This is a genomic window from Microbispora rosea (genome assembly GCF_900156315.1).
Lineage (GTDB): Bacteria > Actinomycetota > Actinomycetes > Streptosporangiales > Streptosporangiaceae > Microbispora > Microbispora rosea.
This window is the reverse complement of the sequence record NZ_FTNI01000017.1, coordinates 57672-169576: the sequence shown is the minus strand read 5'-3', so window position 1 is coordinate 169576 and position 111905 is coordinate 57672. Positions and strand designations below refer to the sequence as shown.

Annotated in this window: 112 protein-coding genes (2 of these 112 cut by a window edge); 67 read left to right on the top strand and 45 right to left on the bottom strand. The window is 70.9% G+C overall.

The features are described from left to right. Positions 1-2639, bottom strand: the 5' portion of a protein-coding gene (locus BXA11_RS23630) for an AfsR/SARP family transcriptional regulator (protein ID WP_076437912.1). 157 nt of this gene lie to the left of the window's left edge; only the first 2639 of its 2796 coding nucleotides appear in the window; the start codon lies at positions 2637-2639; the stop codon falls past the left edge of the window. 601 nt (positions 2640-3240) lie between these two features. Between BXA11_RS23630 and BXA11_RS23625 the strand changes: the two genes are divergently transcribed. The 3 genes from BXA11_RS23625 (at position 3241) to BXA11_RS23615 (ending at position 5479) form a co-directional block, all read left to right on the top strand. Then, positions 3241-4344: a NucA/NucB deoxyribonuclease domain-containing protein gene (locus tag BXA11_RS23625; protein WP_076437910.1), complete on the top strand. Its 1104-nt coding sequence runs from the start codon at positions 3241-3243 to the stop codon at positions 4342-4344. Between the two features lie 85 nt (positions 4345-4429). Then, positions 4430-4927, top strand: coding sequence for a hypothetical protein (locus BXA11_RS23620; RefSeq protein ID WP_076437908.1), 498 nt, complete (start codon positions 4430-4432; stop codon positions 4925-4927). 336 nt (positions 4928-5263) lie between these two features. Beyond that, a complete protein-coding gene (locus BXA11_RS23615; RefSeq protein WP_076437905.1) occupies positions 5264-5479 on the top strand; it encodes a hypothetical protein in 216 nt (71 codons plus the stop codon). A gap of 49 nt (positions 5480-5528) precedes the next feature. Here BXA11_RS23615 and BXA11_RS23610 read toward each other — a convergent pair whose 3' ends face one another. After that, on the bottom strand, positions 5529-6914 hold the full coding sequence (locus BXA11_RS23610; RefSeq protein WP_030506239.1) for a glycine--tRNA ligase: 1386 nt from the start codon (positions 6912-6914) through the stop codon (positions 5529-5531). A 164-nt stretch (positions 6915-7078) separates the two neighbouring features. Next, positions 7079-7396: an antibiotic biosynthesis monooxygenase family protein gene (locus BXA11_RS23605; protein ID WP_030506240.1), complete on the bottom strand. Its 318-nt coding sequence runs from the start codon at positions 7394-7396 to the stop codon at positions 7079-7081. Between the two features lie 122 nt (positions 7397-7518). Here BXA11_RS23605 and BXA11_RS23600 point away from each other — a divergent pair, with 122 nt between their 5' ends. The 3 genes from BXA11_RS23600 to BXA11_RS23590 all read left to right on the top strand — a co-directional run bounded on the left by BXA11_RS23600 (position 7519) and on the right by BXA11_RS23590 (position 9038). Continuing rightward, positions 7519-7941, top strand: a complete 423-nt coding sequence (locus BXA11_RS23600) for a DUF6703 family protein (protein ID WP_030506241.1) — start codon at positions 7519-7521, stop codon at positions 7939-7941. Between the two features lie 55 nt (positions 7942-7996). Then, entirely contained in the window at positions 7997-8401 is a 405-nt protein-coding gene (locus BXA11_RS23595) for a Fur family transcriptional regulator (RefSeq protein WP_076437903.1), read from the top strand. Between the two features lie 88 nt (positions 8402-8489). Continuing rightward, complete coding sequence (locus BXA11_RS23590) at positions 8490-9038, top strand: CGNR zinc finger domain-containing protein (protein ID WP_143734469.1); 549 nt, start codon at positions 8490-8492, stop codon at positions 9036-9038. A gap of 86 nt (positions 9039-9124) precedes the next feature. Here BXA11_RS23590 and BXA11_RS23585 read toward each other — a convergent pair whose 3' ends face one another. Both BXA11_RS23585 and recO read right to left on the bottom strand, forming a co-directional pair. Then, the gene (locus tag BXA11_RS23585) at positions 9125-9922 is read right to left on the bottom strand and encodes an isoprenyl transferase (protein WP_030506244.1); all 798 of its coding nucleotides are present in this window, start codon (positions 9920-9922) and stop codon (positions 9125-9127) included. Positions 9923-10050: 128 nt separating this feature from the next. Then, positions 10051-10818 carry a DNA repair protein RecO gene (gene recO, locus BXA11_RS23580; protein WP_030506245.1) on the bottom strand — a complete coding sequence of 256 codons (768 nt, stop codon included), beginning with the start codon at positions 10816-10818 and terminating at the stop codon, positions 10051-10053. A gap of 266 nt (positions 10819-11084) precedes the next feature. Between recO and BXA11_RS45435 the strand changes: the two genes are divergently transcribed. Both BXA11_RS45435 and BXA11_RS45430 read left to right on the top strand, forming a co-directional pair. Continuing rightward, positions 11085-12692 (top strand): CDP-alcohol phosphatidyltransferase family protein, encoded by a 1608-nt coding sequence (locus BXA11_RS45435; RefSeq protein ID WP_076437901.1) that lies wholly within the window; start codon positions 11085-11087, stop codon positions 12690-12692. Next, entirely contained in the window at positions 12689-13399 is a 711-nt protein-coding gene (locus tag BXA11_RS45430; protein ID WP_076437898.1) for a DUF5941 domain-containing protein, read from the top strand. The genes BXA11_RS45435 and BXA11_RS45430 overlap by 4 nt, the downstream gene beginning before the upstream one ends. Positions 13400-13512: 113 nt before the next feature. Here the strand turns inward: BXA11_RS45430 and BXA11_RS23565 are convergent, their stop codons facing one another. Next, positions 13513-14007: an ATP-binding protein gene (locus tag BXA11_RS23565; protein WP_159454832.1), complete on the bottom strand. Its 495-nt coding sequence runs from the start codon at positions 14005-14007 to the stop codon at positions 13513-13515. Between the two features lie 224 nt (positions 14008-14231). On the opposite strand from BXA11_RS23565, the gene BXA11_RS23560 reads away from it, so the two are divergent. Next, positions 14232-15131 (top strand): helix-turn-helix domain-containing protein, encoded by a 900-nt coding sequence (locus tag BXA11_RS23560; RefSeq protein ID WP_076437894.1) that lies wholly within the window; start codon positions 14232-14234, stop codon positions 15129-15131. Between the two features lies 1 nt (position 15132). Here the strand turns inward: BXA11_RS23560 and BXA11_RS23555 are convergent, their stop codons facing one another. From BXA11_RS23555 to BXA11_RS23545, 3 genes are all read right to left on the bottom strand, one after another. Further along, positions 15133-16041, bottom strand: a complete 909-nt coding sequence (locus BXA11_RS23555; protein ID WP_030506250.1) for a LysR substrate-binding domain-containing protein — start codon at positions 16039-16041, stop codon at positions 15133-15135. A gap of 70 nt (positions 16042-16111) precedes the next feature. After that, positions 16112-16840, bottom strand: coding sequence for an ABC transporter permease (locus BXA11_RS23550; RefSeq protein WP_076437892.1), 729 nt, complete (start codon positions 16838-16840; stop codon positions 16112-16114). Then, positions 16837-17580: an ABC transporter ATP-binding protein gene (locus tag BXA11_RS23545; RefSeq protein ID WP_076437890.1), complete on the bottom strand. Its 744-nt coding sequence runs from the start codon at positions 17578-17580 to the stop codon at positions 16837-16839. Before BXA11_RS23545 ends, BXA11_RS23550 begins: the two co-directional genes overlap by 4 nt. A 64-nt stretch (positions 17581-17644) precedes the next feature. Between BXA11_RS23545 and BXA11_RS23540 the strand changes: the two genes are divergently transcribed. Both BXA11_RS23540 and BXA11_RS23535 read left to right on the top strand, forming a co-directional pair. Next, positions 17645-18337 carry a TetR/AcrR family transcriptional regulator gene (locus BXA11_RS23540; RefSeq protein WP_076437888.1) on the top strand — a complete coding sequence of 231 codons (693 nt, stop codon included), beginning with the start codon at positions 17645-17647 and terminating at the stop codon, positions 18335-18337. Positions 18338-18452: 115 nt separating this feature from the next. Continuing rightward, a complete protein-coding gene (locus tag BXA11_RS23535) occupies positions 18453-18914 on the top strand; it encodes a cupin domain-containing protein (protein WP_076437886.1) in 462 nt (153 codons plus the stop codon). 87 nt (positions 18915-19001) lie between these two features. On the opposite strand, the gene BXA11_RS23530 is transcribed toward BXA11_RS23535, so the two are convergent. Beyond that, positions 19002-19703, bottom strand: a complete 702-nt coding sequence (locus tag BXA11_RS23530) for a TetR/AcrR family transcriptional regulator (RefSeq protein ID WP_239104952.1) — start codon at positions 19701-19703, stop codon at positions 19002-19004. A 128-nt stretch (positions 19704-19831) separates the two neighbouring features. Here BXA11_RS23530 and BXA11_RS23525 point away from each other — a divergent pair, with 128 nt between their 5' ends. The 13 genes from BXA11_RS23525 (at position 19832) to rocD (ending at position 31696) form a co-directional block, all read left to right on the top strand. Then, entirely contained in the window at positions 19832-20863 is a 1032-nt protein-coding gene (locus BXA11_RS23525; protein WP_076437884.1) for a DMT family transporter, read from the top strand. Between the two features lie 58 nt (positions 20864-20921). After that, positions 20922-21746: an MBL fold metallo-hydrolase gene (locus BXA11_RS23520; RefSeq protein WP_036405278.1), complete on the top strand. Its 825-nt coding sequence runs from the start codon at positions 20922-20924 to the stop codon at positions 21744-21746. Positions 21747-21778: 32 nt separating this feature from the next. Then, entirely contained in the window at positions 21779-22465 is a 687-nt protein-coding gene (locus BXA11_RS23515) for a DsbA family oxidoreductase (RefSeq protein WP_076437882.1), read from the top strand. Positions 22466-22937: 472 nt separating this feature from the next. Further along, the gene (locus BXA11_RS23510) at positions 22938-24149 is read left to right on the top strand and encodes an aminotransferase class I/II-fold pyridoxal phosphate-dependent enzyme (RefSeq protein ID WP_204053615.1); all 1212 of its coding nucleotides are present in this window, start codon (positions 22938-22940) and stop codon (positions 24147-24149) included. Continuing rightward, positions 24139-24645, top strand: a complete 507-nt coding sequence (locus BXA11_RS23505) for a DUF6190 family protein (protein ID WP_076437880.1) — start codon at positions 24139-24141, stop codon at positions 24643-24645. The genes BXA11_RS23510 and BXA11_RS23505 overlap by 11 nt, the downstream gene beginning before the upstream one ends. Before the next feature lie 8 nt (positions 24646-24653). Then, complete coding sequence (locus tag BXA11_RS23500) at positions 24654-25463, top strand: dihydrodipicolinate synthase family protein (RefSeq protein WP_275409694.1); 810 nt, start codon at positions 24654-24656, stop codon at positions 25461-25463. Between the two features lie 5 nt (positions 25464-25468). Next, positions 25469-26308, top strand: coding sequence for an iron-containing redox enzyme family protein (locus BXA11_RS23495; protein WP_076437977.1), 840 nt, complete (start codon positions 25469-25471; stop codon positions 26306-26308). Then, positions 26305-26658 (top strand): Rieske (2Fe-2S) protein, encoded by a 354-nt coding sequence (locus tag BXA11_RS23490; protein WP_076437876.1) that lies wholly within the window; start codon positions 26305-26307, stop codon positions 26656-26658. The genes BXA11_RS23495 and BXA11_RS23490 overlap by 4 nt, the downstream gene beginning before the upstream one ends. Further along, positions 26655-28187: a purine-cytosine permease family protein gene (locus tag BXA11_RS23485; RefSeq protein ID WP_076437874.1), complete on the top strand. Its 1533-nt coding sequence runs from the start codon at positions 26655-26657 to the stop codon at positions 28185-28187. The genes BXA11_RS23490 and BXA11_RS23485 overlap by 4 nt, the downstream gene beginning before the upstream one ends. After that, on the top strand, positions 28184-28900 hold the full coding sequence (locus BXA11_RS23480) for a DsbA family oxidoreductase (protein ID WP_076437872.1): 717 nt from the start codon (positions 28184-28186) through the stop codon (positions 28898-28900). Before BXA11_RS23485 ends, BXA11_RS23480 begins: the two co-directional genes overlap by 4 nt. Positions 28901-29082: 182 nt before the next feature. Then, positions 29083-29532: an Lrp/AsnC family transcriptional regulator gene (locus BXA11_RS23475; RefSeq protein ID WP_030506266.1), complete on the top strand. Its 450-nt coding sequence runs from the start codon at positions 29083-29085 to the stop codon at positions 29530-29532. Positions 29533-29639: 107 nt separating this feature from the next. Continuing rightward, entirely contained in the window at positions 29640-30494 is an 855-nt protein-coding gene (gene ddaH, locus BXA11_RS23470) for a dimethylargininase (protein ID WP_030506267.1), read from the top strand. Next, on the top strand, positions 30491-31696 hold the full coding sequence (gene rocD, locus BXA11_RS23465) for an ornithine--oxo-acid transaminase (RefSeq protein ID WP_076437870.1): 1206 nt from the start codon (positions 30491-30493) through the stop codon (positions 31694-31696). The genes ddaH and rocD overlap by 4 nt, the downstream gene beginning before the upstream one ends. On the opposite strand, the gene BXA11_RS23460 is transcribed toward rocD, so the two are convergent. After that, positions 31665-33248, bottom strand: a complete 1584-nt coding sequence (locus BXA11_RS23460; protein ID WP_083744520.1) for an alkaline phosphatase D family protein — start codon at positions 33246-33248, stop codon at positions 31665-31667. The two genes, rocD and BXA11_RS23460, sit on opposite strands and share 32 nt — an antisense overlap. A 256-nt stretch (positions 33249-33504) precedes the next feature. Between BXA11_RS23460 and BXA11_RS23455 the strand changes: the two genes are divergently transcribed. Next, positions 33505-34827, top strand: a complete 1323-nt coding sequence (locus BXA11_RS23455; RefSeq protein WP_083744519.1) for a Glu/Leu/Phe/Val family dehydrogenase — start codon at positions 33505-33507, stop codon at positions 34825-34827. A gap of 63 nt (positions 34828-34890) precedes the next feature. On the opposite strand, the gene BXA11_RS23450 is transcribed toward BXA11_RS23455, so the two are convergent. From BXA11_RS23450 to BXA11_RS23440, 3 genes are read right to left on the bottom strand one after another with little or no spacing between them, the layout of a single operon-like run. After that, complete coding sequence (locus tag BXA11_RS23450) at positions 34891-35814, bottom strand: Gfo/Idh/MocA family protein (protein ID WP_076437868.1); 924 nt, start codon at positions 35812-35814, stop codon at positions 34891-34893. A 34-nt stretch (positions 35815-35848) separates the two neighbouring features. Beyond that, on the bottom strand, positions 35849-36778 hold the full coding sequence (locus tag BXA11_RS23445; RefSeq protein ID WP_076437866.1) for an NAD-dependent epimerase/dehydratase family protein: 930 nt from the start codon (positions 36776-36778) through the stop codon (positions 35849-35851). Between the two features lie 10 nt (positions 36779-36788). Further along, complete coding sequence (locus BXA11_RS23440; RefSeq protein WP_030506273.1) at positions 36789-37136, bottom strand: YrdB family protein; 348 nt, start codon at positions 37134-37136, stop codon at positions 36789-36791. 112 nt (positions 37137-37248) lie between these two features. On the opposite strand from BXA11_RS23440, the gene BXA11_RS23435 reads away from it, so the two are divergent. After that, positions 37249-37947, top strand: a complete 699-nt coding sequence (locus BXA11_RS23435) for a TetR/AcrR family transcriptional regulator (protein ID WP_076437864.1) — start codon at positions 37249-37251, stop codon at positions 37945-37947. Between the two features lie 180 nt (positions 37948-38127). On the opposite strand, the gene BXA11_RS23430 is transcribed toward BXA11_RS23435, so the two are convergent. The 3 genes from BXA11_RS23430 to leuA form a co-directional block, all read right to left on the bottom strand. Beyond that, positions 38128-38538 carry a type II toxin-antitoxin system VapC family toxin gene (locus BXA11_RS23430; protein WP_030506275.1) on the bottom strand — a complete coding sequence of 137 codons (411 nt, stop codon included), beginning with the start codon at positions 38536-38538 and terminating at the stop codon, positions 38128-38130. Next, on the bottom strand, positions 38535-38828 hold the full coding sequence (locus tag BXA11_RS23425) for a type II toxin-antitoxin system Phd/YefM family antitoxin (protein WP_076437863.1): 294 nt from the start codon (positions 38826-38828) through the stop codon (positions 38535-38537). Before BXA11_RS23425 ends, BXA11_RS23430 begins: the two co-directional genes overlap by 4 nt. Before the next feature lie 321 nt (positions 38829-39149). Next, complete coding sequence (gene leuA, locus BXA11_RS23420; protein WP_076437861.1) at positions 39150-40874, bottom strand: 2-isopropylmalate synthase; 1725 nt, start codon at positions 40872-40874, stop codon at positions 39150-39152. 282 nt (positions 40875-41156) lie between these two features. On the opposite strand from leuA, the gene BXA11_RS23415 reads away from it, so the two are divergent. The 3 genes from BXA11_RS23415 (at position 41157) to BXA11_RS23405 (ending at position 43818) form a co-directional block, all read left to right on the top strand. After that, positions 41157-41402, top strand: coding sequence for a DUF2630 family protein (locus tag BXA11_RS23415; protein ID WP_030506278.1), 246 nt, complete (start codon positions 41157-41159; stop codon positions 41400-41402). A 73-nt stretch (positions 41403-41475) separates the two neighbouring features. Continuing rightward, a complete protein-coding gene (locus tag BXA11_RS23410) occupies positions 41476-42558 on the top strand; it encodes a GNAT family N-acetyltransferase (protein ID WP_076437859.1) in 1083 nt (360 codons plus the stop codon). A gap of 216 nt (positions 42559-42774) precedes the next feature. Continuing rightward, complete coding sequence (locus BXA11_RS23405; protein ID WP_076437856.1) at positions 42775-43818, top strand: alpha/beta fold hydrolase; 1044 nt, start codon at positions 42775-42777, stop codon at positions 43816-43818. A gap of 168 nt (positions 43819-43986) precedes the next feature. Here BXA11_RS23405 and urtE read toward each other — a convergent pair whose 3' ends face one another. The 5 genes from urtE to urtA are packed head-to-tail and all read right to left on the bottom strand — an operon-like array spanning position 43987 to position 48574. Next, complete coding sequence (urtE, locus tag BXA11_RS23400; protein WP_076437853.1) at positions 43987-44679, bottom strand: urea ABC transporter ATP-binding subunit UrtE; 693 nt, start codon at positions 44677-44679, stop codon at positions 43987-43989. Beyond that, the gene (urtD, locus tag BXA11_RS23395) at positions 44666-45427 is read right to left on the bottom strand and encodes an urea ABC transporter ATP-binding protein UrtD (protein WP_076437851.1); all 762 of its coding nucleotides are present in this window, start codon (positions 45425-45427) and stop codon (positions 44666-44668) included. Before urtD ends, urtE begins: the two co-directional genes overlap by 14 nt. Then, positions 45424-46488 carry an urea ABC transporter permease subunit UrtC gene (gene urtC, locus BXA11_RS23390; RefSeq protein WP_083744518.1) on the bottom strand — a complete coding sequence of 355 codons (1065 nt, stop codon included), beginning with the start codon at positions 46486-46488 and terminating at the stop codon, positions 45424-45426. The genes urtD and urtC overlap by 4 nt, the downstream gene beginning before the upstream one ends. Next, entirely contained in the window at positions 46485-47339 is an 855-nt protein-coding gene (gene urtB, locus BXA11_RS23385) for an urea ABC transporter permease subunit UrtB (RefSeq protein ID WP_030506283.1), read from the bottom strand. The genes urtC and urtB overlap by 4 nt, the downstream gene beginning before the upstream one ends. An 8-nt stretch (positions 47340-47347) precedes the next feature. After that, a complete protein-coding gene (gene urtA, locus BXA11_RS23380) occupies positions 47348-48574 on the bottom strand; it encodes an urea ABC transporter substrate-binding protein (RefSeq protein WP_030506284.1) in 1227 nt (408 codons plus the stop codon). Positions 48575-48756: 182 nt separating this feature from the next. On the opposite strand from urtA, the gene BXA11_RS23375 reads away from it, so the two are divergent. From BXA11_RS23375 to BXA11_RS23345, 7 genes are read left to right on the top strand one after another with little or no spacing between them, the layout of a single operon-like run. After that, complete coding sequence (locus BXA11_RS23375; RefSeq protein WP_030506285.1) at positions 48757-49059, top strand: urease subunit gamma; 303 nt, start codon at positions 48757-48759, stop codon at positions 49057-49059. After that, positions 49056-49391 carry an urease subunit beta gene (locus BXA11_RS23370; protein ID WP_030506286.1) on the top strand — a complete coding sequence of 112 codons (336 nt, stop codon included), beginning with the start codon at positions 49056-49058 and terminating at the stop codon, positions 49389-49391. The genes BXA11_RS23375 and BXA11_RS23370 overlap by 4 nt, the downstream gene beginning before the upstream one ends. Next, positions 49384-51102 (top strand): urease subunit alpha, encoded by a 1719-nt coding sequence (locus tag BXA11_RS23365; RefSeq protein WP_030506287.1) that lies wholly within the window; start codon positions 49384-49386, stop codon positions 51100-51102. Before BXA11_RS23370 ends, BXA11_RS23365 begins: the two co-directional genes overlap by 8 nt. Before the next feature lies 1 nt (position 51103). Beyond that, positions 51104-51826 carry an urease accessory protein UreF gene (locus BXA11_RS23360; protein WP_076437848.1) on the top strand — a complete coding sequence of 241 codons (723 nt, stop codon included), beginning with the start codon at positions 51104-51106 and terminating at the stop codon, positions 51824-51826. Between the two features lie 43 nt (positions 51827-51869). Continuing rightward, positions 51870-52583 (top strand): urease accessory protein UreG, encoded by a 714-nt coding sequence (ureG, locus tag BXA11_RS23355; RefSeq protein WP_076437845.1) that lies wholly within the window; start codon positions 51870-51872, stop codon positions 52581-52583. A gap of 5 nt (positions 52584-52588) precedes the next feature. Continuing rightward, positions 52589-53410 carry an urease accessory protein UreD gene (locus BXA11_RS23350; RefSeq protein ID WP_076437843.1) on the top strand — a complete coding sequence of 274 codons (822 nt, stop codon included), beginning with the start codon at positions 52589-52591 and terminating at the stop codon, positions 53408-53410. Positions 53411-53420: 10 nt separating this feature from the next. Beyond that, entirely contained in the window at positions 53421-53903 is a 483-nt protein-coding gene (locus BXA11_RS23345) for a hypothetical protein (RefSeq protein ID WP_143734467.1), read from the top strand. Between the two features lie 6 nt (positions 53904-53909). Here BXA11_RS23345 and era read toward each other — a convergent pair whose 3' ends face one another. From era to BXA11_RS23310, 7 genes are all read right to left on the bottom strand, one after another. Continuing rightward, positions 53910-54821, bottom strand: coding sequence for a GTPase Era (gene era, locus BXA11_RS23340; RefSeq protein WP_030506292.1), 912 nt, complete (start codon positions 54819-54821; stop codon positions 53910-53912). 1 nt (position 54822) lies between these two features. Further along, entirely contained in the window at positions 54823-55158 is a 336-nt protein-coding gene (locus BXA11_RS23335; RefSeq protein ID WP_076437838.1) for a cytidine/deoxycytidylate deaminase family protein, read from the bottom strand. Next, complete coding sequence (locus BXA11_RS23330; protein WP_076437836.1) at positions 55155-55808, bottom strand: hypothetical protein; 654 nt, start codon at positions 55806-55808, stop codon at positions 55155-55157. Before BXA11_RS23330 ends, BXA11_RS23335 begins: the two co-directional genes overlap by 4 nt. A 286-nt stretch (positions 55809-56094) precedes the next feature. Further along, entirely contained in the window at positions 56095-57390 is a 1296-nt protein-coding gene (locus tag BXA11_RS23325) for a hemolysin family protein (protein ID WP_030506295.1), read from the bottom strand. Next, positions 57387-57860: an rRNA maturation RNase YbeY gene (ybeY, locus tag BXA11_RS23320; RefSeq protein ID WP_076437834.1), complete on the bottom strand. Its 474-nt coding sequence runs from the start codon at positions 57858-57860 to the stop codon at positions 57387-57389. Before ybeY ends, BXA11_RS23325 begins: the two co-directional genes overlap by 4 nt. A gap of 28 nt (positions 57861-57888) precedes the next feature. Further along, positions 57889-58911 (bottom strand): PhoH family protein, encoded by a 1023-nt coding sequence (locus BXA11_RS23315; protein ID WP_076437832.1) that lies wholly within the window; start codon positions 58909-58911, stop codon positions 57889-57891. A gap of 54 nt (positions 58912-58965) precedes the next feature. Next, complete coding sequence (locus BXA11_RS23310) at positions 58966-59310, bottom strand: HIT domain-containing protein (RefSeq protein ID WP_030506298.1); 345 nt, start codon at positions 59308-59310, stop codon at positions 58966-58968. A gap of 244 nt (positions 59311-59554) precedes the next feature. Between BXA11_RS23310 and BXA11_RS23305 the strand changes: the two genes are divergently transcribed. Together BXA11_RS23305 and BXA11_RS23300 are read left to right on the top strand one after the other, a co-directional pair. After that, positions 59555-60034, top strand: a complete 480-nt coding sequence (locus BXA11_RS23305) for a SigE family RNA polymerase sigma factor (protein ID WP_051761368.1) — start codon at positions 59555-59557, stop codon at positions 60032-60034. Then, the gene (locus BXA11_RS23300; RefSeq protein ID WP_076437829.1) at positions 60031-60699 is read left to right on the top strand and encodes a hypothetical protein; all 669 of its coding nucleotides are present in this window, start codon (positions 60031-60033) and stop codon (positions 60697-60699) included. The genes BXA11_RS23305 and BXA11_RS23300 overlap by 4 nt, the downstream gene beginning before the upstream one ends. A gap of 36 nt (positions 60700-60735) precedes the next feature. Here the strand turns inward: BXA11_RS23300 and BXA11_RS23295 are convergent, their stop codons facing one another. From BXA11_RS23295 to hrcA, 3 genes are read right to left on the bottom strand one after another with little or no spacing between them, the layout of a single operon-like run. Then, on the bottom strand, positions 60736-61470 hold the full coding sequence (locus BXA11_RS23295; protein ID WP_030506301.1) for a 16S rRNA (uracil(1498)-N(3))-methyltransferase: 735 nt from the start codon (positions 61468-61470) through the stop codon (positions 60736-60738). A gap of 9 nt (positions 61471-61479) precedes the next feature. Beyond that, positions 61480-62616, bottom strand: coding sequence for a molecular chaperone DnaJ (gene dnaJ / locus BXA11_RS23290; RefSeq protein WP_076437827.1), 1137 nt, complete (start codon positions 62614-62616; stop codon positions 61480-61482). Next, complete coding sequence (hrcA, locus tag BXA11_RS23285; protein ID WP_030506303.1) at positions 62617-63630, bottom strand: heat-inducible transcriptional repressor HrcA; 1014 nt, start codon at positions 63628-63630, stop codon at positions 62617-62619. Positions 63631-63787: 157 nt separating this feature from the next. Between hrcA and BXA11_RS23280 the strand changes: the two genes are divergently transcribed. Further along, positions 63788-64453 carry a hypothetical protein gene (locus BXA11_RS23280; protein ID WP_083744516.1) on the top strand — a complete coding sequence of 222 codons (666 nt, stop codon included), beginning with the start codon at positions 63788-63790 and terminating at the stop codon, positions 64451-64453. An 18-nt stretch (positions 64454-64471) separates the two neighbouring features. Beyond that, positions 64472-65272 (top strand): DUF3097 domain-containing protein, encoded by an 801-nt coding sequence (locus BXA11_RS23275; RefSeq protein ID WP_076437825.1) that lies wholly within the window; start codon positions 64472-64474, stop codon positions 65270-65272. Here BXA11_RS23275 and hemW read toward each other — a convergent pair. Beyond that, a complete protein-coding gene (gene hemW / locus BXA11_RS23270; RefSeq protein ID WP_076437824.1) occupies positions 65269-66489 on the bottom strand; it encodes a radical SAM family heme chaperone HemW in 1221 nt (406 codons plus the stop codon). The genes BXA11_RS23275 and hemW overlap by 4 nt on opposite strands. A gap of 443 nt (positions 66490-66932) precedes the next feature. Between hemW and BXA11_RS23265 the strand changes: the two genes are divergently transcribed. The 5 genes from BXA11_RS23265 (at position 66933) to BXA11_RS23255 (ending at position 71756) form a co-directional block, all read left to right on the top strand. Next, positions 66933-67823, top strand: a complete 891-nt coding sequence (locus tag BXA11_RS23265; RefSeq protein ID WP_076437822.1) for a CDP-diacylglycerol diphosphatase — start codon at positions 66933-66935, stop codon at positions 67821-67823. Positions 67824-68015: 192 nt separating this feature from the next. Beyond that, positions 68016-68153: a hypothetical protein gene (locus tag BXA11_RS43275; RefSeq protein WP_159454831.1), complete on the top strand. Its 138-nt coding sequence runs from the start codon at positions 68016-68018 to the stop codon at positions 68151-68153. Positions 68154-68189: 36 nt separating this feature from the next. Beyond that, positions 68190-69701, top strand: a complete 1512-nt coding sequence (locus BXA11_RS23260) for a recombinase family protein (protein ID WP_076437819.1) — start codon at positions 68190-68192, stop codon at positions 69699-69701. A 505-nt stretch (positions 69702-70206) separates the two neighbouring features. Further along, positions 70207-70362, top strand: a complete 156-nt coding sequence (locus tag BXA11_RS43270) for a hypothetical protein (RefSeq protein WP_159454830.1) — start codon at positions 70207-70209, stop codon at positions 70360-70362. After that, complete coding sequence (locus tag BXA11_RS23255; protein ID WP_076437816.1) at positions 70359-71756, top strand: replication initiator; 1398 nt, start codon at positions 70359-70361, stop codon at positions 71754-71756. Before BXA11_RS43270 ends, BXA11_RS23255 begins: the two co-directional genes overlap by 4 nt. A 198-nt stretch (positions 71757-71954) precedes the next feature. Here the strand turns inward: BXA11_RS23255 and BXA11_RS23250 are convergent, their stop codons facing one another. Beyond that, positions 71955-72224 (bottom strand): GntR family transcriptional regulator, encoded by a 270-nt coding sequence (locus tag BXA11_RS23250; RefSeq protein WP_076437814.1) that lies wholly within the window; start codon positions 72222-72224, stop codon positions 71955-71957. A 131-nt stretch (positions 72225-72355) separates the two neighbouring features. Here BXA11_RS23250 and BXA11_RS23245 point away from each other — a divergent pair, with 131 nt between their 5' ends. The 6 genes from BXA11_RS23245 (at position 72356) to BXA11_RS23225 (ending at position 78253) form a co-directional block, all read left to right on the top strand. Next, positions 72356-72697: a hypothetical protein gene (locus BXA11_RS23245; protein WP_076437811.1), complete on the top strand. Its 342-nt coding sequence runs from the start codon at positions 72356-72358 to the stop codon at positions 72695-72697. Between the two features lie 82 nt (positions 72698-72779). After that, a complete protein-coding gene (locus tag BXA11_RS23240) occupies positions 72780-73010 on the top strand; it encodes a hypothetical protein (RefSeq protein WP_143734466.1) in 231 nt (76 codons plus the stop codon). A gap of 409 nt (positions 73011-73419) precedes the next feature. After that, the gene (locus tag BXA11_RS42330; RefSeq protein ID WP_143734465.1) at positions 73420-74310 is read left to right on the top strand and encodes a hypothetical protein; all 891 of its coding nucleotides are present in this window, start codon (positions 73420-73422) and stop codon (positions 74308-74310) included. Positions 74311-74366: 56 nt separating this feature from the next. Then, positions 74367-74924, top strand: coding sequence for a hypothetical protein (locus BXA11_RS42325; RefSeq protein ID WP_143734464.1), 558 nt, complete (start codon positions 74367-74369; stop codon positions 74922-74924). 1411 nt (positions 74925-76335) lie between these two features. Beyond that, positions 76336-77448 carry a glycoside hydrolase family 18 protein gene (locus BXA11_RS23230; protein ID WP_204053613.1) on the top strand — a complete coding sequence of 371 codons (1113 nt, stop codon included), beginning with the start codon at positions 76336-76338 and terminating at the stop codon, positions 77446-77448. Between the two features lie 70 nt (positions 77449-77518). Then, positions 77519-78253, top strand: coding sequence for a DUF4097 family beta strand repeat-containing protein (locus tag BXA11_RS23225; protein ID WP_083744515.1), 735 nt, complete (start codon positions 77519-77521; stop codon positions 78251-78253). Between the two features lie 73 nt (positions 78254-78326). On the opposite strand, the gene BXA11_RS23220 is transcribed toward BXA11_RS23225, so the two are convergent. Both BXA11_RS23220 and lepA read right to left on the bottom strand, forming a co-directional pair. Then, positions 78327-78974: an MOSC domain-containing protein gene (locus tag BXA11_RS23220; RefSeq protein WP_076437804.1), complete on the bottom strand. Its 648-nt coding sequence runs from the start codon at positions 78972-78974 to the stop codon at positions 78327-78329. Positions 78975-79041: 67 nt separating this feature from the next. Continuing rightward, the gene (gene lepA, locus BXA11_RS23215; RefSeq protein ID WP_030506311.1) at positions 79042-80865 is read right to left on the bottom strand and encodes a translation elongation factor 4; all 1824 of its coding nucleotides are present in this window, start codon (positions 80863-80865) and stop codon (positions 79042-79044) included. Between the two features lie 119 nt (positions 80866-80984). On the opposite strand from lepA, the gene BXA11_RS23210 reads away from it, so the two are divergent. Then, positions 80985-82061 (top strand): glycoside hydrolase family 18 protein, encoded by a 1077-nt coding sequence (locus BXA11_RS23210; RefSeq protein ID WP_239104951.1) that lies wholly within the window; start codon positions 80985-80987, stop codon positions 82059-82061. A gap of 137 nt (positions 82062-82198) precedes the next feature. Continuing rightward, the gene (gene rpsT, locus BXA11_RS23205; RefSeq protein WP_030506313.1) at positions 82199-82471 is read left to right on the top strand and encodes a 30S ribosomal protein S20; all 273 of its coding nucleotides are present in this window, start codon (positions 82199-82201) and stop codon (positions 82469-82471) included. 126 nt (positions 82472-82597) lie between these two features. Here the strand turns inward: rpsT and BXA11_RS23200 are convergent, their stop codons facing one another. Then, positions 82598-83803 (bottom strand): MFS transporter, encoded by a 1206-nt coding sequence (locus BXA11_RS23200; protein WP_076437799.1) that lies wholly within the window; start codon positions 83801-83803, stop codon positions 82598-82600. A 65-nt stretch (positions 83804-83868) separates the two neighbouring features. Between BXA11_RS23200 and BXA11_RS23195 the strand changes: the two genes are divergently transcribed. Next, positions 83869-84372, top strand: a complete 504-nt coding sequence (locus BXA11_RS23195) for a MarR family winged helix-turn-helix transcriptional regulator (RefSeq protein ID WP_076437796.1) — start codon at positions 83869-83871, stop codon at positions 84370-84372. A 90-nt stretch (positions 84373-84462) separates the two neighbouring features. Here the strand turns inward: BXA11_RS23195 and holA are convergent, their stop codons facing one another. The 6 genes from holA to hflX all read right to left on the bottom strand — a co-directional run bounded on the left by holA (position 84463) and on the right by hflX (position 93674). Continuing rightward, the gene (gene holA, locus BXA11_RS23190; RefSeq protein ID WP_204053611.1) at positions 84463-85428 is read right to left on the bottom strand and encodes a DNA polymerase III subunit delta; all 966 of its coding nucleotides are present in this window, start codon (positions 85426-85428) and stop codon (positions 84463-84465) included. Between the two features lie 64 nt (positions 85429-85492). Continuing rightward, positions 85493-88348 carry a ComEC/Rec2 family competence protein gene (locus tag BXA11_RS23185; protein ID WP_076437790.1) on the bottom strand — a complete coding sequence of 952 codons (2856 nt, stop codon included), beginning with the start codon at positions 88346-88348 and terminating at the stop codon, positions 85493-85495. After that, complete coding sequence (locus BXA11_RS44000; protein WP_076437787.1) at positions 88345-89424, bottom strand: ComEA family DNA-binding protein; 1080 nt, start codon at positions 89422-89424, stop codon at positions 88345-88347. The genes BXA11_RS23185 and BXA11_RS44000 overlap by 4 nt, the downstream gene beginning before the upstream one ends. 228 nt (positions 89425-89652) lie before the next feature. After that, on the bottom strand, positions 89653-90507 hold the full coding sequence (locus BXA11_RS23175) for a DegV family protein (RefSeq protein ID WP_076437785.1): 855 nt from the start codon (positions 90505-90507) through the stop codon (positions 89653-89655). A 102-nt stretch (positions 90508-90609) separates the two neighbouring features. After that, positions 90610-91818 carry an imidazolonepropionase gene (gene hutI, locus BXA11_RS23170; protein ID WP_030506429.1) on the bottom strand — a complete coding sequence of 403 codons (1209 nt, stop codon included), beginning with the start codon at positions 91816-91818 and terminating at the stop codon, positions 90610-90612. A gap of 452 nt (positions 91819-92270) precedes the next feature. After that, the gene (hflX, locus tag BXA11_RS23165; RefSeq protein ID WP_036405305.1) at positions 92271-93674 is read right to left on the bottom strand and encodes a GTPase HflX; all 1404 of its coding nucleotides are present in this window, start codon (positions 93672-93674) and stop codon (positions 92271-92273) included. 352 nt (positions 93675-94026) lie between these two features. Here hflX and BXA11_RS23160 point away from each other — a divergent pair, with 352 nt between their 5' ends. Further along, positions 94027-95379: an FAD-binding oxidoreductase gene (locus tag BXA11_RS23160; RefSeq protein ID WP_239104950.1), complete on the top strand. Its 1353-nt coding sequence runs from the start codon at positions 94027-94029 to the stop codon at positions 95377-95379. Positions 95380-95385: 6 nt separating this feature from the next. Here BXA11_RS23160 and BXA11_RS23155 read toward each other — a convergent pair whose 3' ends face one another. Further along, on the bottom strand, positions 95386-96066 hold the full coding sequence (locus BXA11_RS23155) for a DUF4097 family beta strand repeat-containing protein (RefSeq protein ID WP_076437782.1): 681 nt from the start codon (positions 96064-96066) through the stop codon (positions 95386-95388). 146 nt (positions 96067-96212) lie between these two features. Here BXA11_RS23155 and aceB point away from each other — a divergent pair, with 146 nt between their 5' ends. From aceB to BXA11_RS23125, 6 genes are read left to right on the top strand one after another with little or no spacing between them, the layout of a single operon-like run. Further along, entirely contained in the window at positions 96213-97802 is a 1590-nt protein-coding gene (gene aceB / locus BXA11_RS23150) for a malate synthase A (RefSeq protein WP_030506433.1), read from the top strand. A 24-nt stretch (positions 97803-97826) separates the two neighbouring features. Further along, a complete protein-coding gene (locus BXA11_RS23145; protein WP_076437778.1) occupies positions 97827-99278 on the top strand; it encodes an FAD-linked oxidase C-terminal domain-containing protein in 1452 nt (483 codons plus the stop codon). Next, positions 99278-100564: an FAD-binding oxidoreductase gene (locus BXA11_RS23140; RefSeq protein WP_076437775.1), complete on the top strand. Its 1287-nt coding sequence runs from the start codon at positions 99278-99280 to the stop codon at positions 100562-100564. The genes BXA11_RS23145 and BXA11_RS23140 overlap by 1 nt, the downstream gene beginning before the upstream one ends. After that, entirely contained in the window at positions 100564-101814 is a 1251-nt protein-coding gene (locus BXA11_RS23135) for a (Fe-S)-binding protein (protein WP_076437772.1), read from the top strand. Before BXA11_RS23140 ends, BXA11_RS23135 begins: the two co-directional genes overlap by 1 nt. A gap of 28 nt (positions 101815-101842) precedes the next feature. Beyond that, positions 101843-102577, top strand: a complete 735-nt coding sequence (locus BXA11_RS23130) for an IclR family transcriptional regulator (protein ID WP_076437770.1) — start codon at positions 101843-101845, stop codon at positions 102575-102577. A gap of 29 nt (positions 102578-102606) precedes the next feature. Then, a complete protein-coding gene (locus BXA11_RS23125; RefSeq protein WP_030506438.1) occupies positions 102607-102825 on the top strand; it encodes a DUF2277 domain-containing protein in 219 nt (72 codons plus the stop codon). 4 nt (positions 102826-102829) lie between these two features. Here the strand turns inward: BXA11_RS23125 and BXA11_RS23120 are convergent, their stop codons facing one another. Further along, positions 102830-104665: a M48 family metallopeptidase gene (locus tag BXA11_RS23120; protein WP_076437766.1), complete on the bottom strand. Its 1836-nt coding sequence runs from the start codon at positions 104663-104665 to the stop codon at positions 102830-102832. A gap of 107 nt (positions 104666-104772) precedes the next feature. On the opposite strand from BXA11_RS23120, the gene BXA11_RS23115 reads away from it, so the two are divergent. The 6 genes from BXA11_RS23115 to BXA11_RS23090 form a co-directional block, all read left to right on the top strand. Next, positions 104773-105669, top strand: a complete 897-nt coding sequence (locus tag BXA11_RS23115; protein ID WP_083744513.1) for a hypothetical protein — start codon at positions 104773-104775, stop codon at positions 105667-105669. 61 nt (positions 105670-105730) lie between these two features. Beyond that, positions 105731-106399 (top strand): hypothetical protein, encoded by a 669-nt coding sequence (locus tag BXA11_RS23110; RefSeq protein ID WP_076437761.1) that lies wholly within the window; start codon positions 105731-105733, stop codon positions 106397-106399. A gap of 168 nt (positions 106400-106567) precedes the next feature. Continuing rightward, positions 106568-108529, top strand: coding sequence for an FHA domain-containing protein (locus BXA11_RS23105; RefSeq protein WP_083744512.1), 1962 nt, complete (start codon positions 106568-106570; stop codon positions 108527-108529). A gap of 109 nt (positions 108530-108638) precedes the next feature. Next, entirely contained in the window at positions 108639-109328 is a 690-nt protein-coding gene (locus BXA11_RS23100) for an RNA polymerase sigma factor (protein ID WP_239104949.1), read from the top strand. After that, positions 109328-110374, top strand: a complete 1047-nt coding sequence (locus BXA11_RS23095) for a CU044_5270 family protein (RefSeq protein WP_076437758.1) — start codon at positions 109328-109330, stop codon at positions 110372-110374. Before BXA11_RS23100 ends, BXA11_RS23095 begins: the two co-directional genes overlap by 1 nt. A gap of 77 nt (positions 110375-110451) precedes the next feature. Then, a protein-coding gene (locus tag BXA11_RS23090) for a hypothetical protein (protein ID WP_076437755.1) crosses the window boundary here: on the top strand, positions 110452-111905 show its 5' portion. 22 nt of this gene lie beyond the right edge of the window; 1454 of the gene's 1476 nt are visible here — the first part of the coding sequence; it begins with the start codon at positions 110452-110454; its stop codon lies beyond the right edge, outside the window.

Genomic DNA, 111905 nt, shown 5'->3' with positions numbered 1-111905 from the left:
AGAGACTCGTTGTAGCGGTCGCCGTCCTGCCGGTGCATCGCGAGCGCGCGCCGGTAGCAGGTCTCGGCTTGGTCGTGGTCCCCGAGCTGATGGTGGACGTGGCCCAGGCTGTCCCAGGTGGCCGATTCCCCGTCGCGATCCCCGGCCTCCCGAAGCCAGGTCAGAGCCTGCCGGCAGTGCTCGAGCGCTTCCCGATGGTTTCCGACGGCGATGTGGTACCAGCCGACTGCGCTGATCGCCCTGGCCTCCCAGTGCCGCTGGCCGGCGGCCCGGTAGAGCCGGAGTGCGTGTTCGGCGCTGTCCAGCGCCTCCACGTGGTGGCCCTGCTGCTCGAAGACCCGCGCAAGGTTGCTGTGAATGTGCGCCTGGCCGGTCAGGTCTTCCAGCCGCGCGAAGTGCTCGAGTGCGTGCCCATACTCCCGGACGGCCGCGTCGGCGTCACCCAGCCGGGTGTGGGCAAGGGCGGTCCCAAGCCGGCTGAGGGCGAGCACCTGATCGTCCCCTCGGGCCGCCGCGAGAGCGTGACCGTGTACCGCGATCATGTCCCGCCAGGCCCCTGTACGGTCCAGGAAACTGCTCATGGACCACGCCAGCTGCCAGGTGTGCGTGTCGAACCCGCACGCGGCGGCGAGCTCGGCGCACGCGAGCAGGACGGACCGCTCCGATGTGAACCAGGCGAGGGCTTCGCCGTGGTCGGCGGGGGCGGCCACCGTCACACCGGGACGCGGATCGGCGATCGCGATGGGGTCGCGCGCCGGATGGAGGAGAAGCGCCGACCGGTAGGCGGTCTGCAGGTAGTGGTCGACGATGCGGCCGGCGACCTCGCGGCGTTCCGCTTCGGTCTCGGCCTCCCGGTGCAGCTCGACGGCGTAGGTGTGCAGCAGATCGTGGAACGCCCACCTGTCCGGCGCGTGCTCGTCCAGCAGGTGGACCGCGGTGAGCTCCGCCAGCAGGCGTCGCGCCTGCTCCGGCGGGAGTGCGGTGGCGCTCGCCGCCACGGCCAAGCCGAAGTCCGGCCGGGGGTGGGCGCTCATCCGCCGGAAGAGTTCCGCCGCTCCAACGCTGAGTGCTCGGTAGGAGCAGGCGAAAACCGACCGCACATCGGTCGCCGGGTCGTCGTCGTGGAACGCGTCCAGGCTCGCCCCGGCCTGCCGGAGCTCGTCCGCGAGCGCGCGCAACGGGAACGCGGGACGGGTCACGGCCCGGGCCGCGGTGATCACCAGTGCCAGCGGGAGGCGGGCGCAGGAGGCGATGAGGTGGTCCGCTGCGCCGGCGTCCGCCGAAACCCGGTCGCGTCCGATCCTCCGGGTCAGCAACTCCTGCGCCTCTTCAAGGGTGAGCACGTCGACCGCGAGCGGATGGGCACCATGACCGGCGATGAGACCGGAGAGCCGGTTGCGGCTGGTCACCAGGACGAAGGACCCAGGCGATCCAGGCAGCAGTGGACGCACCTGTTCGGCGCTGTGGGCGTTGTCGAGGATCACCAGCATCCGCTTGTCGGCCAAGAGATCGCGATACAGGCCGATCTGGGCGTCCGGGGACACCGGCACCCGATGCACGGGAACCCCGAGGGCGGCGAGGAAGCCGCGCACGACCTGCTCGCTGGTGACGGCCGACCGGCTGGCGTCGAAACCGCGCAGGTCGGCGAACAGCTGCCCGTCCGGGAAACGATGACGCGCGCGGTGGGCCCAGTGCACTGCGAGGGCGGTCTTGCCGACCCCGGGCACTCCGGAGAGCACAGCCACGACCACAGCGGTCGCTTCCCGTTCGGACATCGCCGCCAGCTCGTCGAGCGTGCTCACGGCCTCTGCCCGCCCGGTGAAGCCCATCACGTCCGCGGGCAGCAGAGCCGGTCCGCGTCGTGGCGCCGCCGTGCTCGTGGCCTCAGCCGTGGGGCCCTGCGGGGAGAGGGCGTCCTGGTACGCCTGCCGGAGATCGGGGGACGGATCCGCGCCCAGCTCCTCCACCAGGCGCCGGCGCGTCTCCGCGTAGACCTGCAGGGCCTCCGCGTTGCGCCCCACTGCGGCCAGTGCCCGGATCAGTGCGGCGCTCAACGGCTCGACCAGGGGATGCTCGTCGAGCATCTCCCGCAGGCGCTCGATCACGACCCCGCCCCGGCCCGCTGCCGTCTCCAGGCGCGCCAGGTCGAGCATCGCGCCGAGGCGCCGCTGGGCCGCCTCCCTGCGCACGGACTCCGCCCACTCCCCGGTCAGGCCGGTGAGCGGAACCCCCCGCCACAGGCCGAGCGCCTCCCGCAGTAGTTCGGCTCTGCGCGGATCTTCCCCTCGTGTCGCCCGCGCGCAGTCGAGCAGCAGCCGGAAACGGTGCAGGTCCACCTGCTCCGGCCGGGCGCCGAGGACGTAACCGGCGTGGCGATGCTCCAGCCTCGGCGCGTCGCCGCCGGCGGCGGCCTCGCTCAGCGCCCGGCGCAGCCGGGTGACGTAGCTGTGCACGGCCCCGCGAGCGGTCGTGGGCGGCGCCTCGTCCCAGACCCGGTCGATGATCTTCTCGATGGGGACGAGTACGCCCACGTCGACCAGTAACGCGGCGAGAACCGCCTGTTGTTTGCGCGGGCCCGCATCCACCGGATGCGTGTCCGTTGTGATTTCGACCGGTCCCAGCAGCCGGAACTGCACCATGGTCTGTCTGTTCCCCTTTGATAGCGCGGGCCGGTCCGTGCGAATGCGCGACCACAGCTAATCAGGACAGATCGGCTCGGCTCAAGGATTCGTTAAGCGCGAATGGAGCGGGCGGCGAAACCTTGGTGGCGCGCCGGTTCCGCCCTTCTCGCGGGGGCGGGCGGAGACCGCGGGCGGCGCACCATTCCCGGAGCCTTATGTGCGGTGAACCAGGAGGTCATATAGGCGAAAGCAGGCGTGGATCAAGTTGCCGCCGGTCGTCACGCTCGCCTTCCTGAAGATCGCTCCGCGTGATCCGCCGCGTGGGTGGTCGGAGCCCGGCACCCGCCGCCGATCGGCGAGCGTCTGCTCGTTCAGCGGGTGGCGGGGTCGGCGCCCCATCGCCTGCCGGGCGTCGTAGCGGCTCCACCAGTGCGTATACCTGGCCTATACCGACGTCTCGGATGCTTCGTCACCTGCCCTTATTCCCGGACCGGATTCACCTCCTCGCAGAACCCTCGCTTCCCTTCACCCCCCTCCTGCCTTACGGGACGCCATGAGCACTCTTCGCATGCGAAAAATCACGCTTCTGACACTGCCGCTTCTATTGTTTTGCGCGCTGATGACGGCCTCCGCACGGGACGCGGTCGCGCACGCGGCCACCAGGGCGATCACGGAGAACGGCTGCGATCACATCGGTGATCGCTTCCCTTCACTCGCCCGTCAAGGCAAGAGGAAGGTGCTGTGCGTCGCGCCGGTGACACAACCGCCGGGCAGATCGGTCCTGAGCTCGACGAGCGCCGCCGACGACCCGCCGCCCCTGCCCACCTGGTGCATCGACCCCCCTGACGATCAGTCGAAGAGCGCGTGGAAGACCAGGCGATTCGCCGCCTGCCTGATCAACTATGCGTCCGTCAGCGTCTACGACACCACCACGAGGGCTCTGCTCGGTCGCACCATGATCAACTACATGCATTTCATCGGCATGTTCAACGACAGCCTGGAACTCACCGATGTCTTCGCGATCGTCCGCTTCTACTCCGAGGGAGAACTGGTCCCGGACGACGCGCTCAGCTTCCGCCTGGCGGTCAGCTGTTCCTACGGCTGTACGGCCGGCGACTTCGGCCCTCCGATCACACTGCCCGAGAACTCCACCCGCTACCTGACCCCGTCCGTCCCGCATCTCGTGAACGTGCCCATCGACGGGATACGCACCGTCAACACCACGTACGAGCTGCAGTTGACGCATCCGGGCGGGGACACGGAGATAATCAACGTCTTTCCGCCGGAAAAGGGTCCGTACCCTTCGCCGGACATCCGCTGCGACAGGATTCTCAGCGGCGCCGGCTGCGTCATCCCGAGTTTCATCCCCACGCTCGACGGGCTGTCCGCCTACCCGACGGTCAGGACGCACATCAAGCGTGCGCAGGCCAGTGGGCTTCCGGGAGCCCCCGGCACCACCCCCCTTCACCGGCTTGCCGACCCGGCGAAGGCCAAGAAGAACCGGGACATGGCCTGCCCCGACTCGACGCCCCGTCCGCCTGGACTGACATGTGACGAATACCCCATGGCGCGCACTTGGGAGGGTGCCTGGACGAGCGGCGGCGCCTACAGCACGGACATGGTCCTCGACACGGACAACTCGGGCGCGGGAGGGAAGTTCGGAGCACTCGTCACCCGCGATCGGCTGCTGGACCGCGACGCCTTCTGGGTCGATCCCAGCTGATTCCCCGATGGCCACGTCATTCTCATCGCGCCGGGCCCGGTATCGGACCGGTGACCACGTAGATCCGCCAATGGAAAGGACAGCCGTGTCTTACAAGAACACGACCGCGAAGCGCTTCATGAAAATTCTCTTCGCCGTGGTCGTCGGAGCGGCGGCCACGACGGTCGGCCCGATCTCCGCCGCGAACGCCACCACAGGCGAGTGCGACAAGACCTGGGTTCCCGACTACTACCAGGAGGTCGGCGGCGCCGGCATCTACCTGGGAAACGCACGCTACGTCAAGCTGATGAACGGCGGCGCCTTCAACTACAGCTACGCCCAGATCTCGCCGAGCGATTCGGGGTACACCGTCTGGGTCGACCGTAGCCTGCAGGGGATGCCCAGCAGCCTGCCCATGTTCCCCACCACGGAGCAGGTGCAGGCGAACGGCGGCTGGAAGCAGTGCGGACCGTTCTACAGCTCCAGCAGCAGCAATCTCGTCATGAACTGGAACACCGATCAGCAGCGGCACTACGCGGTCCGCGCGTGCGCGCGCAACGCGCTCGGCAGCTACTGCGGCAACTGGTACATCGACCGGAGCTGACCGGCCGCCCTTCACCGGGCCGGCGGCACCCACGTCACCGCTGACCGACCACGCCGGCCAACAGCACGAGGTCGCTGGTGACGAGCGAGCGCCTTCCGGAGCCCCGGAAGGCGCTCGCAAGGCTCACGGCGCCAGGGCTTGGACCTCTAGAAGCCGGGTCGAGTAGCCGTCGTTGATCGCCGCCAGGCTCTCCCAGGAGGACACGTACGACGTCGGTCGGCATGAACGACACGTCGTCCGGGTCGTGGACGGCGCATAGGGGTACACGACGGGTGGTACACGGTCTACCACACGGCCGACGCCCCGGGCGGCGGTAACTTCCGCAGGTCGGTCGCGGTGGACAAGCTCTCCTTCAACGCCGACGGCATGGTTCAGAAGGTGATCCAGACCAGGGGCGGCGGCACCGGAGGCGACAACAAGGCGCTGACCGCGACCGCCGGCCACGATCCGCGACTGAACGTGTCGCCGGCTCAAGCGCCGCCCGCCGCCGTGACACCGGCAGCCCCCGGCGCCTCCGGAATCGAGGTTCACTCCACTCCGGCGGGTCGCTGACACAGAAGCGCCCGTCCGGATATTTCCGGACGGGCGCTTTTGGCGGTGCTCAGTCGTTGAGGTGCTGGCGCAGGTACGACTCGACCTGGTCGAGCGCGACCCGCTGCTGGGCCATGGAGTCCCGCTCGCGGATCGTCACGGCCTGGTCCTCCAGGGTGTCGAAGTCGACCGTGATCGCGAACGGCGTGCCGATCTCGTCCTGCCGGCGGTAGCGGCGGCCGATGGCGCCCGCGTCGTCGAAGTCCACGTTCCACCGGCGGCGCAGCCGGGCCGCGAGGTCGCGGGCCTTCGGCGACAGGTCGGCGTTGCGCGACAGCGGCAGCACCGCGACCTTGACCGGGGCGAGACGGTGGTCGAGGCGCATCACGGTCCGCTCCTCCATCACGCCCTTGGCGTTGGGCGCCTCGTCGACCGTGTAGGCGTCCAGGAGGAAGGTCAGCGTCGCGCGGTCCACACCGGCCGCCGGCTCGATGACGTACGGCACGTAGCGCTCGCCCGACTCCTGCTCGAAGAACGACAGGTCGGTGCCGGACGCCTTGCCGTGCGCGGTGAGGTCGAAGTCGGTGCGGTTGGCGATGCCCTCCAGCTCGCCCCACTCGCCGCCGGCGAAGTTGAAGCGATACTCGATGTCCACGGTCCGCTTCGAGTAGTGGGACAGCTTCTCCTTCGGGTGCTCGTAGAGCCGGAGGTTGTCCTTGTTGATGCCGAGGTCGACGTACCAGCGCAGGCGCTCGTCGATCCAGTACTGGTGCCACTCCTCGTCCGTGCCGGGCTTGACGAAGAACTCCATCTCCATCTGCTCGAACTCACGGGTGCGGAAGATGAAGTTGCCCGGGGTGATCTCGTTGCGGAACGACTTGCCGACCTGGCCGATGCCGAAGGGGATCTTCCTGCGGGCCGACTGCTGGACGTTCAGGTAGTTGATGAAGATGCCCTGGGCGGTCTCCGGCCGCAGGTACGCCAGGCCCGACTCGTCCTCGACCGGGCCGAGGAACGTCTTCAGCAGGCCGCTGAACTGCTTGGGCTGGGTGAAGGCGCCCTTGTTGCCGCAGTTCGGGCAGGTGATGTCGGCCAGGCCGCCCGCCGGCTCGCCGCCGTGCTTGGCCTCGTACGCCTCGACGAGGTGGTCGGCGCGGTAGCGCTTGTGGCACGACTGGCACTCGGTGAGCGGGTCGGTGAAGGTCTCGACGTGGCCGCTGGCCTGCCAGACCTCCCGGGCGAGGATGACGCAGGAGTCGAGGCCGACGACGTCGTCGCGGCCCTGCACCATGGTCTTCCACCACTCGCGCTTCACGTTGTTCTTGAGCTCGACACCGAGGGGGCCGTAGTCCCAGGACGCTCGCAGGCCTCCGTAGATCTCGCTCGACGGGAAGACGAGCCCACGGCGCTTGGCGAGGCTGACGATCGTTTCCAAGACGTCGGTGCGACGTGCCATCAGTGGAACTCCATCCGGCTGGGTGTCGGCGTTGAGATCGGGGTCAGCGGTGCGATGCTCGCTGAAGCGGGCGGGCCGGCCCGGCCGCCGTGTCGCGGCTGCGGGACATCCGGCCACCTGCCAGGATCCGTGCTCAAGCTTAGGGGAATCCGGCGCCCCCGCGCTCAAGCCTTGCCCACGGTCCCCGCGTTCGCCCCCTCGCCCGGCAGCGTGTAGACGCTCTCGAAGGCGCTGGGCTCGTTGATCATAAGGGTCATCAGGGGATACATCACCATGCGGGCCGCGGACAGGGCACGCCGGTAGTAGCCGGCGCCCTCCCACTCGCTGACCACGGCCCACAGGGCCGGCTCGTCCACCGACCTGCCGATCTGCCCGCGCAGGTATCCCGGCTGCGCGGCCAGCAGATCGAGGATGGCGCGCGCCTGAGCGGCGAACTCGTCGGCGCGGGCGCCCGGCACCGAATAACGGATCACGGCGAGCATGCCGCCCAGCATGCCACCCCGCGCGTACGCCCTGCCGGGGAGGGGGCGGCCCGGGCGGGAGGAAGCAGCGCGGGCGACGCGACAGGGCCACGATCGGGCGGATGCGCACTAGGCTCGAACACGTGGGAAGCGAAACCGAACCGCCGCGCCGTCAGGTGCCGGCCCATCCTCTGGCGAGGAAACCTCCCGCCCAGGGGGACGCGGCGTCCCCGCGGGTGCGGCGGCCGCTGCCGCAGGGCGAGCAGTTCTTCACGCCCGGCGCCACCGGGCTGCGCGCGGAGATCGAGCGCAGGAGCGCCGCGCCGCTGGTCTTCCTGTTCCAGCAGCCCCGCTGGCTGGCCCCTCTGGTGATGGTGGCCCTGCTGATCGCCGGGCTGGTGGTGCCCGACTGGCGCGGCGGGGTGGCCGTGCTTCCGGTGCTCGCGTTCATCGCCTGGCTGGCCTACCTGTCCTGGCCCTCGCTGCGTCCGGTGGGCCGGTTGCTACGCGTGGCGGTCGCCACGTTCCTGGTCCTCCTCGCCGCCACCCGTTTCGGACTGATCTGACGCGAACCGGCCTAACCTGGTAGGTCGTAGGGCGAAGCCGTACACAGGAGTCCTGATGACGAAGAGCCGTGACGCCGTTCACGAGATCCTCCGGCAGAGCCGGGGGTTCCGCAGCGCGCAGGACGTGTTCGCCGAGATGCGCGCGGTCGGCGCGAAGATCGGCCTGACGACCGTCTACCGGGCGCTCCAGTCGCTCTCCGACGCCGGCCGGGTCGACGTCCTGCGCACCGACGAGGGCGAGTCGGTCTACCGGGCCTGTCAGACCGACTCGCACCACCATCACCTCGTGTGCCGGGAGTGCGGGCGCACGGTCGAGGTGGCCGGGCCGGACGTCGAACGCTGGGCCGAGGTCGTCGGGGCCGAGCACGGCTTCATCAACGTCACGCACACCGTGGAGGTCTTCGGCACCTGTGCCTCGTGCGCGGAGGCGTCGCGCGCGGAGACGGCCGGAAAGGGCTGACCCCGCCCCGCGCGGTCCTTACGAGAGGTACGCTGCGGGCGCCGCGACAAGGACACGATCCAGCCCGCCGCGACAAGAGGGAGATGGCGTGCCGTTCAGCCATGACATGGTGTACTCGCTGGCGACGGTGGTGGACCTCATCAACACCGGCGCCGGCGACAGCGACGGGCTGGCCGAGGTCGGCGACCTCGAGGAGTTCGTCCGCAGGCGAGAGGTCAGCGGGGTCGAGGTGGTGAGCCCGCGGGACCTCGCCGAGGTCCGTGCCCTGCGCGAGGAGTTCCACGCGGTGTTCACCGCGCCGGACCAGCCGACGGCGGTCGGCCTGCTCAACACCCTGCTGCAGCGCACCCGCATCACCCCGCACCTCGCGGAGCACGACGGCCATCCTCTCCACGTCCACTACTTCGCGCCGGGCTCGTCGGTCGCCGAGCACCTCGCCGCCGACTGCGGCGTCGCGCTCGCCCACGTGCTGGTGGAGAACGAGCGGGACCGCCTGCGCACGTGCGCGGCGCCCGACTGCTCCCACGTCTTCGTCGACGAGTCGAGGAACCGCTCCCGGGTCTACTGCGACAGCCGCACCTGCGGAAACCGCATGCACGTCGCCGCGTACCGGGCCCGCCGCCGCGACGCCTCCTGACGCCGGGCCCGCAGCCGCGCCGTGTCCCGGGCCGTGTTCCGTGCCGTGTCCCGGTGGCGTGCCGACGCCCGTCGGTGGCGGGCGTGTCAGTGGCGCGCGGCGCCGGAGTTCTGGGCCGTCTCGTTCGGAACGGCCCCGCCGTACCTGCGGTCGCGCTTGGCGTAGATCTCGCACGCCTGCCACAGGTCGCGCCGGTCGAAGTCGGGCCACAGCTGGTTGAGGAACACCATCTCGGCGTACGCGGACTGCCAGAGCAGGAAGTTCGAGGTGCGCTGCTCGCCGGACGAGCGCAGGAACAGGTCCACGTCCGGGATCTCCGGCTCGTCCAGATAGCGGGCGAAGGTCTTCTCCGAGACCTTGTCGGCCTTGACCCGGCCCGCGGCGATGTCGCGGGCGAGCCGCACGGCGGCGTCCACGATCTCCGCGCGGCCGCCGTAGTTCACGCAGAACTGGAGGGTCAGCGTGCTGTTGCCGACCGTCATCCGCTCGGCGTCCTCCAGCTCCTTGATCACGCTCTTCCAGAGCCGCCCGGGACGCCCGGCCCAGCGGACCCGCACGCCCATCGCGTTGAGCTGGTCGCGGCGCCGGCGGATGACGTCGCGGTTGAACCCCATGAGGAAGCGCACCTCGTCAGGCGAGCGCCTCCAGTTCTCGGTGGAGAAGGCGTACGCCGACAGGTAGGGGATGCCGATCTCGATGGCGCCCTCGATGACGTCGAACAGCGACGCCTCGCCCATCTTGTGCCCCTCGGTCCTGGGCAGCCCGCGTGTCTTGGCCCATCGGCCGTTGCCGTCCATGACGATCGCCACGTGTCGCGGCAGCAGGTCGCGCGGGATGGCGGGCGGGGTGGCACCGGACGGATGCGGAGTGGGAGGACGGACCATGTACCGAGGGTATTGCGTCCTGGCCGGTCCTCAGGCTCGCGAGACGTGCGGATCCCGTGCGGATCCTGTGCGTTCCCCGCGCGACGCCGACGCCCCCGGTCACGGCCCCCGGACCAGGTGAGGGCCGGTCAGATGATCCTCGCTTCGCCTGCCGTCAGCTGGCCCGGCCACTCCCGTTCCACGTGACGCAGCGAACGGATGCCGTGCTCCAGGTGCCACTGCAGGTAGGCGGCGACCAGGCCGCTGCACTCGGTGCGGTGCCGGGCCTCGGAGGCGTCGGCGGCCGCCCAGTCGCCGCGCAGCAGGGCGATCATCAGCGCGATCGTCTCCGCGGCGGGCACCGCGGCGCCGGCCGGGCGGCACGCGCCGCACACCACGCCGCCGGAGACGATCGCGAAGGCGCGCACGGCCTCCGCGCCGCACCGCGCGCACTCCGACAAGGCGGGGGCGTAGCCCGCGACGGCCAGCGAGCGCAGGAAGAACGCGTCGAGCACCAGCCGGGCCTCGTGGCCGCCCTCGGCGAGCGTGCGCAGTCCGCCGACCAGCAGCAGGAACTGGCGCAGCGCCGGCTCCTTCTCCCCCACGGTCAGCCGGTCGGCCGTCTCCAGCATCGCGGTCCCCGCGGTGTACCTGGCGTAGTCGGCCACGATCGGCTCGCCGTACGGATGCAGGGTCTCGACCTGGGTGATCACGTCGAGCGACCTGCCGCTGTGGAGTTGCAGGTCGACGTGGGAGAACGGCTCAAGCCGCGCGCCGAAGCGCGACATGGTCCTGCGCACGCCCTTGGCCACGCCGCGGACCTTGCCGGTGCGCCGGGTGAGGATGGTGATGATGCGGTCGGCCTCACCCAGCTTCTGGGTGCGCAGCACGACGCCCTCGTCCCGGTAGAGGCTCACCCCGCCATCGTATGGGTGGGCGCGGGCGCCCGCCCCGCCAGACGGGTATTCGCCCCATTGAGGCGCACGAATGGTGAAAATTCGGTAATGATCCGGCGACGATGCCCGGAGGCGAACCCGCTCCAAGCTGTACATCTAGGGACCGTACGGTAAACCTGGGGTGCATCGGTTCAACCGAAAGGTCACTAAGCTTTGGCTTCCGGCGGACTTCCCCGCGCCGGTCAAGCCTGAGGGCCTGATCTCCCCCCGTTGCGTGAAAGGTTGCCATGACCCGCGTGGTCCTGCTGGGCGCCCCGCCCGGCCCGATCAGTCCCCCGCCGCTCGGCGGTCAGCCCGCCCTGCCCGCGGACATCACGCTGAAATCGCTGCCCGGGGCCCCCTCCGCGTACGACAGGCTGCTCGCGCAGGCCACCGCGCTTGACCCCGAGCCGACGACGATCGCCCGCCCGCAGGACGCCGCCGCCTACCGCAGGCCGTACGGCCGGGTGGTGGAGAGCCCCGACGTCGCCGGCGACCTGCGCGCGCTGGCCGACGCGGTCGAGAACGCCGAAGAGAACCTGCTGATCCTGCCGGCCGACTCGCTGGTGCACGACGAGCTGATCTACCAGATCACCAAGGCCAAGCGGGGGGCCATCGCACTGGTCGTCCGCCAGCAGCGCGAGGAACTGGACGAGAACGCGCCGCCGGCGGAGGAGACGGAGGAGGTGCCGATCGAGGAGGCGGAGCCCGAGATCGGCGACAAGGTCATCGAGGGGCTGCCCCAGCGCACCCGCATCGGCCGGAGCCGGATCGTCTCGGTCGGCACCGCCTATCACGCGGTGACCCGGCCGAACGCCGCACTGCTCGGGCCGCTCCACCTCCACCAGCGGCACCTGCAGACCCTCGCCGAGGTCGCCCGCGAGCTCGCGGACATGGCCCACCTGTTCGGCCCCGAGGACGACGTGACCGAGCTTCTCGTGCTCGGCCTGGTCCGGCGCGGCGTGTCGGTGGGCCGGCGGGGCCGGCGCGACCTGTTCTTCCGCCGCGTCCGCAGCCAGGCCGACGCCGACGAGGCGCTGGCGGAGATGGCGGACTACAACGAGGACCGGGCCCGGCTGAACAACGCCGTGAAGGGCGCCGACGGCTTCTTCACCACGTTCTTCGTCAGCACCTACTCGCGTTTCATCGCCCGCTGGGCGGCCCGCCGGGGGCTCACGCCCAACCAGGTGACGCTGATCTCGATCGCCCTCGGCCTGCTGTCGGCCGGCGCGTTCGCCACCGGCACCCGCTGGGGGGCGGTGGCCGGCGGGGTGCTCATCTACTTCGCGTTCGTCTTCGACTGCGTCGACGGCCAGGTCGCCCGCTACGCGCGCAAGTTCGGCGTGCTCGGCGCCTGGCTGGACGCCACCTTCGACCGGTTCAAGGAGTACGCCGTCTTCGTCGGCCTCGCGGTCGGCGCGACGGTGTCCGGGCAGTTCGGCGACGGCGAGGGCGTCTGGACGCTGGCGCTGGTCGCGCTGGCCCTCCAGTCGGTCAAGCACCTGCTGGACTTCTCGTTCGGTGCGGCCAACCGGCGCAAGGCGCCCGTGCCGCTGCCCACGCTGGACCTGACGGTCGCCGACGACCGGCCGCTGCGGGAGGCGCTGGAGGAGCGCCGGGCGAGCCGGAGCACCGGCGTGCGCGGGCTGCTGAAGCTCTGGACCAAGGCCGGCAAGTTCCGCCCGGTCCACTGGGCCCGCAAGATGATCGTGTTCCCCATCGGCGAGCGTTTCGCCGCGATCGCGATCACCGCCGCGTTCTTCAACCCCCGGGTGACGTTCCTCACGCTGATCGTCTGGGGCGGCGTCGCGGCCACCTACACCCTCACCGGACGTCTCCTGAGGTCGCTCGCATGATCACTCAGCCGCAGGCCACCACGCCGCTTCCCGACCCGGACGAGGAGCGCCGCCGCGTGCAGACCGCGCGCCTGCTCGCCTACCGCGACGACGGCCCGCTCGCCACCGCGCTGAAGGGCTCCCTGGGCCGGCTGCTGCCGCCCGTGCCCGCGACCGTGGTGGCACTGATCGCGATCGTGGCGCTGACCGTCGCCGGCACCCTCACCGACGGCCCGATCCTGATCGTGCCCGTCGCCGTGCTGCTCGTGCTGGTCCTGCCCACCGCCGGCCGCGACCACCTGGGCCGTTTCGACTGGCTCACTCCCCCGCTGCTGCGTGCGGCCGAGTTCATGACGATCATCGTGCTCGGGCTGGCCGAGGACACGCCCAAGTGGCTGCTGTTCGTCCTGCTCTACACGATCGGCTACCACACGTACGACACCGTCTACCGCACCCGGCAGGGCATCTGGCCCCCCGCCTGGCTCTACCAGGCCGGTCTGGGCTGGGAGGTCCGCCTGCTGGTCCTGGGCGTGGCCGCCGCCGCCGGATGGCTGACCCCCGTGGCGGCCGTCCTCACGGCGTACCTGCTCGTGCTGTTCGCGATCGAGAGCATCACGAGCTGGGTCCGGCTGGACAAGGCCTCCGCACAGGCCCAGGCCGACCAGGACCTGGAGCAGTCGCCCGAGGAGGCCGCCGAGCAGGTCACCGGCGAGGCCGAGCAGGGCTGACTTGTCCGTCCCCGAAGCCCGGCGAGGCCGGCGGGGACCCGTGGCGACCGTCGGGCCGCCGCCGGCATTCGGTGCCGGCGGCGGCCCGGCCGGTTTCCGGGGGCGGATGTCGCTCAGGAGGTGGGCGAGGCGTCGAAGAGCGCCCAGACCACCTTGCCGCCGCCGCGGGTGAGGATCCATCCCCACGCCGCGGTCAGCGCCTCGACCAGATGCAGCCCCCGGCCCGACTCCGACAGGTCGCTCCAGGGGGAGACCGCGGGCACCCGCGCACTGGCGTCGCTCACGCCGCAGCCGATATGAAACCGGTGCCTCACCAGCCTCAGCCGGATCGGCGGGGCGTCCGCGGGGTCGCCGGGAGCGTGCCGCAGCGCGTTCGTCACCAACTCCGACACCACGATCTGCGCGTCCGGCACGAGGCCGGCCAAACCCCAGCCGCACAACGTCCTGGCGGTGAAATCACGTGCGGCGGCGGCAGACGTGGTGCGCCCGTGAAAGGTGCACGTCGCAGAAGGAGGCAGGGACAAGCCGGCGACGTCGTCCCGCTCGAACATCGAGGTCAACCACGGAGGCGCTGTCGCGGCTCCCGGGCCCGCCAGGTCTGCTGTCATCGCCGATCCCTCAGGTCTCAGCATTACATGATGTGAATTTCCCTGCCGTCGTGTATCTTGCCCTGTGCCTTGCGGATGCAAGCACGCGTGCACGTGCAAATGTCATGCGTCCCCCGACTTCCGTGGTAGTTCCCAGAAAAGACGGCCTGGCCCGGGTCCGGTAGGATGATCAACCCGTTTGGTTTACCAGGAATTCTTCCGGGAGCGCCGCCGATGGAGCGATCGTGAACGCACAGGCGGGCAGCACCGCCCCCGCACTGGCCGGGACCGCCCGCGGCGGCCCGACGGCCCTGCGGCTTCTGCTCGGGGCCCAGCTCAGGCGGCTGCGCCGGGAGAGCGGCATCACGCCGGAAAAGGCGGCCCGTGCCATCCGCGGGTCGCACGCCAAGATCAGCAGGCTCGAGCTCGGCCGGGTCGGCTTCAAGGAGCGGGACGTCGCCGACCTGCTCACCCTCTACGGCATCACCGACGCCGACGACCGGGCCGTGCTACTTGACCTGGCGCGGCAGGCGAACATCCCCGGCTGGTGGCACAAGTACAGCGACGTGCTGCCGGGCTGGTTCGAGTTCTACGTCGGGCTGGAGGAGGCGGCGTCCGTCATCCGCTGCTACGAGCTGCAGTTCGTGCCCACGCTGCTGCAGACGCCGGAGTACGCGCGGGCCCTTGTCCTGAGAAGCAACACGGGGCGGTCCGCCGACGACGCCGACCGGCGCGTGGACCTGCGGATGCGCCGGCAGGAGCGGCTGGCCGGGCCCGAGGCGGCGACCCTGTGGGCCGTGATGGACGAGGGGGCGCTGCGCCGCCCGATCGGCGGCAGGAAGGTGATGCGGGCCCAGCTGGAACACCTCATCGAGGTGACGAGGCAGCCCAACATCACGCTGCAGATCGTGCCGTTCGACCACGGCGGGCACGCCGCGTGCGGAGGGCCTTTCACGATCCTGCGCTTCGACGCGCCGGAACTGCCCGACGTCGTCTACCTGGAGCAGCTCACCAGCGCCCTCTACCTGGACAAGTCCGAGGACACCGAGGCGTACACGCAGGTGATGAACGCGCTGTGCGTGGACGCCCGGCCGGCCACGCAGACCAGCGCGTTCCTGGAGGAGCTGCTCGCCGACCACGGGTGAACTATCTCCTGGAGAAGAACGCCTGGCAGGTCTCGGCGAAGGCGACCGCCCGGGCGGTGGGCCGCACTCCGCGCACCGAGGCGAGCACGACGTCGAGCGCGGGCACGTCGTCGCTGATCGGGACGCACGCGACCCGGCCGCCGTCGTAGGTCTGGTCGTTGTCGGCCCGCTGGTTGAGTATCGAGTAGCCGTGCCCGCCCGCCACCAGCGAGCGGGCCGTCTCGTAGCTCGACGTGCGGAACCGGACGCGCGGCTCGGTCGGGTAGATGGCCCGGAAGTAGTCGCGGCTGCGCGGCAGGTCCAGCAGGATCATCGGCTCGGCCGCCAGGTCCGTCAGCGACACCGTCTCCGCCCGGGCCAGGGGGTGCTCCGGCGGCAGCAACGCGTACGGCCTGGCCCGGGTGAGTGTCCGGATGTCGAGGTCGAGGGCGAGATCGATGGCGTAGACGAGGGCGACCTCGCACCGCCCGTCGAGCAGCGCCGACTCCATGGCGGAGATCTCGCCCTCCGCGACGCTGACCCGCACCCCGGGGTACTTCTCGGCGAACTCGCGCAGCAGCCGGGACAGGTAGAACGGCGCGAGCGTGGTCAGGCAGCCGACGGCGAGCTCACCGGTCAGCGATCCCGCGAGGCCGCGCGCCGACTGGGCGAGCGCCGCGGCGTGGGACAGGAACTCCCTGGCCTCGACGAGGAAGCGCTCGCCCGCGCGGGTCAGCGACAGACCGCGGGCGTGGTGGCGGATCAGGAGCTGGACCCCCAGCTCCCGCTCCACCTGCGCGATGGCGGCCGAGATCGCCGACTGCGCCACCATGAGTTCTCTGCTGGCCGCGGTCATGCTGCCGAGCTCGGCCGCGGTTACGAAGTAACGCAGCTGGACGAGGGTGAAGTTGACGTCCGCCACGCCACCCATTGTGACCGTCTCCGTGCCCGGCGGCGCCCGCAAACCGGTATCAACTTCGAATGCCTTTTCCTACCCCTGATCAGGCGTTTTCCCTCTGGAAACGCCTGGTGCCCAAGGTAACGCCCAGGACGGCGAAGGCCAGGGACACGACTACGCCCCACACCAGGGCCGACGACGCGTAAGAACCGGCGAAAAGCGCGCGCAGCCCCTCGACCGCGTACCGGAACGGCGTGAGCCGCGACACCACGTCGAGCCAGGCGGGCGCGAGCGACATCGGCAGCAGCGCGCCCGACAGCAGCATCAGCGGGACGACCAGGGTGGACATCACGGGCGCGAACAGCTCCTGCCGCAGCGTCAGCGCCGCCGTGTACGACAGCGACGCCATGCCGACCGACAGCACGGTGGTCAGCAGCAGCGCCCCCAGCACTCCCGCGATCGGCGCCCGCAGGCCCAGCGCGTAGCCGGCCACGATGATCGCCACCGCCTGGACCAGCAGCACGACGCTGTCCCTGAGCACCCGGCCGAGCAGCAGTGTCACCCGGCTCACCGGCGTGACCCGCAGCCGTTCGAGCACGCCGAACCGCTGGTCGAAGACGATGGTGAAGCCCGCCATCCCCGCGCTCGTCAGCCCGAGCTGCACCAGCAGTCCCGGCACGAGGACGGCCCACGAGCCCACGCCGCTCCGGTCGAACAGCGGGCCGAACAGCACGAGGTAGAGGAACGGCTGCAGGGCGCTGAAGACCAGGCTGAACTTGTTGGTGAAGGAGACGCGCAGGTAGTGCCCGGTCAGGGCGGCGAGGGCGGTCACGCGGCGGCCCCCTCGCGCAGCTCGCGGCCGGTGACGGCGAGGAAGACGTCGTCGAGCGTGCGCGCGCCGTGCTCGGTCTTCAGCTCGTCCGGGGTGCCCGCGGCGACGATCCGGCCGTGGTCGATGATCAGGACGCGGTCGCAGAGCGCGTCGGCCTCCTCCAGGTAGTGGGTGGTGAGGAAGACGGTCAGGCCGTCCCGTTCGCGCAGCCGGCGCACGTGGTCCCACAGGTTGGCGCGGCTCTGCGGGTCGAGCCCGGTCGTGGGCTCGTCGAGGAAGAGCAGCTCGGGCCGGTGGAGCAGGCCCATCGCGATGTCCAGCCGGCGCTTCTGGCCGCCCGACATCGTGACCGTCGTACGGTCCTCGACCCCGGGCAGGTCCAGCTCGGCGAGCAGGGTGGCCACCCGTTCACGGGCCTGCTCCCTGTTCAGGCCGTACAGGCGGGCCTGGAGCACGAGCTCCTCCCCCACCGGGGAGAACGGCGCGAACGCGCCGCCCTGGGCGACGTAGCCGATGCGGCGCCGTACGGCCGCGGGGTCGGCGAACAGGTCGGCGCCCGCGACGGCGGCGGCGCCGGACGTGGGGCGCAGCAGCGTGGTGAGCATGCGCAGCGTGGTGGTCTTGCCCGCGCCGTTCGGTCCGAGGAAGCCGACGATCTCCCCCGGGGAGACATCGAGATCGATCCCCCGGACGGCCTCGACCGGGCCGAAGGTCTTGGTGAGCCCTCTGGCGTGAATCATGTCCGATAGAGTAACACCAAATTTGGAGTCACTTAAAGATTGTGCTCGCCCTTACAATCGGAGCGTGGAAGAGGGCCTGCGGGAGCGGAAGAAGCGGGAGACCCGGCAGCGCATCGCCGACATCGCGATGGGGCTGTTCCTGCAACGGGGGTTCGACAACGTCACGGTGGCCGAGGTGGCCAGAGCGGCCGACGTGTCGGTCAACACGGTGTTCAACTACTTCCGGACAAAAGAGGACATGTTCCTCGACCGCAGCGAGGAGACCGAGGATCTGCTGGCCCGGGCCGTACGCGAGCGCCGCGCGGGCGAGACGGCGGCCGAGGCGGTGCGGCGCGACTTCTTCGAGGCACTCGACGCCGGTGACTGGCGTTACGGGATGAGCGAGGGCGCCGACGTGTTCGCGCAGCGGGTCAGGGAGAGCCCGGCGCTGCAGTCACGGGTGCGCATGCTCGACGTCCACCGCGAGGAGCGGCTGGCCCGGACGCTCGCCGACGAGACCGACGCCGACCCCGACGACCTGACCCCCCGGCTGGTGTCGGCGCAGATCTGCGCCGTCGTCCGCGCGCTGATCCGCCATTTCGCGATGCGGCAGATGGCCGGTGAGCCCGCGGCGCTGATCAGGACGGACATCAGAAAGCACGCCGAGCGCGCCTTCGACCTGCTGGAGCACGGGATCGGCGGCTACTGCCCCCGGCCCGAGCCGGAGACGCCGGGCCTCCCGCACTCCGGCGAGCGCCCCACAGCGGCGCCTCGGTGACGCGGGCCCTGGGACAAACTTGGAAGACGGCGGCGCCCGGGAAGAAACGGGCAGGCTGGTATCACCAGGAGAGACGCGACCCCGGCCGGGCCGTCGTGAGAGTCAGGAGAGACCGGTGAGCATCGTCCTACCCGAGGATCCGTTCCACCGCAGGCTGCACCACGTGGTGCCCGCCGGCCTGACCTCGGAGACCGCGCAGACCGGCGGCATGCACCGGCGGGCCGCCATCAGCGGCGGGTCCGTGGGGTCGAGCCGGTTGTGGATGGGCCAGACCCACGTGGCTCCGGCGACCGCCTCCGCCAACCACCACCACGGCGACTCGGAGACCGCGATCTACGTGGTCAGCGGCACGCCGTCGTTCGTGTTCCTCGACGTGGACGCCGAGGAGCCGCACGAGGTGCGCATCGACACCAAGCCGGGCGACTACGTCTTCGTGCCGCCGTTCGTGCCGCACCGGGAGGAGAACCCCGACCCCGATCTGGAGGCCGTCGTGGTCATCGCCCGCAGCACGCAGGAGGCGATCGTGGTCAATCTGCCCGAGCTCAAGTGGACCGGCCCGGTCCGGACGACGGCCTGACCATGGAGGCCGTCGGGTGAACCGGCCAGGCCGCGCCTGATCCTGGCCGCCGCCATCCGTCCTTGCCCCGCCGGTCCTCACGGCTCGTCAGGGTTCCGGCGCATCGCCTCCCCCCAGGCGGCGAGCGCTCCACACCAGCCCCTCGGTGACGCGGGCCTGCGACAGGCCCAGGGTGTGCCGCTGGAACTGGTAGACCTCGGGCGCGAGCGGCGCCAGCACGGCGTCCGCCTTCCCCTCGGGATCCGGCACTCGCGCCTCGGTCAGCAGCATGCGCACGTGCGCGCGCCAGAAGCGGTAGGCGCCGGTGCCGAACCGCGCGCTCCCCGTCTCGGCCCCCAGCACGAGGTGCAGGTGACGCTCCAGCAGATCGGTCATGGCGATGTAGAACGCGGCGAGCCGATCTGCCGGTGAGGCCCCCGGGCCGAGCGGCGGCGGGCCGTTCAGGATGTGTCCCTGCACCTGCCGCTCGTGCTCGTCCAGGAGTGCCGTCGCGATCGAGGCGGGGTCCGGATAGCGCCGGTAGAGCGTGGCCCGCCCCACCCCCGCGGCCTTGGCGATCTCGTCCATGGTGACGTGCCGCGCGTCCCTGGTCGCGAAGAGCTGTTCGGCCGCCTTGAGCACGCGCATGCGGTTGCGCGCGGCGTCCGCCCGTTCTCGCACAGGCGCCGGGCGGCCCGGTTCGAGGTCGAGCACGGGCAGTTCCCGGCCGGCGCGGGCAGGCATGGTCCCCTCCGACGGAACGCGGCCGTTCCTCCGGTTCCCGCCGGGATCCATAAACCCGTTGTTCATGACGCCATGGTAGCCCCCCGGTCGAACTATGTGGACATCGCGTCCACTTTGTCTTACGCTCATCCGGACACCATGTCCGGTTCTCATCCGGCTGCTCGGAAATCCGGTTCTCTAGAAGAGGGATCGCGATGCATGCCCTGTTCCTCGCCTCGGCGCTGCTGGTCGGCTGCTTACTGGCAGTGCAAGCCTCGGTGAATCTCCAGCTCAACAAGGCCGTGGGGACGCCGTACGGCGCCTCGACCCTGCAACTGGGCGTGGCGACGGCCCTGCTGGCGCTCCTCGCGGCCGCCGTCGGAGCCATCGGCGCGGTCCGTCTCGCGCCCGGCGTGCCCTTCTGGCACCTGCTCGGAGGCCTGGCCAGCCCGCTCTACATCACCAGCGGGATCCTGCTCTTCCCCCGCCTCGGCGCGCTGGCCGCGGCGGGCCTGTTCGTGACCGGCCAGATGTTCGCGTCGCTGGGGCTCGACCTGTTCGGCCTGTTCGGCATCACGCGCAAGCCGCTCAGCGTCGGCATCGCGCTCGGCGCGCTCGCGGTCCTCGCCGGCATCACGGTCATCATCCGGGGACAGCGCCCGGCGCAGACGCCGCCCGCGGCGGGACCGGCGCCCGGCGGCGGGGCCGGCGCTCCCGTCCGCGGCGGGACGGCCACCGCCACCGCACCGGCCGCGACGGCGACGGCGGCCGCACCCCGGACCCGTGGCCTCGGCCAGAGCGGCTGGATCCTGCTGGGCATCGTGGCCGGTGCGGTCCTGCCGGTGCAGGGAGCGGTCAACGCCGAGCTGCGCAAGGACATCCACGAGCCGGTGACCACCGCGATGATCAGCTTCATCGTGGCCACGATCACCATCGCCGTGGTGCTGCTCGTCCTGCTGGCGACGCGGCGCACCCCCCGGCCGCAGCTCGGCGGGCTGCGCACGATGCCCTGGTGGGGCTGGCTCGGCGGCGCCTGCGCCGCGGCGTACGTCACCGCGACCTTCACGCTCATCCCCACGATCGGCGCCGCCACCACCGTGGCGCTGACCGTGACCGGCCAGCAGGTCGCCTCGGCCGTGATCGACAACTACGGATTCCTGCGGCTGCCCCGGCGCCCGCTCACGGCGCCCCGCCTGTCCGGTCTCGCCCTGCTTATCGTCGGCTCGGTGCTGGTCCAGCTCACCTGAGCCAGCTCACCCGCATCAGCTCGCCTGAGTCAGCTCACCGCGGAAAGGACCCCCCTCCATGACCTCCTATCTGCGCAGCCCGTACGAGGCGACACCCGGCGTCACCACGCTGCCGTCGTCCCTCCCCATCACCGGCGCCGGCCTGCTGCCGGTGAACGCCTACCTGATCCGCGGCCCGCAGCCGATCCTCGTCGACACCGGCATGGCGATCGACCGCGGCTACTTCGAACAGGCCCTGTGGTCCCTGGTCGACCCGGCCGACCTGCGCTGGATCGTGCTCACGCACGACGACAGGGACCACGCGGGCAACCTCAAGGAAATCCTCATGGCGGCGCCGCAGGCCAAGGTCGTCACGAACGGCCTGGCCGTCGCGCGGCTGGGCGAGGAGTGGGACGTGCCCCCGAACCGCGTCCTGCAGGTCAACCCCGGCCGCACGCTCGACCTCGGGGGCCGGATCGTCTCCCTGCTGCGCCCGCCCGCGTACGACTCCCCCTCGACGCTGGCCCTCTACGACCACACCACCCGCTCGCTGTTCAGCGCGGACAGCTTCGGCGCGATCCTGCCGACCCCGGCGGAGAACGCCCAGGACGTCCCGGAGAGCGACTATCTCGCCGGGATGGCCCTGTTCACCAGGGCCAACGCCCCCTGGACCGCACTGGCCGACCCGGCCAAGTTCGACATCGTGCTCGACGACCTGCTGCGGCTCGCCCCCCGGCACATCCTCAGCTCGCACGGCGCCACCGTCGTGGAGGGCACCGAGACGCTCGTGCAGACCCTGCGCGAGGTGCCTTCCATGACCCCGTGGCTGCCGGACGAGGACGTGCTGGTGGAGGCCGTGCTCGCCAAGCACGAGGGGGCCACGCTCAGCGCCGGCGCGGCCTGAGCGCTATAAGGCACGACACAAGGAGAACGTCGATGACGACGACGCTGACCCCGGAACCCGGCACCATCATCATCTTCTCGGACATCTGGTGCTCCTTCGCACATATAGCCGTGCACCGGCTCCACACGACCAGGGAACGGCTGGGCCTGACCGACCGGGTCCGCTTCGACCACCGCGCCTTCCCGCTGGAACTGCTCAACGACGCGCCCAGCCCCCGGCCGGGAACCGACAGCGAGGTGGGCCGGATGGCCGCGCTGGAACCCGACGCGGGGTGGCAGCTGTGGCAGGCGAAGGACTGGCTGTACCCGTCCACGACGCTGCCCGCGCTGGAGGCCGTCCAGGCCGCCAAGGAGCAGGGGTTCGCGGCGTCCGAGCAGCTCGACCTGGCCCTGCGGAGGGCCTTCTGGGCCGAGTCGCGGTGCATCAGCCACCGTAAGGTGATCCTGGACGCCGCCGCGTCCACCGGCGTGGTGGACGTGGACGCCCTGGCGGCCGCGCTCGACGACGGCCGGGCCCGCCGCGCGCTGTCCGAACAGGCCGCCATCGCGGCGACCGACCGGGTGAACTGCAGCCCGCATCTGTTCCTGCCGGACGGCACCGACCACGCCAACCCCGGCATCGAGGTCGGCTGGGCCGGTTCGTACGGCATCGGCTGGCCCGTCGTCTCCTCCGACGATCCGAGCGTGTTCGAGGACATCCTGAAGCGCGCCGCCGCCTGACCGAAGCCCTTTTCCCGGACACCCGGAACGGTTCCCGGGCACACAGAACGGTCCTCTCACGGGGGGACGCAGAACGCCGGCGGACCCTGGCGGTCCGCCGGCGAAGCACGCGACCGGCTCTTTTCGATCGGCGCGCGCCGGGACGTCGACGCGCGCCGATTCTTTATGGACGTTCCCCATTCCTTGGATAATCGACGCGATATTCCGATTACCCTCAGTCAGCGTCCGGTGACGTGAAACCCGGACCATTGTGGAAATCCGGAAAGAAGCATTTCCCGTCTCACCGGTTGACTCCGCCGTATGTGAGACGTACCTTTTTATCGCATCGCCCAAAACGGGCGGAAATCGGGAGTGAAGTTCCTCCCTGCTTCTCCGTAAGAAGGAGATCGCGGCGAAGCCGCCGCCTCCGACGCATGTCTTCCCGCACCACTCTTGCGCTACTCCATGTTCCGCACCAGTGAAGGGATCTGTCATGAACAATGTCGGTACGGAAATCGAAGAGACGCCGGACGGAACGGACGGGACACCGGACGTGACCGGGTTCGTCGACCTTACCCAGCACGAGATCCAGGCCCTGAAGACCCGATGGAACCTCGCCGACGCGCACACCCACCAGCGCCAGTCCGCCGGCCAGGACAAGATCGTCTCCCGTCTCCCCGACCTGTGGTACGAGGCCGAGGAAAACCAGCAGGCGTATTTCGAGCAGCGATTCATCGACGCCTTCTTCCGGCTGCACAGGCAGCCCACCGCAGCCGCCGCCGGCAAAACCTGGCTGTCGTATTCGGCCAGCGTCTCCACAATGGTCGCGGCCATGTACCTGATGCAGCGGAACATGTCGGTCGGCCTCATCGAGCCGTGCTTCGACAATCTCGTCGACCTGCTCAAGCACATGCAGGTCGAACTCACCGCTCTGCCGGAGGAGTCGCTCGCCGATCCGGACCGCATTTACGCGAACCTGAGCACCCTGGAAACAGACGCGCTGTATCTGGTCGACCCCAACAATCCGACCGGATTCAGCCTCCTGCAGTACGGGATGGACGGATTCCGCGAGGTCATCCGCTACTGCAAGGACCACGGCAAGCTGCTGATGCTCGACCTGTGCTTCGCGTCGTTCGCGCTGTGCGACGAGAAGATCGGGCGCATCGACATCTACAAGCTGCTCGAGGAGTCGGGCGTCTCGTACATGGCCCTGGAGGACACCGGCAAGACCTGGCCGGTGCAGGACGCCAAGTGCGCGATGCTGACGGTCAGCGACGACATCAGGGAGGAGGTCTACAACATCCAGACGGCGGTCCTGCTGAACGTCTCGCCGTTCGTCCTCAACTTCCTCACCCAGTACGTCGAGGACTCCATCGAGGACAACTTCGCCTCGGTGCGCGACGTCATCACCGACAACCGGGCGATGGCCGTCAAGGCCGTCGAGGGCACGATCCTCGAGTACGTCGAGCCCGTGGTGAACACCAGCGTCGCGTGGTTCCGCATCAAGCCGGAGGACCTCACCGCGAGCCAGTTGCAGCAGCGGCTGCTGGAGGACGAGATCTACGTGCTGCCCGGCACGTACTTCTACTGGAACGACCCCGCGAAGGGCGAGCGCTACATCCGCGTCGCCCTCGCCCGCCGGCCCGGCACCTTCGCCTGCGCCATGCACCGGATGCGTGAGGTGCTGCTCGGCTATGAGCGGTGAGCCCTTCCTCGACGCCGCCCTGTTCATGGGCATGCACAGCCGTGACGACGAGGTCCGGCGGGGGTGCAAGCGCTTCTTCACGGAGCGCCTGTCCGGCGGCCGCGTCCTGATGAGCCTGGAGCACGTCGGGCGGTGCGACGACCTGGTCTGGCGGTACCCCCGTCGGGTGCAGGACGAGTACTACCCCTTCATGGACAACCTGCACTCCGACATGGCCATCGACCGCATCGGCTACGACGAGCAGGACCTGCGCCTCGCCCTGGAGGCCGGGGTGCTGTCGGACCTTCCGCTGCACGAACGGCTGCTCGTGGCGATGGCGATGCGCCGCGACACGGTCGTGGTCACGGCCAGCCCCCGGCTGAGCCTGCGCCCCGACCTCCCGGTCCGGCCGGTGGAGCCGGCGAAGCCGGCCGATGACGAACCGGTGTTCCCGGCTCCGCTGGAACGGCTCTACGAGCGGTCCTTGGCCCTGCGAGTCGACGTCGACGACCTGTGAGGTGACCCGTGTATCCAGCAAAGCACTCGGGGACGATCGTCCCCATGGTCACGCCCCTGACCGAGGCGGGCGAGGTGTCCGAGCCGAGCGTACGGCGGCTCGTCGGGTCCCTCAGGAGCGAGGTCACCGGGCTGATGCCCGCCCTTTCCACCGGCGAGGGGTGGAAGTTGTCGGATCGGCAGTGGCACGACATGGTCGCGTACACCGTCCGGCACGCGGACGGGCTGCCTGTCCTGGCCGGCGTGCAGTCGCCGACCACCGAGGAGGTGATCGCCAGGGCGAAGGAGGCCCTGGCCCTCGGGGTGGCGGCCATCGCCGTCACCACCCCCTTCTCGCCTGACCTGACGCAGGAGGAGATCTACGAGCACTACCGGGCGATCCGGGAGGCCGTGCCGGTCCCGCTGTTCGTCTACAACGAGAAGGCCCTGTCGGGCAACCAGATCGAACTGGACACCCTGGTGCGCGTCTGCGCCCTGCCCGGCGTCGCCGGCATCAAGGAGTCCAGCGGGTCGGCGGAGTTCACCAGGAAGCTCGTCGCCGCGGTCCCCGAGATCCCGGTGTTCGAGGGCTGGGAGAACCTCCTGCACGAGGTGGCGGGGCCCGGCGGCGTGGCCGGGTTCATCGGTCCCCTGGCGAACGTCGAGCCCGGCCTCGCCAACGCCATGCTGGCCGAGCCGTCCGCGGGGCGGCAGCGGGAGATCGACGCGACGTGCGAGCGGTACGGCCTGTTCAACGACGACTGGTATCGGCACCTGAAGAAGGAACTGCACCGTCGCGGGGTCATCGACACCGACGCGGTCGTCGGGGAAGCGGGGTGAGCGGGATGCTGGAGGTCCGGCCAGGAGACTCCGCCCAGAAGCGGCTCTACGTCTACAACCGCTCGGTCCTCACTCCCGAGAGGTACGCCGAACTGTGGGAGATCGAGCGCGACTGGGTGGTGCGCCTCGCCGCCGAGCACGAGGAGCGCGCGCCCCGCTTCGGGTTCCGCATCGAGCTGATCGACGCGCTCCACGACCTGCTGGCCAAGGAGCAGGCCAACCCCTCGGGCGACGAGCGGTTCCTCGCGGAGGAGGCCACCCTCGGCCAGTTCAAGACGGTGGTCGCGGAGTTCGCCGTCGACGGTCTGGTGGAGTCGCAGTCCCACATCGGGATCCTGCGCCGCCTGCCGGCGAAGGCGCGCATGGCCGTGCTGCGCGTGCTCATCGACGAGTTCGGCTGCGGCAACGACGACATGGAGCACTCGCGGCTCTACCGCGAGCTGGTGACCGAACTGGGCATGCCCGCCGACCTGGAGCACTACGTGGACCGGGCCGGGGACGCCAGCTTCGCGTACGTCAACCTGTTCCACTGGCTGGCCGACCGGGCGCCCGCGCCGGAGTACTTCCTCGGCGCGTACGCCTACTTCGAGGCCAGCGTGCTGTACGCCTTCAAGCCCTTCGCGGCCGCGGCGAAACGGCTCGGCGTCCGCAGCGACCGGTACTACACAGAACATCTGTACATCGACAGCTTCCACTCCAAGCAGATGCAGACGGCGATACGGGCGCTGGGCGAGCACCGCGAGGTCGACCTGGCTAAGGTGTGGGCCGGCGTCACGCTGACCAGCGCCGTCATCGCCGAGGCCACGGAGGCGGCGGTGGACAGGGCGAGGAAGGTGCCCGCATGACCGGGGACACGGGCGGGCCCGTCTCGCTGCGCCAGATCGCGCCCGACCTCCTGCTCATCGAGGTGGCGGGCAGGCGGATGCTGACGCAGGCGGAGTGTCCCCACCGCAGGGGGCGGCTGCGCTACGGCTACCTCAACGGGCGGACGCTGCGGATCACCTGCCCGCTGCACCACTCCACGTTCGACCTGCTCACCGGGCGGCAGGTGGCCGGCCCGCCGTGCGGCTCGCTGCGCGTCACGCTGCTGCCCGAGGACGCCGCGTCTCCTCGGTCGGCGGCGGAGGCGGCGGAGTGGGCGGCGGAGTGGGCGGAGCGGGCCGAGGGCCTGCGGCCCGAGGCGGGTGCTCCGTGACCACCCGCGAACTGCCCGGCCAGGTCACCGGCCAGGTCACCGGCCAGGTCACCGGGCAGGCCGGCGGGCAGAGCACGCGGGTGGAGGCGCACGGCGTCGACCGGATCCCGGACGGCGAGCGCACCGCCTCTCCGCGCGAGTTCCTGTGGATCTGGCACTCGGCCCAGTTCTCGTTCGGCACGGTGGTGCTCGGCTCGGTGCCGGTGAGCTTCGGCCTGAGCTGGACGGCCTCCGTCACCGCGATCCTGGTGGGGCTGCTGATCGGCACGGCGGTGTTCGCACCGCTCGTGCTGTTCGGCAAGCGCACCGGCGCGAACGACGCGGTGTCCAGCGGCGCGCACTTCGGCGTGCGCGGCCGGGTCGTCGCCAACGTCATCACCATCGTGGTCGCGATCGGGTTCTTCTCGATCGCGGTGTGGACGGGCGCCACCGCCATCCTCGCGGCCGGCCAGCGGGTGCTCGGCACCCCGGCCGGCCCGGCCGGCCTCGCCGTCACGATGCCGCTGATGGCCCTGGCCGTCGCGGCGGTCGCGGTGTACGGATACGGCGCGCTGCTGGCGACCTACAAGGTCATGACGGTGATCGGCGGGCTGGTGCTGCTGGCGCTGGTCGTGGTGCTGCTGCCCGGTTTCGACCCGGCGTACGCGGGCGGGCCGTACGCGCTGGGCGACTTCTGGCGGACCTGGTTGCTGGCCGTGTCCTTCAGCGCCACGCTGCCGGTGTCGTACTCGACGTTCCAGGGCGACTACAGCCGCTACCTGTCGCCCCGGACCGGCGACCGGGCGGCGGTGGCGTACAACGGCGCGGCGATGTACGTGAGCAACGCGCTCGCGCTCGTCGGCGGCGCCTACGTCACCACGATACTGAAGGACGCCTCGGCGCCCTGGATCCTCGGGGTGGCCGACACGGTGCCCCGGTGGTTCGCGGTCGTGGTGATCGTCTTCGGGTTCGCGGGCACGCTGCCGCAGGCGGCGCTGTGCCTGTACGCGGCGGGGCTGTCGGCCAACTCCATCCTGTGGCGTCTCCCCCGCGCCGCGGCGACATGGCTGATGTGGGCCCTCGGCGTCGCCACCCTCTACGTCGGGGCGATCGCCTTCGACGCCATCGAGTCGATCTCGACGTTCGTGCTGATCCTGCTCGTCCTCGTCTCGCCGTGGACCGCGATCATGCTGGTCGGGCTCGCCCTCCGGCGGGGCCGGTACCACCCCGACGACCTGTACGGCTTCGCCCGTCCCGGCCACCGGGGCCGCTACTGGTTCACCGGGGGGTTCAACCTCCGGGCCCTGGGGGCGTTCGTCCCCGCGGTGGTCCTGGGGCTGCTGTTCGTGGACAACACGATCTACACCGGCCCGTTCGCCCGCCTGGCGGGCGGGGTGGACCTGAGCTGCCTGGTGCCGTTCTGCACGGCGGCGCTGCTCTACGCCGCGCTGTGCCGGCTGTTCCCCGAGCGGACGGCCCTGGTGACCGGAGATGCCGTGACCGGAGATGCCGTGACCGCAGATTACGTCACCGGAGGTGATCCGAGATGAGCAGAGATCCGCGGCTGCCCGACTCGCCCGACACGATCGTGGTCTTCTCCGACCTCAACTGCTCCTTCGCCCACCTGGCCGTCCACCGCCTGCACGAGGCGCGGCGGCGGCTCGGCCTGGAGGGACGGCTGTGGTTCGACCACCGCTGCTTCCCGCTCGAGCTGTTCAACCGGACGGTGAACGAGCGCCCGGGGGTGGACTCGGAGGTGTCGGTGGTCGGCGCGCTCGACCCCGGCGCGGGGTGGCGGCTGTGGCAGGGGCCCGACTGGACCTATCCGGTCACGATGCTGCCGCCGCTGGAGGCCGTGCAGGCGGCGAAGGCGCAGAGCCTGCACGCCTCCGAACAGCTCGACCTCGCGCTGCGCCGGGCCTTCTGGGCCGAGGGCCGGTGCATCTCGCTGCGGCACGAGATCCTCGACGTCGCGGCATCCACCGGGGCGGTCGACGCCGGGGCGCTGGCCGAGGCGCTCGACGACGGCCGCGCCCGGCGGGCGGTGATTGACCAGTTCGAGACGGCCCGGCACGGGCGGGTCGACTGCAGCCCCCACGTGTTCCTGTACGACGGGACCGACGTCGCCAATCCCGGCGTCCGGGCCCGGTGGGTCAACGGCGACTTCGGCGTGGGCTTCCCGGTCATCGAGGCCGACGACCCGACCGTCTACACGGATCTGCTCGCCAGGGCGGCCGAGCTGATCTGCGACACGGCGGCCTGACGGCCGGCCGCCGAAAACAGGGCGCGGGCCCGGCGAGGGGCCCGCGCCCTGTGCCGTCTGCCGCGATGCGGAGCCCGCGCCCTGTGTCGTCCGCCGCGATGCGGAGCCCGCGCCCTGTCCCGTCTCGCGTGACGCAGGCTGTCTGCGACGATGCGGTGCCCGGCGGCTGTATACAGGTCCACGTGAGGTTGGACGAGCTCGATCGCGCCATAATCCGGGCCCTCGTCGAGGACGCCCGGGCGACATACGCCGAAATAGGCGCTCAAGTGGGGCTGTCGGCTCCGGCCGTGAAGAGGCGGGTCGACCGGCTCATCGCCAGCGGCGCGATCACCGGCTTCAGCGCGCGGGTGGAGCCGTCGGCCCTCGGCTGGACCACCGAGGCGTACGTCGAGCTGTACTGCCGGGGCAAGACCTCGCCGGCGGAAATCGGCATGGCCGTGTCCCGGCATCCGGAGGTCGTCTCGGCCTGCACGGTGACCGGCGAGGCCGACGCGCTGCTGCACATCCGCGCGACCGACGTGCGGCACGTCGAGCGGGTGATCGAGCGCCTGGCGGCCGAGCCGTTCGTGGTCCGCACCAAGAGTTCGATCGTGCTGTCGCGGCTGATTAACGGATCGCTGCAAAACGGGTGAAGGACGCAACCGATCCACAGGTGATCGCAACGCGGGCGCATTGGATTGTGGCCTCCCGATTCCTACGCTGAAGTCCCGTTCACCCGGTTTCCCGCTTGGAGTCGACGATGACACTCGCGCCCGCCACCGAGACCACGGAAAGTGGTCGCACGGGCACGGCACGGCATTTCCTGATGTGCCGGCCTGATTTCTTCACGGTCTCGTATTCCATCAACCCGTGGATGCACCCGGAGAAGGACACCGACACGGCCAGGGCGGTGCGGCAGTGGGAGAGCCTCCGGCAGGCGTACGAGAGCCTGGGCCACACCGTCAGCCTGATCGATCCGATCGAGGGCCTGCCGGACATGGTGTTCGCCGCGAACGGCGCGCTCGTCGTGGACGGACGGGTCTACGGCGCGAGGTTCGCCCACCCGCAGCGTGCCGCCGAGGGCCCCGCCTACCTGCGGTGGTTCGCCGATCGGGGATACGAGACACTGGAGGCGTCCTTCACCAACGAGGGCGAGGGCGACTACCTGACGCTCGACGAGATGATCCTGGCCGGGACGGGCTTCCGCACCGACGTGGCGGCGCACATGGAGGCCCAGGAGTTCCTCGGCCGGCCGGTCGTCACGCTGCGCCTGGTCGACCCGAGGTTCTACCACCTCGACACCGCCCTGTTTCCGCTGAACGGCCACAACGTGGCGTACTATCCGGAGGCGTTCAGCGAGGGCAGCAGGAAGGTGCTGCGGCGGCTGTTCCCCGACGCCGTGATCGCCACGTCCGCGGACGCGGAGGTGCTGGGCCTCAACGCGGTGAGCGACGGCCGCAACGTCGTCGTCAACGCCGAGGCGAGCGGGCTGATCCTGGAACTCAAGCGGCGCGGCTTCGAGGTCGTCCCGGTGGACCTCACCGAGCTGCGCAAGTCCGGCGGCGGCCCGAAGTGCTGCACCCTCGAGATCCGGCCGAACAGGGAGATCCGATGAACAGCGAGGAACTGATCCGGCTCAGCGAGAGCCACAGCGCGCACAACTACCACCCGCTGCCCGTCGTGATCAGCTCGGCCGACGGCGCCTGGGTCACCGACGTGGAGGGCAAGCGGTATCTCGACTGCCTGGCGGGCTACTCCTCGCTGAACTTCGGGCACGGCAACCCCGCGATCCTCGCGGCGGCCCGTGAGCAGCTCGACCGTCTGACGCTGACCAGCCGGGCGTTCTACCACGACCGCTTCGCCGAGTTCGTGACCGGCCTTTCCGAGCTGTGCGGCAAGGACATGGTCCTGCCGATGAACACCGGCGCGGAGGCCGTCGAGACCGCGATCAAGGTCGCCCGCAAGTGGGGTTACGAGGTCAAGGGCGTCGCCCCCGACCAGGCCAACATCGTCGTGATGGAGGACAACTTCCACGGCCGCACCACGACCATCGTCGGCTTCTCGACCGACCCCGAGTCGCGGGACGGCTTCGGCCCCTTCTCCCCCGGTTTCCGGGTCGTCAAGTACGGCTCCGCCGAGGCGATCAGGGAGGCGATCGACGAGAACACGGTGGCCGTGCTGCTCGAGCCCATCCAGGGCGAGGCCGGCGTGCTGGTCCCGCCGGACGGCTACCTGGCCGCGGTCAGGGAGATCTGCACCGATAACAACGTGCTGTTCGTGGCCGACGAGATCCAGTCGGGCCTCGGCCGCACCGGGGAGACGTTCGCCTGCGACCACGAGCGCGTCGTCCCCGACATGTACGTCCTGGGCAAGGCCCTCGGCGGCGGCGTGGTCCCGGTGTCCGCGGTCGTCGCGAACGCCGACGTCATGGGCGTGATCGGGCCCGGCCAGCACGGTTCCACCTTCGGCGGCAACCCGCTGGCGTGCGCGGTCGGCGACGCGGTGATCGGGCTGCTGCGGACCGGTGAGTACCAGGCCAGGGCCCGCGAGCTCGGCGCGTTCCTGCACGCGCGCCTGGCCGAGCTCGGCCCCGGCGTGGCGGCGGTGCGCGGGCGCGGACTGTGGGCGGGCATCGACATCGATCCCTCGCTCGGCACCGGACGGCAGATCAGCGAGGCGCTCCTGCGCCGCGGCGTGCTCGTCAAGGACACCCACGGCTCGACGATCCGCCTCGCGCCGCCCCTCGTCGTCTCCCGGGACGACCTGGCCTGGGCGGTGGACCAGCTCAGCGCGGTGCTGCGGGAGGCTCGGGCCTGATCCGCACCGCGTCCTGATCGCCGGTGTCGGTGAACCACGTCACCGCGGCCTCCCCGGGCGCCAGGTCGATGGCGGTCATCATGTTGGGGAACCAGGGTCCCTTGCTGATGCGCCACCGCAACGGCGGCCGGGGAAGGCCCCCGGTCCTGGCCAGCACCCCGCCGAGCACGCCCGCGAGCCCGAACGACGCCACGATGTTGGCGAAGCGCAGCGTGCGGCTCAGCGGGTTGCGGATCGGCGAGCAGACGATCTGGTGGACGCGTCCGCCGCCCCGGCGCCGTACGGACGCCATGTAGGAGTAGTGGACGTCGCCCGACAGCAGCAGGACGGTCGCGGGCGGCCTGCCCCGGCTTCCCGAGGCGACCTCCAGCACCACGTGCGCGAGCTCCTCGAACGACCGGCGGAAGGCCCCCCAGTGCTCCAGGTCGAGAAACTGCCGCACCCGCTCGCCCCACCGCGCCGCCCTGCGGCCCCAGATGCCGTCGCAGACCGCCTCGTTCCAGCTCTCCACGTGGTGGATCCCGGAGGGCAGCAGGATCGGCAGCGAGGAGCCGATGAGCAGGTGGTCGAAGTCGCCGGTCGCGTGCTTGTCGAACCAGTCCCACTCGCCGGGGTCGAGCATCCGCCGGCGTCCCGGCTCCAGCACCCGGGCGCTGCGGCTGTCCAGCACGATCAGCCGGGCGCCGCCCAGGTCCCTGTGGTAGCTCCAGCGCACCGAGTCGGGCTCCCGGTCGGCCCGCCGGGCGAAGGTGTCGAGCGCCTCGTCCCCGCCGCCCGCCCGGAGCGCGGCGAGCACGGGATCGGCCGCCCGCTCGTCCGGGGGCAGGTTGCCCAGGTGCTGGTAGATGTAGTACGAGCCGAGCGCGGAGACGATGCGCCGATCCCACCAGGGCACCTCGGCCATCTGCTCGCGCCAGACGTTCGAGGTGTTCCAGTCGTCCCTGACGTCGTGGTCGTCGAAGATCATCAAGCTGGGGACCGTGGCCAGCAGCCAGCGGACCGGAGGGTCGGACCACGCCTGCCGGTACAGCTCGGCGTACTCCTCGAAGTCGACGACCTCCTCGGGTCCTTCGTCCCTGCGCCCGGCGATGAACTCCTTCATGTCCGGCGTCAGCTCGTCGGCGTACACCTGGTCGCCGAGCAGCAGGATCAGGTCGGGCCGCTCGTCCGGCGACTCCATCAGGCGCAGGCCGTACGCCCGCAGGACGTCCGGGCCGTGCGTGCGCACGTACGGCTCCTCGTGCGGGACGCTGGTGCGGCAGGAGCCGAAGATCATCCGGTCGAGGCGGGTCAGCGGTCGGATCACGCTCGGCGGCAGGCCGTCGGCCGGCCACACCCGCGTGTCGTCGAGCTCCACCTCGTAGGCCACCGGGCCCTCGATGCCGACGTCGACCAGGGCGTAGTGGTGGCCGTGCACGGTGAAGGTGTGCTCCTCCGAGCAGGCGTCGCCGGCTCGCACGCGGACCGTGCAGGGCTCGGAGGTCTCCACCCAGACGGTCGCGGCGGCCGCGTCCACGTGGCGCAGCAGCGGGCCCAGCACAAGTTCCGGCACCAGACCTGTCTACTGCAAAAGGACGGCAAAACGCGACTTGTGTCCATCCGTCCCACGCCGTTCACCGTTCGTGCACGGCCTGTACGCCGGAACGGCGAAATCCCGCCCGCCGATCTCCGTATTGGCCTATATCGCGATCACCCGGCGCACGGTTTGATCCAGATGTCGCTCATCCGGCCCGCCTTTCGCACCCGTCAACGACGACGGCGCGCGAGGTCCGGAGGGTGACCAGCCTTTCCGACAGGAGAACATCAGAATGACCGTCACGGACTTCCCGACAACGGCGTCGGGGGTTCGGTCTCCGATCCCCGATCTCCCTGCCCCCTCAGCGGGTGAGCGCGCCCTGGCCGCCGCCCGCTTCCAGCTCGCCGAGGCGTCCCGCTTCCTCGGCCTCGACGACGGCCTGCACGACATGCTCGCCACGCCCCGCCGCTCGCTGACGGTGTCCGTGCCCGTGCGGCGCGAGGACGGCCGCCTGGAGGTGGTGCAGGGCCACCGCGTGCAGCACAACCTGTCGCGCGGGCCCGCCAAGGGCGGCATCCGCTTCCACCCCGCCACCGATCTCGCCGAGGTCACCGCCCTCGCCATGTGGATGACGTGGAAGTGCGCCCTCGTCGGCATCCCGTACGGCGGGGCCAAGGGCGGCGTCGCGGTGGACCCGGCCACACTGACCACCCGCGAGCTCGAACGCGTCACCCGGCGCTACGTCAACGAGATCCTGCCGCTCATCGGCCCGGAGAAGGACATCCCCGCGCCCGACGTGGGCACCGACGAGCAGACCATGGCCTGGATCATGGATACCTACAGCGCGAACGCGGGCTACTCCGTGCCCGGCGTGGTGACCGGCAAGCCCACGGCGCTCGGCGGCTCGCTGGGCCGCGCGGGCGCGACCTCGCGCGGGGTGCAGATCGCCGCGCTGCAGGCACTGGCCAGTACAGAGGGGGCCCGCTCCCCCGAGGGCACGGCCATCGCGGTGCAGGGCTTCGGCAAGGTGGGCGCGCTCGCCGCCCAGTACCTCGCCGACGCCGGCTGCCGCGTCGTGGCCGTCTCCGACGCGGGCGGCGCGGTCGTCCGGCCCTCCGGCCTCGACGTCGCCGCGCTGCGCGCCCACGCGGCCGGGACCGGGTCGGTCCACGGCTACCGCGACGCCGACCCGCTCTCCCGCGACGAGCTGCTCGAACTCGACGTGGACGTGCTGGTGCCGGCCGCGCTCGAAGGCATGATCACGGCGGACAACGCACCGCGCGTACGGGCCCGCCTGGTCGTGGAGGGCGCCAACGGGCCCACCACGCCCGAGGCCGACCTGATCCTGGCCGGCAACGGGGTCACGGTGGTGCCCGACATCCTGGCCAACGCGGGCGGGGTGATCGTGTCCTACCTGGAGTGGGTGCAGAACACCCAGGCGTACTCCTGGAGCGCCGGGGAGGTCGAGGTGAAGCTCCGGGACCTGATGGAGAACGCCTACCGGGCGGTCGCGGACCTGGCCGCGGAGCGTGACCTCACGCTCCGCCAGGCCGCCCACGCGATCGGGGTGGGGCGGGTGGCCGAGGCCCACCGGATGCGGGGCCTCTACCCCTGACGCCCCCTGTGAGAGACGGCAATGACGACCGCCTCCCGGGAATATGCGGCTTCCGGGAGGCGGTCAGGCCGTCGCCGCCGTCTCGGCGGTCTCCGCTGTCTTCGTGGCGGCCAGCACGATCTGCTCGCACAGCTCGTGGGTCAGCAGGGCGTCGTCGGCCGTGAGGATCCGGCCCTCGCGGATCGCGGTGAGGAACTCCCGGCAGATCTGCTCGATGCCGCGCTGCCGCGTCGCCGGGACCCAGTCGCCGCGCCTCACGAGGGTCTCGTCCCCGCCGAATTCGACCACGTCGCCGAGGTTGACGACCCGGCGCTTCCCGCCGCCGCCCATGACCTCGCAGGTCTCCTCGGCCGCGCCGCTGGTGCGGCTCATCACGCCGACGGCGGTGAACCCGTCGCCGCCGAGCGTCAGCACCACGTGTTCGAGCAGGCCGTCCCGCACCCTGGTCCTGATCACGGTGTCGGTGACCGGCCCGGGGGCGAGGAAGCGCAGCGTGTCGGCCACGTGGACGAAGTCGTCGAAGATCATCGTCCGCGGGTCGCCGGGCAGGTCACGCCGGTTCTTCTGCATCACGATCACGTCGCGCGGCAGGCCGCGCAGGGCCGCGTACGCGGGGGCGTGCCTGCGGTTGAACCCGACCATCAGCGACCTGTCGCGCTCGCGGGCCAGCCGTACGAGCCCGGCGGAGGCGGCGGCGTCGTAGGCGAGCGGCTTGTCCACGTAGACGTGCACGCCCGCCTCCAGCAGCGTGGTCACGATAGGGACGTGCGCGGCGGTGGCCGCGTGCACGAAGGCCGCGTCGACCCCGGCCTCGGCGAGTGCGTCCACGGAGGTGAAACGCGCGCCGATCCGGTACGCGTCGCCGAGCCGGTCGAGAGCCGCCCGGTCGCGCGTGCACAGCAGCGGCTCGATGCCCGGCGTCGCCGCCAGCACCGGCAGGTACGCCTTCTCCGCGATGTCTCCCAGGCCGATGATTGCGACTTTCATGCCGGGGAGACTATCGCCGCCCCTCCGGCGCCTGTCAGCGCCCCCGCCACCACGCCACCGTCTCCTTCACCCCGTCCTCGACCGGTGTCGGCCCGAACCCGAGGACGGCCTGGGAGGCGGAGGAGTCGAGCACGTACGGGCGGTCGAACTGATAACGGGTCTCCCCCAGCTCGCGCAGGAACGGCGATACGACGCCTCCCGCCTTCAGCGTCCACGACGGCAGCCGCCGCAGGCGCGGCGCCGGGAGGCCACCCGCCTGGCACACCGTCTCGGCGAACTCCCGGATGGTGACGGGCGGCGCGGTCGGCACGTGCCAGGGCCGGCCCCACGCGCGCTCCTCCTCCGCGGCCGCCGCCAGCGCCCGCACCACATCGGGCAGGTACGTCCAGCTGTGCGGGATGCCGGGGTCGCTCAGGACGAGGGCGGGCTTGCCCGCGAACAGGGGCTCCAGGAGCCGCGGCCCCACGTACGACTGGTCGGACGACCGCGGCCCGTAGTAGTCCGAGCCGCGCACCTCCGTGACCCGCACCCGCCCGGCCTCGTGCGCGGCGCGCATCTCCTCCCACATCCGCGCCCTGACCCTGCCCTTCGTGCCCGTCGCGGCGAGCGGCAGATCCTCGGTCATCGGCCCGTCCACCGGGCCGTACCCGTACAGGTTGCCCAGCGTGACCAGGACGGCCCCTGACGACTCGGCGGCCGCCAGCAGCGAGGCCGCGATCGGCGGCCAGTCCAGGGGCCACCGGTGGTAACGCGGGTTCGCGCAGTTGTAGAGCGCGTCGGCCCCCTCGGTGAGCCGCCGCATCACGGTGGCGTCGGCCGCGTCCGCGGCGACCGGCGAGATCCCGGGGCGCTTCGGGCCCGAACCCGAACGGGTGACGAGGGTCACCTCGTGCCCGCGCTCCGCCAGCGTCTCGGCGAGCCCGCCGCCGGCCTGTCCCGCTCCGACGATCACATGCTTGCCCATCACTTCTCCTTCAGACCTGATCCGTCAGCAGCCGCAGCACGCCGTCCACGACGTACACGACCGCGAACACCACACCCGCGGTGACGAGCCCTGAGGCCGCCAGCGCGGCCGCCCCCGCACCGAACCACACCACCTCGAAGGCGGCCCTGGCGATCCCGTGCAGCTGGTGCGGCGCCTTGCCGCCCGCCATGAACAGCCCCCACAGCGTGGCGAACACGGCCGGCCCACCGAGCCCCAGAAGGATCTTCACCAGGATGTTGACCTCCCGGGTGAACCCCCAGTAGGCCAGCGAGATCAGCACTCCCAGCTCCAGGAAGAACATCACTGCCCCGATCGTTCCCTTTGCCACGGTGAGCATCGGCACTCCTTGTGTTTATCGCTCCGTTTCGAGAGCAATGCTCTCCTATGGGAACGCCCTTCGTCAAGAGCACCGCTCTCTATTAGCTCAGGTGCTCTGTTAACCTGGCCCCATGAATGCGAGCAGGACCGCGCGGGAGCGGGTGAGAGCGGAGCTGATCCGGGAGATCACGGACATCGCCCGGCGGCATCTGGCGACGGAGGGGGCCACGGGCCTGTCCCTGCGGGCGGTTGCCCGCGAGATGGGGATGGTCTCCTCGGCGATCTACCGCTACTTCCCCAGCCGCGACGACCTGCTGACCGCGCTGATCATCGATGGATACAACGCCCTCGGAGAGGCGGTCGAGCACGCCGACGCCGCCTGCGCGCGCGACGACTTCACCGGACGATGGCTCGCCGTCTGCCGGGCCGTACGCGCGTGGGCCCTTGCCCATCCGCACGAGTACGCCCTGCTGTACGGCTCGCCGGTGCCGGGCTACGCCGCTCCGCAGGACACCGTCGCGCCGGCGGTGCGGGACACCGCCGTGTACGGACGGATCGTCGCCGACGCCCACCACGCGGGCCGGCTCACCCCTCCCCCGATCTGCCCGTCGCCGCCCGCGATCCTGGCCCAGGACGCCGAGGTCGTGCGGTCGCTGATGCCGGACGTGCCGGACGACGTGGTCGCGCGGGCGATCGTCGCCTGGACGGGCCTGTTCGGGATGGTCAGCTTCGAGCTCTTCGGCCAGTTCAACAACACGATCACGCACCGAGCCGAGCTGTTCGAGCACAACATGGCCTGCCTCGCCCGCCTCCTCGGCCTGCCCGAGTAGGCGACCCGGCCCAGCTGTCCGCGCGGACGGCAACGCCCTGCCGTGCGCCTGCCCGGCCCCTCGGCCGCCGCGAGCAGCGCGTTCCAGGCCGCGTTCACCGCCGCGGCGTCATGCCGCGCGGGCGGCCATGGGTCGAGGGCGGCGCCGCTTCGAGGGAGGCCACGCATGGAGATCGCCGCGCTATGCGAGCCCGGCCCCGTCGAAGCCGGGTGCGGCGACGGGAAGGCCTGCCTCTTCTGCCGCCGCGAGCAGCCGCTTGTCGTAGGCCACGAACCAATCGAGAGCCCGCTCCAGCAGTTGCGCGGCGGACAGGTGAAGGGCGTCGAGAGTCCGCAGCCGGGCCGGCCCGATCTCCGCGGCCGCGTCGAGAAGCGGTGCGTCCACGGGCACCATCCTCAGCCGGGCCATCAGCGCCTTGGCCATGGAGACCGCCTGAGGTCCGGAGGCCCGCACCGCCCGGACCACCTCGGTCCGGGCCAGTTCGCAGGCGACCACCGCCCCGGTCTGTGTCGCCAGCCATTTTTCGAGCGCCGCCGTCTCCTCCTCCCGGACGACCAGCTTGACCAGCGCCGAAGAGTCGAGGTAGATCACCGTTCCTCCGCCCTCAGCTCCCCCAGCACTTCGCTGGGCAGAGGCGTTCCGGGTTGCGGGGGCAGGGCATGCCAGGCAGTCCAATCGATCTCCACCTCTGGCAGCCTCATGCGGCCCTCCGCGACGAGCCGGTCCGTGACGACACGTTCGTGCGGCAATGCGGTCAGCCGCGCCACCGGCCGCCCCCTCTCCGTGATCTCGACCGTGTTTCCCGCCTGGACCAGCTCCAGATAGTGCGCGAGCCGGTCGCGCAGTTCCCGTACTCCCACGCTGACGACCTCGTCCGACATGGCCTCAGGCTAACCGAAGTTGCCCCACCGATCGTCAACGGTACACTACTTACTGTATGCGTACCCTTCGAACGGTGAACGTACCTGACGGTGTGAACACCGACCGGAGACCATTCGCCGGCCGGGTCCGGAGGTCTGAGCCGCTGGGGCAAGAGGAACGAGACATGCGAAAGGCGGCAGTCGGGGATCTCCCGGTTGCCGCCTTTCGCGTGTTTCACGACAGCTTCGTGGGCTGTTGAGGGCAGACGCTTGCGATTTTGGGCAAGGTCAGGGGCAGTGGGACCGCAGGTCCTGCCGTATCACTGCGAGATTCGGGGCCGGTCAGGCGCGGGTGGCGCGGTTGACGGCGGAGATGATGGCCTTGAGTGAGGCGCTCGTCGTGTTCGCGTCGATGCCGACGCCCCAGAGGACCTGGGTGCCGTTCGGCCCGCCGACCTCGCACTCCACGTACGACGCGGCCTTGGCGTCGGCTCCCGCGCTCATCGCGTGCTCGGTGTAGTCGAGGACCCGCACCGGCACTCCGATGCTCTCCAGCGCGTCGCAGAAGGCCGAGATGGGGCCGTTGCCGACGCCCTCGATCTCCCGGATGTCGCCGTCGACCCGCACGTCGGCGCTGATCGCGTCCTTGTCGTCCACGGTCGAGGTGTGCCGGTGGGCCAGCAGGCCCAGGCGCCCCCAGGGGCTCGCGGGGTTCGGCAGGTACTCGTCGGCGAACCGCTCCCACATCTCCGCGGCCGTGACCTCGCCGCCCTCGGCGTCCGTACGGGCCTGGATGACGCGGGAGAACTCGATCTGCAGGCGGCGCGGCAGGTCGAGCTGGTGGTCGGCCTTCATGATGTAGGCGACGCCGCCCTTGCCCGACTGGCTGTTGACGCGGATCACGGCCTCGTACGTGCGGCCGATGTCCTTGGGGTCGATCGGCAGGTACGGCACCGCCCAGGTGAACCGGTCGACCGGCACCCCCGCGGCGGCCGCGTCGTGCTCCAGGTGCTCCAGGCCCTTCTTGATCGCGTCCTGGTGGGAGCCGGAGAAGGCCGTGTAGACCAGCTCGCCGCCCCACGGATGGCGGGGGTGCACGGGCAGCTGGTTGCAGTGCTCGACCACGCGCCGGATCTCGTCCATGTCGGAGAAGTCGATCTCCGGGTCGATGCCCTGGGAGAACAGGTTCATGCCCAGCGTGACCAGGCAGACGTTGCCGGTCCGCTCACCGTTGCCGAACAGGCAGCCCTCGATGCGGTCGGCGCCGGCCATGTAACCCAGCTCGGCGGCGGCGACGGCGGTGCCGCGGTCGTTGTGCGGGTGCAGGGACAGCACGATCGAGTCCCGGTACGCCAGGTTGCGGTGCATCCACTCGATCTGGTCGGCGTACACGTTGGGCGTGGCCATCTCGACCGTCGCCGGCAGGTTGACGATCACCTTGTGGTCGGGGGTGGGCTGCCAGACGTCGTTGACGGCGTTGCAGACCTCGACGGCGTACTCCAGCTCCGTGCCGGTGAAGGACTCGGGCGAGTACTGGAAGTAGATGTCCGTGCTCTCCATCTCGGCCGCCAGCTTCTTGCACAGCTTGGCGCCCTCGACGGCGATCGCGGTGATGCCGTCCCTATCCTGGCCGAAGACGACCCGGCGCTGGAGGGTGGAGGTGGAGTTGTACAGGTGGACGATCGCCTGGCGGGCGCCGCGCAGCGACTCGAAGGTCCGCTCGATCAGCTCGGGCCGGGCCTGCGTCAGCACCTGGATGACCACGTCGGAGGGGATGCGTTCCTCTTCGATGATCTGACGGACGAAGTCGTAGTCGGTCTGCGACGCGGCCGGGAAGCCGACCTCGATCTCCTTGTAACCCATCCGGACCAGCAGGTCGAACATCTTCAGCTTGCGGTCGGCGTCCATCGGGTCGATCAGCGCCTGGTTGCCGTCACGCAGGTCCACCGCGCACCAGCGGGGCGCCGTGGCGATGACCTTGTCGGGCCAGGTGCGGTCGGTCAGCCGTACGGGCTCGAACGGCGTATAACGCTGGAACGGCATGGGGCTGGGCTGCTGCTCATTCATGATTGCTCCTCGTCGGGCGCACGGCGAGCCCCGGGCACGATGGTGCCGTCGTCGGTTCGACAGAAAGGGGGGCGCCGTTGGATGAAACCAGGGCGGCCGACGCGCATGCCTCTCGCACCGCGGCGAGGGAGCCGGCCTCTTACAGGCCCTCGCCGCGGCGGATAAGAAGGAGTCCGCGCAGCATGCCAAGCAGACTAGCAGACCCCCTGAAGCGGATGAGACACCCGATCACATGTCGAGACGGAGCCCCAGGTTAGGGTGGCTCGTGACGAAGGAGGCCACATGAAGGACGGCGAGATCCTGCAGCGGATCAGCGAGCTGGTCGACGAGGAGCACTCCCTGCGCGAGCGCCTGGTCGCGGGCGAGCTGACCTCGGAGGAGGAGCACAACAGGATCACCTCACTGGAGGAGCAGCTCGACCGTTGCTGGGACCTGCTGCGCCAGCGCCGCGCCCGGCGCGACGTGGGCGAGGACCCCGACTTCGCCTCCCCCCGTCCGGCCGACGAGGTCGAGAACTACATGCAGTGAGCCCTCACCGCCGCCGTTCCACGATGTGAAAATCAGTCGCGCCCCTGACAAGGGGTGCGGAATTCTTGTCGGCATGCAGATGAAGCGCGTCGCCCCTATCGAGAACGACGCCGCGCAGGAGGAAGACGACCCGGACGGCCCGGCGGACCACGCCGCTCTGGCCGGTCTGTACGACATCGCGCGAGCATGCGACCAGCCGGGTCCGGCGATGTCGTGGCGGCACTTCACGGCGAGCGTCCGGAGCGGGTCCGGCGGCGAGCGGGCCGAGGCGTGGGTGGCGCACGACGACGGCCGAATCAGCCTCGGCCGAACCGACGACGGCCGAACCGACAGCGGCCAGGTCGGCCGTGACGAGGTCGCCGGCGGCTACATCCTCCACTTCCCGCAGGACGACAACACCCACCTCGCCCTGCTCCGGCTGATGACGCGTACGGGCCGCAGGCGCGAGGGCGTCGGCGGCGCGCTGCTCGACCACGCCATCGGCCGGGCGCGTGACGAGGGCAGGCGGGTCCTCATCGCCGAGGCCTCGGCCGACGGGCCGGGCGCGGCGTTCGCCAAGGTCCGCGGCTTCTCCCCGGCCGCCACCGAGACCCGGCTGGTGCTCGACCTGCGCACGGCCGACTGGTCCGGCCTCGAGCTCCTCCGGGCCCGGGCCGTACGGCACGCCACCGGCTACTCGCTCGAACGGTGGGCCGGGCCGACCCCCGACGACCTGCTCGGCGACATGGCGCGCCTCGCGGAGGGCATGAACGACGAGCCGCTGGGCGACCTCGCGATGGAGGACCAGCGGTGGACGGCCGACCGCGTGCGCGCCCGCGAGGAGATGCTCGCGCGAGCGGGCCAGCAGACCTACACGATGATCGCCCGGCATACGGCCGGCGGAGAGCCCGCGGGGTTCACCCAGCTGGTGGTGGACGCCGAGCGGCCGGAGGGATGGGGCCGCCAGTCCTCGACGACCGTCCTCGCGCCGCACCGCGGCCGGCGGCTCGGCCTCGTGCTCAAACTGGCCAACATCACCTGGTTCCGCGCCTGCGAGCCGTCGATCGAGCGCGTGATCACGTGGAACTCCGTCGCGAACCCGCACATGCTGGCGATCAACGAGGCGATGGGCTTCGAGGTCTTCGACACCTGGCACCAGTGGCAGCTCGACATCTGACCGCAGCTCGACATCTGACCACGGTGCGGTCGCCGTCCGCCTGATCCGCGGTCGGCGCCTCCGCCTGCGCCCCCACCTCATCCGCCCTTGTCGATCGTCATTGATCTGGCGGCCGAATCCGCTGTACGAATGGCGGAGTCAAAGTGATCCAGGGCCCGACCGCCGCTCTCCTCCCTCCCGCGGGAACCAACGGGGAACCGGCGCAACCGGAGTGTGATGAACCGCTCGATCCGCAGCAGGGGAATCATCGTCAGGGCGCTGGCCCGGCTCGTCTCAGGAGCGATCGCCGGAGCCGCCATGAGCGCCGTCTACCAGACCTACGGGGCCCGGGGTGATCGCCGCCGGTTCCCTCCGCCCGGCCGGATGGTCGACATCGGCGGCCGCCGGATCCACCTGTGGACCGCGGGCACCGGCTCGCCGACCGTCGTCATCGTGCCGGGACTGGGCGAGCCGGGTGTGAACTGGGCCGCCCTGTCACCCGAACTGGCGGCGGAGTCGTCGGTCGTCCTTTACGACCGTGCCGGTCTCGGGTGGAGCGACCCGTCCCCGTGGGCGGGAACGGCGCTCGGAGCCGCTCGCGACCTGCGACGCGCGCTGGACGAGGCGGGAATCGCTCCGCCGTACGTTCTGGTGGGGCATTCGGCCGGAGGGCACATCGTCCGGTTGTTCGCGGCCGAAAGGCCCGACGCCGTGGCAGCGGTCGTCCTCGTCGATTCCAGCCATCCCGAGCAGATCCGCCTGCTGCACCGGACGAGGACAGAGATCGCCCTGGAAATGCTGCGCTCGCGCCTGACCCCGCTGGGGCTTCGGCGCCTGGCCTTCGAGGCCGGATGGAGCGGCCGCGCCCGCCGCGAGGCCGCGGCCCGGCGCCTGCCGTCGGAGCTCCTCCCCACCAGGATCGCCTTCGACCTCAGCGACCGCCAACGCCGCGCGGAGCTACGCGAGGCGGCGGCCGCGATCACCGTCACCCCCGTGCAGGTCCGCCGCCGGGCGCCACACCTGGGCGCGATTCCGCTCACGGTCATCTCCGCCAGTCCCGACGAACCACCGGAAACCGATACGAAGGCGGCCGCCGCACAGCGCCGCTTCTACTCCGTCTGGGTTCCGCTCCAGGCCGACCTGGTGCGGCTGTCCTCGAACGCCGAACACGTCGTCGCGGAGCACGCGGGGCACCACATCCATCGGGACCGCCCGGAACTCGTCGTCAAGGCGATACTCGGCCACGTCCGTCGAGCCCGGATCGAGACCCGGGCGCGCTGATCGACCGGCCGCCGGGCGCACCGGCCGCAGACAGTGGAGGAAGCGGTCGTGCCGTGCGCAATGCCGGGTCCGGACGGCCCCCGCCGCTCCGGCGGCGCGGAGCCTCCGGCACGGCCGAAGGCGTTCACACGTGCGATCGCTTCCTCCCCTCCAGGGTAAGCGCCCGACTCAGACGGACAACAGCCGGTGGACCTCCTCGTCCTGGAGCTCCCGTGCGGGGCCGGACCTGACCACCCGTCCGGCGTCGAGGATCACGAACCCGTCGGCCAGCCGCAGCGCGAGGTCCAGGTACTGCTCCACCAGCAGGATCGCGAGACCGCTCGCGTGCAGGCGTTCGACGGCCTCCTCGATCTCCAGGATGATCGACGGCTGGATGCCCTCGGTCGGCTCGTCCAGGATCAGCAGTTTCGGCCGGGTGACCAGGGCCCGGGCCATCGCGAGCTGCTGCTGCTGACCGCCCGACAGGAAGCCCGCCGGCCGTTTGAGCAGCGGTTTGAGCCGGGGGAAGACCTCCAGGGCCTCGTCCAGCGCCGCCCGGTCCCGGTGCGCGGACGCCTCCAGCGTGACCAGGAGGTTGTCCATCACGCTGAGCTGGGGAAACGTGTCGTGCCCCTGCGGCACGTAGCCCATGCCGAGCCGTACGCGCTGGTCCGGGCGCAGCCGGGTGACGTCCCTGCCCTCGAACGTCACCCTCCCGCCGGTCGCCGGCAGCGCGCCCATGACGGTGTCGAGCAGGGTCGTCTTGCCGACCCCGTTGCGGCCCATCACGCACACGAGGCGGCCGGCGGGCACCTCAAGCGAGACGCCGAAGAGCACCCGGGCCCGGCCGTATCCCGACTCCAGTCCCTCAACGGACAGCATCCTCGGCACCCTCCCGCGCCCGTCCCAGATAGATCTCCTGCACGCGCGGGTCGGCGCGCACCTGCTCGACCGAGCCCTCCGTCAGCACCTTGCCCTCGTGCAGCACGGTGACCTGCGAGGCGTAGCGGCGCAGGAAGTCCATGTCGTGCTCGACCACGATCACGGTGTGGTCGCGGGCGACCTCGGTGAGCAGCTCGCCGGTCCGCTCGCGCTCGCCGGAGGACATGCCGGCGACCGGCTCGTCGAGCAGCAGCAACCGGGGCCGCTGGACGATCAGCATGCCGATCTCCAGCCACTGCCGCTGCCCGTGCGACAGCACCCCGGCCCTGCTGCCGGCCAGCGCGGTCAGGCCGGTAGTCTCCAGCGCCGCGGTGACCTCCTCCGACACCCCGCGCCTGCGGCGCAGCAGCGACCACAGGGGGCGCCGGAACGACGCCGCCAGGTCGAGGTTCTCCAGCACGGTGAGCTCCTCGAAGACCACGGAGGTCTGGAAGGTGCGGCCCACGCCGAGCCGGACGATCTCGTGCTCCCTGCGGCCCACGAGGTCGTGCCCCTCGAACCGCACCGAGCCCCCGGTGGGCCTGGTCAGGCCCGTGATCACGTCGATGAGGGTGGTCTTCCCCGCGCCGTTCGGCCCGATCAGGAACCGCAGCTCGCCCCGTCCGACGGTCAGGTCCACGCCGTCGAGCGCCCGGAAGCCGCCGAAGGCGACCTCCAGACCCCGGATCTCCAGCAGCGTGTCGGTCACGCCCGTGCCTCCCTTCTCCGTACGACGTTGGCGGCCAGGCCCGCGATGCCCTTCGGCGCCAGCGTCATGACGAGCACGAACAGGGCGCCCTGCAGGTAGAGCCAGGCGTCCGGCAGTTCCTCGCTGAAGTACGTCCGCGCGTATCCCATGACGACCGCGCCCAGCACCGCGCCGGCCAGCGCGAACCGGCCGCCGACGGCCACCGCGACGACGAGTTCGAGCGAGGGCACGACCCCGAGCAGGGCCGGCGAGATGATGCCGACGACGGGCACGAACAGCGCCCCCGCGATGCCGGCCATGCCCGCCGAGACGGCGAAGGTCAGCGTCTTGACGGTGGCGGGGTCGTACCCGAGGAAGCGCACCCGGTCCTCGCCGTCCCTGACCGCGAGCAGCAGCCGCCCGAACCGGCTGCGGACGAGTTGCCTGGCGCCCAGGTAGAGCGCCCCGAGCACGACCGCCACCAGCAGGTAGAGGCCCCGCTGGGTCTCGTCGGCCGCCACATCGCGGCCGAAGAAGTCGAAGAAGTTGGTCAGGCCGTTCGTGCCGCCGGTCAGCCCCTGCTGCCCGACCAGCAGGATCACCAGCGCCGCCGCCAGCGCCTGGGTGAGGATCGCGAAGTACGCCCCCCGTACGCGCTGGCGGAACACCAGCGTGCCGAGCAGCAGCGCGACCGCGACCGGCAGCACGACGACCATGGCCAGCGCGAAGACCGGGTTACCGAACGGCTTCCACAGCGCCGGCAGCTTCTCCACCCCGCTCCAGACCATGAAGTCGGGCAGGTCTCCCCCGGCGTCGTTGAGCTTGAGATACATGCCCATCGCGTAGCCGCCGAGGCCGAAGAACACCCCCTGACCGAGCGTGAGCATGCCGCCCTGCCCCCATGCGAGGCCGATGCCCAGCGCCACGATCGCGTAGCACAGATACTTGGCCAGCAGCCCGAGGCGGAACGGCTCCAGCAGCAGCGGCGCCACCACCAGGGCGAGCACCGCCACCGCCGTGAAGGCCGCCGGGCCCTGCCACCGGCCGCTCAGCACCCGGCGCGAGACCGTGAGGGCGGTCATGAGAGCGCCCGCGATCGGACGAAGAACAGCCCCTGCGGCCGGATCTGCAGGAAGCCGATGATCGCCACGAAGACCACCACCTTGGCGAGGCTGGCGTCGCTCCAGAACTCGGCATAGGAGTTCAGCAGGCCGAGGCCGGCCGCGGCCAGCACCGCGCCGCGAAGCTGTCCCAGCCCGCCCGCGACGACCACGAGGAACGCGTCGACGATGTAGTAGGTCCCGAGCGCCGGGCCGACCGGCCCGATGAGCGTGAGGGCGACCCCCGCGACCCCGGCGAGGCCGGAGCCGATGAAAAACGTCCGCTGGTCGACCCGCCCGGTGTCGATGCCGCTCGTGGCCGCGAGCCTCCTGTTCTGCATCACCGCCCGCATGCGCCGGCCCTGTCCGGTCCTGTTCATGTACGCCCAGATCGCGAGCACCGACGCCGCGGCGAGCGCCATGATGAACAGCCGGTTGTACGGCAGGATCCCGATGCCGCCGCGCAGCCAGGCGGGCGAGGCGACCTGCACGTTGGGCGCCCCGAACAGGTCCCGGGCCAGTTGCTGGAGCATGAGGCTGACGCCCCAGGTGAGCAGCAGCGTGTCCAGCGGACGGCCGTAGAAGCGCCGGATCAGCGTGCGCTCCAGGATCAGGCCCATGACCCCGGCCACCACGAAGGCGGCCGGGAGGGCGATCAGGAAGCCCACACCCTGGAGCAGGTAGGCCGTGTAGGCCCCCGCCATGATGAACTCGCCGTGGGCCATGTTGATCACGCCCATCTGCCCGAACGTGAAGGTCAGCCCGAGGGCGATGAGCAGCAGGACCGCGCCGATCGACAGCCCGATCGGCAGCTGGTTGAGCACTCCCTCCATCGTGGCCGTCAGACCAGGCCGCCGGCCCAGGGGTACGTCCTGAGGTAGGGATCCGGCTTGATCGGCTCGCCGGAGTTCCACACCTCCTTGATCTGGCCGTCCTGCTGGACGACTCCGATGCGCGCGGTCTTGTAGACGTGCTGGTTGTCGCCGTCGATGGTGACCTTGCCCTCGGGGCGGTCGAGGGACACGCCGCCGGCGGCCTTCTTGACGGCCTCCACCTCGGTGGTGCCGGCCTTCTTCGCGGCCTCGGCCCACAGGTAGACGGCGTTGTATCCGGCCTCCATCGGGTCGGAGGTCACCTTGTCCGCGCCGTACTTCGCCTTGAACGCGGCGACGAACTTCTCGTTCGCCGGGGTGTCGGTCGTCTGGTAGTAGTTCCAGGCCACGAGGTGCCCGGCGACGTTGTCGACGCCGATGCCCTTGACCTCCTCCTCGGCCACGGACACCGACATGACCGGCATCTGGTCGGCGCTGATCCCGGTGCTCTTGAGCTGCTTGAAGAACGCGACGTTGCTGTCGCCGTTCAGGGTGTTGAAGACCGCGTCCGGCTTCGCCTCGACGATCTTGTTGACGAGCGTGCTGTACTCGGTGTGCCCGAGCGGGGTGTACTCCTCACCGAGAACCTCCATCCCGTTCGCCGCGGCGTACGCCTTGATGATTTTGTTCGCGGTTCTCGGGAAGACGTAGTCGCTGCCCACGAGGAAGAGCTTCTTCTTGCCCTTCTCCTTCAGGTAGTCGAGCCCGGGGACGATCTGCTGGTTGGTCGTCGCGCCCGTGTAGAAGATGTACGGCGAGCTTTCCAGTCCCTCGTACTGGACCGGATACCACAGCAGCGCCTTTCGTTTCTCGAAGACCGGGAGCATCGCCTTGCGGCTCGCCGACGTCCAGCCGCCGAAGACGGTCGCGACCTTGTCCTGCGCGATGAGCTTGGTGGCCTTTTCCGCGAAGGTCGGCCAGTCGGACGCGCCGTCCTCGACGACGGGCTCCAGTTTCTTGCCGAGCACGCCGCCGGCCGCGTTGATCTCGTCGATCGCGAGCAGTTCCGCGTCCCTGACCGTGACCTCGCTGATGGCCATCGTGCCGCTGAGGGAGTGCAGGATGCCGACTTTGATGGTGTCAGAACCCCCAGATGAGGCAGATGTACTATTTGTTGAGGATTGTCCGCCACATGCCGCAAGCGTCGTGGTCGCGAGAGCGAGAACCGCTCCGGCACGCCATAATGAGTTCCGCAATTGCCTCTCCCTTGCCGCTACGGCCCCCGCACCGATCCGTCTGCCGTCAAGGTGGGCGCGCGGTATTTCCCGCCGAAATCCCGATGGTTAACAAGTCATTAGCGAAGGCTCACCGCCGTCCGGATACGCGTACGAAATAAGCGGGTAACGCAGGGGAAATGGCGGGTATCTATCGTCCCGCCATGCGGCTAACTCCACACGAACAGGAACGGCTCCTCATCCACGTCGCCGCGGGCGTGGCCCGCGAGCGGAAGGAGCGCGGCCTTCGCCTCAACCATCCGGAGGCGACGGCCCTCATCGCGTCCTTCCTCCTGGAAGGCGCCCGCGACGGCCGCAGCGTCGCCGACCTGATGGACGCCGGCCGCAAGGTCCTGCGGCGCGAGGACGTCATGGAGGGCGTGCCCGAGATGCTGGAGTCCGTCCAGATCGAGGCGACCTTCCCCGACGGCACCAAGCTCGTCACCGTCCACAACCCGATCGCATGACCGGCACGGGCGTGCCGGGCGAGATCGTGTGCGGCGACGGCGACGTGCCGCTGAACCCCGGCAGGGAGCGGATCACCCTGAGAGTCGTCAACACCGCCGACCGGCCGGTGCAGGTCGGGTCGCACTACCACTTCGCCGCCGCCAACCCGGGTCTGGAGTTCGACCGGGAGGCGGCCTGGGGCACCCGCCTCGACATCCCGGCGGGCACCGCGATCAGGTTCGAGCCCGGGGTGGAGCGCGACGTCACGCTGGTCCCGCTCGCGGGCGACCGCGTCGTACCCGGACTGCGCCCCGAATGGGCGGGCCCCCTCGACGGGAGGACCGATGACTAGCGTCGAACGCGCCCGCTACGCCGCGCTGTACGGCCCCACCACAGGCGACCGGGTGCGCCTGGCCGACACCGACCTGTACGTCGAGGTGACCGACGACCTGTCGATGGGGCCCGCCGGAGCGGGCGACGAGGCCGTGTTCGGCGGCGGCAAGGTCATCCGCGAGTCGATGGGGCAGGCGCGCACCACGAGGGCCGAGGGCGCGGCCGACCTGGTCGTCACCGGCGCGGTGATAATCGACCACTGGGGCGTGGTCAAGGCCGACATCGGCGTGCGGGACGGCCGGATCGCCGCCATCGGCAAGGCCGGCAACCCCGACACCATGGACGGCGTCCACCCGGACCTGGTGATCGGCCCGTCCACCGAGATCCTCGCCGCCAACGGCAAGATCGTCACGGCGGGCGCCGTCGACTCCCACGTCCACCTGATCTGCCCGCAGATCCTCGACGAGGCGCTCGCCTCCGGCGTCACCACGGTCGTCGGCGGCGGCACCGGCCCCGCCGAGGGTACGAAGGCCACGACCGTGACCGGGACCTGGTATCTCGGCCGGATGCTGGAGTCGCTGGACTCCTACCCGGTGAACGTGGCCCTGCTCGGCAAGGGCAACACGGTCAGCGAGGAGGGTCTGCTCGAACAGCTGAGGGCCGGGGCGTCGGGCTTCAAGCTGCACGAGGACTGGGGCACCACCCCCGCCGCCATCGACGCCTGCCTGCGGGTATGCGACGCCACCGGGGTGCAGGTCGCCATCCACACCGACACGCTGAACGAGGCCGGCTTCGTGGAGTCGACCCTGCGGGCCATCGGCGGGCGGGCCATCCACGCCTACCACACCGAGGGCGCCGGAGGCGGCCACGCCCCGGACATCATCACGGTCGCCTCCCACGCCAACGTGCTGCCCTCGTCCACGAATCCGACCAGGCCGCACACGGTCAACACCCACCACGAGCACCTGGACATGCTCATGGTGTGCCACCATCTCAACCCCGCCATCCCGGAGGACCTGGCGTTCGCCGAGTCGCGGATCCGGCCGGCGACGATGGCGGCCGAGGACGTGCTGCACGACATGGGCGCGATCTCGATGATCGGCTCGGACTCCCAGGCCATGGGCCGGGTCGGCGAGACGATCATCCGTACGTGGCAGACGGCGCATGTGATGAAGCGGCGCCGCGGCGCGCTGCCGGGCGACGGCCCGGCCGACAATCTCCGCGCCCGCCGCTACGTCGCCAAGTACACGATCAACCCGGCGATCGCTCACGGCCTGGACGCGGAGATCGGCTCGGTGGAGCCCGGCAAGCTCGCCGACCTGGTGCTGTGGAGCCCGGCCTTCTTCGGGGTCAAGCCGGACCTCGTCGTCAAGGGCGGCGTCATCGCCTACGCGCAGATGGGCGACGCGAACGCGTCGATCCCGACACCGCAGCCCGTGCTCCCCCGGCCGATGTTCGGCGCGGCCCCGGCCACCGCCGCCGCGACCTCGCTGCACTTCGTGGCGCCGCTCGCGCTGGACGACGGCCTGGCCGACCGCCTCGCCGTCCGCAGGCGTCTGGTCCCGGTGGCCGACGTACGCGCCCGGCGCAAGGACGCGATGCCCCTCAACGACGCCCTGCCGGACATCCGGGTGGACCCCGACACCTTCGCCGTACGCGTGGACGGCGAGCTGATCGAGCCCGCCCCGGCCGAGTCGCTGCCGATGGCGCAGCGCTACTTCCTCTTCTGACATGGGAGCGGACGCGGCGCTGCTGCTGCTGGCCGACTCCCGGCTGCCGGCGGGCGGGCACGCCCACTCGGGCGGCGTGGAGGAGGCCGTACGGCTGGGCGCGGTCACCGGCACCGGCGATCTGGCGCGGTTCCTGCGTGGCAGGCTCGCCACCGCCGGTCTGGTCACCGCCGCCCTCGCCGCCGCCGCGTGCGAACTGGCCGCCGCGGACGACCCCGCTGACGACCCGGCTGACGGCGTCGAGCTGTGGCGGCGGCTGGACGCCGAGGCCGACGCCAGGACCGCCTCGCCCGCCCAGCGGGAGGCCGCCCGCACCCAGGGACGGCTCCTGCTGCGCACGTCCCGCCGGATGTGGCCCTCGGCCGCCCTGGACACGCTCGCTCGGGCCGTGCCGGAGGGGCCGCACCACCCCGTCGCGCTCGGCGCGGCGGGGGCCTCGGCGGGCTGCACGCCCCGCCAGGCAGCGCTGGCCGCCGCCTACACCTCGGTCACCGGCCCGGCCACGGCGGCCGTGCGGCTCCTCGGCCTCGACCCGGTCACCGTCCACCGCCTGCTCGCCGATCTCGCCCCCGCGCTCGACGACGCGGCCCACGCCGCCTGCGCGTCGCTCGGCGACGCGGCCCGGCAGGGGCGGTGGCACGCGCTGCCGGGGCACAGCGCGCCCGCGCTCGACCTCCTTGCGGAGGGACACCTGACCAACCCGATGAAGCTTTTCGTCTCCTGACGTCTCCCCACCGGTCACCGCACGAGAAGGAGCAAATACCTCCATGGGCGCTCACCACGACGATCTCCACGACGCGGCCGAGCCGGACGGGCGGGCGCTCCGCCTCGGCATCGGCGGGCCGGTCGGCAGCGGCAAGACCGCCCTGGTGGCGGCGCTGTGCCGCAGCCTCGGCCCCTCGATGCGGCTCGGGGTCGTGACCAACGACATCTACACCACCGAGGACGCCGACTTCCTCCGTCGCGCGGGAGTCATCGACCCGGAACGGATCCTCGCCGTGCAGACCGGCTGCTGCCCGCACACCGCCATCCGGGACGACATCGCGGCCAACCTGGACGCCGTCGAGACGCTGGAGGAGCGGTTCGGGCCGCTCGACCTCGTGATCGTCGAGAGCGGCGGCGACAACCTCACCGCCACGTTCAGCCGGGGCCTGGCCGACCGGCAGATTTTCGTGCTCGACGTGTCGGGTGGCGACAAGGTGCCGCGCAAGGGCGGGCCGGGGGTGACCTCGGCCGACCTGCTCGTCGTCAACAAGACCGATCTCGCGCCGATGGTCGGCGCCGACCTGACCGTGATGTCCCGCGACGCGGCGGCCGTACGGGACGGCAAGCCGGTGCTGTTCACGTCGATCAGGGAGGACAGGGGCGCGCACGCCGTGGCGGAGTGGGTGACGGACATGGTCGACGCCTGGCGGCACGAGCACGGCGAGCCACACCACCACCCCGTTCACGGCGCCGCCCAGCAGGCTCAGGCGTCCTGACCGGCATGACGGCGGTCACCGCGCGTGCGCTGATCAGGACGGAGGCCGCGGACGGAGGCCGGACCCGGCTGGAGACGCTGCGGTCCGACCCTCCGCTGACGCTGCGGCAGACCGGCCCGCGGCGGGTCCACCTCGTCTCGACGGGCGCGGGACCGCTGCGCGGCGACCGCCTCGACCTCGAGGTGGACGTCGCCCCCGGCACCTCCCTGGAGGTCCGCTCGGTGGGCGCCACGCTGGTGCTGCCGGGTCTCGCGGACACCCCTTCGGTCATGGTCGTTCGGGCGCGGGTCGGCGCGGGCGCCACCCTGCACTTCTCCCCCGAGCCGACCGTCCTCGCCGCCGGATGCGCCCACCGCCTCGTCGTACGGCTCTCGCTCGCCGAGGACGCCACGGTCTTCTGGCGGGAGGAGATCGTCTTCGGGCGGCACGGCGAACGGCCGGGGCGCGGCCACGCGCGGTTCGACGCGACCGTGGCCGGCCGGCCCCTGCTCCGCCAGGACCTCCTGGTGGGCGAGGAGGCGGTGGACGGCAGCCCGGCCGTCTACGGGGACGCGCGGTGCGTCGGCTCGACCCTGCTCGCGGGACCCGCCTGGGCTCCGCCCGCCGTGCCGGACGTCAAGCGCGAGCGGCGGGCCGTGCTGGGGGACGGCTGGGCGGCGCTGCCGCTGGCCGGTCCGGGCGTGCAGGTGTGCGCGCTCGGCGCGGACGCGGTCCAGCTCAGGGAGCGGCTGCGGCGCGGCGAGGAGGCGGCGGGCGCCTCCCCGGCGTCGGGCCCGGACGGCTCGCACGGCACGCCAGGGGCTGAAACCGGGGGCCTCGACCCGTAGCCTGGTGATCGTGTCGGATCCCACGCAGCACCCCGGCGGTCCGCGGCGAGGCACCAGCGTGGCCGGCGTCCTGCGGGCCGTCGGCGTGTTCGTCGCGGGGTTCGCGCTGGCCGTGACCGCGCTCCTCCCGTGGGCGGGCCTCACCGCCGAGTTCGGCATACTCAACACGTCGCTCACGCACGCCGTGCGCGGCGTGGACGCGGGCCCCGGCTGGTTCGTGCTGGGCGCCGGGATCACGGCGATGCTGCTCGGCGTGCTCGGCGCGGCGCGAAACTGGCTGTTCACCGGGCTGGCGATCCTGCCCGGCGCGGTGGCCGCCTTCGCGCTGGCCATGTTCCTCGCCGACCCGCGCGACCTCGTGGGGCGGCTCGACTTCCAGGTCTCCGGGCTGCTGCGGGTGCACCCGACGATCCAGTACGGCTGGTTCGCCGGCCTGCTGGCCTCGGTCGCGCTGGCCGTGCTGGCCGCCGCCGCGCTGCTGCGCCGCCGGTGACGGCCGTCAGTCGTAGAAGCCGAGACGCCGCAGCTGCTTGGGATCGCGCTGCCACTCCTTGGCGATCTTCACCCGGAGATCGAGGTAGACGCGGGTGCCGAGCAGCGCCTCGATCTGCTGCCGGGCGCGGGTGCCCACGTCCTTGAGCCTCGCACCGCCCGGGCCGATCACGATCGCCTTCTGCGAGGGCCGCTCGACGAACATGTGCGCGTACACATCGAGGAGGTCGTCGCGGCCCTCCCGGGGGTTCATCTCCTCCACGACCACCGCGATCGAGTGAGGCAGCTCGTCGCGCACGCCCTCCAGCGCGGCCTCCCGGATCAGCTCGGCGACCAGCACCTGCTCCGGCTCGTCGGTGAGTTCCCCGCCGGCGTACAGCGGGGGCGACTCGGGCAGCCGCTTGACGAGCACGTCGGCGAGGACGTCGAGCTGCTCGCCGCCCTGCGCGGACACCGGGACGATCTCCGCGAACTCGGCCAGCGCGGACACCGCGAGAAGCTGGTGCGCGACCTGCTCGCGGGTGGCGAGGTCGCACTTGGTGACAACCGCCACGACCGGGGTCTTCTTGACGGCGGCGAGCTTGTCGACGATGAACCGGTCGCCCTTGCCGATCGGCTCGTTCGCCGGGACGCAGAACCCGATCACGTCGACCTCGGTGAGCGTGGACAGCACCAGGCTGTCCAGCCGCTCGCCCAGGAGCGTGCGGGGACGGTGGAATCCGGGGGTGTCCACGATCACCAGTTGGGCGTCCGGCCGGTGGACGATGCCGCGGATGGCCCGCCGCGTGGTCTGCGGCTTGGACGAGGTGATCGCCACCTTGGTGCCGACCAGGGCGTTCATCAGCGTGGACTTGCCGACGTTGGGCCTGCCGACGAAGCAGGCGAAGCCCGCACGGAAACCGCTCGATTCGGCGTCCACGTCAGATGTACCGGCCCTTCAGGGAGCCGTCGGGGGCGGCCAGGAACAGCGTGCCGTTGCCCATCTCCTCGACGACGGCCACGTCCTGCTCAGCCGGGTCGTCGGCCTCGGTGACGATCGCCGCCGCCTCCAGGGACTTCGCCCCGCTGGACACGGCCATGGCCACGGCCGCCTGGAGGGCCGAGAGCCGGAGCGAGGGCAGCGCCACCGTGGTCGCGGCGTACGTCCGGCCGGTCTCGTCGCGCACCGCGGCGCCCTCGGGGGTGCCGCCGCGCGCCCGCGCCGACCTGGCCAGCGTGATTATCTTGTTGTCCTCGGGGTCCAGCGTCTGTGTCACGCGTCAAGCGTACCGACCTCGCGGACGAGCAGCCGTGTCAGTTCGGCCGTGCGGGCGGGGTCGGGCGGGGTCAGGCCGGCGTGCACGAGCGCGATCAGCGTGTGGCCGGAGCGGGCGACGACCAGGTGCATGCGGTAGGGGTAGCCGCCGACCCTCCCGGACAGGGCCCGGCCCGCCGCGTCCGGCCCGCCGATGCCCGGCAGCGGCGTCCGCGCGGTCAAGCGGTCGTACGGCGTGCCGTCGTCGGCCGTCGCGCAGCGGGAGAGGGCGTCGCGGAGCGCGGCGAGATGCCCGGCCGCCTCGCCGCCGTCGTAGACGGCGACGCCGACCCCGGCGAGCTCGCCCGCGTGCGCGCCCTGGTAGGTGGCGGCGGTCGTGCCGCTGAGCCCCTCGCGCGGGGGCCTGCCCGCGGCCGCGTCGAACAGCAGGCGGCACGCGCGGGCGCGGGGACGGAACGGCGGACGCCAGGGGGACCGCGCGTGGCTGAAGAACTCCTCGGGAAGGCCGTCCATCCGGCCGAGCACCGTCGGCGGACGCCTCACCTCGGCCTTGTGAGGCACCCGGACGGGGGCGTACGCGACCCCGCCCGCGCCGCAGGCACCGGTGGCCAGGACCAGGCAGCCCGCGACGGCCGCGTGGACGATGCGCATACCCGCCTCCCCGCTTTGCCGGAGGTTGTCCTTCCCCGGACCGCGAGCGGGTAATCACATTGCGTAACCGATACGGAATCAATACGGGGCTCCCACCCTGAACGGGTGAGAGCCCCGCACCGATTACGGATCCCCCAGAGGAGGCTCCGGAGCGCCGCGAACCCCTCCCGGCGCGCCGGACTCCCCAATGAGACGCCCCGAACCCCTTCTGAGCGCCTGGGATCACAATGGCCGGTCGCGCTTGCAACTCGCTTGAAGGACGCTTGCAGCCGCGGACGGCGACGGGTCACTCGTGGTCGGCGCCGGCGGCCACGACCTCGTCGCCCGTCGCGAGCTCCTCGCGGCGCACGACGACCGTGCTGATCCGGTTGCGGCGTCCCGCCAGGTTCTCGGCCGTCAGGCGCAGGCCGCCGACCACCGCCTCCGAGCCCGCGATCGGCACCCGGCCCAGGGCGTGCGCCAGCAGGCCGCCGACCGTGTCGACGTCCTCGACCTCGATCTCGGTCTCGAACAGCTCGCCGAGCTCGTCGACCGGGAGCCGCGCGGTCACCCGCACCGCCCCGTCGTCCAGCCATTCGACCCGCGGGGCCTCCTGGTCGTACTCGTCGGCGATCTCGCCGACGATCTCCTCGATGACGTCCTCGATGGTGACGAGCCCGGCGGTGCCGCCGTACTCGTCGATGACGATCGCGAGGTGGATCTGCCGCGCCTGCATCTCGCGCAGCAGTTCGTCGATCGGCTTGCTCTCCGGCACGTACGTCGCGGGGCGCATGAGCTCGTCCACCCGCACGTCGCCGTCGCCGGTGTCCTGGATCCGGCGGACGATGTCCTTCAGGTAGGCGATGCCCACCACGTCGTCCTCGTTCTCCCCCGCCACCGGGATGCGGGAGAAGCCGCTGCGCAGGGCCAGCGAGAGCGCCTGGTGCAGCGTCTTGCCGCGCTCGATGAAGACCATGTCGGTGCGCGGCACCATCACCTCGCGCACCAGCGTGTCGCCGAGCTCGAAGACCGAGTGGATCATCTCCCGCTCGTCGGGCTCGATGACCCTGCGCTGCTCGGCCAGGTCCACGAGGTCGCGCAGCTCGGCCTCGGAGGTGAACGGGCCCTCGCGGAAGCCCTTGCCGGGAGTGAGCGCGTTGCCGAGCAGGATCAGCAGCTCGGGCAGCGGTCCGAAGATCCTCGTCAGGCCGTACACGATGGGCGCGCTCGCCAGCGCCACCGGCTCGGCGTGCTGGCGGCCGAGCGTCCGCGGCATGACCCCGACGATGACGTAGCTCACCAGGATCATCACCACGGCCGCCACGGTGTACGCCTGCCCGCGGTCGCCGAGCCAGTCGATGAACAGCAGCGTCGTGATCACCGTCGCGACGAGCTCACAGCTCAGGCGCAGCAGAAGCACCAGGTTGAGGTAGCGCGGCGGGTCGGCGACGATCGCCTGCAGCCGCACCGCGCCGCGCCGGCCCTCCTTGACGAACTCCTCAGCGCGCACCCTGGAGATGCGGGTCAGCGCCGTCTCCGCGCTCGCCAGCAGACCACCTGCGACGATCAGGAAGACGGCGGAGAGCAGCCAGCCGTCGTTCACGGCTTACGCCGCACCTCCCGCCAGGCGCCGAGCAGCTCGTCCTGCAGCCCGAACATCTCGGCGTGCTCCTCGGGCTCGGCGTGGTCGTAGCCGAGCAGGTGCAGGATGCCGTGCGTGCACAGCAGCTCGAGCTCGTCCTGCGCGCTGTGCCCGGCCTCGGCGGCCTGCTTGGCCGCCACCTGGGGGCACAGCACCACGTCGCCGAGCAGCGCCGGGTCGGGAGCGTCGTCCTCGTCCCGGCCGCCGGAGTTGGGCCGCAGCTCGTCCATGGGGAAGGCCAGCACGTCGGTCGGGCCCGGCTCCCCCATCCACTGCTCGTGCAGCTCGGCCATCGCCGCCTCGTCGATCACCAGGATCGACAGCTCGGCCAGCGGGTTGATCCCCATCCGGCCGAGGACGTGCCCGGCCAGCTCGACCAGCGCCGATTCGTCGACCTCGACGCCGGACTCGTTGGCCACCTCGATGCTCACGGGGTCTCCTCACCCGTCATGGTCTCGCTCACCGCCGGTTGTTCCGCGGCCGCTTGTTGATCGCGCGCGGCTCCGACGCCATCGCGGCGTCGTATCGGCCGTAGGCGTCGACGATGTCGCTCACCAGCTTGTGCCGTACGACGTCCGCGCTGGTCAGCCTGCTGAAATGGATGTCCTCGATGCCCTCGAGGATGTGCTGGACGACCTTCAGGCCGCTGTCCTGGCCGCCGGGCAGGTCGATCTGGGTCACGTCTCCGGTGACCACGATCTTCGAGTTGAACCCCAGCCTGGTCAGGAACATCTTCATCTGCTCGGGCGAGGTGTTCTGCGCCTCGTCCAGGATGATGAAGGCGTCGTTGAGCGTACGTCCGCGCATGTACGCGAGCGGCGCGACCTCGATCGTCCCCGCCGACATCAGGCGCGGGATGGAGTCGGGGTCGAGCATGTCGTGCAGCGCGTCGTACAGCGGCCGCAGATACGGGTCGATCTTCTCGTAGAGCGTGCCTGGCAGGAAGCCGAGCCGCTCCCCCGCCTCGACGGCGGGGCGAGTGAGGATGATCCGGTTGACCCGCTTGTTCTGGAGGGCCTTCACGGCCTTCGCCATCGCCAGGTACGTCTTGCCGGTGCCGGCGGGGCCGATGCCGAAGACGATCGTGTGCCTGTCGATCGCGTCGACGTACCGCTTCTGGTTGACCGTCTTCGGGCGGATGGTGCGGCCCCGCGCGGACAGGATGTCCAGGGACAGAACCTCGGCCGGACGGTCGGTGGCCTGCCGCAGCATGTGGATGCTGCGCTCGACCGCGTCGGGGGACAACTCGGCACCCGAGCCGACCAGCTCCACCAGCTCCTCGAAGAGGCGCACGACGACGCCGCTCTCCTCGGGACTGCCGGTGATCGTGATCTCGTTGCCCCGCACGTGGATGTCGGCGCTGAAAGCGCCCTCGATGACCCGCAGCAGCTCGTCACCCGACCCGAGGAGGCTGACCATCGGCTGCCCCTCGGGGATGACTACCTTGGCCTGGGTCTTGTGCATGTGCTGTGACTCGGACATGGGCGGCCCTTGCGGCCCTGATCGCCTCCCTAGCTCCCTCCCCACTTTAGCCGCTCAGCCGGGGGGCCAGGTGAGGCCCCGGCCGCCGAGAACGTGCGCGTGGACGTGGAAGACCGTCTGCCCGGCGCCCTCCCCGGTGTTGAGCACGATCCGGTAGCCGGTCTCGGCCACGCCCTCCTGCACGGCCACCGCGTGGCAGGCCTTGAGCAGGTCGTCGGCGAGGCCGTCGTCGGCCGCCGCCAGCGCGGCGGCGTTATCGTGGTGGGCCTTGGGCACGACGAGGACGTGGGTGGGGGCCTGCGGGTTGATGTCGCGGAAGGCCAGCGCCCGCCCGGCCTCCAGGACGATGTCCGCCGGGACCTCCTTGGCCACGATCTTGCAGAAGAGGCACTCGCTCACGCGCGAAAGCCTAGCCGTTGACGGTAGTTGATGACTGCAATGATCCCCCCGGCTAGTGTGAGTGTGCGAGACTGCACCAGAAAACCCCCCTAGTGTCGGGCGAGGACACCGCTGGGCCATGCCCCCTCATGATTCGGAAGAACGTAAACCCCCCGGGGATGACGAGCGTCCTATTGATGTGACCACCGAGACCCTCGTGGCCGACAGGTCGTTGGGAGCGGTGCCCGTCGGATGGGATGCCGACATGGCCGTGACGGCGCTCTACAGCGCTCACTATCGGTCACTGGTGCGTCTCGCCGTGCTGCTGGTGCGTGACGTGGCCAGCGCGGAAGAGGTCGTTCAGGACGCGTTCGTCGCCCTTCATGGCGCCTGGCGCAGGCTGAGAGACACCGACAAGGCACTGGCCTACCTTCGCCAATCGGTCGTGAACCGATCGCGTTCCGTGCTGCGGCACCGAGCGGTCGTCGAGAAGTACGCGCCCAAGGGGCTGCCCGACGCGCCGAGCGCGGAGAACGGCGCAATCGGTGAACTGGAGCGTTCGGCCGTCATCGAGGCGCTTCGCGGCTTACCCAACCGCCAGCGCGAGGCGCTGGTGCTGCGATACTACGGCGACCTGTCGGAGGCCGAGATCGCACACGCGATGGGGATCAGCAAGGGCGCCGTGAAGAGTCACACGGCCCGCGGCATGGCCGCACTACGGATGGCACTGGAGCAGTTCTCATGACCTTCCCTCCCGACGACGAGTACGGCGAGTTGCTCCGCCGTGCCCTGCGCGCGGAGGCGGACTCGGTCGTGCCGTCTCCCGATGGACTCGAAATCATCCGCGGGCGGATCGACCAGCGCGGTCTGCGCGGCCTGCGGCACTTGCTGTGGTGGCGCGTCGGAGCGGCCGCCGCCGGCGCCGTGCTCGTGGCGGGCGCGGTCGTGATGGTCGTCCCCGACCTGCGCGACCAGGTGGCGCAGTCGACGGGCATCGCCCCCGCCGGCGACGAACGCGTGGACAAGGGGGACACCTCGTCGGTGACCCGGCCGCCCCACTCGGCGCCCTCGCAGCCGGTCGTGATCGTGCCCGTCACGCCGAGCCCGTCCCGCCAGCGGCCGAGCCCGTCCCCCACGCGCAAGACGGGCGCGACCACCAGGCCGTCGCCGTCGCCGTCCGATCCCTGCGTCACGCCCACGCCCCAGGCCGGGGTGATCGAGCCCGACGCGGCCCTCCCCCCGACGTGCTCGCCCGCGTCGGTGACGCAGCAGCCGCCCGTGGTGACGCCGTCGGCCTCGCGCCGTCCCTCGTCGGCTCCGCACACGAAGTCCGCGCCCCCGGTCACCCCGAGCACGACGCCACCGGAGACGACGACACCCGACCCGGCGAGCCCGACGCCCTCCCCCTGACCCCCGGTCATCGGCCGGGGGATCCGCGGCCGGCCGTCACCAGCGGCCGCAGCGGGACAGCAGGACGGCCGCCGCGGCGACGCCCGCCGTCGAGGTGCGCAGCACCGTCGGCCCCAGCAGGGCCGGCGTGGCTCCCGCCGCCCGCAACGTGGCGATCTCCTCGTCGGTGACGCCGCCCTCCGGGCCGACGACCACCACGATGTCGCCCGGCTCCTGCGGCAGGGGCAGACGGCTCAGCGGCTCGGCCGCCTCCTCGTGCAGGACGACCGCGAGCGCCGCCGCCGAGACGAGCGAGCCGACCGCCGCGGTCGTGGCCTGCTCGGTCACCTCGGGCAGATGGAAGCGCCGGGCCTGCTTGGCCGCCTCGCGGGCCGTACCACGCCAGCGGGCGAGGGCCTTGGCGGCCCGGTCGCCCTTCCACTGGGTCACGCACCGGGAGGCGGCCCAGGGGACGATCACGTCGACCCCTGCCTCGGTCATCATCTCGACCGCGAGCTCGCCCCGGTCGCCCTTGGGCAGGCCCTGCACGACCACCAGCCTCGGCCGGGGCGGCGGAACCTCGAACCGGCGCAGCACCTCGGCGGTCAGCGAGTCCTTCCCCGCCGCCGTGACCGTGCACTCGGCCACCCGCCCCGCGCCGTCGGTCAGGTCGATCCGCTCCCCCGGCCGCAGGCGGCGTACGGCGGCGGCGTGCCGCCCCTCGGGCCCGTCGAGGACGATCGTGTCCGCCGCCTGGCCGGCCGCGTCCGACAGGAACACGGGAACAGTCATGCGATCAGCTCAGCGGCCGTTGAAGGCGTCCCGCAGGCGGGAGAAGAAGCCCTGCTGGCCCGGGGAGAACTTGCCGGGCGGACGCTCCTCGCCGCGCAGTTTCGCCAGCTCGCGCAGCAGCTCCTCCTGCTGCGGGTCGAGCTTGCCCGGCGTCTCGACGTTCACGTGGATCAGCAGGTCGCCCCTGCCGGTCTCGTTGAGCCGCTGGACGCCCTTGCCGTACAGGGGGATGACCTGGCCGGCCTGAGTGCCGGGCCGGATGTCGATGTCCTCCGTGCCGTCGAGGGTCTCGATCGCGATCGAGGTGCCGAGCGCCGCGGCCGTCATCGGGATGTGAACCGTGCAGTGCAGGTCGTCGCCGCGCCGCTCGAAGATCTGGTGCGGCCGCTCGACGATCTCCAGGAACAGGTCGCCGGGAGGCCCGCCACCGGGGCCGACCTCGCCCTCGCCGGCGAGCTGGATGTGCGTGCCGTCCTCGACGCCGGCCGGGATCCTGACCTTGATCGTGCGCCGGGTCCGCACCCGTCCCTCGCCCGAGCACTCCATGCAGGGGTGCCGGATGACGCTGCCGTACCCGCCGCACTGGGGGCAGGGGCGTGAGGTCATGACCTGACCGAGGAACGAACGGGTCACCTGCGACACCTCGCCGCGCCCGTGGCACATGTCGCAGGTGTCGGGGTGCGTGCCGGACGCCGCCCCGGAGCCCTGGCAGACCTCGCAGACCACGGCCGTGTCGACCACGATCTCGCGGGTCGTGCCGAAGGCCGCCTCCCCCAGGTCGAGCTCGACCCTGATGGTGGCGTTGCGGCCCCGGCGGGCGCGGGAACGGGGCCCCCGCGCGCCGCCCGCCGAGCCGAAGAAGGCGTCCATGATGTCGCTGAACGGGAAGCCCGCGCCGAAACCGCCGGCTCCGGCCCCGGCTCCCGCGCCGCCGAACGGGTCGGCGCCCATGTCGTACATACGGCGCTTGCCCGCGTCGGACAGCACCTCGTACGCCTGGTTGATCTCCTTGAACCGCTCCTGGGTCTCCGGATCGGGGTTGACGTCCGGGTGCAGCTCACGGGCGAGACGGCGGTATGCCTTCTTGATCTCTTCCTGGCTGGCGTCGCGCCGTACGCCAAGGGTCGCGTAGTAGTCGTTGGACACTTATGACCCCGCCAGGATCTGGCCGACGTACCGCGCCACCGCGCGCACCGCACCCATCGTCACCGGATAGTCCATTCGTGTCGGGCCCAGCACTCCGAGCCGGGCCAGTTCTCTGTCGCCCGAACCGTATCCGGCGGCCACGATAGAGGTGCCGCGCAGCCCGCTGTAGGGATTCTCGGATCCGATTCTGACGGTGATGTCGGACAGCCCGCCGGTCTCCCCCAGCAGGCGGATGAGGACGACCTGTTCCTCCAGCGCCTCCAGCACGCCGCGCAGGCCGACGCTGAAATCCGCGGCTGCGAGGTTGGCCGTACCGGCGAAGGCGATTTTCTCCTCGTGCCGCTCCACGAGCGTCTCCAACAGCACGGAAAGGATCGTGGCCGCCACCGGCCTGTCCTCCGCGGGCAGCCGCTCGGGCACATCGGCCACGGTCTCGGGCACCTGGGACAGCCCGCACCCGTCGAGACACGCGTTGAGCACGGCGCGCAGGTTGGCGATCCGGTCGTCGGCGATGGCCTCGGGCAGGTCGACCATCCGCTGCTCGACCCGTCCCGTGTTGGTGATCAGCACCAGCATGACTCGCCGCTCGGCGATCGGGACGATCTCCACATGGCGCACCGACGACCTGGTGAGCGAGGGGTACTGGACCACCGCGACCTGCCGGGTGAGCTGCGCGAGCAGCCGCACCGTGCGCATGACGATCTCGTCGAGGTCCACGGCCCCGGCGAGGAAGGTCTCGATGGCCCTGCGCTCCGCGCCCGACAGCGGCTTGATCTGCGACAGCCGGTCGACGAACAGGCGGTATCCCTTGTCCGTCGGCACCCTTCCGGCACTGGTGTGCGGCTGGGCGATGTAACCCTGCTCCTCCAGCGCGGCCATGTCGTTGCGGATCGTCGCCGGAGAGACGCCGAGGTTGTGCCTGTCCGCCAGGGCCTTGGACCCCACCGGCTCGTTGGTGGACACGTAGTCCTCGACGATGGCGCGCAGGACGGCGAGCTTGCGGTCGTCGAGCACTGTGCCACCTCCCTGTGCCTGGAAACACCGACTCTGGCACTCTGTGTTCCCGAGTGCCAAGTGTACGGCTACCACCCCACGTGGTGCGATAACGCGGAGGCACCAGGACAAGCGAGCTGCAAATCGACCGCAAGCCGCATGGTCGACTCTTCACCCCATGCACGAGAATCAGACCTTCCCGCCGGCCGAGGCGACCATGCGGGTGCCCCGCCCCATGATGCCCCCGGCGCCGGCCGGCGCGACCTTGCGGCTGCCGCATCCCTCTCCCCCGCCGTACGCCGGCTCCCGGCCGGTCCGGCCGCGGCTGCTGTGGGTCTTCCTCTCCTGGGCGCTCTTCGTCGTCCTGCTGGTGGCGGGCGTCGGCGGGTTCGCCGGCGGCCTGTTCTCCACGCTCGGCGACGCCGCACCCGCCACCGTCTTCTCCGGCGGGCAGTCGGTGAGCGTCGCGCTCGACCCCGCGGACAGGCCGGCGATCTACGCGGCCGTCGACCAGCCCACCGACGTCCGCTGTCAGCTCGGCGACGGCACCGATCCGCGGGTGCGGCTGACCCGCCCGGCCGTCTCGCAGACCTTCACGCTGAACGGCACGACCTGGGAGCTGCTGTTCGAGGCCGGCGTGCCGGAGGCGGGCACCTACCCGCTCGCCTGCGAGGGCGACGGGGTGCGCTTCGGTGTCGGCAAGCAGCTCGCGGGCGCGGCCGGCCTGCTGGTGGGCGGCGCCGTCGCGCTGCTCGCCCTGCCCACCGTCGGCTTCCTGGCCGCGCTGATCGTGACGATCGTCGTGCTCGCCCGTCGCTCCGCGGCCCGCCGTCGCAGGGCGTGATTTGCTAGCGTTCCCCGCATGTACGGGCGGGACGTGCTTTCCGGAGACTGGCGGCGGCCACGGCGAGGGCAGATCCCCGAGATCCCGGCCGAGCCCGGCCTCGTGGTCGAGGACGCCGAGGGCCGTTTCTGCGGCGCCGTGGTGGCCTGCGACAAGGAGGCCGTGACACTGGAGGACCGGTTCGGCCGGCGGCGGGTGTTCCCGCTGACGCCCGCCGGATTCCTCCTCGAAGGCGAACCGGTGACGCTGGTGCGCCCTCAGGCCGGCGCGAAGGGGCCGCTGCGGAGCGCCTCGGGGTCGATCGCGGTCGAGGGCCTGCGCGCGCAGGTCGCCAGGGAGAGCCGCATCTACGTCGAGGGCGTCCACGACGCCTCGCTGGTGGAGAAGATCTGGGGGCACGACCTGCGGGTGGAAGGGGTCGTCGTCGAATACCTGGAGGGTGTGGACGACCTCCCGGCGATCGTCGAGGAGTTCGGCCCCGAGCCGGGCAGGCGGCTTGGGGTGCTCGTGGACCACCTGGTGCCCGGATCGAAGGAGAGCCGCATCGCCGCCCGGGTGTCCGGAGACGACGTGCTCATCGTCGGGCATCCGTTCGTGGACATCTGGCAGGCGGTCAAGCCCCGGGCGCTCGGCATCCCCGCCTGGCCGGACGTGCCGCGCGGCGTGCCCTGGAAGGAGGGCGTGATCGACGCCCTCGGCTGGCGGATGGACCCCCAGGAGGCGTGGCGGCACATCCTGGGCCGCGTCACGACCTACGCCGACCTGGAGCCCGAGCTGCTCGGCCGCGTGGAAGAACTGATCGACTTCGTCACGGGCTAAGGTGTGAGGTCCCGCACCAGGGCGTCCGCGAGCAGCCTGCCGCGCAGCGTGAGCACGGCCTGTCCCGACTTGAACGCCTCCACCTCCAGCAATCCGTCCGCCAGCGCCCTCGCACACGCCGTACGCGCCTGGGGGGCGAGATCGGCGAGCGGGAGGCCCGAGGCGAGGCGCAGCTCCAGCATGACCCGTTCGACGGCCCGGTCCTCCGCCGACAGCACCTCACGGGCGTGCGCGGGCGAGGCCCCGGCCGCCAGGCGGGCGGCGTACGCCGCGGGGTGCTTGACGTTCCACCAGCGGGTGCCGCCGACGTGGCTGTGCGCCCCCGGCCCGGCCCCCCACCAGTCGCCGCCGGTCCAGTACAGCAGGTTGTGGCGGCAGCGGGCCTCGTCGCCCGCCGCCCAGTTGGAGATCTCGTACCAGCTCAGGCCCGCGGCCGTCAGCATCTCCTCGGCGATCAGGTAGCGGTCGGCCGCCACGTCGTCGTCCGGCATCGGCAGCTCGCCGCGCCGGATCCGGGCGGCGAGCCGGGTGCCGTCCTCGACGATCAGGGAGTACGCCGAGACGTGGTCGGGCCCGGCGGCCAGCGCGGCCGCCAGGGAGGCCCGCCAGTCGTCGTCGTTCTCCCCCGGCGTGCCGTAGATCAGGTCGAGGTTGACGTGCTCGAACCCGGCTTCGCGGGCCTCCCGCACGGCCTCGGCGGGCCGGCCGGGGGTGTGCCGCCGGTCGAGAACGGCGAGGACGTGCTCGCCCGCGCTCTGCATGCCGAAGCTCACCCGGGTGAACCCGCCCGCCCGCAACTCCTTCAGGTAGGCCGGGTCCACGGACTCGGGGTTGGCCTCGGTCGTCACCTCGGCGCCGGGCCGCAGGCCGAACTCCTCGCCGATGGCGTCCAGGATCCGTACGAGGTCGGCGGCGGGCAGCAGGGTCGGCGTGCCGCCGCCGAAGAAGACGGTCTCCACGGGCGGCGCCGCGTCTCCCAGCACGCGCCGGGCCAGCCGGATCTCCTCGACCGCTGTGGCGGCGTAGTCGCGCTGCGCGGCGCCGGGCCCGAGCTCGGCCGCCGTGTAGGTGTTGAAGTCGCAGTAGCCGCAGCGTGTCGCGCAGAACGGCACGTGGACGTAGAAGCCGAACGGACGGGAGCCGAGCCCGTCGAGGGCCCCGGACGGCAGCTCGCCGCTCGCGGGGACGGGATCGCCGTCGGGAAGCACTGAAGGCACGCTCTCCAGTCTGCCGTCACTCGCGCCCTGCCCTCGACGCCCGATCTGGGATTACTGCCGGAAAGCAGCGCTGTATACAGCTTTTTCGCACTCGCCCGAATATCGCGCGATATGCAGGGCCGGATCATTCTCCTGGGCGCCCGCCCGGCCACTGCCGCAACGCCGCGACAAATCATCGCATTTTCGGCGCCGGTTGCCCGTTCACGCCGGGAAGCGGAACACCGGACGATTCTCGCGGCACCCGGGGAAGGGTTTCGGTCTTTCCTGCGGAAACTCAAGCCTGCGCCAGGGGCTTTTACCGGCCGTCAGGGAGGGGATCAACCTGGCCGAGTGCGTCGATCTTTGATTGACGAGGCCGTTTCCGGTCCCGCGTACGGGCGGAACCGCGGTGCGCGCGGAAATCGCGGCAAAAGGGCATCAGATGCGGGTTGTCGGGGGTAATCATGCGTGAAAGCGACCGGGCGAACGACGAGGCGAGCGAGCTGACGCGGCGCCGGTTCATCCAGTTCTCCAGCCTGGCGGGCACCACCATTCTCGCGGGCGGGGGCATTCTCGCCGGCGCCGAACATGCGCTGGCCGCGGCTTCGTCGGCATGCGCCAAGGGCCCCGATCCCAAGAAATGCGGCAAGACCACCGACTCGGACTCTCTCTGGCAGCACATGCAGAAGTGTCACAGCAACAACACCTGCCTGCAGAACCACGCCGACTACGTGGTGATGGGCGGCGCCAAGAGCAAGAAGAAGTACGTCAACTACATCCTCGTCCCCACCGAGCGGGTCAACGGCATCGAGTGCCCGTGGATCTGCGACAACAGCGCACCGAATTACTGGAGCGCCGCCGACTACTATGCCACCCAGCCTCCCACCGTGGTTCCCACCCCGGTGGGATTGGGGATCAATTCGAAGCAGGCCAGAGATTTCGACCAGTTGCACATTCACATGGCACGGGCGCGCTGGGAGTCCTGGCACGACCTCGCCGCCCAGGACAACCTGGCCGCCAGAACCGTGGCGAACTGGGCGGACTCGCGCGTGTCGGTCCGGGGCTTCAGCGAGACCCTCGGGATCATTCCGCACACCTACCGCGTGCTCATCTGGCCCGGATTCACGCACGACAACCTCTTCGCCATGCTCAGGAGCATGCTGGTCCGGGCCCTCGGACACGGAGCGACGACCGCCAAGGCCCAGGCGATCATGCAGTACCAGACGCTGATCGTGATACCTCGGCCCGCCGGCGGCTACTACATCGTCAACAGCGAGAAGGCCGTGCGCGACCCGAACAACCCCAAGCTGGTGGGAACCGACACCTGCGACCCCCTGCTTCTCATGCATCCGTGACCCGTCACCGCCCACCCCGCCGCACGTGGGCGGGGCGGGCGATGCCCCGGCGGCGCGGTCGCGCCACCGGGCCGGTCTCCAGGCCGCTGCCGGCCGCACCCCGCCATTGACGGCCTGATCACCCCGGTCTACGATCGCGGCAATTTACAGGAAACTTTCCTATAAAAAGGCGCTCGGGAGGCCGGCGTGCTCATGAGAAGGACCCTCGCCGTGGCGGTCGCCGCCACCCTGATGGCCGGATTAGCGCCGGCAGCGGCCCAGGCCGCCACCGGCGGCGGGGACCGCTACAAGCGGGTGGCCTACTTCATCCAGTGGGGCATCTACGGTTAGAACCTTCCTTGGAGTGCAAACTTCGAGGAGGCCCCCATGGCAGAGGTTGTCCCTGTCGTCTCGTACGCGCGCATCTCGTCCGACGGCCGGGGAGATGAGCACGGCGTACAGGATCAGCACAAGGTCAACCGACAGACGGCCGGGCGGCTCGGCTGGACGATCGTCCACGAGTTCACCGACAACGACAAGTCCGCCGCCAAGGCCAACGTCGTCCGCGACGCCTTCGAGGCGATGGTCAAGGCGCTGCGCGCCGGACGCCTCGCGGACGGGACACCTATAGAAGGTGTCGTGATCGTCGCTGAGGACCGGCTGGCACGCCGTCCCGGCGACTACGAACGCTTCGTGGAAGCCTTCACCTACCGCGACGGACGGGTCTTCGCCGACGCACGCGGGCCGAAGGACCTCTACAGCGAGGACACCGAGAGCATGGGCCTGTTCGGGGCCGTGATCTCGAAGATGGAAGTACGGAAGATGCAGCGGCGCATGCGCCGCTCTCACCGGGCACGGGCCGAGCAGGGCGTACCGGTGGGCGGCCCTCGTCCGTTCGGCTGGCTGGCCGATCGCGTCACCATTCATCCCGAAGAGGGGCCGCTGCTGCGCGAGGCGGTAGACGCAATCATCGCCGGGGGCTCCCTGCGCGCGATCGTGATGAAGTGGCAGCAGCTCGGGGTGCGGACGACACGGGGGAACGAATGGTCACGCCGGTCCCTGCGGGCCACCCTGTCCAGTCCCCGGCTCTGCGGGTGGCGGGAGATCAACGGTGAGCTGGTCCGCGACGCTGACGGCAACCCGGTGATGGGCAAGTGGGAAGCCCTGATCACGCCCGACGAACTGCTTGCCGTGCGGGCCGCCTTCGAGCGGACCTCCCGAGAGAAGGCCGATCAGTACGCGGCCCTGGGGATGCGCTTCGATCAGCGGGAGCACCGCTACCTCCTGTCGGGCATCCTCCGGTGCGGCAAGCCCAAGGGCGATGGGACCGGCATCTGCAACGCGCCCCTGCGGGTTCGGCCGGCGCGCGGAGGGGTTCACCTCTACGTCTGTCCCGCACCGAGTGATGGCGGATGCGGGGGCGTCGGACGGCGCGGTGACCGGGTGGACGTGTTCATATCCGAGCTGGTCCTGGCGAAGCTCGACGAGTCCCCCGACGCGGACACGGAGGACGTCCCGTGGGCCGGTGAGCAAGAGCTGAACGACAAGAAGGAACAGCTCGCCGAACTCACCCGGCAGTGGAACGCGCGCACGATCAGCAACGAGCTGTTCTTCATGCTCGTCCCGTCGCTTGAGCAGCGGATCAACGAGTTGCGGCGGGAGGGCCAGGCGTTCACGGCGGCCAAGGAGCGCAAGCGGGCTCGGCGCATCGTTGACGGGGCCGACATTAGGCGGCGCTGGTATCTGCCCGAGGACCAGGGCGGCCTCTCCATGGGCACGAAGCGCGCGATGGTCATGGAGGCGTTCCACGCGGTGATCGTCCATCCCGTCGGCAAGGGCATGGGGTCGTGGGGCAACTTCGACCCGAACGCGCTCGAACCCGTCTGGCGCGAGGACTGACGCCCTTACCTCGGCGTGACATCTGCCTTCCCCTCCTCCCTACGCAGACATACGTCAGCAAACGCCAATGGACGCCAGTGAACGCCAGCAAACAACGGTGGACAGTCCCGAGAAGGGCCATGCGCGGAACGCTGACCTGGATAGATACGTTCTCCGGGTGGTACATCTGAAAGGGCAAGGGCTCCGTCCGCGACAGGGCGGAAAGACATTCACAACAGCGAGCTACCGGCCGCGACAGATTCGAGCACAGGGGAACCACCGGGCAAACGACAAAACAGATAAGCCGTTCCGCTGGAGGGACCCGGCCCAGCGGTAGGCCCCCTGGACGTGCTCACCGGTTCACCGTCGCATAAACACTCCACATATCGCCTCGCTGAAAGCACCACCGCACTACAGACCTGCTTTCGGTCTGCTCTGCGCTGGTGCTTTGTCTTTCCCGGGTTCGCGCGAGGGGGCTTCCTACGAGGAAAGGAGGTCTCCGCTGGTACCCGAGGAACTGGGTCCAATGGCTGCGCTGGCTGAGGAGTGGTGCAAGCGGCAGCTCGAACGCTCGCCCCGGTGGGGCGTAAACAAGTGGCGGCGGCTCGCCGCCATCCACGGTGCCGAGTACGTCGGCGACGCGCACGACACCGCCTCCGACAGCGAGAGGGATGCCGCGTGAGCGAACTCCCTCCCCTCTCCCCCGATGTTCTGGCCGCCGCCCAACGCGCCGCCATGCCGGACTTCGCCCGGTGGCAGGAGATGGTGCGCGCGACGGGCGGCTGTGCCCAGCCGATCCGGATCCAGGGACGCCGGATCACCTTCGATGCCGGGTTGGAAGTGCTGGACGTCTACCGGACGGCCGACGAACCGACCGGGTATCTGCTGACCGCGTGCGGCAATCGGCGCGCGTCCCGGTGCCCGGCCTGCTCCGAGGTCTACCGGGACGACACCTATCACCTGATTCTGTCCGGCCTGCGCGGCGGCAAGGGCGTCCCCGAGGACGTCAGCGCCCATCCGCGCGTGTTCGCCACGTTCACGGCCCCGTCGTTCGGCGCGGTCCACGCTCGTCGGATGAAGGGAGACAAGGTGCTGCCGTGCCGTCCTCGGCGGGACAACCCGGTGTGCGAGCACGGCAGGCCGCAAGGCTGCGGGGTCCGGCACAGCGAGGATGACTCCCAGGTCGGGCAGCCGATCTGTGTGGACTGCTACGACTACCGGGGCGCGGTCCTGTGGAACGCGCACGCGGGTGAGCTGTGGCGGCGCTTCACGCAGGCGCTACCGGCGACCTTCGCCCGGCACCTCGGCGTCTCACGGGCCGAACTTCGGCGGCGGCTGCGGCTGTCGTACGCCAAGGTCGCCGAGTATCAGGCGCGGGGCCTGGTCCACTTCCACGCCGTAATCCGCCTCGACGGACCGGACGGGCCGTCCGATCGTCCGCCGGACTGGGTGACCGTGCCCGTGCTCCAGGAGGCGATTCGGGAAACCGCGGCTGCGGTCTCGGTTCCGGTGCCGGACGAAGACCCGTCGTTCGTCGGCCGATGGGGAACGCAACTCGACGTGGACCCCATCTATGTCGCGACGGGGTTGGAGGGCATCGCCGATCAGCGGGTGGCGGCGTACATCGCGAAGTACGCGACGAAGGGAGCTGAGTCCGCCGGGACCGTGGACCGGCCGATCCGCAACGCGGCCGACGTCGCGCGACTCGACGTCACCGAGCACGCGCGGCGCATGATCTACACCTGCTTCGCCCTGGCGAACGATCCGACCTACCGGCTGATCCCATTGCGGCAGTGGGCGCACATGCTCGGGTACAGGGGCCACTTCTCGACCAAAAGCCGCCACTACTCGACCACCCTCGGCGCGCTGCGACGGGTGCGGGCCGATCACCAGGCCGAGCGGGCGCGGGAACGGCGTGGCCTGCCTCCGCGTGATGAGCGGGAGATGCTGACGGTCGGCCAGTGGCGCTTCGCCGGGAGCGGGTACCGGAACGGTGAACATCTGTGGGCCGAGTTGATCCGGCAGCGCATCGCCACCGCGCGCCGGATCGCCCGTGAGCGGGGAGAGTCGGCCTGACCTTGCCGGATGTGTGGGCGGGAGTGGTGCGGCCGGCGCAATGCCGTAGGCACCCGAAGGGCCGCGAAGCGGTTGGGCCGGCGGCGCCACGGCGGAACGCTACTGCCCTTGGCCCATGGGCTCTACGCTGGGTGCGCCTTCCATCGTCTCGCTGACAACCGATAGAAGGCTGAAGGCCCCCGATTCGTTCGGGGGCCTTCACTCGTCTTCGGTGTCTCTCCGGGGTGGGCCGCCGGTCTCGGGGTCGGCGACGAAGGTTCCCTTGCCGAGCACGGTGTAGACGTCTCCGGCTTTGAGCAGTTCGTTGATGACGCGGCGTGCGGTGCCCTTGGCGATGCCGAACTCCTCGGCCATGCGGGGTTCACCAGGGATGGGGTGTCCCACCTGGTATTCGCCCGTCCGGATACGCCGTCGTATCTCTTCGAGGACGGCTTCCCATTTGAGCTGGTCAGGCCGGAACTCGATCACGGGCTCAAGAGTAGGAACGAAAGCGTTCCATGTCGTTACCACAGGTACCTAGAGGTACCTATAACAAGGGCTAGGTAGGAGTAGGAAGGTTGGCGTACGCTCAACCCGTCAGCGAGACAGACGGGAGAGACATGCGCCAGATCACAAACGGCAACCGAACCGCCAACCAACAGGCGGGCATCCTGGCCACCCTCGGCGACCTGCTCCGATCCCAAGGGGTCCGCACGCGGTTCATCAGCCACATCACCCTGCGGATGACCGGCTTCCCGGTGCAGGAGAAAACGGGCTGTGAGCTGGACGTCTACGACTTCGGCGGACAGGTCGCGACGGTCACCATCGATCAGGAGAACAAGCCGCGCCGCTTCCTGATCAAGCTGCCGACGTCCGGGACCGTGGTTCCGCTGCCCTCGGTCGACCAACCGCAGTCCACCGTCCGGTGGATCGTCGGCTGGGCCAACGGCGGGGCACGGTGAGGCGGCGATTCTGATGGCAGCCACCGTCGTGGACCCGGACGAGTGCCTGAGTCCGCACTGGGAGATGCGCCAAAAAGATCACGTGAAACTCGTATGGCACAAGCCGTTCGAAGGGGTCGAGCGCGTGCGAGCGCTCGCCTGGACCTGCGACTGCCGGGCCGTCGTCTACGAACTGCTCCAGGCCGGCGGGCAGGCGTTCATCCGCAAGACCACCCAGACCGAGCCGACACCAAAGGTCAAAGAGACACACCGCTGGCCCATAGAGGAGGCACGCAGGGTATGGCATGCCCTGCTGCTCGGCGAGATGCGATAGACGGTCCAGCGCTCATGCGGCCCCGCTCACTCGGGCGGGGCCGCATCTGTGTCTACGACCCGCGCCACTCCTCCCCCGCCCCCGATAGCTGCCGACATCAGTGGCCCGACCGAGGTGTCAATGCCGTCTTCGCGTGTCCGTCCACCAACGACGTACACCGCCACCCAGCACCCAACCCGCACAGACGGCGTTGACGCCGACCAAGGGCCACGAACAATCGAGCAGCGGGGGCAGGCACAATCTACGTTCATTGGCACGTTCCAGGACGAATGGGAATCATTCATGCCATAAGCCAAGAAGACGCAACTATCCCCTCAGGCGCTATGCCGATAACCAGGGCTGCACTTACCTCGTGTTGCTGTAAAATTCATGCAAATTTCCTACACCGCGAGGAAGCGAGACCACTCCGATGGCGACCAAGATCAAGAAGAAGACCGTATCCTTCTACGAGATCATGGACGAGAACGGTAGATCGTTTCCGCAGCCCCTCCCGTGGGAGAAGGTGCTCGCACGTCTGGCACAGCAGCCTGTGACGCAACGTGAGCACGAACTGTGGGATGTAGCGCATTGGGGAAAAACGTATACCTATCTGGACCGAGACCACTTCGTTTTGGCGCGGTCCCGAGTGGAAGGTGTTCCTTCCCTTGACGTAAACGCCGATGAAATCATCGACAATGAGACTGACGTTCAGAAGCCCTGGGTAGAGATCTCAGTCGCCTCCTTCGTCCCCGACACCAACATCTTCGGATTCGTCCTAGGATCGCAAGCTTCTCCTCGTCCCGCATCCATAGCCGCATGGCTGAATGCACACAAGATCTTCGATAAGTTCATTACCGTTGGGCCCGTTGTAAGCAAAGACATTCTCGCAAAGCTCAATGGTGCAGCTCAGGCGAAACTGGTACGAGTCAAGCTGACGCGAGACCAAATCCGTGCTACTCGCCAGAGCAACGGACTATTCTCCGCAGCGAGAGGAATAACGGAGGAACACGGGGACGTCGAGGTGGAGCTAATCGTCCGCGTATCCGGGAGAGTAAAAAGAGACCACGATGAGGAACGCATCCAGATCCTAGAAACCGCGCGCGGCCTCCTTTCAACGGACTTCAAGTTCGCTGTTGCCGAGTTGATTAACTTCAACGATAAGGGCAAGCCTGAATACGAGCCAGTCAATCTACTAGAAAATCGCCTAGCCAAGAAAATGGACGTCAGCGTCACCGATGACGAGGGGAACCCGATCAGGATCCAGTCCGCAGTGACCGCCATCCTCCGCGCCATCGACGCTCTAGGCGATGAGCTGCGATAACGGAAATTGTCGTAGGCGATCCCTAAACTGGAGGTGACTGACGGAGGTGGGAGCTCATGGGCAAGGACGTCCAGCGCCGCAGCAAGATGGTGTTACTCACTACACGTCTAGGCAACTTCTGGAGCGACCACCCCTCCACTGATCTTCTAGCCATCGCCATCGTCGCACTTCACTTCATCGAAGTCGTGAAGTGGGGGCATGGAGATGTCCTCTCGTGGAGCCCAGCAAGCAACCGTGTAGCCGTTTATGCGGCTGGCGCGGGCGTCATGTCTCTCATAGCTGGCTTCGCCGGCACAGCGATAGCCCAATACGGGAGTTCATCGGGACCCATTGTGCATGTCCTTCGGGAGATGTACGGGCGCACAATAAGAATCAACTGGATAAGTATAACAAGCTGGCTTCTGGTCTCTGCGTTCCTCTGCATAGTGGCGATGTCCATAGACGGAGAGAAAACAGTCACCCGAGGATCACAGTGGATATTCGAGATAGCGTTGGCGATAGCCGCCCTAAAGTTCGTACGTCTGGTGTTCCTATTCAACCTGATCCTGAAATCTGTCACTGTAGACGGCAGGGAATCGGAGCAGCCGTCGATGCCGGTAATGCGTGACTTTTAGGCTGCCAGGGTCTCACGATGCCGCGGTGCAGCGCGGGCCGGGACCGGCCGGGGAGCGCACGCCCGGCCAGTTGGCCGCCCGACGCGCTGTGAGCCGCCACGGTCTCGTCTTGGGCCTACGCCTGCCGGGCTGTCGTCTACGAGCTACTCCCCGTCGGCGGGCAGGCGTTCATCCACAAGACTAAGCAGGCCGAGCCGATCCCGGAGGTCGAGCAGACTCACCGATTTGAGACGGCGCGCAGGGTGTGGCATGCCCTGCTGCTCGGTGAGATGCGATAGACGGTCCAGCGCTCACGCGGCCCCGCTCATTCGGGCGGGGCCGCACCTGTGTTTGCGCCCCGTGCCACTCCTCCCCCGCCCCCGATAGCTGCCGACGTCAGTGGCCCGACCGAGGTGTCAATGCCGTCCTGGCGTGTCCGTCCACCAACGACGTACACCGCAACCCCACATCCAACCCGCACAGACGGCGTTGACACCGACCAAGGGCCACGAACAATCGAGCAGCGGGGGCGGGGAGATACGGCGGGAGCAGTCATATATACGCAATTCGGACGTAAGTAACAAGGGAAGGCCGTCATTTAGACGATTTCCGCACCAGGGGTAACCTGACGGCTTAGTCTAGGACTGGTCCTTCGTAAGGCCTCGCTGCACGCCCTCCTTCTGCTAAGCGCTGTCCGGACAGCAGATTTCCACAGGGAGGGGGTGAAGCCGTTGGCTGAACACAGGCGAAAGCCTAGGAGGGACCTTGAGTGGTGGGTGCTGCTGGCATCTGCTCTCGCTACTGTGATCATGGCAATTCTGCGGATCGTCGAAGTGTTGCACCACCTCGACATGTAGCTAGGGCATCTGCCAGTCCAGCACCGCACTCAGTGGCGGTCGGTCATGGTGTGCACGCCGGGCCGACCGCCTTCTCGTACCTGCAACGTACAGGTACTTAGCGTACGACATCCAGCGAGCGAATGTATGTGTGCTTACGAAAATCGCTAACGCTAGGGATTTCGACTAGCGCAGTGCGATGGCGCAGACGTTGGACGACGAAAGAGATAGCTAGATGGCTAAGCCAGAGAGTCCGCCACGCTGGCAGCGCCGTTGTAGCAACCGTTGGCCGCGGGCGGCGGCGAGCGCGTACGGCCCCCCAGGGCCGCATGCGCAAGCCCGCCAGGCCGCCGAGCGGCCGCGGGCGAGCGAAGCGAGCCCCTTGACCTTGTAGAGAAGATCCTCGCCGTTACGTGATCGTTTGCCGGCTTCTCCGGGCTTGGCGGTAAGGGCCTGACGGCGCGAACTACGGCGGCATGACGGCATCGGAGCACGTCAGACGGGAAATCGCGCTGGATTGTGGCCGCCAAGCCCCGGGCCGACATTCCAGCAATGACATGTTGCGCTAAGGGCGGTACTAGGGACGGAACTTCCACGTGAAGGACGTAGAGGCCAGCGGCGCCGCCGGGAAGCTGACCCACATCAACTACGCCTTCGGGTTCGTCGGCCCCGAGGGCACCTGCTACTCCGCCGACCCCTGGGCCGACTGGCAGCGCCCCGTTCCCGCCGAGCAGAGCGTCGACGGCGTCGCCGACACCGACGACCAGCAGCTCAAGGGCAACCTCGGCCAGCTCAAGAAGCTCAAGGCCCGCCACCCCGGCCTCAAGGTCCTGATCTCCCTCGGCGGCTGGACCGGCTCCCGATACTTCTCCGACGCCGTCCTCACCCCCGAGTCCCGCGCCAAGCTCGCCGCCTCCTGCGTCGACCTGTGGCTCAAGGGCAACCTGCCCGGCCTGCCTCCCGGCGCCGCCGCCGGCGTGTTCGACGGAATCGACCTCGACTGGGAATGGCCGGGCTCCGCTGGAAACGACGGCAACGTCATCCGCCCCGAGGACAAGCAGAACTTCACCCTGTTCCTGGCCGAACTGCGCCGCCAGATGAAGGCCCACGACCGGCGCGACCAACTGACCGCCTTCCTCCCCGCCGCCGCAGCCAAGATCGACGCCGGCTTCGAGGTGCGGAAGGTCTTCGACCAGCTCGACTTCGCCACTGTCCAGGGCTACGACCTGCACGGCCCCTGGGAGAACCGCACCGGCCACCAGGCCAACCTGCTCACCGACCGGCGCGACCCCAACGACGTGAAGTTCAGCGTCGACCAGACCGTACGCGACTACGTCGGACGCGGCGCACCCAAGAGCAAGATCGTCATCGGCGTCCCCGCGTACGGCCAGGGCTGGACCGGGGTCACCTCCGGCGGCGACGGCCGGTACGCCACCGCCACCGGCCCCGCCCCCGGCACCTGGGCCCCCGGCAGCGACGACTACAAGAACCTCGTCAACAAGCCCGGCAAGCGCTACCGCGACCTGCTCACCGGCACCCTGTGGCTGTACGACGGCAACGAGTTCTGGTCCTACGACGACCCCGCCGTCATGCTGGAGAAGGCCGCCTACATCCGCCTCAAGGGCCTCGGCGGCTCCATGCTGTGGTCCATCGACCAGGACGACGCCAAGGCCTCCCTCACCACCGCCCTCTACTCCGTCCTCCGCTGATCGGCCGTGCGGCGGGGGTCCGGCTGGGCCCCTGCCGTGGTCGGGAGCCCCGTACGGGACATACGGGGGTATGCCCTACTGCGTCAGCCTCTCGCTGGACGGCATGATCGTCTGCATGAAGATGGCGATGGTGGCGGGTGGACTGCTGGCAACCGCGGCTCTGCTGTCCGGATGCGGGTTGAAGGACGTCACTCAGGCAGCCAACCAGGCGACCCTCGATTACGAGGCGAAGGAGAAGGCGGCCAGGCTGGTCGTGTTGGGCGGTGCGGGTGACATCGTGATCAGCGAAGCGGCCGGCGGTGTCGTCACGGTGAGCGAAACCCTCCACTGGTCCTCGGGCAAGCCCACCACCGAGCACAAGATGGACGGCGATGCACTTGTGATCACGTACGACTGCCCGCACGCCATGGACAACTGCTCGGTGGACTACGACATCCGCGTGCCCAAGGGCATGCGGACAGAAGTGGAGACCGGATCCGGCGACATCCACCTCAGAGCCCTGGGCAATCCGATCAAGGCGAAGGTGGGCTCCGGAGACCTGGAGGGCGCCGGGCTGACGGGCGCGGGTCTCACAGTCGAGGCGGGCTCGGGTGACACCACGCTGAAGTTCGCCACCGCTCCCGACACCATCGACCTGGTGACCGGCTCGGGAACCGCGAAGATCACGCTTCCCGGTGGGCCGTACAACGTGGACGCCGAGGCGAAGTCCGGCGAGACGACGGTCTCGGTGGCGACCGATCAGAACTCGCCGCACAGGGTCGTCGCCCGCGCCGGTTCCGGCGACATCAGCCTCCTGCCCGCGTGACCGAGGTCACCGCGAACGGCGCCCTCGAACCGAGAGCGTCATCGAGAGGCCGGAACCGGCGGGCATTTCGTGATCAGGATGCGACGACGCCGCTACGGTCTCCGAGCACGCGCTCGGCGACCCGGTCCCACTTGTCACTGTGGCCGGGAAGATCGAGGATCTGCAGCAGCAGATCCCGGTCGCCGTGGTAGGCCCGGAACGACTCGGCGATCGTCACACCGCCCGAGGGCCGGTGGAGCACCTCGATCTCGTCACCGGCGCCGAGATCGCCCTGCTCGACCACCCGGAAGTACGCCCCGGTGCGGTTCGCGTCGGTGAAGCGCTTCACCCAGCCGCGCTCGTCCAGCCAGTTGCGGAACACCACGCAGGGGACGCGGGGGGCGGTGACCTCCAGGACGGCCGTGCCGATCCGCCACCGCTCCCCGAGGACCGCGCCGGTCACGTCGGCCCCGGACGTCGTGAGATTCTCCCCGAACTCGCCGTCACGCAGGTCGCGGCCCATGAGCGGCTCCCACCAGTCGTAGTCCTCCCGCGCGTACGCGTACACCGCCTGGTCCGGGTGGCCGTGGTTGGCGACATCGGCGCGCTCGTCGCCCGCCAGGCCGTTCTCGCGCACGGCGACCCGGCCCTCGATCTTCCGCTTGTCGATGGCGGTGCGCCGCAGGTTGCCGGCCCAGTCGGCGTCCACGGCCCGGCCCACGTTCACAGAGAGGATGCGCATGACCAAACGTTAACCGATGGTCATATTTCTCCGCGATGCGATTAAGTTCTGGTCAAACCAGGGACGCCTACTTCTTGTTCTTGTCCGGGGCCTCGGACGAGAGGGCGGCGACGAAGGCCTCCTGGGGGACCTCCACCCGGCCGACCATCTTCATCCGCTTCTTGCCCTCCTTCTGCTTCTCCAGCAGCTTGCGCTTACGGCTGATGTCGCCGCCGTAGCACTTGGCGAGGACGTCCTTGCGGATGGCGCGGATGTTCTCGCGGGCGATGACGCGGGCGCCGATCGCGGCCTGGATGGGCACCTCGAACTGCTGCCGCGGGATGAGCTCCTTGAGCTTCTTGGCCATCTCGACGCCGTAGGCGTACGCCTTCTCGCGGTGGACGATCGCGCTGAACGCGTCCACGGTCTCGCCCTGCAGCAGGATGTCCACCTTGACCAGGTCGGCCTCCTGCTCCCCGGACGGCTCGTAGTCGAGCGAGGCGTAGCCGCGGGTCTTCGACTTCAGCTGGTCGAAGAAGTCGAAGATGATCTCGCCGAGCGGGAGCGTGTAGCGGATCTCGACCCGGTCCTCCGACAGGTAGTCCATGCCCTGGAGCTGCCCGCGGCGGCCCTGGCACAGCTCCATGATCGCGCCGATGAACTCGGACGGCGCGAGCACCGTGGCCTTCACCACCGGCTCGAAGATCTGGCCGATCTTCCCGGCCGGGAACTCCGACGGGTTGGTGACGACGTGCTCCCTGCCGTCCTCCATGATCACTCGGTAGATCACGTTGGGCGAGGTCGAGATCAGCGACAGGTTGAACTCGCGTTCCAGCCGCTCCCGGACGATCTCCATGTGCAGCAGGCCGAGGAAGCCGCAGCGGAAGCCGAAGCCGAGCGCCGCCGACGTCTCCGGCTCGTACACGAGCGCAGCGTCGTTCAGCCGCAGCTTGTCGAGGGCCTCGCGCAGCTCGGGGTAGTCGTCGCCGTCGATCGGATAGAGCCCGGAGTAGACCATGGGCTTGGGGTGCTCGTAGCCGCCCAGGGCCTCGCCGGCGGGCTTGGCCGCGTTGGTGACCGTGTCACCGACGCGGGACTGGCGCACGTCCTTCACCCCGGTGATCAGGTAGCCCACCTCGCCGACGCCGAGCCCCCGCTCGGACGGCATGGGCTCGGGCGAGATGACGCCGATCTCCAGCAGCTCGTGCTGCGCGCCGGTGGACATCATCAGCACGCGCTCGCGCTTGGAGAGGTGGCCGTCGACCACCCTGACGTACGTCACGACGCCCCGATAGGTGTCGTATACCGAGTCGAAGATCAGCGCCCGGGCGGGGACGTCGGCGTTCCCCACGGGCGCCGGGACGTGCTCCACGACGTGGTCGAGCAGCTCCTTGACCCCCGCGCCGGTCTTGCCGGACACGCGCATCACGTCGGCGGGGTCGCAGCCGATGAGGCCCGCGATCTCCTCGGCGTACTTGTCCGGCTGCGCGGCGGGCAGGTCGATCTTGTTGAGCACCGGGATGATGTGGAGGTCGGCGTTCATGGCCAGGTAGAGGTTGGCCAGCGTCTGGGCCTCGATGCCCTGCGCCGCGTCGACCAGCAGGATCGCGCCCTCGCACGCCTCCAGCGACCGGGACACCTCATAGGTGAAGTCCACGTGGCCCGGTGTGTCGATCATGTTGAGGACGTGGCCGTTCCACGGGAGCCGCACGGCCTGCGACTTGATGGTGATGCCCCGCTCCCGCTCGATGTCCATGCGGTCGAGGTACTGCGCGCGCATCGACCTGTCGTCCACCACACCGGTGAGCTGCAGCATCCGGTCGGCGAGTGTCGACTTGCCATGGTCGATATGCGCGATGATGCAGAAGTTGCGGATCAACGCGGGGTCGGTCTGGCCAGGCTGAGTGCGCACCGAGGTCCGTTTCGACAAGATGACTGACTGCTGATCGGGCGGGCCGTCCGCCTCGCCTCGCGCTCGGCGGGCCCTCCCGAGGCTGGCGGACCAGCCACCCTCCATGGTGGCATGTCCGGATGCTTGCCTTGACCACCAGACGCGTTCTGCGAATAGCGGCCGTCGTCGTGGCCGTGCCGCTCGCGCTCGGCCTGGCCGGCGCCGCCGCGCTGCGCCTGCAGTTCGCCGGCACGCCGGCCGGATGGGCCAGGACCACCGGCCACGACGCCCTGTGGATGGGCCACGCGTGGGTGGACGGCCGCCGCACCGAGGCCGACGTGCGCGCCCTCGCCGTACGGCTGCGCGCGAGCGGGATCAGGGACGTGTACGTCCACAGCGGGCCGTTCAAGTACGACGGGACCCTGCCGCCCGACCGCTACGCCAACGCCGGAAATTTCCTGAAATGGTGGCGGAAGAACGTGCCCGGCGTCCGGGTGTCGGCCTGGCTCGGCCAGACGGTCAACGACAACGGCAAGCTCCACCTGAGCCTGGCCGACACGGCGACCCGGGCCCGCGTCGTGGCGGGCGCCCGCGACCTGGTCTCCCTCGGGTTCGACGGGATCCACTACGACTTCGAACCGGTTCCCGACGGGGACGAGTCGTTCCTCAAGGTCCTGCGCGAGACCCGGCAGGCCATCGGCGACCGGCCGTTGTCGGTCGCCACCCAGCAGATCGAGCCGCTGACCGGCATGCGCGCCCCCGCCGCCCTGGCGATCGGCCACGACAAGTACTGGACGCCGGACTACTTCCGCCGGGTCGTCGGCCTGACCGACCAGGTCGCGATCATGACGTACGACTCCGGAACGCCCCTGCCGTCCCTGTACGGCGGCTATGTCGCGCGGCAGGCCTCGCTCGCCTTGGGACTGGTGCCGGAGGACAAGACCCTCCTCATCGGGGCTCCGGCGTACCACGACCACGGCGTCGCCTACCTCGACTGGGCCGAGAGCGTCGAGAACGCGGCCGAGGGCGCACGGCTCGCGCTCAGCGAGCACGGCCCCCGCACCGAGTTCGGCCTGGCCCTGTACGTCGACTTCGCAGCCACGGAGGAGGACTGGAGGGAGTACGAGCGGGCCTGGGTGCGCGGCGGCGCCGGAGGGAGCGTGGAGTCGTCGGGCGGGCGGCCCGATGTGCGGACCGCGGTGGCCCCGCCGCGATAGCATGGGCGTGGGCGGTCCTGTCGTCGTGATTTGAGCGGCGACCCGGGCTGTTGGTATCCTGTCCAACTGCGTGTGGCGCGCCCTCTCACGAGCCCGCGCGCCCCATCCGACCAAGACTTAACACTGAGGCTTTCTTCGTGGCGAACATCAAGTCCCAGATCAAGCGCAACCGGCAGAACGAGAAGCGCCGGCTGCGCAACAAGGCCGTCAAGTCGTCCCTGAAGACCGCGGTCCGCAAGTTCCGCGAGGCCGCCGACCAGGGCAACGTCGACGACGCCCTCGTCGCGCTCCAGGCCGCGTCCCGGCAGCTCGACAAGGCCGTCAGCAAGGGCGTCATTCACAAGAACCAGGCTGCCAACCGGAAGTCGGCGATCGCCAAGCGCGCCGCCGCTCTGCAGGCCGCCAAGTAGGTCGCACCGACGCGCACGCCGCATCTCCCCTCGCGGGGGGTGCGGCGTTTTCGCGTGCCCGCCCCCGACGTGGCGCGGCTTTTTCGCGTGCCCGCTGACGGCATCAGCGGGAATGATTGGCGCACGTCAGACGGGCACGGGCTGTGCCGCCTCCTCCGTCGTACGCTGCCGGACCTCGGGCAGGGCGAGCACGGCCAGGTTGACCACGGCCACCAGCGCCGCCGCCGTGAGCAGCGGAGCCGCGGCGCCCGCCCAGGCGGCGACCGGCGCGGCCGCCGCGAGCCCGAGAGGCCGTGCCGCGTAGGAGATGAGAGCGTCGAACGAGTCCACCCGGCCGAGGGCCTGCGGCTCCACGCGCTGTTGCACCACCGTCTCCCACAGCGGCATCAAGGTCCCCAGGCCCAGCATGGCGACGACGTACGCGGCGGTCACGACCACGACCGGCGCGGGCAACGCGGTGGAGAACGCGAAGGCGGCGAGCGGGCACGCGTAGACCGCGGCCCCGACCGCCACCACGGCGAGGGGCCGCCGGATCCGCAGCCTCGGGGCGGCGAAGACGCCGAGCACCGTCGCCACCGTTCCCGCCTGCGCGACGACCACCCAGACCGACTCCCCGCCCAGGCTGCGTACGGCGATGACGGGACCGAGGGTCAGCAGGATGCCCGCCCCGAGGTGCCAGACGCCGTGCCCGGCCACGCTGATCAGGAACCAGCGGTGCCGCCGCGCCTCTCGCCACCCTTCCCGCAGGTCTCCGAGGAAGTGAGCGCGTCCGGTCGCCGGCCGGGGAGCCGTGACCAGGCCGCCCAGCGTGACCGCCGATCCGGCGAACAGGACCCCGGTCAGCAGGAAGGACCATCCCGGCCCGAGCCACAGCGTCAGGCCTCCGGCGAGCGCGGGGCCGGCGATCTGGGCGACGCCGCCGGCCACTCCGATGTGGGCGTTCACCCGCAGTCGGCGCTCCGCCGGCACCACTCCGACGACCAGCGGTGACACCGCCGGGACACCGAAGGCCACCGCGGCTCCGGTGAGCGCCGCGAGTCCCGCCATCACCGCGATGGCGGGGTGCCCGAGGAGGAGCAGCGCTCCCAGGGTCACCTGGGCGGCGCAGCGGACCAGGTCGGCCACGAGGATCACCCGCCTCGGCGGGAAGCGGTCCGCGACCACTCCGCCGACCGGGAGCAGCAGGAGCATGGGCAGCACCTCGGCGGCGAGGACGACGCCGAGATCGAGGGCGGAGCCGGTCACCCTGATGACGGCGAGGGTGAGCCCCGTGGGGATGAGGGCGGTGGCGAGCGCCGCGACCGTCCGCCCGGCGACCAGACGTGCAATCATGCGAGCAAGGTATTTCGTCAGCGAATCTTTCGTCAACGTATTTTTATGTGGCGTAGGATTGTCGCGTGGACGACTCGGTGGACCGGCACATCGCGCGGTGGCGCGGGAAGGCGCCCTTCGACGAGCGCGTGGAGGCGATCGTCACGCGCATGCAGTTCCTGGTGAAGCACCTGGCTCAGACGAAGGACAGCGCGCTCGCCGCGGTGGGCCTGCAGGACTTCGAGTACGAGACCCTGCATTGGCTCGGCGCCCGGGGAGAGGGCGGCCGCGCCACCCCGTCCGAGCTCGCCGCCGAGTTGAAGGTCTCTCCGGCCGGCATGACGGGCCGCCTGGACACCCTGGAGAAGGCGGGGCTCGTCCGGCGCGTCCGCAGTGTGGAGGACCGCCGCCGGGTGGACGTGGAGCTGACGAGCGCGGGCCGCGCGATCTGGCTCAAGGCGATGGATCTGCGCGGCGAGGTCGAGGACGCGATGGTGGGCGTTCTGGGGCCGGACGACCAGGACGTCCTCGCGGCGCTGCTCAAGCGAATGCTGCTTCGCATGGAGAACCCCGGCACGCCTGACCGATAGACGCGGGCAGCGAACCCCCGGGAGCAGCGTGGCGACCGGCTCCGGGCGTGTCGGCGTTCTCGGCCACGACCCGAGCCGAGACGGCTGAAGTCAGCGCTTGGTTCGACTGGCCACGATCGTGTGGACGGCCTTCTCCAGCGCGTACGCCGGGTCGGTGCCGCCGCCCTTGACCTGCTCGTCGGCGGTGGCCACGGCCTGCAGCGCGGCGGAGATCCCCTCCGGCCCCCAGCCGGCCAGCTGGCGCTTCACCCGGTCGATCTTCCACGGTGGCATGCCCACATGGCTCGCGAGCTGCCCACCGCGCAGGTTGCGGGGCGCGCCGCCCACCTTGGCGAGCGAGCGCAGCCCTCCCGCGAGCGCGCTGACGATCAGCACCGGCGCCACACCCGTGGCGACGGCCCACCGGACCTGTTCGAGCGCCTCCCCCAGACGGCCCTCGATCGCCAGGTCGGCGATTGTGAAGCCGCTGACCTCAGCGCGTCCCCGGTAGTACTTCGCGACCGCCGCCTCGTCGAGGTTCTTGCCCTCGGTGTCGAAGGCGAGCTGACTACAGGCGGCCGCCAGTTCGCGCAGGTCGCTGCCCACGGCGTCGAGCAGCGCCTGTGCGGCGGCGGGCGCGATGGAGCGGCCCTCCCTGCGGACCTCGGCCTTGATGAAGTCGAGCCGCTCTCCCGCCTTCGTCACCTTGGACACGGAGACGACGTCCGCGCCCGCCTTCTTCACACCGTCCACCAGGGCCTTCCCCTTGACCCCGCCGGGGTGGGCCAGCACCAGCACCACGTCGTCGGCCGGATGGGCGGTGTATTTCACGATCTCGGCGATGACGTCCTTCGAGAGGTCCTGTGCCCCGCGGATCACGATGATCGAGCGGTCGCCGAACAACGAGGGGGAAGCGAGCCCGGTCAGCTCCCCCGGCTCCACCTTGCTCCCCTGAAGGTCGTGCAGCTCCGCCCCCGGATCCTCGGCGCGTACCGCCGCCACGATGGAGCCGACGGCGCGATCGGCCAGGAACTCCTCGTCGCCGACGACCAGGGTCACAGGTGCTGGGTTCGCCATGTCAGGCAGCATGCCACGTCCCGGGCGGCAGGGGCACACCCACCGTCGCCCCGCCCTCGCCTCCTCACCTGGCGCGCGCTCCTTTGCCCCGCACGACCACGGCGAGGCCGTTGTGGGTGGCGACGAGGGCGATGTCCCCCGACAGGTCGGTGCGGTAGGGGCGCATGCCCAGCAAGCGCAGCCGCCGCAGCGTCAGCGGGGCAGGATGCCCGTAGTCGTTGACCGCGCCGACGCTGATGAGGGCGGCCCGCGCGCCCGTGGCGGCGAGGAAGGCCGGTGCCTGTCGTGACGACCCGTGATGAGGCACTTTAAGCACGTCGACCCGTGGCAGGCCGCGCCGCACCAAGGCTTCCTGCGCCTCCGTCTCCAGGTCGCCGGCGAGCAGGGCAGCCCCCAGAAGCGGTCCCAGAGCCGACCGCAGAGCCTGCCCCGGCACCGGCCGCGCTCCGGCCTCTGCCCCCGCTCCGGGATCCGCGGCCTCACCCAGTGCCGCAGGCGTATAGCCCGGCGTCGCCGACCGGTCGTCCAGTGCCGCAAGCGTGTCGCGCTGCGCCGTAGGCGAATCACGCTGCGCCGTAGGCCAATCGCGCTGCGCCGTAGGCATGTCGCGCTGTGCCGCCGACCGGTCGCGTGGCGCCGTGGCCGGGTCGAACCAGCGGACCAGCAGCACGACGCTGGCGTTGTTGGACGTCGCCCCCTCGCCGGGGCCCTGTGACGCCATACCGGGCTCGGGGGCGAGCACGGTGATCTCGCTCGGTCCGAACCGCCACCGCATCCCGGGGACCGCCTGCCATTCCGGAATACGCGCCGTCCTGAGCTGTGCGGAGACGCGCCCGGCCTCGCCCTCGGGCACGCGGGTCGGGCTCACGACCACCGCCCCCACCGCGCGGCGGCGCAGCACGCCCGGCAGCCCGCCGACGTGGTCGAGATGGGGATGGGTCAGGACCACGAGCGGCACCTGCCGGACCCCGAGGGCGCGCAGGCACCGATCGGCGGGGCCCGGCTGCGGCCCGGTGTCGACCACCACGGCCCGGCCGGGACCGGCCGCCAGCGCCAGGGCGTCCCCCTGGCCGACGTCGCAGACGACCAGCAGCCATCCCGGCGGCGGCCAGGGCGACACCACCGGCATGGCCACGAGCGCGGCGAGCAGCGCGCCCGCGGACAGCGCCGCCACCAGGCGTCTTCGCGCACGGCCCCGCAGGACGAACCATCCCGCGACGGCCGCCGCCGCCAGCGCGGCCACACCCGCCGCTCCCCCGAGCCACTCCGCCGACGCGAACGGAAGGTCCGCTGCCCGCTGCGCCACCGCGATGATCCAGCCCACCGCCCACCCGGCAGGGCGCACCAGCAGCCGGGCCAGGTCCATGCTCACGGGAGCGACCACGGCGGCCCCGAACCCCAGCACCGTCGCGGGCGCCACCGCGGGCTCCGCGAGGAGGTTGGCCGGGATCGCCGCCAGGTCGAGGCGCCCGGACATCAGCACCAGCAGGGGCGTGACCGCCGCCTGCGCCGCGGCGGTCACGGCCAGGGCCTCGGCGAGCAGGCGGGGCATCCGGCGTGCCGTCAGGCGGTCCCGCCATCGGGGCGCGAGGACCAGGATGCCGCCGGTCGCGAACACCGACAGTGCGAAGCCCCACTGGCGGGCCAGCCCGGGATCGAACACGATCAGCCCCAGCACGGTCGCCGACAGGGCGGCCACCCCGTCCCGCGTCCGACCGGTGCCGAGTGCCACGGCGGCGACGGTTCCCATGACGAGAGCGCGCAGCACGCTCGGCGACGGCCTCGCCACGACCGAGAACGCAATCATAGCGATGACCGCGACGACGGCCCGGAGGGCCAGGGGCAGCCCGGCGAGGCGCCCGAACACCAGCACGGCGCCCGCCACGATCGCCAAGTTGGTGCCGGACACGGCGGTGAGGTGGCCGAGCCCCGCCGTCGCCAGGTCGAGCCGCACCTCCTCGTCGAGGCGCGACACGTCGCCGACGACCAGGCCGGGCAGCAGCCCGCGCTGGTCGTGCGGCAGCACGTCACTCGCCGTACGCAGACCCGCCCGCAGCACCCCTGCCGCGCGCTGAAGCGCCGAGGGTGAGCCGATCGGCTCGGGCGGCCCCCGGACGAGCATCACGGCCGCGACCGGCTCGCCCGGCTCCGGCGGGCCCAACCGCCCGCGCACCCTGACCCGCTGGCTCGGCAGCAGCGGACGCCAGCCGTCGGCCGGACCGAGCAGCACGACGGGCACGTCCACGGCGTACCGCTCCCGAACGGCCGACACCAGCAGCATCCGGGCTCGGACGACCACCGTCTCCCGACGGGACACCCCGCCCTGGTGCGGCCGGATGCGCGGATCGTCGGTGATCTCGGCTTCGGCGGTCACCGTGAGGTTCCGGCGGGCCAGGTCCGGAACCGGCCCGGTCGTCACCTTGTGGACCGTGAACGCCGTCACCGTGGCCGTAACGGCCGTGGACGCGAGCACCGCCAGTGCGATCCTGGCGGCGGCTCCCGGTGCTACCGTCGTGCCGGCGAGTCCCTTGCCTGGCTGCTTGCCGCGCCGCCCGGCGGTCGACGTCGTCACCCATGTGACTGCACCCGCGACGGTCGCGGCCAGCGCCACGGCCGCTCCCGCGACGGCGGGGCAGCCGAGCAGCACGAGCGCCGTGAGCCAGGAGGCCACCGCTGGAGCGGCCAGCGCCGCCGGGCCGGAGACCGCCCTGCCGCGCCCCGGCTCGGCACACTCCGGCTCGACACACCCCGGCTCATCGCGCCTGGACGGGCCGCTGCCCATCTCGGCACACCCCAGCTCGGCACACCCCAGCTCGTCGTGCCCCGGCTCCTCGTGACCCGGATCCTCCAGGCCCGGCAGGTCACTGCCCCGCCTGTTTCGGCCCTCGGGCAGGCCGTGGGGGAAACCGACGGCGGTCACACGGAGACCTTGTCGCGCATCTCGGCGAACTTCCTGTCTCCGATGCCTGGGACCTCCTTCAACTGGTCGACGCTCTGGAAGCCTCCGTGCGCGTTCCGGTAGTCGGCGATCCGTTGCGCGATCACGCCGCCGATACCGGGCAGCGCGTCGAGTTGCTCGACGGTGGCGGTGTTGAGGTTCACCACCCCTGCTCCCGGCGCTATGTTCGAGTCAGGAACGGAAGCGGAGCCCGCACCGGCCGTCGCCGCGCTTCCGGCGACGATCTGCTCACCGTCCACCAGACGCCGCGCCAGGTTGATCCCACCCGGTTTCGCGCCCTTCCGCAGACCTCCCGCAGCCTCGATCGCGTCGGCGACCCGTGCGCCGGATGCGAGGACGAACACTCCCGGGTTGCGCACCTTGCCCGTCACATAGACGACGACTCGCGCAGGTGAACCGGGGGTGGCGGCCGTGGGGCCACCGGCGCCGGCGGCATAGACCGTCGCACCCGACCCGCTATCGGCTCCGGTACCCGACGCGGGCGACGCCGTGCCCGGCGGCCCGTCGGAGCCGGCGGCGGAGTCGGAGGCGTGATCGGAGGCAGGGCCGAGGTCGCGGACCGCGGCGGCCGGGAGCGGCGGGGCGATGGGCTCGGCCACCGGCTTCGACCGCCACGCCAGAACCCCGGTGACGACCGCGGCGAGCAGCCCGGCGGCCACGAGCACCCGCAGCCCGGGCATGCCCGGATCAAGTCGTGGCAGAGCACGACCGAGAGCCGCCCGTCCGCGCGTTCGCAGGTCCGGCCCGGACATCCCCGGCCCGTCCGGGCGTCCTGCCCACCGATCGGCGACCTCCTCGGGCAGGTCGAAGATCTTCTCGTGGTAAGGGCCGTCATCGGCCCCCGTCGGATGCTCGGGCACGTAGGTCTCCGTACGGACGATGTGGGGAGCGCCGAACGACGGCGGCGGCCCGGGCGGGGACGGCGTCGACCGCAGGCGGGCGGACGGGGGGACCGGATCGAGCGGACGCAACAGCCCGCGCAGGCGGGACTCGCCGACGATGCCGCGTGCGGCCCCGCGAGACTCCTTGCTTCGCACGCCATGGACGGTAGGGACATACCGAGGCCCCGCACGCTGCCGAACGCGATTCTGTGGACAACCCGAATTCCGGCCGGCCCACCAGGCGAGGGCCCCTCAGGCATGGGAGTAAGCGGGCACGGCGGCGCAGCGGGGCGGAGGCCCGGCTCGGGGCGGCGCTGCGGGGCTCGGGAGCGCCGAGCAGCAAGGCGCAGCGCGGCGAGGGTGGTGTGCAGCCTGTCCGGAGGCTCAGGTCACGGCGGCGGGGGCGACGGTGACGCCGAGCATGCCGGGACCGACGTGGGCGCCGAGGACCGGGCCGATCTCGGTCACCCACATCCGTACGAGCCTGGGCAGCCGGGCGGTCAGGCCCTTGGTGAGCGCCTCGGCTCGCTCGGCCGCCATCAGGTGCTGCACGGCCACGTCCACCGGCTGGTCCCCGGCCGCTTCGACGGCCAGGTCCTCCAGGCGGGCGAGGGCGCGGCTGCCGGTGCGGACCTTCTCCAGCACCCCGATCTCGCCGTCGGCCATGCGCAGCAGCGGTTTGATCGACAGCGCTGATCCCAGGAGGCCGGCCACCCGGCCGATGCGGCCGCCGTGCCGCAGGTAGTCGAGCGTCTCGACGTAGAAGAACGTGCTCGCGGCAGCCGCCCGCCGCCGGGCCACGTCGGCCACCTCGGCGGCCGGGGCCCCCGACACGGCCGCTCCCGCGGCGGCCAGCACGGCGAAGCCGAGTCCCATGGCGATCGACCCGCTGTCGACGACCTCGACCGGCACGGGGGCTTCACGCGCGGCCAGACGCGCGGAGTCCGCGGTGCCGGACAGCGCGCCGGACAGGTGGACGGAGACGATCGCGGTGGCGCCGTTCGCGGCGGCCCGCCGGTAGGCGTCCGCGAAGCGCTCGGGAGCCGGGCGCGAGGTGAGGATCGGCGAGCGGTCCTTGAGGGCGTGCGCGAGAAGACCGGCGTCGAACGGGGTCACGTCGTCGATCTCGCGATCACCCAGGATCACTTGAACCGGCACGACGGTGATGTTCCATCTGCCGGTCGCCTCGGCGCCGAGGTACGCCGTGGAATCGGTGACGACAGCGACAGATGGTGACATAACGCGAGATTACCCGCGGGTGATCGCCCGGCAACCCTTTCGTGAACCTTCAGGGCCGAGCCGATGGCCCGGGTCGATGGTCCGGGCCGACGGTCCGGGCCGTCACTGGACCGGTACGCCGCCCCGCCAGACACGACGCGGCTTGAGGCCGAACGACCAGGCGAACGCGCCCTCGTGGTCGGCGTCCCACTGGACGATGTCGGCCAGGCGACCGGGAGCGAGGATGCCGCGGTCGGGAGCGCCGAGAACCTGGGCGCCGCCCAGCGTGGCGGCCCGCAGGGCGTCTCCGACGCTCATCCCGAACGCCGCCACCGCGAGGCTGATGACCAGGGACATCGAGGTGATGCCGCAGTGGCCGGGGTTGTGGTCGCTGCCGAGCGCGATCGGGACGCCCTGGGCCAGCAACCGGCGCACCGGCGGGAGGTGGCCCACCTGCAGGGCCGCGCCCGGGCAGACGACGGCGGGCACGCCGTATCTCGCCATCAGGGCGACGTCCTCGTCCGAGGCGTGGTGGAGCAGGTCGGCGGAGGCGCAGCCCATCTCGGCCGCGAGCTGGACGGCGCCGCGCCGGTTGTAGGCGCCCGCGTGGATGCGCGGCAGCAGCCCGACGTTGCGGCCGGAGGCCAGCACCCAGCGGGCCTCCTCTGCGGTGAAGTGGCCGTCGTCGCAGTAGACGTCCACGCTGTCGGCCCCGGCGCCCGCGGCGTCCGCGCACCAGGAGGCCACGGCCTCGACGTAGTCGCGCTGGCGGCCGAAGTATTCCGGCGGCACCACGTGGGCGGCCATGAACGTGACGTGGACCCGCGGCATCATCGGCTCTTTCTCGAGCTCGCGCAGCAGCCGCACGTCGGCCAGTTCGCCGTCGCGGGTCAGGTGGTAGCCGGTCTTGGCCTCGACGGTCGTGGTGCCGCCGAGCAGCCACTCGCGCAGCCGCTCGCGGACCCCGTTGCACAGCGTCCAGGGGTCGGTGCCTCGTGTCACGGTGACGGTCGAGCCGATGCCGCCACCCGCCGCCGCGATGGCCGAGGCGCTGGACCCGCCGGAGCGCATCGCCATCTCCGCATAGCGGTTGCCGGCGTACACGGGGTGGGTGTGCGCGTCGATGAGGCCGGGCGTGACGAGCGCACCGCCGAGGTTCTCCACGTGGTCGACGTCGACGATGTCGTCGACGACGCCGGGAACGCTCTGCGGGAGGTCGGCGGCACGGCCGACCCACGCGATCCGGTCGTTGTGCACCAGGATCGCGGCGTTGCTGCACACATCGTGCCCGGTCCAGAGCCGGCCGATGTTGGTGAGAAGGCGAACGGTCATCGGACCACCTGCCAAACACCCCGGGACGACGTACGGCCCCCGCTTGCGGGCGCCTGGCCCGCCGGGTCCGCTTCGTGTCCGGACGTCATTGGGGGGTCTCCTGCCTCATCGCGCACCGATGTTGTGCGATGACACTACCGCCGGGATCTCGAACCCGGGCGATTCAGTTCAGTTACGGTATTTCACGGGTGGGCTTGATGTACAGGGTTAGCGACAGAAACGTACGCCGGTCTCATGTGCATCGCGACGCATCAGTCGTCTCACACGCTGCGGCGAGATCAGGATCGACGAGACCGATCCCATGTCCGCGAACGCCTTGGAAAGGGTGACCGCACTGCCTGGTGTCATGTTGTTACCCACGCCATAAGGTCCCATTAGGCTTTCCTTATCGTAGCAAGGGCAACCGCCGGCGGGCCACCGACACGCGGAAGGCGGCCCGCCGATGAGAGGCGTCAGACGGTCTCGACGGGCTTCGCCACCCGGTCCAGCTCCGCGTACAGGCCGGCGAAGACCCGGGCGTGCAGGACCGTGCCGTCACCGGTGTGCTCCAGCGACAGGACCTCGCCCTCGCTGTGCGCCCGCGCGATCAGGTCGCCCCTGTCGTACGGCACCAGCACCCTGACCTCGTGGTCGAGGCGGGGCAGCTCCCGCTCGATCATGGACATCAGCTCGCCGATCCCGGCCCCGGTGCGGGCGGAGACGACGACGCTGTGCCGCTCCTTCATCGTCAGCCGGGTCAGCACGACGGGGTCGGCGGCGTCGGCCTTGTTGACGACCACGATCTCCGGGATGTCCCGCGCGCCCTCGATCTCGGCCAGCACCTCGCGGACGGCCGCGATCTGCGACTCGGGGTCGGCGTGCGACCCGTCCACCACGTGGAGGATCAGGTCGGCGTCGGCCACCTCCTCCAGCGTCGAGCGGAACGCCTCGACGAGCTGGTGGGGCAGGTGCCGTACGAAACCGACCGTGTCGGCCAGCGTGAACAGCCGGCCCTCGGGCGTGCGGGCCCTGCGCACCGTGGGGTCGAGGGTCGCGAACAGCGCGTCCTCGACCAGCACACCGGCGCCGGTCAGCCGGTTGAGCAGCGACGACTTGCCGGCGTTGGTGTAACCGGCGATCGCCACGGCCGGCACCTCGCGGGCCTGCCGCCGGTGCCGCATGGTCTGCCGCGCGGTCGACATCTCCTTGATCTGCCGCCGCAGCTTGGCCATCCGCTCGCGGATCCGCCGCCGGTCCAGCTCGATCTTGGTCTCACCGGGGCCGCGGCCGCCGATGCCGACGCCGCCGGCGGCGCGACCGCCGACCTGGCGGGACAGGTTGCCACCCCAGCCTCGCAGGCGCGGCAGCAGGTACTGCAGCTGCGCCAGCTCGACCTGCGCCTTGCCCTCGCGGCTCTTGGCGTGCTGAGCGAAGATGTCGAGGATCAGCGCGGTCCGGTCGATGACCTTGACCTTCACGATCTCTTCGAGCTGGCGGAGCTGGCCGGGGGTCAGCTCGCCGTCGCAGATCACGGTGTCGGCGCCGCTGGCGGCCACGATGTCCCGCAGCTCGATCGCCTTGCCCGATCCGATGTAGGTGGCGGGGTCGGGCCGGTCGCGACGCTGGATAAGGCCCTCCAGCACCTGCGATCCGGCGGTTTCGGCCAGCAGCTTCAGCTCCTGCAGCGAGTTCTCCGCGTCCAGCGCGGTGCCGCCCGCCCAGACGCCGACCAGGACGACCCGCTCCAGCCGCAGCTGCCGGTACTCGACTTCGGTGATGTCTTCGAGCTCTGTCGACAGACCCGCTACGCGGCGGAGCGCCTGGCGCTCTTCCAGTTCGTAATCGCCCACGGCAAGGTCTTCGGGCTCGTTTCGCATATATGTCATCTCTACTAGACAGAACAGTCGGACACCCCGATGCCTTCCCGGCCCCGGATGCCTCCCGTCGATGGTGACACGACCCCCGGGACGTACGCACTCTCTTATGCGCCCAGTTCTGCCATGAGCCGGGCACACCGGCCCGCAGTGGTCCAGCTCCAGGCGTAAATGGATCTCGTGGGCCCGGGGCGCGTAGTGCAGGAGAAGATCCATCGCCATGCATGTCCAGGAATTCGGATTCCTGTGGGACAGGACCTTTCCGTGCCGATTACCAATCATCGGCAGACGGGATGTAGCAGGGTTGATCACGAGCGGGGCCGTCCGGCGCCGCCGGAGGCAGCAGGAGGAGAGCGTGACAACCCTGGGAACCGACCTTCGCCGTGCGGTACGCGGGCAGGTCCTCGTCCCCGGCGACGACGGCTTCGAGGCCGCGCGACTGCCGTGGAACCGGGCGGTCGACCAGCGGGTGGCCGCGGTCGTGGAGGTCGAGGACGCGGCCGACGCCGCCGCCGCGGTCCGCTGTGCGAGGCTGGCCGGCCTCTCCGTCGCGGTGCAGCCGAGCGGGCACGGCGCCACGACCCGCCTCGACGGGACGATCCTGCTGCGCACCGGGCGGTTGCGCGGCGTGGAGGTCCTGCCGGAGCGGCGGACCGCTCGCGTCGAGGCCGGTGTGCAGTGGGGCGAGCTGCTGACGGCGACCGGCAAGCACGGGCTCACCGGCCTGCCCGGCGGCTCTCCCGTCGTCAGCGTCACCGGCTACACCCTGGGCGGCGGGCTCGGGTGGTTCGCCCGCAGGCACGGCTGGGCGGCCGGCGCCGTACGCGCCTTCGAGGTGGTCGGCGCCGACGGCGTACAGGCCCGCGTCACGGCCGGCTCCGACCCCGACCTGTTCTGGGCGCTACGCGGCGGCGGGGGCGACTTCGCACTGGTGACGGCGGTGGAGCTGGACCTGCACCCGGCGCCGCTGCTGTACGGCGGGCGCATGCTGTGGCCCGCCGAGCGGACGCCCGACGTGCTCGCCGCCTACCGCGAGGTGACCGCGGCGGCGCCCGCGGAGCTGACCGTCTGGTTCGCGATGGTGAAGTTCCCGCCGGCGCCCCAGGTGCCCGAGCCGCTGCGCGGGCTCTCCGCGGTCGCGGTGGACTCGACGTTCCTGGGCGGCGAGGAGGAGGGGCGCGACCTGCTGCGGCGGTTCGAGGACATCCCCGGCGTGCTGAGCGACAGACGCGCGGCGATGCCCCTGGAGGCCCTGGGCGGCATCTGCGCCGAGCCGACGCAGCCGGTGCCCGGCGCGGGCCGCGCCGAACTGCTGACCGGGCTCGGCGACGCCGTGGCGGACGATCTGCTCGCGGCCGTGGACGGCGTCGCCCCCTTGGGCACGGTGCAGGTGCGCCACCTGGGCGGCGCGCTGAGCCGGCCCGCCGACGGCGGCGGGGCGTGCGGGCACATCGACGAGCCGTACCTGCTGGGCATGATCGGGCCGGTCATGTCGCCGGAGGGCGGGCAGGCGGTCACCGCGCGGATGGCGGAGATCGCCGGGGCGATGGCGCCGCACACGACCGGGCGCAAGCCGTTCACCTACCTGAACGGCGGCGAGACGGCCGCCTCCGCGTTCGACGCGGACACGCTGGCCCGGCTGCGCGAGATCAAGCGCCGGCGCGACCCCGACGGCGTCTTCCGTTCCAACCAGCCGGTGCTCGCCTGACGGCGATCACAGCTTGTGCACCTCGGCGTCGCCCGATCCGGTCCTGACCGTGATCAGGTGCGGCGCCGAGTCGTCGTCCAGGACCTCGATCTTGCGGTTGCCGGTCCCCGTCGACGCGTTCACGTTGTAGGCGCCGTTCGGCAGCCAGAGCCGGCCGTCGCCCGATCCGGTCACGGCCTGCACGTCGGCAGGGACGGCCGAGAACCTGAGCGTGATGTCCCCCGAGCCCGTGCGGGTGTTGACCTGCGTGGCGGCGAGCCCCCGCGCGTCGACGTCGCCCGAGCCGGTGGATGCGTTCACCTGGCCGGTCAGGTCGCGCAGCGTGATGTCTCCCGACCCGCTGTCGATCTTCATGGTGAGCCCGCGCGGCACCTCCACCTCGTAGTCCACCGAGCAGTTGCCGCACTTGTACGCCAGCGTGAGCGTGTCACCGTCGACGGAATGGCCGTTCGCGGGCTTGTCCCCGCGCCAGTGCAGGGTCTCAGTGACGTGCACGCCGGACCTGTCGCTCTCGTTTACCACGACGTCGCCCGACCCGGTGCGGGCGTCGAGCACGGTCACCTTGTCCGTCACGTTGTAGGACTCCACGGCCTCCTGCCCGCCGAAGCCGATCCGCACGTCGCAGGCCGTGGCGACGAGGCTCATGCCCAGAACGGCCCCCGCGACGGCCATCGTCTTGTGTCTCATGCCCCCGATCTTCGGCCATGCGTGCCGCGTCTCTCATCGGGGAATCCCCGGACCGGCCCCTGAGGAACCCCTTGCGTTGACCCCCGGCCGCCTCCTGAAGTAGCGTCGATTCCACGATTCAGAACTATTTTTCCGGAAGGTGGAAAATGACGGAAGACGTCGAGATCAAGGGCCCCCTGCTGGACCGGTTCGACGAGATCCTCACTCCCGAGGCCCTCGGCTTCGTGGCCACCTTGCAGCGCGAGTTCGACCCCAGGCGCAGAGAACTGCTCGCCGCGCGTCAGGCGCGGCAGGAGGACCTGTCCGCGGGCGGCATGCTCGATTTCCTTCCCGAGACCGCCCACGTCCGCGAGTCCGAGTGGCGGGTCGCCCCGCCCGCTCCGGGGCTGGAGGACCGCCGGGTCGAGATCACCGGTCCTGTCGACCGCAAGATGACGATCAACGCGCTCAACTCCGGTGCCAAGGTCTGGCTGGCCGACTTCGAGGACGCCAACTCGCCGACCTGGGAGAACACGATCAACGGGCAGCTCAACCTGCGCGACGCGCTCGACCGTGCGATCGACTTCGAGGCCGGCGGCAAGACGTACGCGCTGCGGCCGGACGAGGAGCTGGCCACGATCGTGGTCCGCCCGCGCGGCTGGCACCTGCCGGAGAAGCACATCCTGGTGGACGGCGCGCGCATGTCGGCGTCGCTGCTCGACTTCGGCCTCTACTTCTTCCACTGCGCCAAGCGGCAGATCGGCAAGGGCCGCGGGCCGTACTTCTACCTGCCGAAGATGGAGTCGCACCTGGAGGCGCGGCTCTGGAACGACGTGTTCGTCCGGGCCCAGGAACTGCTCGGCGTCCCCCGGGGGACGATCCGGGCGACCGTGCTCATCGAGACCTACCCGGCCGCGTTCGAGATGGAGGAGATCCTCTACGAGCTGCGCGAGCACTCCGCGGGGCTCAACGCCGGCCGCTGGGACTACCTGTTCAGCGTCATCAAGAAGTTCCGCACCCGGGGGCGGGAGTTCCTGCTGCCCGAGCGCAACGCGGTGACGATGACCGCGCCGTTCATGCGGGCCTACACCGAACTGCTGGTGCGCACCTGTCACAAGCGCGGCGCGCACGCGATCGGCGGCATGGCGGCCTTCATCCCCTCCCGCCGCGACCCCGAGGTCAACAAGGTCGCGCTGGAGAAGGTGCGGGCCGACAAGACCCGCGAGTCCGGCGACGGCTTCGACGGCTCCTGGGTGGCCCACCCCGACCTCGTGCCGATCTGCCGCGAGGTGTTCGACGGCGTGCTCGGCGACCGGCCCAACCAGCTCGACCGGCAGCGTGAGGACGTCAACGTCACGGCCGAGGACCTGCTGTCGGTGTCCAAGACCCCGGGCGAGATCACCGAGGCCGGGCTGCGCAGCAACGTGGACGTCGGCCTGCGCTACCTGGCGGCCTGGATGGGCGGCAACGGCGCCGCGGCGATCCACAACCTGATGGAGGACGCCGCGACCGCGGAGATCTCCCGCTCGCAGGTCTGGCAGTGGATCCACAACGACATCACGCTGGCCGACACCGGCGCGGTGGTGACACGGGAGCTCGTCGAGCGGATCATCGAGGAGGAGCTGGCCGGGATCGCCGCCGGGCCGGGCTACGACGAGAAGCTCTACGCGCAGGCCACGGCGCTGTTCAAGGAGGTCGCTCTTGACGACGACTTCGCGGAGTTCCTTACGCTTCCGGCGTACGAACGGATGCCGTGACGATGTGAGGGGAAGCGGGAGCCGATGTCCGAGCTCGAACGGCTGACGGCACGGCTGGCGGCCGTGCTCCCGCCGGACGCCGTCATCACCGACCCCGTACGGCTGCGCACCTACGAGTGCGACGGGCTGACCCACCACCGGGCGACCCCCGGGGTGGTCGTGCTGCCCGAGGGGGCCGAGCAGATCGCCGCGGTGGTGCGGCTGTGCGGCGAGCACGGCGTGCCGTTCGTCGCCCGCGGGGCGGGCACCGGCCTGTCGGGCGGCGCCCTCCCCCGCACGGACGGCGTGCTGATCGTCACCTCCCGCATGCGGCGGATCGTCGAGATCGACATTCCGAACCGCCGGGCCGTGGTGGAGCCCGGGGTGACGAACCTGGCGATCACCGAGGCGGTCCGCGGCCAGGGGTACTACTACGCCCCCGACCCCTCCAGCCAGCAGGTCTGCTCGATCGGCGGCAACGTGGCGGAGAACTCGGGCGGCGCGCACTGCCTCAAGTACGGCTTCACGGTCAACCACGTGCTCGCCGCCGAGATCGTCACGCCGGACGGGGAGATCGTGGAGCTGTCCGCTCAGGACCCCGGCTACGACCTGCTCGGCGCGTTCATCGGCTCCGAGGGCACGCTCGGCATCGCCACCAAGATCACCGTACGGCTGTCGCGGGCGCCCGAGGCGGTCACGACCCTGCTCGCCGCCTTCACCGGCATCGAGGCCGGCGGGCACGCCGTGTCGGCGATCATCGCGGCGGGCGTCGTGCCCGCCGCGATCGAGATGATGGACGCGCTGGCGATCGAGGCGGCCGAGGCCGCCGTGCACTGCCGCTACCCCGCCGGGGCGGGTGCCGTACTGGTGGTCGAGCTGGACGGCCCGCGCGCCGAGGTGGAGCACCAGTTCGCGGCCGTGGAGCGGATCTGCCGCGACAGCGGCGCCTTCGAGATCCGGGTGGCCGCCTCCGCCGAGGAGCGGGCGGCCATCTGGAAGGGCCGCAAGTCGGCGTTCGCCGCCGTGGGCCGGATCAGCCCGGCCTACATCGTGCAGGACGGCGTGGTGCCGCGGACCGCGCTGCCACGCGTGCTCGCGGGGATCGACCGGCTGCAGGAGGAGTACGGCATCCGGGTGGCCAACGTCTTCCACGCGGGCGACGGCAACCTGCATCCCCTCGTGCTGTTCGACGACTCCGTGCCGGGCGAGGCCGAGCGCGCCGAGGCCGTCAGCGGGCGCATCCTCGACCTGTGCGTCGAGCACGGCGGGTCGATCACCGGGGAGCACGGAGTCGGCGTGGACAAGGCCCGCTACATGCCCCGGATGTTCACCGGCGACGACCTCGACACCATGCAGCTCGTGCGGTGCGCGTTCGATCCCCGGGGGCTGGCCAACCCGGGCAAGGTCTTCCCCACCCCCCGCCTGTGCGGCGAGGTGCCGGGAGTGCGCAGGGGCGCCCATCCCCTGGTCGAAGCCGGATTGGCGGAGCAGTTCTGATGGACACGCGGGACGTCGGGGACGCGCTGGAGGCGACCGGCGTGACCGTGCGCGCGGCCGGCGACGGGGACGAGGTCGCGGGAGTGCGGCCGCGCTGGGTGGCGCTGCCCGAGTCGGCCGAGGAGATCGCGGTCGTGATGCGGGTGTGCGCCGCGCACGACCTGGCCGCCGTCGCGACGGGCGGCGGCACCAAGCTGCACTGGGGCGCCAAGCCCGACCGCTGCGACGTGCTCGTCGACCTGTGCTGCCTGAACCGGGTGCCGGAGCACGCCGCGGGCGACCTGGTCGTCCGGGCGCAGGCCGGGGTGACCGTGGAGGCGCTGGCGCGCGCTCTCGCCGAGGAAGGTCAGGAGCTCGCGCTCGACGTGCCCGTGCCGGGCACCACGGTCGGCGGGCTGCTTGCCACCGGCATCGCCGGGCCGCGCAGGTTCCGCCACGGCACGGCCCGCGACCTGCTCATCGGCGTCACGGTCGTGCTCGCCGACGGCACGATCGCCAAGTCGGGCGGGAAGGTCGTCAAGAACGTCGCCGGATACGACCTCGGCAAGCTGTTCACCGGTTCGTACGGCACGCTCGGGATCATCGCGGACGCGACGTTCCGCCTCCATCCCCTGCCCGCCGCCCGCGCCTGGGTGACGGCGACCGTCGAACGGCCGGTGACCGAGACCGGGCAGGTCATGTCGGCGGCCGACGTCCTGCTGACGGCGGTCCCCGCGGTGACCGAGTCGCCGCTGGAGCCGAGCGCGGTGGAGATCGACTGGCCCGACGTGGAGGGCCCCTGCACGGTGGCGATCCTCGTGGAGGGCGCCGCCGCGGCCGAGCGCGGCAAGACGCTGTGTGAGCTGATGGGCGAACCGATGGGCGGCACGGCGGAGGTGGCCGAGGAGCCGCCGCCCTGGTGGAACCGGCTTCCCTCGTCGGACGACGACACGCTGCTGGAGCTCAGGATCGGCGTCTCCTCCCTTCCGCACCTGCTCCCCGTTATGCGGCAGGCCGCCGACGCGTCGGGGGCGCGGCCGGCGATCCGCGGCTCGCTCGCCGCCGGGACCCTGCACATCGGTCTGCGGGGCCTGCCCCATGAGATCGCCGGGTTCACCGGCCTGGTGCGCGACGACGCCGAGGGGATGTTCGGCGGGCGCGTCGTCGTGCTCGCCGCGCCTCCGGAGGCCGCGCGCCGCCTGGACCGGTGGGGGCATGCCGGCGCGCTCCACCTGATGCGCCGGGTCAAGGAGCGGTTCGACCCCGATCGCCGGCTCTCCCCCGGTCGTTTCGTCGGAGGCATCTGATGGATCCCGAGCTGATCAGAGACTGCGTCCACTGTGGGTTCTGCCTGCCCACCTGCCCGACGTACGTGCTGTGGGGCGAGGAGATGGACTCCCCGCGCGGGCGCATCCACCTCATGGGGCAGCACGTCGAGGGCACGCCGCTCACCGACGCGATGGCCGGCCACTTCGACGCCTGCCTGGGCTGCATGGCGTGCGTCACCGCCTGCCCGTCGGGCGTCCGGTACGACCGGCTGATCGAGCAGACCCGCGCGGTCGTCGAGCGTGAGCACGTGCGCCGCCCCGACGAGCGCGCGATCCGGGCGCTGGTGTTCGCGCTGTTCCCCTACCGGCGCAGGCTGCGGGCGATGCGGCTGCCGATGCGGCTGAGCAGGCGCCTGCAGCCGTTCCTCGAGCAGGTGCACCCCTCTCTCGGCGCGATGGCCGAGCTCGCCCCCCGCGTCCCCCGGCCCATAAGGCTGCCGCCGCTGGTGCGGGCGAGGCGACGCCGCAGGGCGCGGGTCGGGCTGCTCACCGGCTGCGTGCAGGGCGAGTTCTTCCCGCAGGTCAACGCGGCGACGGCCCGGGTGCTCGCGCTCGAGGGGTGCGACGTGGTGATCCCGCCGCGGCAGGGCTGCTGCGGGGCGCTGTCGCTGCACTCGGGCCGCGAGGCCGAGGCGCGCAGGTTCGCCCGCCGCACGATCGCCACCTTCGAACGGGCCGCCGTGGACGCCGTGGTGGTGAACGCGGCGGGCTGCGGATCGAGCATGAAGGACTACGCCGAGGTGCTGGCCGGCGAGCCCGGCTGGGCGGCCCGCGCCGAGGCGCTGCGGACCCGCGACCTGGCGGAGTTCCTGGCCGAACTGGGTCCGGTCGCCGAACGCCATCCGCTGCCGGTCACGGTCGCCTATCACGACGCCTGTCATCTGGCCCACGCCCAGGGCGTGCGCGCGCAGCCGCGCGAGCTGCTGCGCGCGATTCCGGAGCTGGAGCTGCGGGAGGTCGAGGAGGCCGCGATCTGCTGCGGGTCCGCGGGCACCTACAACCTCGTGCAGCCCGAGGCGGCCAGACAGCTGGGCGACCGCAAGGCCGAGCGGGTGCTCGCCGCCGGCGCCGACGTGCTGGTGTCGGCCAACCCGGGATGCACGATGCAGATCGCGGCCGCCGTGCGCAGGGCGGGCAAGGGCGAGATCCGGGTCGCGCACACGGCCGAGGTGCTCGACGCCTCGCTGCGCGGACTGGAACCCGGCATGCTGGGGCGGTCCCCGCGTTGAGGATGACACCGCCGAGGAGGAGGGCGCGGTGAGCGTGCAGAGCGTCGACCGGGCGCTGGACGTGCTGGAGGCACTGTCGGAGCACGGCGGCCAGGCCGGTCTGTCGGAGATCGCCGCCACGACCGGCCTGCCGTACGGGACGATCCACCGGCTGTTACAGACGCTGCTGGCCCGCGGATACGTCCGGCAGGAGTCCGACCGGCGCTACGCCCTCGGCGGCGCGCTCGTGCGGATCGGCGGCGTGGCCGAGCGGATGCTCGCGGTCTGGGCCGAGCCCTATCTCGCGAGGCTCGTGGAGCTGTCGGGCGAGACCGCCAACCTCGCGGTGCTGGAGGGCGACTACGTCGTCTACGTGGCCCAGGTGCCCTCGCCGCGCAGGCTGCGGATGTTCGCCGAGGTCGGCCGCCGGGTGCTGCCGCACAGCACGGCCGTCGGCAAGGCCCTGCTGGCCGGGCGGGAGGACGCGGAGGCGGTGTTCCGGCGCACCGGGCTGCCCCGCCGTACGGACCGGACGATCACGGCGGTCGGCGAGCTGCTGGAGGAGCTCGACCGGGTGCGCGCCCGGGGGTACGCGCTCGACCTGGGCGAGGAGGAGAGCGGGGTCCACTGCATGGCCGTGCCGGTCCACGACGGCGGGCGGGCGTTCGCGGCGATGTCGGTGTCCGGTCCCGCCGAGCGCATCGACGCGATCGACCGCGAGGAGCTGGCCGCGATGCTGCGCAAGGTGGCCGAGGACTTCGGCCTGGCCGTTCTGCACCCCTGACCGGTCCTCGGATCGGTCAGTATGGGGTCATGTGCCGAAGCATCAAGACCCTGCGCCCGCCCTTCACCGACGAGGTGACCGAGGAGGACATCCGGGCGGCGGCCCTCCAGTACGTCCGCAAGATCTCCGGCTTCCGCGCGCCCGCCGCGCACAACGCCGAGGCGTTCGACCGAGCGGTCGAGGAGATCGCGCAGGCCAGCACGGCGCTGCTGGCCACCCTCCAGGTCCGCGGCTCGGCCGCACGGTAGCCGCTCAGACGTTCTCGAGCAGGGAGACGAGGCGCTTGCGGCTGTCGTCGTCCAGTTCGTCGCTGCTCCACCGTTCCCGCAGCCGCAGGGTCGCGCCGCTGTAGAGCACGAGTTCGGCGTCGAGCGGGATCTGCTTGCCGATCCGGGCGCTCTCGATCTCCTCGAAGGCGACGAACCGGTTCCGCTCGGCCAGGCTCACGGCGGTCGTCGTGCCGAGCAGGTCTCGCATGCGCTGCCGCCCGTTGTCCGACTTGCCGGGGTTCGCGACCAGGACGAGCCCGGTGGTCAGCACGAACAGGTCGTGCTCGACCCCGTCCGCGCGCACGTTCGCCAGGCCGCCGACCAAGGCGGAGCCGAAGGTGCTCGGGGCCGTGTCGGCCGGTGCCGCCCGCCGGACGTCGACGCCGAGCGCGGCCAGCTCTGCGAGGGCCGCCTGCAGGCCGCCCGGCGTGACCGCGAGCGTCGCGATCTTCCCCAGCGGCAGCTCGTCGCCCCGTACGCCGCGGAACTCCGCCGGGCCGCTCCAGGAGTGCCACCACCGCGCGACACCGGACCGCAGCGCGGCGAGCCTGAGCAGGGTCTCCAGCGGTTCGGCGAACAGCGGGCCCACCTCCCGCCGGGTGGCGGTCGGGAAGAAGGGCTGCGCGATCGTCGTGAGCTGCCCGGCCGCGATGGAGTCGACCACGTCGGCCGGCCCGGCCGCGGGTCTCCCGGTCGTACGGGCGATCACACGGAAGATCGCGTCGGCCTCGCGCTGGAGCTGCGCGGCGAGGGCCGCCGCGGTGAGCTCGGGCCAGGGCAGCAGGGCGCGCTCTCCGCTGTCGATCGCCACCTGCTGCAGCGCGCGCCCGGCCTCGGCGATGTCCGCGAGCAGCATCGCCGCGGGCCGGGTGTCGAGCGGCGCCGCCATGCGGGGCGCGGCCGTGAGGGCGGCGAGCCGTTCGGACAAGGGCGGGTGCGTGTCCCACCTGGTGCCGCTGTCGTCCGGCTCGTGGGCGCGCAGATCGTCCAGCTCGTCCCGGCGTGCCGCCACCAGCGCGCCGAACCCGGCGAACAGGTCGGCCGGGGCGTATCCGGACTCCCAGCCGAGACGGACGTACTGATCCATGAAGAAGTCCCAGGCGGCGTCCAGGACGCGGATCTCGCGCAGCGCGCCGGCCGCCGCGTCGGCTCCCGCCGCCCGGGCCGACGCGAGGTCCGCCTCCAGCTCCTGGCGGCGCGACCCCGCCCGGTCGACCAGGAGGTAGAGCCGGGCGTACGCGCGGAAGAGCCAGCCCGCCGGATTGTGCGGCCCGATCCGGTCAAGGGTGTGGGCGATGACCAGCCTGCCCCGGTACGCGGGCGCGGACAGGCGGGTGTGGCGTGCGGAGTAGTGCCCGAGCTCGTGCGCGAGCACGGCCCGCATCTGCCCCACCGTCATGGTCTGCAGCAGCGGCAGCCCGACGTAGAGGCGGCGGCGTCCCCCGGCGAGCCCGAGGAGACGCGACTCCTCCTGCACGGCGGCGTTGACCTCCGCGGTCAGCCAGATCTCCTCTGGTATCCGGGTGCGCGCCTCCGCCGCCAGCTCGCGGACGGTCGCCCACAGCATCGGCGCCCGGTCGGCGGGCAGCGGCAGGCCTGTGGGCGGCTCCGGCCGGGAGCGCACCGCCCGCCACACGCCGCGGCCGACCGCCCAGGTGGTGGCGGCGAAGATCGGCCACAGCAGCTTCACCGCGACGAGCCCGGCCATCACCGTGGACAGCAGCACGACGAGCGCCACGAGCCCGGCGACCTGCACGGCCGCCAGCACGAAGAATCCCGCGAGCATGGCCAGGCTGAACCCGGCCCGTATGGTGTTCATCCGTTCACACACTCTCGATTGAGCTGATCGGCTATTTATGTACCATTCGCCGCATGCCTTTCCGCCTTTTCCAGAGAAGACGTGTAAATATCGATATCGACCCTTCAATGGGCGATCCGGGCGCCGCGGGGCTGCGGTCGGTGCTGGCGGCCCGCGACTGGCGTTCCGCCGGGTCCTTCCTCCGGTCCGTCAGCGACCCGGACGACCGGGCCTTCTACCTGAACGTCTGCGGATCGGTGAAAGGCGTGCAGGACTGGGCCGACGAATGGATCGCGGCCGAGCCGGGCTCCACGCTGCCGCTCCTGGTGAAAGGCGCGCACGGGATCAGGTGGGCGTGGGAGGCCCGCGGCGCCGCCACGGCGGATCAGACCAGCGACCAGCAGTTCCGCGAGTTCCACCGGCGCCTCAAGATGGCCGAGGACTGCCTCGACGAGGTCGTCGAGCGCGATCCTGACGACGTGGCGGCGTGGTCGTTCCTCGTCGTCTCCGCGCGGGGCCGCCAGGTGGGGCGGGAGGAGGCGCTGCGGCGCTTCCACGCGGCGACGAGCCGGCACCCCGGGCACCTGCACACCCACGCGCAGATGCTGCAGTGGCTGTGCGCGAAATGGTTCGGCAGCGAGGAGGAGATGTTCGCCTTCGCCCGGCGGACCGTGGCGGATGCTCCTCCGGGAAGCCCGCTGGGCAGGCTCGTCGCCGAGGCGCACCTGGAGAAGTGGCTGTCACTGGACAGGGGCGAGGACGACGAGTACATGGCGCGGCCCGACGTCAGGGCCGAGCTGCGCGCCGCCGCCGACCGCTCCGTGCGGCACCCGGCCTACCGGCGGCGGCCGGGCTGGCCGGAGGACCACAACGTGTTCGCCTGCGCCTTCGTCCTGGCGGGCGACCACGTCGCGGCCAGGGAGCGGTTCGAGGCGCTCGGCGATCTGGTGACCGAGACCCCCTGGCGCTACCTGGGCGATCCCGGCGGGATCTGCGCGAGGATGCGCCAGATCGCGTACGCCTAGCCGCCCGGCGGGGCAACCTGGTTCCAAGACGGCCACAAGTGGCGGGCGGAACAGTGGCCGCATGGGTGTCATCTCCGATTTCTTCCTGGCCCGGCGGCTGCGCAGGGGGCCGACGCTGCTGCTGCCGTACGCGCCCGATCCCGCGACCGTGCTGGAGACGGTGCGGCTGCACGACCCGCAGGCCGGGCCGTACGGGCGAGGCTTCAAGATCGGCGAGAACGTCGAGCTGCGCGGGCCGATCGAGCTGACCCCGGAGCTGGCGGCCAGGGCGGGGCTTCCGGCGGGCTGGGGGGCCGCGTTCTTCGCCCGCACCATCGACAGCGAGGCGGGCGGCGACTTCGCCCGGCCGAGCCTGCTCGTGCGGGGGCTGGCCGAGCGGCTCGGCGGCCGGGAGCACCCGGAGTGCCAGGAGCCCCCGGAGGACTTGGCCGAGGTCACCGGCGGACGGCCCGTCCCGGTGGACGAGGTGATCGGCCTGCTCGCGGACGACGTGCCCGGCCTGGTCGTCGCGGCGGTGACCGAGGCGGGAACGACGCTGCTGACCAGCGCCGAGAGCCCGATCGAGGTCTTCGTCACCGAGTGGGACGCCGACGACGTGACGTACGAGCTGTCGGCGGACGGCGGCTACGGCACGGAGGTTCCCGCCGCCGCCCGTCGGGCCGCCCTCGCGATCGCCGCCCGCGCCGGCGGGGTGGCCCGCGACCACAACGGGTTCCTCATCACGCAGTGAGCACATCGGATGGAACCGGTCCGGCGGTGCAGGGGCGAAGGGCGCGACGGCGCCCGCCTCGCCGGCACGGGGGTGGTCGCCCTTCCTGACTGGGACCTTTGCAGCAGCCGGGAAGCATGTCACGATAAATGATCGCATCGGTGATTCCGAGGGAAAGGGGGTAAACCGATGCCACCTGCGATAGTCGGGCATGAGGGTCCCCTTGCCGGTCAGCGTTTCCCGATCGACGACAAGCCGATCACCTTCGGTCGCAGAGGCGACAACAGTGTGGTGATCACGAGTGAGAGGGCCTCCCGCTTCCACGCGGAGGTGCGCCGCGAGGCCGAGGGCTACGTGCTACTCGACCGGGGCAGCAGCAACGGGACGCTGGTCAACGGCAGGCGCGTCACCACGCATGTGCTCCGGCCCGGCGACACGATCGCCATCGGAGGGGAGACGTTCCGCTTCGAGGCGTTCGACGACTCCGAGACGGTCGTGAACACCTCCCTGATGCAGCGGTTCCGCCCGCCGGTTCCGGACATCGAACCGGAGCAGGTCCTGCACGTCACCGTCTCCGGCGGCGGGCCCGTCGGGCTGGCCTTCGCCCTGCTCCTCGACCACCTCATGGGGCAACGGGTCACCATCACGATCTACGACGGCCGCTGGACCGAGGACGGGCAGCAGATCGTGTGGAAGAACGCCACACAGGGCAACAACCGGCGGCAGCAGGTCGTGACGGTGCAGAGCCGCCAGTATCTGAACCTCCCGGAGGACGTCCAGTCGCGGCTGTTCACCGAGGGGTCCTACAGCGAGATGTGGCCGGCCGGTCCGGATTCGATCCGCGGCTACGGCCCGCGGAACATCCGAATCGCCTACATCGAGGACACCCTGCTGGAGATGGCGAACGAGAGGTCCGCCCGCATCCGCCTGGTGCCCGAAAGATTCGACGTCGCGGAGCGCCAGGACGCCGTGGCCAAGGAGCACGTGCTCGCCATCTGCGAGGGAGGGCGCTCGCGGACCCGCGAGCACTTCACCGACAGGTTCGGCCGGGCCGACGACTCGATCTTCTCGCTCGACGGCCGGCACCTGCAGGACGTGGTGCTGGGGCTGCGGGTGAAGTCCAGCCTGCCGGACCCGGCGATCGTGCTGCTGACCGTGGCGCAGAACCGGTTCCTCCTGAACTCCCTGCGCGGCGAGGGCTTCCTGAACATGCGGCTCACCGACGACGAGGCCGCGGAGGTCGTCGGCATCGACCCCGTCCGGCACGTGTTCGAGGAGTGCGTCGCCTCCAGCCCCTGCCTGATGGAGCGCACCGAGGACGGGGACTTCCACTGCTCGACCCACCACACGCTGTTCCTGCCCGCCCTGATCAGGGGCTCGGCACTGTGGAAGCGGGCGCAGGAAGGGCTCGCGCTCTTCGGCGTCGCCGACGGCGACGTGAGCGCGGTCACCGCCTTCCGGCTGGACATGGTGCAGCGGCCGCGGTTCACCGCCCGGTTGTACTCCCCCACCTCGACCACCCCGGGGACGTACGGGTTCCTCCTCGGGGACGCGGCCAACGCGATCCACTTCTGGCCGGGGCGGGGCCTCAACAGCGGGCTGGCGTCGGCCATCTCGCTGGCCCGCTCGCTCAACCGCAACTGGCGCGGCAGGCCGCTGCGGGACGCCGACTTCGTACGGCACGAGGCGGCGATGTCGATGCTGCAGTATCGGCACAAGAGCCGCGCGTGGAACGCGATGGTTACCACCGACGAGCAGGGCGTCACCCGGGCGATCAAGGACACGATCGTCCACGGCATCGAGGAGGGCCGCACCGCCCCGGACAGGGAAGCGGACATCGACGCCCTGATGGAGCGCCTGCGGCAGATCCGCGACCGCCTGTCACCACGTGTTCCCGGCATGCCCGACGACGCCACCCTCATCCGGCACCTGCGCGAACTGCGGAGCGAGACGCTGCGCACCCTGCTGGTGAGCGGAGCCTGGGAGACGCTGACGGTCGGCGGCGAGGAGGTCGACATCGACATCTTCGACCAGCCGGTCGCCGCGGCGTCCCCTGTGGCGTCCCCCGTGACGTCCCCTGCCGAGGGGGCGCTCGTCGCGCCGCTGGCGGACGAACAGGTCAGGCGGCCCGGCAGCACGCCCTCCGGCTGACATCGCTCCGGCGAACCACGGAACCGGCCCGGGCCGTCCGGCGGAGTAGAGGCGAGGGGCGCGACGGCGCCCCCGGAAGGATAGCCTCTATGAACGGACAAAACGGGTGGTGAGGACGGTATCCGGCGACCTGCGCTTCCCCTCGGTCGCCCCGGCTCACGAACCCGGCGGCTCCCGCCTCGGCATCGAACCAGGATCCGGGGCCAGAACCGAGCCATATGACGCCGGGCCATATGACGCCGAGCCGAGCGACGCCGAGCTGATCGAGGCGTCGCTGACCGCGCCCGAGCGCTTCGCCGGCGTCTTCGACCGGCACGCGGACGAGATCCACGCCTACGCCGGCCGCCGCCTCGGCCCCGAGCACGCCGACGACGTGACGGCGGAGACGTTCCTGGTGGCGTTCCGCAAGCGGCAGCGCTACGACACCACGCGGCCGGACGCCCGGCCCTGGCTGTACGGCATCGCCGGCAACCTCATCTCCGGGCACCGCCGGTCGGAGGTGCGCCGTCTGCGGGCGCTCGCCCGTACGCCGCGCGACGTCGATGAGCGCGGCCTGCACGAAGAGGAGCGCGGAGCGGAGCGGGCGAGCGCCGCCGCCCTGCGACCCGTCCTCGCCGCCGCGCTGGCCAGGCTGTCGGCCGCCGAACGCGACCTGCTCCTGCTGGTCGCCTGGGCCGACCTCTCCTACGAGGAGGCGGCCGAGGCGCTGAAGATCCCCATCGGCACCGTCCGCTCGCGCCTGCACCGCGTGCGCGCGAAGCTGCGCCGCCATCTCGACCTTTCCGAGGAGAACGTGTGATGACCGACGAGATCGACCTGGTGACGCGGGAACGGCCCGACGTCGCCCCCTACTCCCTGGCGGCCAAGGCGGCCGTGCGGCGGCGGCTGACCGACCCGGCGGGGCGTCGCGCCCGCCCGCGACCGCGGCCGTACATGCTGCTCGCGGGCGGGACGGCGCTGCTCGCCGTGGCGGGGGCCGCGGCCGTCACCACCGTCCTGACGGGACCGGAGACGCCGGCGGGGCCGCAGACCCGGCCGGTGACGGTGAGCGCGGGGGTCGTCAGGCTGCCGGAGGTGTCGAACATGTCGGCCGAGGAGGTGCTCGGCAAGGCGGCCCGCGCGGTGACCGACCTGTCCCCGCGCGACGACCAGTTCGTCAAGGTGAGCTCCCAGACGATGTACGAGGCCACCGTGGTCGGCGAGGACAAGAAGGAGTCCCGCTATCTCTACCGGACGAAGCGGACGATCTGGCTGTCGGCAGACGGCAGGAAGGACGGTGCGCTGAAGGTCGAGAACCTGGAACCTCGCGCCTACCCCGGCTGGCCGATCCCGCCGGAGGCCTACCGGGAGAAGGGCACCGAGTGGATGCGGCTCCCGGCCTGTAACAGCGTGCGGGACACCGCCTACACGAGCCTGAGGAAGCTGCCCGCCGACCCGGAGAAGATGCGCGCCTACCTGTACGACCGGCCGCGCGGCGACACCCCGCCCGACACGGGGGCGTGGACGGCCGTCGGCGACCTGCTGCGGGAGACGTACGTGCCCGCGCCCCAGCGCGCGGCGCTGTTCAAGGCCGCCGCCACGATCCCCGGGGTCACGGTCAACGAGAGCGCCGAGGACGCGGCCGGACGGACCGGCATCGGCGTCGGCCGGGTCTCCGGCGGGGTGCGTGCGGAGATCATCTTCGACCCCTCCAGCTACGAGCTGCTCGGCGAGCGCGGCATCGTGGTGGACGCCAAGGAGGCGAAGGCGCCCACCGGGAGCCTCGTGGCCTCGACCGCCCAGCTGGAGGTCACGGTCGACGACACCGCGCCGAAGGTGGACGACCCCCACGCCGGCTGCCTCTGATCCGCCGCCCATGAGGGCGGGCGCTGCCGGAGCGATCTGCCCTAAGATCGTCCATCCTGTCGAAGAAGGGGCGCGGGATGTTCCGGCAGCGCATGGGGCCGATCGTGGCCGGGGTCTATCTGTCGGCGGCGGCCGTCGCGGGCGTGCTCGCGGCCGTCACGGGGGACCTCGGTCCCCTCTGGACCGTCGTCCTGTGGCACGCCCCCGGCGAGAACGCCTTCACGGAACCGTCCACGGCCGCCGTGCTGGCGGCGGCGGGCCTGTTCGCGATCCTCGCGCTGAAGACCTGGATGCTCCGGCAGGTCCTGGCCCTCCCCCCGCGCGCGGCTCCGCCGGGCGGCACGCGGGTCGTCTGGGCGCGGCGCGCGCTCTACCTGGCCGTCGCCTTCCACGTGGCCGGGCGGCTGCCCGCCGCGCTGCTGCCCGGCGACCTCGCCGTCGTCCTCGCCCTGCTCCTCTGGAGTGCGCAGACCGTGTCGTTCGCCCTGGTCCTGTCCGGGCGCCGGATGCGGATGTGCGTCCTCGCCGCAGCCCTGGCGGCGTCGGCGGCCACCGCGGCGACCGCGTTCTACGGCGAGATCCACCCACTGCTGCCGCCCACGTTCTTCTACGTCCTCTGGGTGCCCGTGCTGGGCTGGCAGGTGCTCGTCCTCGCCGGTCAGCGCCGTGACGGCCGCTGGAGCCGCCCGACGCTCAGGGCCGGCCTGGTCGCCGCCTGTCTCACCCTGGTGAGCCCCTACCCGGGAGCGGGCCTGGAATGGGTGCTCGGCCGGTCACCGGAACTGCCGGCCGAGGGGCTCGTCGTCTTCCTCGTGGTGTGGCTCGCCCGCTCGGCCCACGAACTCGCCGGCCCGGGCGCCGTGCCGGATGAGCTCGGGCCGCCCCGGCGCCTGCCCCGGCCGATCCTGCTGGCGGTCGTCCTGCTGCCGTTCCTCGCACTGGTCGCGCCGGAGGCGGCGCCCCCGCCCGCCGCGTACGGCTGGCAGCCCGAGCCGCCGCGTACGACGAACGGGCAGGCCGCGGAGAGGGAGGACCACGAGGACTACGTCGCGGAGGCCAACGCCCGCTGCCGGGACCCCTGGCCGCGGATACGGGCCCGGCGGCAGGGCACGGCCGCGTACTTCCTGTTCGAGGGCGGGGGCTACGGCGTGTACGACCCGGACGACACCAGCGAGGGCGAGGACGTCTTCGGCGCGGCGATAGAAGACGGATTCGTCGCCGCCGGGGGTGGCGCAGCGGCCGTGATGACGTACGGCGAGAACGAGCCGATGTGCCTGACGGTGAAGGCGCTCGGCTCCGCTCCCCCGCTGCGGCTGAAGGGCTGGGAGCAGGTGGCCGAGGTCGGCGTGGTCAGCCGCAGCGGCCGCCTAGTGCTGCCCTCCTACGCCGACGGCGGCGAGGAGGGCGCCGGGGCGCGGCTGCCGAACCTGGCGGTGCGCGGGCCCGGACGCTACCGGCTGCGGGTCTACGCCCGGGGTACCGAGGAGACCGTGGAGGAGCACCTGGTCGTCGTGTTCCCCGGCCGGTCGGT

What these genes read in the sequence shown, in the direction of transcription:
- BXA11_RS23370 (WP_030506286.1), top strand. Translation starts at nt 49,056, where the DNA reads ATGACCGGCACGGGCGTGCCGGGCGAGATCGTGTGCGGCGACGGCGAC.
- BXA11_RS23210 (WP_239104951.1), top strand. Translation starts at nt 80,985, where the DNA reads ATGCTTGCCTTGACCACCAGACGCGTTCTGCGAATAGCGGCCGTCGTC.
- rocD (WP_076437870.1), top strand. Translation starts at nt 30,491, where the DNA reads ATGAACAGCGAGGAACTGATCCGGCTCAGCGAGAGCCACAGCGCGCAC.
- BXA11_RS23425 (WP_076437863.1), bottom strand. Translation starts at nt 38,828, where the DNA reads ATGTCGGACGAGGTCGTCAGCGTGGGAGTACGGGAACTGCGCGACCGG.
- BXA11_RS23280 (WP_083744516.1), top strand. Translation starts at nt 63,788, where the DNA reads ATGCACGAGAATCAGACCTTCCCGCCGGCCGAGGCGACCATGCGGGTG.
- BXA11_RS23315 (WP_076437832.1), bottom strand. Translation starts at nt 58,911, where the DNA reads ATGTCCGAGTCACAGCACATGCACAAGACCCAGGCCAAGGTAGTCATC.
- BXA11_RS23225 (WP_083744515.1), top strand. Translation starts at nt 77,519, where the DNA reads ATGCCCTACTGCGTCAGCCTCTCGCTGGACGGCATGATCGTCTGCATG.
- BXA11_RS23305 (WP_051761368.1), top strand. Translation starts at nt 59,555, where the DNA reads ATGGCCGTGACGGCGCTCTACAGCGCTCACTATCGGTCACTGGTGCGT.
- BXA11_RS23565 (WP_159454832.1), bottom strand. Translation starts at nt 14,007, where the DNA reads ATGACAGCAGACCTGGCGGGCCCGGGAGCCGCGACAGCGCCTCCGTGG.
- BXA11_RS42325 (WP_143734464.1), top strand. Translation starts at nt 74,367, where the DNA reads ATGGGCAAGGACGTCCAGCGCCGCAGCAAGATGGTGTTACTCACTACA.
- BXA11_RS23520 (WP_036405278.1), top strand. Translation starts at nt 20,922, where the DNA reads ATGACCTCCTATCTGCGCAGCCCGTACGAGGCGACACCCGGCGTCACC.
- BXA11_RS23530 (WP_239104952.1), bottom strand. Translation starts at nt 19,703, where the DNA reads ATGAACAACGGGTTTATGGATCCCGGCGGGAACCGGAGGAACGGCCGC.
- aceB (WP_030506433.1), top strand. Translation starts at nt 96,213, where the DNA reads ATGACGGAAGACGTCGAGATCAAGGGCCCCCTGCTGGACCGGTTCGAC.
- BXA11_RS23495 (WP_076437977.1), top strand. Translation starts at nt 25,469, where the DNA reads ATGCTGGAGGTCCGGCCAGGAGACTCCGCCCAGAAGCGGCTCTACGTC.
- BXA11_RS23360 (WP_076437848.1), top strand. Translation starts at nt 51,104, where the DNA reads ATGGGAGCGGACGCGGCGCTGCTGCTGCTGGCCGACTCCCGGCTGCCG.
- BXA11_RS45430 (WP_076437898.1), top strand. Translation starts at nt 12,689, where the DNA reads ATGATCACTCAGCCGCAGGCCACCACGCCGCTTCCCGACCCGGACGAG.
- ureG (WP_076437845.1), top strand. Translation starts at nt 51,870, where the DNA reads ATGGGCGCTCACCACGACGATCTCCACGACGCGGCCGAGCCGGACGGG.
- BXA11_RS23115 (WP_083744513.1), top strand. Translation starts at nt 104,773, where the DNA reads ATGGGCGATCCGGGCGCCGCGGGGCTGCGGTCGGTGCTGGCGGCCCGC.
- BXA11_RS23375 (WP_030506285.1), top strand. Translation starts at nt 48,757, where the DNA reads ATGCGGCTAACTCCACACGAACAGGAACGGCTCCTCATCCACGTCGCC.
- urtC (WP_083744518.1), bottom strand. Translation starts at nt 46,488, where the DNA reads ATGACCGCCCTCACGGTCTCGCGCCGGGTGCTGAGCGGCCGGTGGCAG.
- BXA11_RS23410 (WP_076437859.1), top strand. Translation starts at nt 41,476, where the DNA reads ATGCAGATGAAGCGCGTCGCCCCTATCGAGAACGACGCCGCGCAGGAG.
- BXA11_RS23610 (WP_030506239.1), bottom strand. Translation starts at nt 6,914, where the DNA reads ATGGCACGTCGCACCGACGTCTTGGAAACGATCGTCAGCCTCGCCAAG.
- BXA11_RS23525 (WP_076437884.1), top strand. Translation starts at nt 19,832, where the DNA reads ATGCATGCCCTGTTCCTCGCCTCGGCGCTGCTGGTCGGCTGCTTACTG.
- hflX (WP_036405305.1), bottom strand. Translation starts at nt 93,674, where the DNA reads ATGCGAAACGAGCCCGAAGACCTTGCCGTGGGCGATTACGAACTGGAA.
- BXA11_RS23125 (WP_030506438.1), top strand. Translation starts at nt 102,607, where the DNA reads ATGTGCCGAAGCATCAAGACCCTGCGCCCGCCCTTCACCGACGAGGTG.
- BXA11_RS23140 (WP_076437775.1), top strand. Translation starts at nt 99,278, where the DNA reads ATGGACACGCGGGACGTCGGGGACGCGCTGGAGGCGACCGGCGTGACC.
- BXA11_RS23440 (WP_030506273.1), bottom strand. Translation starts at nt 37,136, where the DNA reads ATGCTCACCGTGGCAAAGGGAACGATCGGGGCAGTGATGTTCTTCCTG.
- holA (WP_204053611.1), bottom strand. Translation starts at nt 85,428, where the DNA reads ATGGCGAACCCAGCACCTGTGACCCTGGTCGTCGGCGACGAGGAGTTC.
- BXA11_RS43275 (WP_159454831.1), top strand. Translation starts at nt 68,016, where the DNA reads ATGAGAAGGACCCTCGCCGTGGCGGTCGCCGCCACCCTGATGGCCGGA.
- BXA11_RS23110 (WP_076437761.1), top strand. Translation starts at nt 105,731, where the DNA reads ATGGGTGTCATCTCCGATTTCTTCCTGGCCCGGCGGCTGCGCAGGGGG.
- BXA11_RS23435 (WP_076437864.1), top strand. Translation starts at nt 37,249, where the DNA reads ATGAATGCGAGCAGGACCGCGCGGGAGCGGGTGAGAGCGGAGCTGATC.
- BXA11_RS23415 (WP_030506278.1), top strand. Translation starts at nt 41,157, where the DNA reads ATGAAGGACGGCGAGATCCTGCAGCGGATCAGCGAGCTGGTCGACGAG.
- BXA11_RS23145 (WP_076437778.1), top strand. Translation starts at nt 97,827, where the DNA reads ATGTCCGAGCTCGAACGGCTGACGGCACGGCTGGCGGCCGTGCTCCCG.
- BXA11_RS23260 (WP_076437819.1), top strand. Translation starts at nt 68,190, where the DNA reads ATGGCAGAGGTTGTCCCTGTCGTCTCGTACGCGCGCATCTCGTCCGAC.
- BXA11_RS23405 (WP_076437856.1), top strand. Translation starts at nt 42,775, where the DNA reads ATGAACCGCTCGATCCGCAGCAGGGGAATCATCGTCAGGGCGCTGGCC.
- BXA11_RS23220 (WP_076437804.1), bottom strand. Translation starts at nt 78,974, where the DNA reads ATGCGCATCCTCTCTGTGAACGTGGGCCGGGCCGTGGACGCCGACTGG.
- BXA11_RS23155 (WP_076437782.1), bottom strand. Translation starts at nt 96,066, where the DNA reads ATGAGACACAAGACGATGGCCGTCGCGGGGGCCGTTCTGGGCATGAGC.
- BXA11_RS23625 (WP_076437910.1), top strand. Translation starts at nt 3,241, where the DNA reads ATGACGGCCTCCGCACGGGACGCGGTCGCGCACGCGGCCACCAGGGCG.
- BXA11_RS23585 (WP_030506244.1), bottom strand. Translation starts at nt 9,922, where the DNA reads ATGGTCCGTCCTCCCACTCCGCATCCGTCCGGTGCCACCCCGCCCGCC.
- BXA11_RS23605 (WP_030506240.1), bottom strand. Translation starts at nt 7,396, where the DNA reads ATGCTCGCCGTGATCCGTTATTCGGTGCCGGGCGCCCGCGCCGACGAG.
- BXA11_RS23480 (WP_076437872.1), top strand. Translation starts at nt 28,184, where the DNA reads ATGAGCAGAGATCCGCGGCTGCCCGACTCGCCCGACACGATCGTGGTC.
- BXA11_RS23450 (WP_076437868.1), bottom strand. Translation starts at nt 35,814, where the DNA reads ATGAAAGTCGCAATCATCGGCCTGGGAGACATCGCGGAGAAGGCGTAC.
- BXA11_RS23275 (WP_076437825.1), top strand. Translation starts at nt 64,472, where the DNA reads ATGTACGGGCGGGACGTGCTTTCCGGAGACTGGCGGCGGCCACGGCGA.
- BXA11_RS23595 (WP_076437903.1), top strand. Translation starts at nt 7,997, where the DNA reads ATGACGAAGAGCCGTGACGCCGTTCACGAGATCCTCCGGCAGAGCCGG.
- urtB (WP_030506283.1), bottom strand. Translation starts at nt 47,339, where the DNA reads ATGGAGGGAGTGCTCAACCAGCTGCCGATCGGGCTGTCGATCGGCGCG.
- BXA11_RS23545 (WP_076437890.1), bottom strand. Translation starts at nt 17,580, where the DNA reads ATGATTCACGCCAGAGGGCTCACCAAGACCTTCGGCCCGGTCGAGGCC.
- BXA11_RS23245 (WP_076437811.1), top strand. Translation starts at nt 72,356, where the DNA reads ATGCGCCAGATCACAAACGGCAACCGAACCGCCAACCAACAGGCGGGC.
- BXA11_RS23135 (WP_076437772.1), top strand. Translation starts at nt 100,564, where the DNA reads ATGGATCCCGAGCTGATCAGAGACTGCGTCCACTGTGGGTTCTGCCTG.
- BXA11_RS43270 (WP_159454830.1), top strand. Translation starts at nt 70,207, where the DNA reads ATGGCTGCGCTGGCTGAGGAGTGGTGCAAGCGGCAGCTCGAACGCTCG.
- BXA11_RS23505 (WP_076437880.1), top strand. Translation starts at nt 24,139, where the DNA reads ATGAGCGGTGAGCCCTTCCTCGACGCCGCCCTGTTCATGGGCATGCAC.
- leuA (WP_076437861.1), bottom strand. Translation starts at nt 40,874, where the DNA reads ATGAATGAGCAGCAGCCCAGCCCCATGCCGTTCCAGCGTTATACGCCG.
- BXA11_RS42330 (WP_143734465.1), top strand. Translation starts at nt 73,420, where the DNA reads ATGGCGACCAAGATCAAGAAGAAGACCGTATCCTTCTACGAGATCATG.
- BXA11_RS45435 (WP_076437901.1), top strand. Translation starts at nt 11,085, where the DNA reads ATGACCCGCGTGGTCCTGCTGGGCGCCCCGCCCGGCCCGATCAGTCCC.
- BXA11_RS23295 (WP_030506301.1), bottom strand. Translation starts at nt 61,470, where the DNA reads ATGACTGTTCCCGTGTTCCTGTCGGACGCGGCCGGCCAGGCGGCGGAC.
- BXA11_RS23510 (WP_204053615.1), top strand. Translation starts at nt 22,938, where the DNA reads ATGAACAATGTCGGTACGGAAATCGAAGAGACGCCGGACGGAACGGAC.
- BXA11_RS23265 (WP_076437822.1), top strand. Translation starts at nt 66,933, where the DNA reads ATGCGTGAAAGCGACCGGGCGAACGACGAGGCGAGCGAGCTGACGCGG.
- BXA11_RS23455 (WP_083744519.1), top strand. Translation starts at nt 33,505, where the DNA reads ATGACCGTCACGGACTTCCCGACAACGGCGTCGGGGGTTCGGTCTCCG.
- BXA11_RS23200 (WP_076437799.1), bottom strand. Translation starts at nt 83,803, where the DNA reads ATGATTGCACGTCTGGTCGCCGGGCGGACGGTCGCGGCGCTCGCCACC.
- BXA11_RS23445 (WP_076437866.1), bottom strand. Translation starts at nt 36,778, where the DNA reads ATGGGCAAGCATGTGATCGTCGGAGCGGGACAGGCCGGCGGCGGGCTC.
- BXA11_RS23365 (WP_030506287.1), top strand. Translation starts at nt 49,384, where the DNA reads ATGACTAGCGTCGAACGCGCCCGCTACGCCGCGCTGTACGGCCCCACC.
- BXA11_RS23120 (WP_076437766.1), bottom strand. Translation starts at nt 104,665, where the DNA reads ATGAACACCATACGGGCCGGGTTCAGCCTGGCCATGCTCGCGGGATTC.
- urtE (WP_076437853.1), bottom strand. Translation starts at nt 44,679, where the DNA reads ATGCTGTCCGTTGAGGGACTGGAGTCGGGATACGGCCGGGCCCGGGTG.
- BXA11_RS23175 (WP_076437785.1), bottom strand. Translation starts at nt 90,507, where the DNA reads ATGTCACCATCTGTCGCTGTCGTCACCGATTCCACGGCGTACCTCGGC.
- hutI (WP_030506429.1), bottom strand. Translation starts at nt 91,818, where the DNA reads ATGACCGTTCGCCTTCTCACCAACATCGGCCGGCTCTGGACCGGGCAC.
- BXA11_RS23490 (WP_076437876.1), top strand. Translation starts at nt 26,305, where the DNA reads ATGACCGGGGACACGGGCGGGCCCGTCTCGCTGCGCCAGATCGCGCCC.
- BXA11_RS23300 (WP_076437829.1), top strand. Translation starts at nt 60,031, where the DNA reads ATGACCTTCCCTCCCGACGACGAGTACGGCGAGTTGCTCCGCCGTGCC.
- BXA11_RS23555 (WP_030506250.1), bottom strand. Translation starts at nt 16,041, where the DNA reads ATGGGTGGCGTGGCGGACGTCAACTTCACCCTCGTCCAGCTGCGTTAC.
- BXA11_RS23095 (WP_076437758.1), top strand. Translation starts at nt 109,328, where the DNA reads ATGACCGACGAGATCGACCTGGTGACGCGGGAACGGCCCGACGTCGCC.
- BXA11_RS23330 (WP_076437836.1), bottom strand. Translation starts at nt 55,808, where the DNA reads ATGCGCATCGTCCACGCGGCCGTCGCGGGCTGCCTGGTCCTGGCCACC.
- BXA11_RS23350 (WP_076437843.1), top strand. Translation starts at nt 52,589, where the DNA reads ATGACGGCGGTCACCGCGCGTGCGCTGATCAGGACGGAGGCCGCGGAC.
- BXA11_RS23105 (WP_083744512.1), top strand. Translation starts at nt 106,568, where the DNA reads ATGCCACCTGCGATAGTCGGGCATGAGGGTCCCCTTGCCGGTCAGCGT.
- BXA11_RS23515 (WP_076437882.1), top strand. Translation starts at nt 21,779, where the DNA reads ATGACGACGACGCTGACCCCGGAACCCGGCACCATCATCATCTTCTCG.
- ddaH (WP_030506267.1), top strand. Translation starts at nt 29,640, where the DNA reads ATGACACTCGCGCCCGCCACCGAGACCACGGAAAGTGGTCGCACGGGC.